We start from the raw sequence: 115,343 nt of genomic DNA, 5'->3' as shown, positions 1-115,343 counted from the left end.
GCCGAACTGGATTTCGGCGCGTGGGAGGGGCAGCCCTGGGACAGCATAGACCGCACCGCCCTGGACGAATGGGCGGCCGACCCCGAGGGCTTCGCGCCCCCCGGCGGCGAGGCCGGCCGTGATCTGCTGCACCGCATCCAGTCGTTCTGGCACGAGATGCTGGCGCAGGGTGTGCCGGCCTGCGTGCTGTCGCATGGCGGCCCGCTGCGGCTGATGGAAGGGCTGGCGGCGGGACGGCGCCCGGCATTGCTGGACCCCGTCATGCGGCAGGGGGGCGCGCGCCTCTATGCCGTGCCGTGCCGGCATGTGGCGGCCGCGCCTAGCGGATGATCCAGCCGCGCCGGTGGGGGTCGCGCCGCTCCCACCCCTGGCGCTCCAGCTCGGGGGTATCCGCGTGCTCCTGCGGATATCCGACGCAGAGATAGGCCAGGAACGTCCAGTCCGGATCGGCGTCCAGAATCCGCGCGATCCGGTCGGGGTCCAGGATCGACACCCACCCGACCCCCAGCCCCGCCGCGGTCGCGGCCAGCCAGAACGTATGGATGGCCATGACCGCCGACCAGACCGTGGTCTCGGGCATCGTCATCCGCCCCAGGCCCCGGCCCTGGCGCGGATCGGCGTCGCAGAACACCGCGACATGATGCGGGGCCTGGTCCAGCCCGGCCAGTTTCAGCGCCGCGTACCGCCCGCTGTCGTCCCCGGTCCGCGCAGCCAGCGCTTCGGCATTGCAGCGCGCGAAATCCGCCCGCACGGCCGCGCGCCGGTCGGGACGATCGACCCGCATGAAGCGCCATGGCTCGCTCAGCCCCACCGACGGGGCCAGGCAGGCAGTCGCCAGCAGCCCGTCCAGCGTGGCCTCCGCCACCGGATCGGGGCGGAAATGCCGCACGTCCCGCCGCCAGAGAAACAGCCGGTCGAGCGTGTCGCGAAAATCGGTCGGAAAGACGGGACAAGTCATCGGGGCACCAGAAGGTCGAGGATCGGGGCGGCGCGAACCGTTTACCCGTTTCCCAGGACCATGTCCCACAGCAGCTTGCCGTTCAGGACCAGGATCACCCCCGCCACCAGCCACGACAGCGCGGCCATGCGGCGGGTGATGGCGAACGCCCCCATCATCCGCCGGTCAGACACGAACAGCACCAGAGGAATCACCGCGAAGGGAAGCTGCATCGACAGCACGACCTGGCTGAACACCAGCAGCCGGTCGGCCCCCCCAGGGCCGTAGAGGGCGGTCACGACCACCACCGGCACGATGGCCAGGCCGCGCGTCAGCATCCGCCGCGCCCAGTGCGGCAGGCGCAGATGCACGAACCCTTCCATGACGATCTGCCCGGCCAGCGTGCCGGTGATGGTGGAATTCATGCCCGCCGCCAGCAGCGCCACCGCGAACAGGGTCGAAGCGCCCCCCAGCCCCAGCAGCGGCGAGATCAGGCGATAGGCCTGCGCGATCTCGACCACATCGCGATGCCCGCTCTCATGAAAGGCGGCGGCGGCGACGATCAGGATGGCCGCGTTGATGAACAGCGCCAGCATCAGCGCCAGCGTGCTGTCCCAGGTCGACCAGCGGATCGCGTCGCGTCGCCCGGCCTCGGTCCGGTCATAGGCCCGGGTCTGCACGATCGAGGAATGGAGGTAGAGGTTGTGCGGCATGACAGTGGCGCCGATGATGCCGATGGCGACATACAGCATGCCGGGGTTCGTCAGGATCGCGGGCGACGGGACGATGCCGCGCAGGATCGCGGCCACCGGCGGCGCCGCCGCCACGACCTGCACCCCGAAACAGGCCGCGATGACCACCAGCAGCCCGATCACGAACGCCTCGAGATAACGGAATCCGCGATTCATCAGCAGCAGGACGATAATGGCGTCCAGCCCGGTAATCACCGCGCCCAGCAGCAGCGGAATACCGAACAGAAGCTGGAGCGCGATGGCGGTGCCGATGACCTCGGCCAGGTCGCAGGCGATGATCGCGGCCTCGCACGCCAGCCACAGCATGATCGTCACCGGCATCGGAAACCGCGTGCGACAGGCCTGCGCCAGATCGAGCCCGGTGGCGATGCCCAGCCGGGCCGACAGCGCCTGCAACAGGATCGCCATCAGGTTGGACAGCATGATGACCGACAGCAGCGTATAGCCGAACCCCGCCCCCCCGGCGAGGTCGGTCGCCCAGTTGCCCGGGTCCATATAGCCGACCGACACCAGATATCCCGGCCCGATGAACGCCAGCAGACGCCGCCACCCCGTGGCGTCACGCGGCACGCTGACCGTCGCATTGACCTCGAACATGCTGACACCCCTCCCGGCGGGACCAGCGTAACGCCCGCCGCCGACATTATGCAATATGCTATATGATGTAGGGCAGGCGATCTGATATATGCTTGGGTCAATTCGTGACGGTCAGGCTGACGGCGGCATCGCCGCGACACGGGAATTGAGGCGCGGCGATAGTCCAGTATAAGGACGGTTTCCCGCGCAGGCGGTTCACACAGGAGGTCCCGGCAGGTGGAGAACGCACGCGCCGCGCGCAAGCCCGTCGAGATCATGCCCGACCCCGACGTCCAGTCCGAAGGCTTCCGCCAGGCGCGCGAGGCGCGACGGACCGCGCTGGTCGAGGATTATGTCGAGCTGATCGCCGACCTGCTGGCCGAAGGACGCGAGGCCCGGCAGGTCGACATCGCCTGCCGGCTGGGCGTGTCACAGCCCACCGTCGCCAAGATGCTGGTCCGGCTGGCGGCCGACGGGCTGGTGACGCGCCGTCCCTATCGCGGGATCTTCCTGACCGAAGCCGGGCAGAAGATGGCCGAGGACAGCCGCACCCGCCACCGGGTCGTCGAGGCCTTCCTGCGCGCGCTGGGCATCAGCGCCGACACCGCCCGAATCGATGCCGAAGGCATGGAGCATTACGTGGGCGCTGAAACCCTGGCCGCCTTCCGGCGCGCCATCGACGCGGGGCTGGCGGAGTTTCTTTCCGGCCGGGGCTGCGCGGGAAAGGCGCCCGATGCATCAAGAGAGTTGTAAAATCCGCAACGCCGGGTTTCAGTAGGCCGACAGGGCCGGCGGCCGGCCTCACGGGGGGACGTGTCGTGAAGAAAATCCTGTTCGGGGCCTTGGCGCTGTGCGGCGCGGTACTTGGCGACGCTACGACCGGCATGGCGGCCGCGATCGCGCCGCCCCTTTCGCCGGACGCGGCGACGACGGGGCAGATCTCGTTCTCCATCAAGGAACTCGATATCGGGGCGGGCTTCACCTGGGGGCGGGGCCGGCTGGTCTATGGCGGGCGGACCTACGATTTCACCATTTCGGGGGGCGGCCTCGTCGGCGTCGGCTTCTCGCGGATCGAGGCGCGCGGCACCATCCGCAACCTGACCCGCCTGCGCGATTTCGACGGCACCTACTGGGCCGTGCAGGGCGAGGCGACGATGGGCCGCGGCCGGGGCGGCAAGGTGATGGAAAACAATCACGGCGTCGATATCAGCCTCTCGACCACCACGCGCGGCGCGCGCCTGGCCGCCGAGGCGATGCGCGTCACGCTGCATCTGCGCCAGGCCGCCTGATCGGGGCGGACAGCAGCACGCCGGCGTCGATGCCATGGACGATCAGGTTCCGGTCCGGCGCTGGCGCGCGCCGTCCATCTGATCGGGATCGCCCAGAAAATCATCAAAGGAAAATCGTCGTAACAGCTAATGCGACTGCTTCGCACTGTTAAGTTGCTATGCTATCCAGCAACGGAACCGACGACGCGGAAGATGAAGATGTCCCACCCCCTGGCGTTCATGCGCCTGCCCTACGCCGTGCTGACCATGCTCGACAGCCGAATGTACCATTACTGGATGCAACCCGTCCATTACCTGGTCCGAACGGCGCACATGATAAGCATGGCCGGCTTCTTCGGCATCGACCTGGTGCTCGATGCGGCGCTGTTCCGGCATGGCGGCCGGCAGGCCCTGGCGGCGGTGTCCCGGCTGATCGTGCCGTGGATCCATGCCCTGTTCGCCGTCGCGATGGTCACCGGCGTTGCGCTGTTTTTCTACGATCCGGTCCGTATCGGCAGCCGCAGCTACCTGACGCCGAAGCTGCTGCTGATCGCCATGGCCATGGGCCTGGTCGCTTTCTCGCACCGCAGGGTCTATGTGGCCGCGCTGGGCGGCCAGCCCGCCGGCACGACACAGGCGCGGCTGGTCGCGGCGGCCTCGCTGGCGCTGTGGACCGGGGTGATCGTCATGTCGTGCCTGAACAGCGAAGGCGTGCCGAAGGTCTTCCTGCGCTGATCCCCAACGCGGCGCGACTGTCAGAAGGGCAGGTCCCGGATATCCGGCGCGCACCACTCGCGCCGCGCGGCGACCGAAAACAGGACCGGCCGCGTCCAGTAGGTCAGCAGCCAGTCGCTGCGGCCGAACGGCGAGGCCATCAGCGCGGCGCAGATGGCCGGCAGCGGGCGGGACGGGTGCTCGGCCAGCATCGCGCGCGCGGCCCGGATCGAGGCCTGGGTGATCGTTTCGTGATACCCGCTGCTGTCGGTATTCGTCCCGCCGAGCGCCAGGTTGTAGGCGCGAATCAGGCCGGGCATCTCGCGCGGCAGATCCATGTCGGGCCGCGTCCGCAGAAGCCAGAACGTGGCGGCGAAATGGGCGGCATGGGTCCATGCCTCCTTCGGCAGGGTGCGGTCCAGCAGCCCGCGACCGATCGCGGCGATCGCATCATCCGAGGCGAAGGGGGATAGGGCGGCAGGCGGCGACGTCATGAGGGCTCCGGCGACGAGACAGGCCGAGGGAATACACCGTTCGACCGCGTTGTGAAGAGCAACGCGTCCGCCGGACCACGGAGCACTTGCAGCCCGGCCGGCTGGTATTGGGAATAATTTAGGCCATATCCACTGGACGCGCCCATGCCAGGCGCGAACCATCGGCCCATGGAAGACATCACGTCCCATCGCGCCGCAAGGCGCCACGCATGAATATAACCGGCCTGTTCATCCGCCGGCCGGTGGCGACGACGCTGCTGGCCCTGGCGTGCGTCCTGTGCGGCGTCGTCGGCTACCTGACGCTGCCGGTGGCGGACCTGCCGAACATCGACTTCCCGGTGATCCAGGTCCAGGCCCAGCAACCCGGCGGATCGCCCGAACAGATCGCCAGTTCCATCGCCGAACCGCTGGAGCGGCATCTGGGCCAGATTGCCGACCTGACGGAAATGACGTCGCAATCCAGCCAGGGCCAGTTACGCATGACGTTGCAGTTCGCGCTGTCGCGCGACATCAACGGCGCGGCCCGCGACGTGGCGGCCGCGATCCAGGCGGCACGCGCCGACCTGCCGACGACGCTTCGCCAGAACCCCAGCTACTCCAAGGCCAACCCGAACGATCCGCCCGCCCTGATCCTGGCCCTGACCTCGGACACATGGCCGCTGGCACAGGTCTACGACCAGGCGTCCAACCTCATCCTGCCCCGCCTGTCGCAGGTCAGGGGCGTCGGGCTGGTCCAGGTCAGCGGCAGCGCCCTGCCCGCCGTGCGGGTCGAGATGAATCCCCTGCCGCTGTACAAGTACGGCATCGGGTTCGAGGACGTGCGCGCGGCCCTGGCCTCGGCCAACGCCCATACGCCCAAGGGCTTCATCGACCAGGACGGCCGGCGCATGACGCTGGAGACCAACGACCAGGCCCGCAACGCCCAGGCCTATCGCGACCTGGTCCTTGCCTGGCGCAACGGCCGCCCGGTCCGCCTGGCGGATGTGGCCACGATCACCGACGGGGTCGAGGACCTCCGCAATGCCGGCTATTACAACCGCAAGCCGGCCATCGTCGTGCAGGTCTTCATGCAGGCCGGGGCGAACGTCGTGCAGGCGCTGGACCGGATCCACACCGAACTGCCTTACATGCAGGCGACCCTGCCGGCCGGGATTGCGGTGCAGACCCTCATGGACCGGTCGCTGACCATCCGCGCCTCGCTGGCCGACACCCGCCGGACCCTGATCCTGTCGGTCGTCCTGGTGGTGGCGACGGTGCTGCTGTTCCTCGGCACGCTGCGCGCCACCATGATCCCGGCCATCGTCATTCCGGCGTCGATCATGGGCACGCTGGGCGTCATCAGCGTGCTGGGCTATTCGCTGGACAACATGTCGCTGATGGCGCTGACCATCTCGACCGGCTTCGTCGTCGATGACGCCATCGTCGTGCTGGAAAACATCACCCGCCATGTCGAGGACGGCCTGCCGCCGTTCGAAGCCGCGCTGCGGGGCGCGGCCGAGGTGGCGTTCACCGTGACGTCCATCACCCTGTCGCTGATCGCCGTGTTCCTGCCGATCCTGCTGATGGGGGGCATCGCCGGACGCCTGTTCCACGAATTCGCCATGACGGTGTCGGTCACGCTGGGCGTGTCGCTGGCCCTGTCATTGAGCCTGACGCCGATGCTGTGCGCCCGCGGGGTCGGCCGCGCGGCCGGCCCCGCCCCCGGACGCCTGGCCCGCCGGCTGGAGGCCGCGCATGCCGCCATGCTGGGCGCCTACGCACGCTGCCTGGACTGGGCGCTGGCCCATCGCGCGATCATGCTGGCGTCGCTGCCGGCCACGATCGGGCTGACGGTGCTGGTCTATACCCATATGCCCCAGGGCCTGTTCCCCGACGAGGATACCGGCATGCTGCTGGGCCGGCTGATGGGGGACCAGGCGATTTCGTTCCAGGCGATGGAACAGAAGATGGACCAGACCCAGGCCGCCCTGCTGCGCGACCCCGACGTGGCGGGGGTCGCGGGGTTTCTGGGCGGACGGGGATCGTCGAACCAGGGCAACATCTTCATCCGCCTGACGGACAAGTCACAACGCGCCGATCCGCCCTCGACCACCATCACGCATCTCAATGCCCGCCTGCGCGACATGACCGGCGCGCGGTTCTATGCCCTGCAGCGCGGGGCGATCCGGGTCGGCGCCCGGCCCAGCAACGCCGCGTACCAATATACCTTGCAGGACGACAGCAGCCCGGCCGAACTGTACGTCTGGACGCAGAAGCTGGTGACCGCGCTGTCGGCCCGTCCCGAGTTGATGGACGTCTCGTCGGATGTCCTGCTGGGGGGGCACACCCAGAATATCGGGATCGACCGCGACAGCGGCGCGCGGATGCAGATCACGCCGCAACTGGTGTCCAACACGCTGTACGACGCCTACGGCCAGCGGGCGGCGTCGATCATCTATAACGGCATGAACCAGTATCGCGTGGTGATGGAGGTCGAACCCCGCTTCTGGCAGGACCCGTCCTCCCTGCGACAGGTCTGGGTCAGCGTTGCCGGCGGCAGCCCCCGGGGCGGCACGCAGGCCAACACCATCCGCGTCCGCGCCACGACGGCGGGAACGGCGGATGCGGCGTTGAGCGCGCAATCTTTCCGCAACCAGATCGCGAACACGCTGGCCGGCGGTCGGTCCACCTCGACCGGATCGGCGGTGTCCACCGCCGCCGAGACCATGGTCCCGCTGCCGCTGGTCGCCCGGACCACACCGGGCCTGACCCCACTTGCGATCAATCACGAAGGCCAGGCCGTCGCCGCCACCATTTCGTTCAACCTGCCCACCGGCGTCCCGCTGGGCCGTGCGATGCAGGTCGTCGACGATACGGTCCGCCGGCTTCATCCGCCGCCAAGCATCCATGGCGCCTTTTCCGGTAACGCCGCGCAACTGCAAAGCTCGTCCAGCAGCGAGCCGCTGCTGATCCTGGCGGCGCTGGCGGCGGTCTACATGACGCTGGGCATCCTGTACGAAAGCTATGTCCATCCGCTGACGATCCTGTCCACCCTGCCCTCGGCCGGTGTCGGCGCCCTGCTGGCGCTGTGGGCCTTCGGCGAGCAATTTTCGCTGATGGCGATGATCGGGGTGATCCTGCTGATCGGCATCGTGAAGAAAAACGCGATCATGCTGGTCGATTTCGCGATCGACGCCGAGCGCACCCATCGCCTGCCCCCCACGGAGGCGATCCACCAGGCCTGCCTGCTGCGATTCCGCCCGATCATGATGACGAGTTTCGCGGCGGCGCTGGGCGCGTTGCCGCTGGTGCTGGGACATGGGTACGGATCGGAACTGCGGCGGCCGCTGGGCATCGCCATCATCGGCGGGCTGGCGGTCAGCCAGGCCCTGACCCTGTTCACCACGCCCGTCGTCTATCTCTGTCTGGACCGGATCGCCCTGTTGGCGCACCGCTATTTCCAGTCGGACAGGCATCCACACGATCTCGCCGGGTCGCAAGAAGGGAAATGAAAGATAAATTATAGTGCACCCCGACACGGGACTGATAGATTTACCGGCCATTCCATTGGTTGCCGCGCGGGCCCGTCACATCGCGGCGACCCTCTCCGGAGGACATGACAGGTGACGGAACTGACCCCGGTGCTGGCGCGACGCCCGGCCCAGGACGCGCAGGATGCCCAGGCAGATGTTCGCGCAGGCCCGCCGCCCGCGTCCCGCCGGGTTCCCAGGGACGCCGTAATCCGGGGGGTCTGCATCGGCTTCGTCCTGTCGCTGGTCCTGTGGGGCGGCCTGTTCGCCCTTGTCGTGGCCCTGCATCACCTGGGACGATAAGGGGCTTTCAGGACGGGCGGTCTGCCGGCGCGGCCCGGTCCGGCGGCGGCCAGGCGTTCACCAGGGCAACCGCGTCGTCGATACTGAGCGGATGGGAGACCAGAAAACCCTGAAGCCGGTCCGCCCCGAGGCTGACGGCGATGTCCGCCTCCCGCGCGGTCTCTATGCCCTTGACGCAGACTGTCATCCCGCAGGCATGTCCAAGGTCGATCAGGCTCTTGAGCACGTCACGCGCATCGGGCCGGTCCGCCAGGCCGCGCGCGAAGCACTGGGCCAGCTTGATCTGCGAGACGGGAAGCGTCCGCAGCAGCCGAAAATCCGTCGGCCCATCGCCGAAACCGTCTATCGCAATCCGGAACCCTGCCGCCGCCAGTTCGCGAATGCGGTCGGTCGCGCGATTGGCCCGGCGACCGAAGACCGACCATGACGGAATTTCCAGGACGAAATCCCCGGTGGCCAGGCCGTGCGCGCCGATCTCGGCAAGCAGTCCTTTCTGCAGTTCGGTCCCCAGAAGATCGAAACGCGACAGATTGATCCCCAGGAGACGCACCGACATCGCATGCGCCCGGAAACAGTGCAGTGCTGACACCAGCGATCGTATCATGCGGGCGACAATGGCCGACATGAACTGGGAATCCGCCAGGGCGTCATCAAAGGACGACGCGGGCAGCAGGCCCCGCCGGGGATGGTGCCAGCGCAGCAGGGCCTCGACCTCATTGATCTGCCCGGTGCCGCAGGTCAGAATCGGCTGGAAATACGTTTCGAATTCGTCGGCCGCGACGCCATGCTTGGCGTCGGACAGCGTTTGCGACCGCGTGACGATCGCCCGGCGCAGGTCCGGCCCGAACAGCCGGACCTGCCTGCCGCCCGCGCGCTTGGCGGCATACAAGGCCAGATCGGCATGTTTCTGGGCTTCCTCGACCGAGTCATATCCGGCCAGCGGCAGCACACCCAGGCTGCCCGACAACATGACGACGCCCATCCCCAGATCGACCGGCTGTTCGATCACCGCGAGGATCTGCTCCATTACCTGGTCCCGCACGGTCGATTGCACCGTCTTGTCGAGAATCAGCGCGAATTCGTCGCCGCCGAGGCGGCATATCGTGTCGGACGGGTCGACAAGGCCGGTCAGGCGCGTCGCGATCGTCCGCAGCACCCTGTCGCCGGCGTCGTGACCATGGCTGTCGTTGACATGCTTGAATCCGTCCAGGTCGAACATGACAAGGCACGCCCCGGCACTGTCGCCCCTCGCCGCACGGCGCAGGGCGCCGGTCATCCTGTCGTGAAACCCGGCCCGATTCACAAGGCCGGTCAGGGAATCGGTCACCGCGAGGCTTCCCAGCCGCATGCGTGTCAGCATCAGTTCCGTGATATCGAATCGCATCGCGATATAGCCGTCGATCCGACCGTCAGCGCCTGTCCTGGGGACGATCGTCGTCGCAACCCAATAACACGACCCGTCCTTCGCCCGGTTCCGGATATTGCCGCGCCATGTCCGCCCCGATTGGAGAGTCTTGTACATGTCGCGGAAAAATTCGGGATCGTGATAGCCCGAATTGACGATGGCATGCGTGGCGCCCAGAAGTTCGTGCCTGCCGTATTTGCTGATAGCGCAAAATCGGTCATTCACATAGGTAATCACCCCATCGACATCCGTCATCGCCACGATAAGAATATCATCGACGACGTCCGCCAGAAGGGCGGCATCATGCGACGTCGGGCCGGATAGTTCGTTGGAGGTATCAGACATCGTTTTATATCCCGCCCGTTGGCGCCCGCCGGGCAATGTCGCGCCAGCGGCGCAGCGCCGCGCCGTTATATATTTCATGTAAAACAGACGGATATTTCAGTTTATTTTCGCAATAGTGCCTGGGACCGCGCGCGGAAGACATTCCGTCATGGCCCCGCATGGCACGGCCTCATTTCCCGTTGGGCGCGCGCATCAGAAGCGGCCCGACCTTCGCCCATATCGCATCCGCCAGCAGCGCCTGCCCCTGCGCCGTGGGATGGGTATCGTCGCCCTGCCAGTACGTGTGGTTTTCCACGCTGTACAACGGCTGGTCCGGCGCAAACGGGTCCAGTTCCATGTCCGCGGGAATCGCGCCGTTCCGCACGGCGTCCCTGATGGACTGCCTCAGCGCGCCGTACGTGTTCGCCTCGTCCACGATCGCGACGGTGAAACCGTAAGTCTTCAGGTTTTTCGCGATCATTCCGAGATTCGCGATGGTCTCGGCCAGCGGAATATGATTCGTTTCGAGATGATCGTTGAAGCCGCCGAAGATGACCGCCACGCGCGTCGCGGCCCCCCGCGCCACGGCGGCGGCGGCCGGCAGGGCCGCGCGCATCTGTCGGGTAGTGGCGCCCGACACGGCAAAATTATAGCTCTGGTAACGGCCTTTCCGCTGCATCAGCAGGGGCCAGTTGATGCCGTCTTGAACTCGGTACCCTTCGGTGCGGCTGTCGCCGATGGCGACCAGGACGGATTTGAGCTGGGGCATGAAATTGCCCGACGCCGCCGCCGAAGCGTGAAAATCGCGCAGGGCGGTATCGGACAGGCCGCCATCCGCGATGACGATGCCCGTCCACTGGCCGGTATTGCGCCCCTGGGAATACCAGCTTCCGCCATCGGCATTATAGCCGACATAGCCGCCCGCCAGCGTGCCGGACGGTACGGCGGCCCGCCAGGCGCTGACGGCGTTTCCCGACATCAGGTCATACCCGCCGGGCCCCGCGGCCACGCCGAAGGCCGCCGGGCTGTTGGTCACGACCAGGCCGGTCTTCTGGTCCGGGCTGTTCCGATCGGCCAGATGCACGAACCCGTCGAGCGTATAGCTGCCCGTGAAGATCTTGAACTCCGGCCCGCCATTCCGCCCCCCCAGCAGCACGGGAACCGGAAAGGCCCCCGACGCGGTGTTGGACGAGGCATAGACCCCCGTGGTGCCGAAGAAGAAACCATTCGCCGGGACCTTCAGACTGTCGGGAATCACGAAGCCGCCCGGACCGTTTCCCTCGCCCCACGAGATCGCATCGCGCCCGGCGATCCGGATGATGCCGATATGCACGACCTCCCGCCCGGAAACGGCCGTCAGATGGTTGCCGTGCCCGGACTGGTCGTAGATCCGCATGACGATCGCGTCCGTGCCGGGGTCCTTCTCCGCCAGGGCCGCGTCGAGCGCCCCGCTGTCGAACGTGCCGTCCGGACGAATGGCGATGGTGCGCCCGCGACGCTGGCCGGACACCAGGATGGCAAGATCAAGCGCCGGTCCGGAATATCCCGTAACCATCTGCATCGGCCCGCCGGCGAACACCGTATGCGCGCCGAAGGCGTCCCCCGGGCGCCCGGTCTTCAGCGCCACCCACCGGGCGGCCCCTACCTGGACCGACGCGGCGCGCCAGACCTGCCCCCATGCCTGCCACAGATCGCCCTCGGCATAGCCGGCGCCGGCGTCATCGCGCACCGTCGGGGCACGATCGAGACCAGCCGCCGCCGCGTCGCCGGCGGGAATGCAGATGGCCGATCGCGGCCCGCCGTCCGGCGGGCAGGCCGGCGCCGCCGCGTACGCCGCCCCGCCGCCGGCGACGGACAGGCCAAGCAGGGCGGCATGCCAAGCGACGGTCGCGGCCCGTGCCTGTTGCCGACCGACCTTGTTCCCCGCGCGGGATTTCAGGATGGACATGCGGACGCCTTCCTTCACTGGCCGTCGAATACATAATGCAGCAGCAGCATGCCGCTGGCCTCCGACCAGCTTCCGGCGCGGGTATATCCGCCCTCCAGGCCCAATCTCAGTTGGGGATTGACCTGGTAGGCCACCCGCGCCCGACCGGTGCCGGCCACGCCGCTTGCGCCCTGCTTGCCGAACATGTTCGGCGGCGTCGTCATTGATGTCTGTTGCAACCCGTCATTCAGCGGATAGTACGGCGCGGATGCATCGTGGTAGTTCTGATACCCGCCCTCGCCGCGCAGGAACCACGTCCACCTGTCGATATGGCCGGAATATTCGACCGTGGGCATGATCGCGTAATAGGATTGCGGCGAGAAATATCCGCCCTGCCCCCAGGTGAAGACGTAGCTGTTCCGCTTGTAGCCGAAGTATGTCAGGTTGACGCCCACCCGCAGACGCTGGCGCTGATCCATCTGCCAGACCGTCGCGCTGCCGCCCAGGCCGGCCTCGACTTCGGTATTGTCGACGACATGGGTGCCGCTGAGATACGCGAAGCCGCCGCCGGCATACAGGTTCCATACCGGCGTCGCCCATTCCAGGGCGCCATGACCGCTCAGCCGCGTCACCCCGCCCCAGATCCGCCCCGTCCCCGGGTCCCGCATCCCGGCATAGGACAGTTCGCTGTCCGTCACCATGCGGCGGCCGCCGGTGATCCGCAGGGTCAGGTTGGGTGTCAGGTGCGGGGCGAATTCGACTCCGCCCAGGACATTGGCGATCGGGAAACCCAGCGGGGTCGATCCCACATCGGCCGAGAACCAGTTATCGACATAGCGTAGGTCCAGCCCGGCCCCGCTGACATATTCATGATGATGGGCCGACGCCGGCGCGCCGTTGACCAGAACGGTGCCGAACTGACGCGCCGTATCGGTGTTCCGCAACGGATCGCCGGTGAACAGCGCGACCGGCGTCACCGAGAAACTCATGCGCTGCAGCCAAGACGAAAAAGGGAGCGTTCCCGTCATCGGGAAGGCCAGCTCGGTCAGCTGCCCCAGCCCGCCGCTGCCCAGGCGGCTTCTGACATAGGCATTGGCGTCGATCTGCGGCGAGAGGGAGTCGCGCACATAGACGATCCGCCGGTTCACCGCCGCCGTCTGCTCGTCCTGCGGCAGGTAGTGGTAACTGGCCGGCAGGGGCGCGCCACGCTGGGGGTCGTACCCGGCGTCGATATCGGGCCAGCGATAATCCGGCTGCCGGACCGCCTCCGCGCCGCAATCGGCGTCGGCCCCGGTGCGGCATTGCAGGTCGCGCGCCCGTTCGAGGTCCGCAAGCTGCTGCCTGTCGCGCCCTTCGGCCCGGTCGTTCTCGGCGCGCACCTGCCATGTGACGACATTGTCGGGGTCACGCGCCGTCAGTTGCCGTGCCATCTCCCGCGCCAGGGGACGATCGTTCAGGGCCAGCGCATCCAGCGCGACGGCGGCCATCGCCTCCACACTCTCCGGCCGCCGGTGCAGGGCGTCCTGATCGGTGTGCAGCGCCAGGTCGGATTTGCCCTGCGCCTGATAGACCCGTCCCAGCGCCAGCCACGCCCGCGCGGCATCGGGGTGCGCCGCGACCACGGGCGCGATGACGCCGTAAGCCTGGTCCGGCTGTTTCTGTCCGATCAGACGGTCGGTCTTCAGCACCGCCAGGCCGACCGCGACATCCTCGCGCGCCTGGGCCTCGTCCGCCGTGGGCGGGGCTGCCTGCGCGCGTACCAGGCGGTCGTACTCGTCCAGAAACCGCTGCGTGTCGCCGACCGATTGCAGCCGCAGGGACAGGCCGGCATAGGCCAGCCGCTGGGTCGGCCGGGGGGATGGGGTAATCGCGGCCTCATGCGCCACGACCCAGCGCGCGCTGCCCGTATCATGCCCGTCCAGCAGCGCGTTCACCAGGATCGCCGCGCGATCGCCCGTAGGGTCGGGCTGGTCCGCCAGGACAAGGATCGACCGCATGTCGTGCGGCGGCAGGGTCCTGATCTGCCGGTACAGGGCGATCTGCCGCATGATGCGCGTCATGTCGGCCGTGTCCGCCGCGGGCGGCAGGCGGGCGATCAACTGTTCCGCCCGGTCGATATCGTGACCGGACATGGCAAAGATGATCCCCGCCTGAAGATTGGCCGCCGGCGCATGGACGTCCTGCGTCAGGCCGGCCATCAGGTCGCGGGCCTCCCGCGTCCGGCCGTCGCGGTACAGGGCCTGCGCCAGGCTCAGGCTCAGCCACGGATCGCCCGGCACCCGGTCCAGCGCCTGGCGCAGGAAGCCGATCCGCTCGGCGTCGGTGCCGGCATGGGCGGCGCGATCCATGTCGTCGGCCGCCTCCAGCCGCGGCAGCAGCGCCGGCCGTTCCGTCCCGAGGCGGGCCATCAGGACCCGGGCCTCGTCACCCTGACCCCGCTGGAACAGCAGATCGGCCAGGTTGAACATGGCGTCCGGGTCACGCGGGCGGCGACGCAGCACCTCGCGATAGATCCGCTCGGCCTCGGCGGTGCGCCCCTGCCGCCGGTCCAGGCCGCCTTCCATCATCAGAACGGCCAGCGCCATTTCGGGCCGTGTCGCAAGACGGGCCAGGGCGGCACGCGCCGCGTCATACTGGCCCTCGGCCATCAGATGGGTGATCCGGACGATTTCAGGATCGTTCTGGCCGACCGCGTCCAGGTTCCTGATCGCGGCGCGCCAGTGCGGCGCGCGCGCCGCATCCGCCGCGATCGCCCGGCGGAAATATCCACGCGCCACCCCCGGCTGCCGGCGCCGCTGGGCCACCAGGCCCAGCCCGCCCAGCACGTCGGCATCCTGCGGGTTGACGGCCTGGGCGCGCTGGAACGCCGCGCTGGCCGCGTCCAGCCGCCCATGGGTCAACAGGACATAGCCTTCGGTCCGGTCGTTCCCCTCGTCGATGATCGCCTGGGTTGCCCGCGCCTTCTCCAGCCGGCCGAGCACCATGGCGTCATCGGGGTGCAGCGCCAGCCAGTCCATGTAAATCGGGATGCTGGCGCCGACGATCGGCAGCCATGACAACGTATCCCGCCACGCCCGTACCGCCAGCGCACGAATGACCGGCGGGGCGTTGCCCAGCGCCAGTTGGCGCAGTTGCGCCAGTCCGGCCGCGCGCGTGACGTCGCGATAGGTCAGGATCTGCGCCAGCGTCAGGCGCGCGTCCAGATCATGCGGGCTGCCGGCGACCAGCGCCGTCAGCTTGGTGCGGGCCTCGTTATATCCCAGGATGGTGCCGCCCAGGACACGGTAATATTCCAGCGCCAGCCCCGGCGGAGGGTCGCCGTTGTGAAACAGGTCACGGTAATGGAGCATCGCCGCCAGCATGTTGCCCGTCCCGGCAAGGCGGCGTGCTTCCTCCAGCCCCCTGGGGTCGACCGGGCCGAACCGCAGCGCCGCGCGCAGGCGCGCCACCAGCTCCGCGCTGCCGCCCGCCTTGACCAGGCGGTCCAACGTGGCGCGGGCGCCGGCCAGGTCCCCGCTATTGACCTGGACGATCCCCAGCATCGTCAGCGCGTCCTCATTGCCGGGCTGGATGGCGAGCGCCCGCTGGATGCTGCCCAGCGCCTTGTCGGGCTGGCGCGCGTCGATCCAGTAATGTCCTTCCTCCAGCACCAGGTCGAGGATGGACGCCGCATGTGCGCGCCGCGCCTCGTCGGACGACAGGGCGACAGGCTGGATGCCAGGCGGCGGCACGACCTGGGCAAAGGCCGGCGTACCCACCACCAGTCCGCCCAGCATCAGTCCCCCGCTGAGCAGCCCGCCCAGCATCGTCGCCCCGCACGCATGCGCCCGCAGGCCGCCGGGATAATGCCTAGTGGACACTGGACACGGCCGAGATTGAAAACAGGGCCAGCGCCAGAACCGTGCAGGCCCCCACCAGGACACCGGCCCCCCGGACCCGCGCGCCCTGGCGGGCCGTCTTCTCGTACTCCAGCCCCACCCGCTCGACGAACAGGTAGCTGAGCAGGCTGACGACCATGACGACGCCCAGCACGGCCGCCATCGTCCAGCCATGGACCTGGAACGCCATCAGGTAGTTCGCGACGACGATTCCGGGCCAGTGCCACAGATAGATCGAATAGGAGATCACCCCCACCGGCGACAGGGGCACCAGCCCGATCCGCGCGAGGCCCGTCTGCGGCAGCATAATCAGCGCGACGACGGCCAGGCATGGGAACAGGGACATGTAGGATGGGCAGGCGAAGTCCAGCCTGTAGAACAGCGCGGCCCCGATCAGCATCGCATAGGCGGCGACGAAGACGAGTGCCGCCGCCCCCCTGGACAGGCGAAGCGGCGGCAGGATCCAGATCATCGTCCCCAGCGAAAACTGCCACATCCGGTCGAAGATATTGTAATATCCCTGCGTGTCGCCGTGCAGATGGCTGAGCATGCTGAAGACGAACGACAGCAGGCAGATGGCCGAGATCGCCCATTTGCGGTGCCGCACGAAGGGCAGGAACAGCGCCATGAGGAAAATGATGGCGTAGAACTGCATTTCCAGGGACAGCGACCATGTGTGCAGAAACGGATAGGCGATGCTCTGCCCCTCGAAATAGCCGACATGCCCCGATGCCCAGATATTCGACAGATAGACCAGCGCATAGGCGCCGTTGAGGGCGATATCGGCGCGGTCGCTCGGCAGGACCCACCACAGCATGCCGGCCGACACCAGCGCGATCATGCACAGCAGCGCGGGCAACAGGCGATAGAGGCGCCGGCAGACGAAATTCACCGGCTTGAAGGGATGCTGCATGAGCGCCGAGCGGCCCATGAAATAGCCCGATATCACAACGAAGATGTCCACGCCGACAAAGCCGCCGCGCAGCCAGCCGGCATGGAACAGCACGACCATGAGAACGGCCAGCCCCCGCAGCCCGTCGATATCGCGCCGACGGTCCGTGGGGAAGAATTCACGCCGCAGAAGCTGCCTCCAGGACGTCTTCGCAGGTGGCGCCGTATAACGCTCGAGCATACCGGTGTTCCGTCAGTAGCGATATCAGGGGGAGAAACGACAAGGCGGCGATGGAACGTCCGGCCCGAGGGTGGACGTCCCGGCATTCCTTACGGCGTCAGCGTCCCGCCGTCCTTCACTTTTTGCAGCAGAGGGACAGTCGCGTTGACGATCAGGTCGCCCCAGACCTTGTAGCTGGCCGGCGTCGCGTGAATGCCGTCGATGGTCTGGACCGTGCCCGGCTTCATCAGGGCGGTGCCGTCGATATAGGCGCAGGGCGCGACCTCGCCCTTCAGGAAAGCGGCCATTTCGGTCGCGCGCGCGTCCGTCTTGCCATAGCGCGGGCTGTACTGGCCCCAGGTCGGACCGACCCAGATGCACGCGGTCTTGCCGATCGTGTAGGTCAGGGTCTTGACCTGCTGGTCGACCCATTCCCTGGAAAACGACTCCTGGCCGTACGACGCCATCGTGTCGCCCAGCACCACCATGACGACATTCGGATGCCATTTGTCGATGAGCGAGGCGATCGGCGGCGGGGATGCCGGCTGCATGTTCGGCGGCCCCAGCGGTTCGTCATCCACCCGCTGGGCGGCGCCGCAGCCGTTGTTGGGGTTGGGCACGACCCAGTCCGCCGCCTGCGACGAACAGACGCCATAGGCCACGACCCTGGCGCCCTGCCGGGTCAGCTCATCCGGCAGGATGGATAGAAGCGAGTCCTTGAACGTCACATGGCTGTCGCCGACGATCAGCAATGTCAGACCCGCGAGAAGGGCACTCATACTCAACTCTCCTGATTACATATACCGGCGAACCGCGTCCCCCGGGCGGAAGGGCCTGCCGTCATGGATCCCCGGTCAGGTCGGTGCGACCTACCCTGCGGCGCGACCGGGCCCGCAGCCAGCGCCATACCACCAGCGCCAGCAGCCCGGCCCCGAGCAGCCCGACAAGATACAGCACGACGGGATTGCCGCCGAAATACCAGTCCGGCCACATCCAGAACGGCAGCGACCCGACCGTATAGAGCGGGGCCGTGCGGTAGCTGGTGATTTCGTCGCCGTTCTTGAGCGTCAGGTCGCCCTGGATCAGCGGGGTGACGTGCCGGTCGTGCAACGCCAGGATGACATCCTGCAGGCGCTGCGGCGTATCGCCCAGGACCGCGACGACCGAGCGGTCGGCGGCGAAGGGAGACTGCGCCCCGATCAGCAGCCCCGCCCCCGCGATCGGCGTGTTCAGGTTCGCCGAAACCCCGTTCCGCAGGCCGGTGTGATCGCGGTCCTGGAACAGGTGCCATATGCTCTGCAGCCCGATATGCTGCCCGACCGTGATCCGCCCGTCGGCGACGACGTACGGCGAACGCGACAGCAGCGGCTCGGCGCCGTACAGGCGATCGGCCGGCGACAGCAGGACGATATCGCCCGACGGCGGATGGCTGGCCATCTCGTCGGTATAGGCAAGATGAACCCCGGTCGCCGGAAACCAGGTCGACGCGCCGAAGAAGCCCATCAGGTCGAAATAGGCCGATGCCGTCCCGACATCCGGATTGCGCGGCATGACGATCGTCGTCTCGGACAGATCCGCCATCCGCGAGAAGGGAAAGGCCACCCCGGTGAAATAGGACAGGTTCGGCAGGGTGGTGAAATGACGTGCCCGGCGGAAATCGAACGTGGAATCGGAATCGACGCTCATGCGGATATCGGCGGGCACCCGCCGGCAGGCGCCCCGGTCGATCGGACGCGCGTCGAAATCGAATTGCAGTTGGTTCTGCCCGAAGATCAGCCACGCCGGCAGCGCCGTCCTATGGCCGATGGCGCCCGTATGCGGGTCCATCAGCCGCCGCGACCATCGCTCCCACGTGCTGGGCGGCATCAGGGAATAGCTTTGCAGGTAGTTGTCGTTGACGCGGACATCCAGTCGCGACGTCTCCAGGTCCACGATCGGGCCGCCGGGCGCGCGGACCCATAGGTCCATCATGAAGGGACGATGACGCCAGGTATAAAGGTCGGGCGGCAGATGGAACGGCACCGTCAGTTCGGTCGGCACGAAGCCGCCGGCCTGCAGGTCGCTCGCCGGCACCAGTTCGCCGAAGCGCACCGGCCGGTCGGTGGGGATGAAGGCCGGCGCGTCATAGGGTTTGCGCGGCGTCATCGTGACGTCCGTCACGACCTTGGACCCGACCGCCCCCAGCGTGTCCGGCGACAGGACCATCGTCCGCGCCGCGATCCCGACCTCGCGCGCGTCGCGTCCGGTGACCACCAGCACCGTTCCCCAGCGATCGTGGGGGTTGGGAATTTCCGCAAGGGTCGGCCCCACGGGCGGCTGGCCGTCCGGTCCGACCGGCAGGTTCTCGCCGATCTCGATCGCGTTGCCCGCCGCCGGGATATCCGCCGTCACCGGGAAGGACACGCCCCGGAAATCCGCCAGCTTTCCGAACCAGGACGCGATCACGCCGCCGGCGAGCAGGCTGCCGCTGGACGTCGAAGGCAGCACGACCGGGACACGCAGGGTCGAACGCAGGTTGGGGTCGAAGAACGGGGCCGGCAGGTGCGCCAGCGTCCGTTCGGGCGCGATCCGGACCGTGGTCAGCGTAAGCCGCGACAGGTCGGAGATCCGCGCCCACAGGACCTCGTTATACAGATCGTTGCAGTCCCGCCGATATTCGCCGGCGAAATGGAAATTCAGCGTGTTCTTGCCGGCGAAGTACAACGGATTGACGTCGAACGTCAGCGGTCCGAATTCCGGATGCTCGGGATCGACCTTGATCGTCCCGATATATTGTTCGTTCAGCGTGACGGTGACGGCGCTGGCCTCGGGCAGCAGCGACGGCGACAGCGCGCCGGACAATGTAAGCTGTGCATGGGTCACCACACGGTTGAACGGCACGGCGATGGTCAGGCCCTGCAGCGGACTATACCCCCGCAACGTCAACGGGCCGTTCACGGCGCCCAGGTCGCGGAACGACAGGGTGTTGGTCACCTCGACATCCGATACCCGGTCGGCCGCAGCCTGGTCGATCGCGGGCGGCGCCACGGGCGCGGCGTCCCCCGCATTGGCGTCGTCGATCGGCAGGCCGGCCTGCGTCGCGGGGGACGTCAGGACCGGGGGCGTCAGGGGTGGGGGCGTCTGCGCCATGGCGACGCTCATCCCCGTCGCTGCAATGCCAGACGCGATCATGAAAGAGGTAACCACCCCGCTGCGGGCGGCACGTCGCGCAGGTTGCAGCACCAGGCTTCTCTTTTCCAATTTTTCTTCCTTGGCAGTGACGGCGGCGGCCGCCTTGTCCGTAGCGGGGATCGGACGCCCCTCATAGGTCGCCCCGGGCTTGAACAGGCCGATTACGCTTTTCAGAATGATGTAAAAGCTTCGGATCGGGTAATCCGGGGCATAATTCGCCCATTCCGCCCAGGCATCGTGACGGCCGAACACCATGGCGACGACCTGCCGTTCATCGTGCAGGCCGTCCATAACCCACTGCGCGTGCAGCAGCCCATCGCGCTGGCGCAGGATCTGCGCGGGCACCGACACCTCGATCCCGTCCTGTTCATTGCGATAACCGACGATAACCTCCATCGGCCCGCTCAACGGCGCGGTCCAGGGAGATTTCATGCCGAAACCGCCCATCGAGATATCGGTGGTCTGCGTGGGCCACACCTGCCCCGACGCGGTGGTGACCGTAATCGGCAGGTTCGCCCTGATGCGATGCTGTCGACGGGTCTGGCGCGTTTCACGACCGACCGAAATGGACGCCAGCACGATGAACAGGCTGAATGCGCCCCACACCATGTTCAGCAGCAGGGATTGAAAGGCCAGAGGATCCAGATGCTGCCAGATGGCGCTTACGATCCCGCGCACCAGCGACAGGCCCAGGACGACCGCAAGAATGACGTTCGGATATACCGCGTCGAAATCCAGAAACTCCTTGTCGAGCAATACGCCCTTGGCCGTGACGTTGAAGCGTCCGCGCCGTGGCAGCAGCAGGGTCATGACCGTCAGGCGGACCAGGAACAGGGCCAGCGACGTCTCGTAGATCTCGCTCCAGAAGGAGTAGCGCCAGCGCCCTTCGAGCCGGGACAGGGTCGTGAGCGAATGCGCGATATGGGGTATCGCATAGACCAGGATATCCAGCGGCGACGCCGCGAAGACGTTCAGCCCCAGAACCAGGAAGGCCATGGGCGCAAGCAGGAAAATAACCCGTGGAATCGCAAAGAGAAAATGCAGTGTCGCGGAAAGATAGCACAGCCGCTGTTCCCAGCGGAGGCCGTGTCCCGTCAGTGGGTTGTCGATACGCATGATCTGCAGCATGCCGCGCGCCCAGCGCATGCGCTGCCCGATGTGGAAGATCAGGCGTTCGGTCGCCAGCCCGCCCGCCAGCGCCTCGCGCAGATAGGCGGTGCTCCAGCCACGGCGCTGCATCTTGAGCGACGTGTGGGCATCCTCGGTCACGGTTTCCGTGGCGAAACCACCGATGCTCAGAATCGCGCTGCGCCGGATCACGGCGCAGGACCCGCAGAAAAAGGTCGCGTCCCAGAAATCGTTGCCGTCCTGGATCAGGCCATAGAACATGTTTCCTTCGGGGGGCACTTCCTCGGCCGCCGTCAGGTTCCGCTTGAACGGATCGGAGGAGTAGAAATGATGTGGCGTCTGCAGCATCGCCATCTTGGGATCGGCAACCAGCCATCCCACCGTTTTCTTCAGGAATCCGCGGGTCGGCACGTGGTCGCAATCGAAAACGACCATCATTTCGCCGTCGGTGACGCCGACGGCGTGATTCAGATTGCCGGCCTTGGCGTGGCTGTTGTCGGGCCGGGCGATGTAGCCCACGCCGGCCTCCAGCGCGAAATCGTGAAACTGGCGGCGCCGGCCATCGTCGAGGATATAGATGTTCAGCTTGTCGGCGGGCCAGTCGAGGTCCTGCGACGCCAGCACCGTGGAACGCACCAGCGTCAGATCTTCCTCATAGGTCGGGATATAGACGTCGATCGTGGGCCAGCTGGCCTGATCGGCCGGCAACGGATACGAAAGGCGCCGCAAAGGCCACACCATCTGGAAGTAGCTCAGGCACAACATCAGCAGGGCGTATATTTCGGACAGCAGCAGCAGGATGGACAGGATCGACTGGAGCCAGTTTCCCAGCACGATCGTCGTGTTCAGCCGCCAGGCCATGTACCGCATGGACACAAGCAGCGACAGCGCCATGAGGAAGCAGCTCGCGGCGCGCCCTTTCCAGCGATTGACGAGCAGCATCAGGCTGATGGTCCCGATGGACAGCAACCCCTGCTGATACGACGTCAGCTCGACACCACCCACGAGAAGCATCATGCCCACGCCGATGCCCGCGACGAGCAGCGACACGAACGGAGACCTGAGAAAGGTCTCCGACTTCGCAAGCATGTTTTCCATATTCCTGTCATGCATGGCAGTCGCTCGTTCCGCACCCGTCAGGAGGCATCCCTGGCAGGAAGCCCCCTCAATCCCACATGAATGCGCCGTTCGTCATCCGCGTCCAGCCTGCTGCACCCACATGGGATCGCCCCGGTCGTCCGGCTTCAAGAACGTCACCACAAACCATTTTTACGCCTGTCGACCAGGGGGCGCAGACCCCGTATCGTCCAGGCCCCACACAAGCTTCATGTCCAACAGTGCCCCGATGACGGGGCCAGCGCAGCCACACCTCGGCTATATGTCGCGCATGTACCCCATTTTGACATTGCCCCCGCAATGAACCATCAACTTATATGGCAATAAATCTACAAATCAAATAAAAGAATAGCCCCATATGGGGCTGGACGGCCGGTCATAAATGAAATATAAATTTTGGGGGTTTTTATAGAAATTATTCCCGACGGTTCCAGCGCGGGCAATACCGGAGGCGCCGCGACTGAACCACGCCGGGCTCCCTGAAGGCGGATCTGGTTAGCCAGGCTTCCATCACAGGCTTTTGATCGACAGCGGAAACTGTTCTCGCCTCTGCCGGCGTGAAGGAACGGTGCGCCGCGCCAACGGATGAGTCGGGCCTTGCCGCCGGACGCCATCGCACAATCCATGACCTTGCTGCCTGTAGGCCTGCCCTCCTACGCCGGGCGTGGATGATCCGGACCATTGGCATCAGGATTGAGAGTGATAATCATGTCCATTATCATACTGATATATCTATGCTTTGTAATTTACAGAGCATCGGGGGGGTGCGATAAACGCAGGATCGCAACCTCCCCCATGAGATAGAGAAGGCAGCGCCCATGCCGATCAAGGACCCGCAGGTCATCGAGCACCTGAACATCCAGCTCACCAACGAGCTGACGGCGATCAACCAGTATTTCCTGCATGCCCGCACCCTGAACCATTGGGGCGTGACCCTGCTGGGCAAGAAGGAATACGAGGAATCGATCGAGGAGATGCGCCACGCCGACTGGCTGATCGAGCGCATCCTCTATCTGGGCGGCCTGCCGAACGTGCAGCGGCTGAACACCATCCTGGTGGGCCAGAACGTCCAGGAGATCCTGGAATGCGATCTCAAGCTCGAGGAAAAGGCGCTGGTCGACCTGCGCGAGGGCATCGCCTATTGCGAGAGCGTGCGTGATTATGTGTCGCGCGACCTCCTGCTGAAGATCCTCGAGAACGAAGAAGAGCATGAGGATTTCCTCGACCGTCAGTTCGACCTCATCAAGCTGGTCGGGATTGAACGCTACATCCACCTGAACTCGGCCCCCGCTCCCGACCAGAGCTGATTTCCACAAGGGGAGGGACGCCAGGGCTTCCGGCGTCCCCGCCCCGGCAAGGCAGCCCGTGACAGTCCTTGCGCGCGCCCTGCATACGAACAAAGCTGGCGCCATCGGTCACAACCGAAACGAATTCCGGTTTCTTATTTCATCTCACCCCAGGAATTGGGAATGAGATAACGAAACATATAAGTTTTACACAATTCAATATTACTTTCCGGAACCCTGCCATAGAGACGTCCTTGCATCTGCAATGTTGCGAAGAACGGCGCATACTCTATGTCGGACGGAAGGATATAAAATGAAATCGGCTGGGTCCTTCGCCAGAAGGACGATTATCGTTTCCGGTCTCGTGACGATCACACCTGTTTCCGTCCATGCCGAGGCCCCGGCACATACGAAATCCATCGCCCGGTCGAAACCCGCCGTATCCCGCCCGGCCGCGATACATACCGCGTCACCGGAAGCCATCACCGTCAGCGCCAATGCCCACCGGCCGCGCCTGGCCTCGCACGCGGCCATGGGGGCCCTGGGATCCCGGTCCGAATTCGACACACCATTCTCGCTCAGCATCGTTTCGGCGGCCAAGGTCGAGCAGATGCAGGCGGCCGACATCAACGATGTGTTCCGTGCCGAGCCCGGCGTGCAGGAGAACTCCAACGGCGGCTCCACCGCCTCAGGCGCAAGCTTCCGCGTGCGCGGCCTCGATCTGGACTGGACCAACGGCTACAAGATCGACGGATTCGCCATTCCCTACTGGTTCATCGACCTGCCCATGGCGAATTTCGGGCAGTTCCAGTTGACGAAGGGCGCATCGGCGTTTCTCTACGGCTTCGGTTCGCCCGGCGCGGTACTGGATTTCCAGCTCAAGAAGCCGGTCGATGACCCGCGCCTGTCCGTAGAGGCCGGCTACCGCTCGGACGCCGCGTTCCGGCAGAGCATCGACGCCGGCGGTCCGATCGGAAAATCCGGCCGTGTGACTTATCGTTTTTCCGTCGGCAACGAAGTCGGCAACCAGTACAATGGCAGTTTCATCCGATCGACCTCGGTGTCGGCCGCAACCCGCGTCCGGATCACCGACGCGCTCGCATGGCATTTCGATTCTTTCTATCTCAACACGCTGCAGAAAGGCATGGTCAATGGCGTGAGCGTGGTCAGCGGCCTGACCTCGCTGACCCCGATCAGCGGCCGGGCGGAGCTTGGGGCCAGGGATTCGTGGAAGACCAATGACTTCAAGCATTTCAATACCGGCTTCGACTGGGATTTCGCGCCGCACTGGAATGCGAAACTCGTCTACGGATACACCCATCTCGACGAACGCTTCCCCTCGAACGCCATCACGTTTCTCAACGATCGTGGGGACTACCTGAACCGGCCGTTCCAGATGACCCGTGTCTTCACCTACCATCAGGTGCAGGAAACCACCGAAGGCACGTTCCACACCGGCCCCCTGCGGCACGACGTCGTAGCCGGCATCATGTGGCTGTATCAGAGGTTCGATGCCGACGCGAACGCGCAATATTACCAGCCGTACCAGTACGGCAATATTTTTACCTCACGCCCGACCAACACCAATGCACATTTCTATAACCCCAGGCTCTATAACTACATCGACTACACCCAGATCGCCCCGTTCTGGAGTGACACGATAAGCTGGCGCAAATGGTCCCTGCTGGCCGGCGCACGCTATACGGATTATTTTGAGGACGACTACGCCACCAACGGAAGCGGCCGCAAGACGGCGGCGCGCCACAACAACCCGGTCACCCCTGTCGTCTCGCTTTCTTATAAGCCCACGCCCGACATCAACGCCTATTTCAGCTACGTCGAGGCCATGCAGTCCGGCACCCAGGCCGCCGCGACCGCCCGGAATGCCTATCAGGTCTTCAGCCCCATGCGTAGCCAGGAATACGAACTGGGCGTGAAAGTCCAGAAATCGCGCTGGAGCGGCACCCTGGCCCTCTACCGGCTCGATACGATCGCGGCCTATGTCGATTCCAACAATGTGCAGCAGCAGGGCGGCCTGGTACGATATCAGGGTGTCGAGGCGGGGGGCGCGGTACAGGCCACACGCGACCTGCAACTGACCGGAAGCCTGACGTATCTGGACGCGCGCTACGGCGCCGGCACGCCCTATGATGGCAGGCGGGCCGAATCGACTTCACCCTTCGAGGCCAATTTCTCGGCAAATTATGTGATCCCGGCGGTAAAGGGCCTCAGCGTCAACGGCGGGCTGAACTGGGTGTCCGCCGGCTGGCTGAATCCGTCCAATACATTCCGGCTGCAATCATACATCATCGGCACGATCGGGGCGCAGTATGTCACACGCGTTCACCGCCACAGGCTGACCTTCCGGGCGGCGGTGGAGAACATCGGCAACGAACGCTACTGGGTCAGCCGGGGCGCGCTGCAGCTCTTCCCCGGCGCGCCGCGCACCGTGACCCTGAGCATGCGCTTCGACCTCTGAACGCCTGCCCGGCCACGATCAAGGCGTCTTTGAATGATGCTTTTTGATTTCTCATTCGGGGTCGGGACAGTTCACCCGTACACTCCGGGTCGAACGACGACACCCCCCGTCCGGAGCGCCGCCATGACCGCCTTCGCACATCCCCCACTCCGCCAGGCGTCACACGCCGTTTCCGCGGAGGAATGGGCTGTCCGCGTCGATCTCGCGGCCTTCTACCGGCTTGCCGCGCTGTATGGATGGGACGACCTGATCGCGACCCACATCTCCGCACGTGTGCCGGGGCCCGCGCACCATTTCCTGATAAATCCCTTCGGGCTGATGTTTGACGAAGTCACGGCATCGAGCCTGGTCAAGGTCGATCTGGACGGCAGGCTCGTGGGTGAAAACGCATACGGGATCAACTATGCGGGCTTCGTCATCCATTCCGCCATTCACGCGGCGCGGCCGGATGCCCTGTTCATCGCGCATTTCCATTCGCCCGACGGCATGGCGGTTTCCGCGCATGCCGAAGGGCTGCTGCCGCTCAACCAGCGGGCCCTGACGGTCATCCCGTCACTCAGCTATCACGATTACGAAGGCATCGCCCTCGAACTGGATGAACGCGAACGGCTGGTCGCCGATCTTGGCGAGACCAACTTCATGCTGCTGCGTAATCACGGCACGCTGGCGCTCGGCAGGACGGCCGGCGCGGCGTGGGGGCGCATCTATCAGCTCGAAAGCGCCTGCACCGCACAGGTCCGCACCCTGTCGATCGGCCGCGAAAACGTCCTGATCGCGCCGAAAGAGGCCCAGGACGCGGTGCGCCGGCAGGTGGGCCGCAAGCGCCTGCCGGTCGAGGGCGGCCGCGACATTCACGAACTGATCTGGGAGGCTTCCCTCCGCAAGGCCGCGCGCCTCTCTCCGGGCTTCGACGCCTGATGCGGGGCGCCCCCATGATCGTGAGCCGGCGGCACGCCCTCGGCCTTGCGGCGGGCGTGGGCCTGTCTGCCGCCGCAGCGCCGTTCCGTCGCGCCACGGCAGAGGACCTGACGCGTGCGACGCTGCGCGTGGCCGCGTTTCGCGGCATGGACCAGACCCTGCTGGCCGCGACGGGGCTGGATGATTTTCCCTATCGGGTGACGTTCAGCGAATTCAATTCCGGCAATCTGATCGCCCAGGCGATCAATGCCGACGCAATCGACCTGGGGATGTGGAGCGAAATCCCGATGGTCTTCGCCGCCAGCGCCGAGGCGCGGATCGCCGTCGTCGCCACCATGGAAGGCCCCACGACCGACCAGGCCCTGCTGGCGCCGACGGGCTCTGCGGCGCGATCGGTCGCGGACCTGCGCGGCAGGCGTGTCGGCTACATCAAGGCCACCACGGCGCATTACTTCCTGCTACGCATGCTGGCGCAACATGGCATGAGCTTCGCCGACATCCACCCCATCGCACTGGGCATGAGCGACGGGTTGACGGCCATGAAGGCGGGCAGCCTCGATGCCTGGGCCACCTACGGCTATGCCATCCAGACGCTGGAGGCGGACGGCACCGCCCGTATCCTGCAAAGTGCCGCCGATATCCTGTCGGGGCATTATTTCGTCGGCGCCAATCCGCGCGGGCTGGCCAACCCGGACTTCCGCGCCGCCGCCGCCGATTATATCCGCCGCCTCGGCAAAGCCTACGCCACCCTCGGCACGGACAAGCCGCGCTGGGCGCGCGCCGTCGCCCCGGTCATCAAGGTGCCGGAACCGCTGGTTCTGGCCTACCTCCAGAGCCAGAACCGCCCGTACGCCCCACGCGCCTGGCGGCAGGGCGACATAGCCGGCGCGCAATCCGTGGCCGACACCTTCGTCACGGCAGGCGTCCTGCCGCCCGGCACGCATGTCGGGGCCGTCTTTTCCCCGGCCCTGACACCCCTCCTTCCCGCATAACCCCAACCGGCAGAAAGATTTCCTTGGGGGCTTGAGGCCCTGGCCCCCGATCATGGACCAGCGACTGGGATGAGTCGGTCAAGACACGCCCCATGAAAACGGGTTTGCGTTATCCATCGTGCACGCCAAGAGATTCGAGCAACACGCTCCGCAGATGCTCGAACCGGGGGTCGGCGTGGCGGCGGGGGCGATCCATCGGGATCGGCACATCCGTGCGGATGCGGCCGCGTTCCAGGACCACGGCGCGATCCGCCAGCAGCAGTGCCTCGTCGACATCATGCGTGACCAGCAGGACCGAGCACCGATGACGCGTCCACAGGTCCGAAACCAGCTGCTGCATTTTCAGGCGCGTCAGCGCATCCAGCGCGGCAAAGGGCTCGTCCAGCATCAGGAACGCGGGTTCGCGGACCAGGGCGCGGGCCAGCGCCGCGCGTTGCGCCTCCCCGCCCGACAGCGTCAGCGGCCAGGCGTCGATCCGATGCCCAAGCCCGACTTCCTCCAGCACGGCCACGGCGCGGTCGCGACGATCCGCCCCATCCTGGCCCAGCACCGTATTCTGCCAGACACGCTTCCAGGGCAGCAGACGGCTCTCCTGGAAAACAACGGAGACCTCGCGCGGGCGGGCGACCGATCCTTCTGTCACCGGGTCAAGACCCGCAAGCGTGCGGAGCAGGGTCGATTTTCCCGACCCGCTGTGCCCGAGCAGCGCCACGAACTCGCCCGGCGCAATGGCCAGATCGAGGCGATCGAGCACCGCCGGGCCGTCGCCGAACCTGCGGGTCAGACCATGCACGACGACCGCCGCGTCCCGTGACGCTGCGACCGCCCCCTGCGCCACCGGGGCAACCGCGTTCATGCCGACCTCGCGATACGATGCGACGGCCGCCAGGACAGCAGCGTCGTCTCCAGAAACCGCACGATCTGGTCGGACGCCAGGCCAAGCAGCCCATAGATCACCAAACCGACGAGAATAATGTCGGTACGCAGGAAATCCTCGGCATCCATCATCATGTGGCCGATCCCGCTGTCGGCGTTCACCTGCTCGGCCACCACCAGCATCAGCCACGAGATCCCGACGGCAAAGCGCAGCCCGACCAGAAGGTCCGGCAGCGCGCCGGGCAGGATCACGTCGCGGATGGTGCGCGCCCGCGACAGGCCGAGCGTGCGGGCCATCTCCAGCAGCTTCGGGTCGATGGAGCGGATGCCCTTGTGCAGGTTGAGATAGATCGGGAAGCTCGACCCCAGCGCCACGAGCGCGATCTTCGGCGTCTCGCCGATGCCGAACCAGAGAATGAACAGCGGCACCAGCGCCAGCGCCGGCAGGGTCCGCAGAATCTGCAACGGCGCGTCCACGATATCCTCGCCCAGACGCGACAGGCCCGAAATCAGCGCCAGCCCCACCCCCGCGACGAAGGCGATCGCCAGGCCCGAGCCGGCACGCGCCAGCGACACCGCCAGGTTGGTCTGCAAACTGCCGTCCCGCGTCAGCGACCAGCCCGTTGCGACGATCTGGGCCGGGGACGCCACCAGCCGCGTGGACAGAAACCCCGTCGAACACGCCGCCTGCCACAGCAGCACCAGGAAGAAGGGCGAGGCATAGCGCGTGAGCACGCCCAGCCTCGGCCGCCAGGCGGAGCGCGGGACTGCCCTGGCCGCCACCGGGGATGCGGTCCGGATGAGAGTTCCTGACATGTCCGCCATTCCTTCCTTCATGGGCCTTCGATGGGTGTACGCCGGAGTTTCACCCGATTCCGCCCACCTGTCAGGTAAATATTATTCATACCACAATTCAACGTGATTTAATTGTATTCCACGGTCTTCGCGGGCACGCTGCCGCTCCCTGACAGCCGTCCGAAGACCGCTTCGCCATGCATCGTGCCGCCCGCCTCCTGCCCCGCCGAATCCTGGGCGCCACCGTCCTGCTGTGCCTGCTTCACGCCGCGCCGGGTGCACGGGCCGACGACGACCTGGTGGTGGCCGACCAGAAAGGGCAGCAGAAGGCGCTGCTTGAAGCCGCCGGGGCCGACCAGGGGCTGCCCTACCGCATCCGCTGGACCGAGTTCGAGGCCGCCGCCCCCCTTCTGCAGGCGCTGGGGGCCGGGGCGGTCGACACGGGGATTGCCGGCGACGGCCCGTTTCTCTTTGCCTGGGGCGCGGGCCTGCCGGTCCGGGCCGCCCTCCTGATTCCGCCACGCGGGGGCGGACGCGCCACGGCGGTCGTCGCGCCGGCCGGCTCGACGATCAGGACCCTGTCCGATCTCTCGGGCAAGCGGGTGGCGACCGGCCGTGGCTCCATCGGCCACCTGCTTCTGCTGCGCCTGATCCAGACCGGCGCGATCCCGGCCCCCGCGCCACACATCGTGTTCCTCGCCCCGGCCCAGGCCAAGGCGGCGCTCGACAGCGGCGGCATCGACGCCTGGTCGACCTGGGAGCCCTATGTCTCGCTGGAAACGATCCAGAACCACGGGGTCGTGCTGGCCGACGGCGCGGGGGTCATGCCCAACAACAGCTTCTTTGTCGCAACCGACGCCGCGCTTGCGCGCAAGCACGCCCAGCTGGCCGATTTCTATCGCCGCGTGGCCAGGGCCTATGCGTGGGGCGGCCTGCACCAGCGGGAGTATGCCGCGCTGCTGGCGCGCCAGACCGGCTTGCCGCAGACCGTCGCCGAGGCGGTCGCGCAGAAGCTGATCGCCACACCCGCCGCCGTCGGCGAGACCGTCGTGAAGGCCGAACAGGTCACGCTGGAGGCCTACCGCTCGGCCGGCCTCCTGTCTTCCGCCGGCCCGTTCGCAACCGCCTTCGACCGGAGCTTCACCCTGCCATGAGAACGCAGCTCACCCACCATGACGCCGACGTGCTCGTCATCGGCGGCGGCCTGGCGGGGTGCTGGGCCGCCATCACCGCCGCACAGGGCGGCGCGCGCGTGATCGTCGCGGAAAAGGGCCGCTGCGGCACCTCGGGCGTTGCGGCGGCGGCCGGGCCGGGCCACTGGTGGGTGCCCCCCGACCCCGGCCGGCGCGAGGAAGCGATCGCCCGCCGCTTGGCCGCCGCGCAAGGGCTGGGCGATGCCGCATGGATGGCGCGGATCGTCGACCGGACCTTCCGCACGCTGCCGGACATTGCCAGCCACTACCAGTATGTGCCCGACGACGACGGCAGGATCCGCCATCACGCGTTGCGCGGGCCGGAATATCTGCGCGCCCTGCGCGAGAAGGCCCTGGCGGCCGGCGCGATCGTTCTGGACCACAGTCCCGCGCTGGAGCTGCTGCGCCATGCCGATGGCGGCATCGCCGGCGCGCGGGGCGTCAGCCGCCAGGGCGCGGGCGGCGACTGGGTGGTCCGCGCGGGGGCCACGATCCTGGCCACCGGCGGCTGCGGCTTTCGCTCGCACCTGCTCGGCGGGGCCAACAATACGGGGGATGGGCTGCTGATGGCGGTCGAGGCCGGGGCCGTGCTGTCCGGCATGGAATTTTCCGCCTTCTTCACGGTCGTCCCGGCCGACACGACGATGGCGCGCACCATGATCTACAGTTTCGCGCGCTATTACGACGAGCACGGCCGCCTGCTGGACCGGCCGCAGGGTCCGCACGACAATGCGTTCCTGGCCGAGGCCCTGACGCACGGGCCCGTGTTCTGCGATCTCTCCGCGACGCCCGAGGACGTGCGGCGGCAGTTGCCGCAGATTTCCCCCAACGTGACCCTGGCCTTCCGCCGTCTGGGCATCGACCCGTTCCAGGACCGCTTTCCCGTCAGCCTGGTGGGCGAGGGTACGATCCGGGGCGTGGGCGGCGTGCGCGTCGCCGACGCGGATGCCGGCGCGGGCGTGGAGGGGCTGTTCGTGGCGGGCGACGTCGCCTCGCGCGAGCCGGTCACCGGGGCCGTCAGCGGCGGGGGCGCCGTAAATGCGGCCTGGGCCCTGTCCTCGGGCTGCATCGCGGCGGAAGCCGCGCTGGCCCGCGTGCGCCGCCATGGCCGGCGCGCGGACACGCCGGCCGACGGCACGGGCGGCGCGGGCCTGGCGCATCCTCACGGCACGACCGACGCGGCCGAGATCGAGCGCGCGGTGCAGGCCGAAATGCTGTCCCCCATGAAGCAATATTTCCGGACGGACGCGACGCTGTCCGCGGCGCGCGACCGTCTGGATGCCGGGTGGACGGCCCTGCCCCACGCCGGCCTTGCCCCGACGCCCCATGCCCGGGCCCGTCGCAGGGAGCTTGCCGCCCTGACCGCCACCGCCCGGTGGAGCACGGCCAGCGCGCTGGCGCGCCGCGACAGCCTGGGCCTGCACCGGCGCGCGGACGCCATCGCCGCGACCACGCCGCCGGCGCACGTCATTGCCGGCGGCGTGGACACGATCTGGACGGATCTCGTCCCGGCTGGAGAACAGGCATGATCGAACTCGTCATCGCCTCACGCTGCACAGGCTGCACCGCCTGCGTGACGGCCTGCCCGCGCGACGTGTTCGACCCCGTGCCCGATGGCCCGCCCCGCATCGCGCGGCAGGCCGACTGCCAGACCTGCTTCCTGTGCGAACTCTATTGCCGGGAGGACGCACTCTATGTGCATCCTGACGCGGGCCGCGCCCGGCCGCAGGACGCGGCGGCCATCGAGGCGTCCGGCCTGCTGGGCGAATATCGGCGGGCGTCGGGCTGGGACGAGTGGGCCGGGAACGAGGCGCTACGCAACCAGCACTGGCGTATGGAAGACGTCTTCCGTCGCGCACGGGACGCATAGAGACCACTGGGGGGAATCACCGGTCATGGATGGATCACCGATCGGAGCACACGCGCCTGTCGATATATCGGCCGAAACGCTGGATCGCCTGGTCGCGCGATTCGCGGGGCGGGCGGCGGGCTACGACCGCTCGGGCGAGATCGCGCTTGACAACCTCGCCGACCTGCGCGAGGCCGGGCTGCTGACCCTGACCGTCCCGCCCGTTTCAGGCGGCCAGGGGATCGGGTTGCGGCGGATCGTCGAGATCGTGGGCCGCATCGCGCAGGGCGACCCGTCCACGGCGCTGATCCTGGCCATGCAATATCTCCAGTCGGGCGCGGTCGCCCGCTCCCCGGTCTGGAGCGACGCGGTGAAGGCCGAGGTATTTTCCAGCATCGTCCGCGACGGCGCGCTGATGAACGCCCTGCGCGTGGAGCCGGAATTGGGCACCCCCGCGCGCGGCGGCCTGCCCGCGACCAGCGTGCGGCGCGACGGCGCGATCTGGCGCCTGAACGGGCGGAAGATCTTCTCGACCGGCTCGACCGCGTTGCACTGGGGCGTGGTGTGGTCCCGCACCGACGAGGATGCGCCGCGCGTCGGCCAGGTGCTGGTGCCGCTCGACCTGCCGGGGGTCCGGGTCGAAAAGAGCTGGAACCAGATGGGCATGCGCGCCACCGGCAGCCACACGGTCATTTTCGAGGATGTCCCGATCCCGGAACGCTACCTGGTCAATCTGACCCGGCCGGACGGCACGCAGGAGGAAGCCGTGGCGCTGGCAAGCTGGCACGCGATCGCGGTAGGCGCGCTGTATGACGGCATCGCCCGCGCCGCGCGGACCTGGCTGATCGGCTTCCTTCAGGCCCGGGTCCCGTCCAACCTCGGCGCGGCGCTGTCCACGCTGCCCCGATTCCACGTTCTGCTGGGCGAGATCGACGCGCTGCTGCTGACCAACAGCGCGCTGATCGACCATGCGCTGCGGCGCGAGGAAGCCGGCGAGCATGCCAACGCCGACGCGGGCCTGGTCAAGCAGATCGTCACCGAGAACGCGATCGCCGCCGTGGGCAAGGCCGTCGCGGCGATCGGCAACCCCGGCCTCAGCCAGGACAACCCGCTGGAGCGCCATTACCGGGACGTGCTGTGCGGGCGCATCCACACGCCCCAGGGCGACAGCGCGCTGGCGTTCGCCGGCAAGGCAGCCCTGGCGGGATAACCGCCAGGGCCTGACCGGAAATGCGCGCTGGCGGCGATCCGACGCGCGTTTTCTGTGCTCCGATGCTCACGGCCATCAAGGCCGCTCCGCTTCGGTGCTCGAAAACGCACGCCGGGCGCGGCCCTCGCGGGCCGCTCTCGCTCGCCAGCCCACATTTCCGGTCAGGCTCCGAGGCCCCGGACCCGGATCAGGCGGCGGCAACGCCCCGCCTGGCATCCTCCTGCGCCACCAGGGCGCGGACGCGCGGGATGAGGTCGCGGCCATAGACCAGCGCATCGGACAGCGGGTCGAATCCCCGGATCAGGAACGTCGTCACGCCCAGCCGGTAGTAGTCCAGCAGGGCCTCCGCCACCTGGTCGGGGTCGCCCACCAGCGCGGTCGAGTTCCATCGGCCACCGGTCACCGCCGCCACGCCGGTCCACAGCCGCTTGTCCAGGCGCTCGCCGCGCGCCGCAAGGGCACGCAGGCGACGCGACCCTTCGTTGGTCGGCAGCGTCCCGGCCGCCGGCGGCGCGCCGGCCACATCCAGCGCAATGGCCCCCGCCTGCACGCCCGTCCCCTGCTGCAACGCGTCGATCCGCGCGCGGACCTGCCCCGCCCGCGCCCATGCCTCGTCCTCGGTGTCCGCCACGATCGGGCGGAACGAAAGGGAAAAGCGCGGCGCGGGCCGGCCGTTGGCGGCGGCGGCGGCGCTGACCCGCGCGATCATCGCCGCGACCTCGTCATAGGTTTCGCCCCACAGGGCATAGGCGTCCGCATGCCGGCCGGCCACCCGGATGGCATCATCCGAGGCGCCGCCGAAATAGATCGGGATTCCGCCCGGCCGATAGGGCCCGACGTCCGAACGCGCGCCCGCCACGCGATAGAATGCCCCGTCATGGTCGAAGGCGGCATCGGCCGACCATTCCCGGCGCAGCACGTCCAGATACTCGCTGGCCCGCGCGTAGCGCACCCCCTTGGTCGTGTGGTCGCCGTCCGCTTCCAGTTCGCTGTCGTTGCCGCCCGTGATGATGTGCACCGCCACCCGGCCGCGCGTCAGCTGGTCGAGGGTCGCCAGTTGACGCGCCGCCAGCGTCGGCGCCGCGAACCCCGGCCGGTGGGCGATCAGCAGCCCCAGCCGTCGCGTCGCGGCGGCCGCATGGTGCGCGATCAGCAGGCTGTCGGGCGAATTGGAATGAAAGGCCACCAGCACCCGGTCGAACCCGCCGTCCTCGTGGATCGCGGCGGTCGTCGCGATATAGCCGGGGGCGACGGCCGGCCCGACGGGCGGGATGGTCTCACTCTGGTGACGACCTGTGACATAGCCGATGAATTCGATGGGCATGATGCCGTTTTCCTTTTTCCCAGCCGTGTCTTCGCATCAGTCCAGCACGGAAAACCCGTGCGTTCCGTCGCGTTCCAGCTGGGCGACAAGGCCGAACTCCCAGTCCAGATACGCCTGCATGGCGGCGGCGGCATTATCCGTGCCCTCATAGGGGCGCTTGTAGACATCGTCCGGACGCGAGAGCGCGCGCGCCGTGTCCAGGCCGGTTTCAAGCGGCTGCCCGGCGTCCCGCCATGCAGTCGTGCCCCCGTCCAGCACCCGCACCCGTAAACCCGCATGCGCCAGTTCGGGCGCGGCCAGACGCGCGGCGACCCCGTCGGGCGAGGTCAGCACGACGTCCCGCGCGTCCGCCAGGCGCGGATGCCCGGCCAGATCGGGGCGGATGGCGAACACCGCACCCGGCACATGCCCCGTGCGGAAGGCCGGGCTGGCGGCAAGGTCGATCACCAGCGGGCCCTCCCCCGCCGCGCGTTCCGCGACCAGGGCGGCGACGGACACGCCGTCCACCTCCGGCAAGGGCGCGGCCAGCACCACAGGCTCGGCGCCGGTCGCGCGTGGCGCGCCCGCCCAGTCGTCCAGCACATAGACCTCGCGCCAGCCCAACTGCCGCAGCCAGTGGCCGGTCATGCGGGCGCGGACGCCATCGTCGTCGGTCAGCACGATCGTGCCGTGACGCACGCCGATCCACTCGTCGGTCGCCTGCACGAGTTGGCCACCCGGCGCCGAGCGAAACCCTTCGAGATGCGACGCCGCATAGTCCTCGGGCGACCGCACATCGAGGCGATAGACCGTCCGGGCCGGGTCGGACTGGAGCGCCGACAGCGCCCCCTGCCCGATCGCCCGCACCCCGGTCCGCTCCGCCAGCGCGGCCGCCGCCGCACGGGCGCGCGCCACATTCGCGCCGGTGGGTTCGCCCCCCGTCCGCGCCGCGCCATGGTCAAGTTCCAGGCCGGCCAGCGTCCAGCCGATGGTCCCGTTGCGGAGCGCGAAGACGGGGTTGGGGATGCCGGCATTGACCAGCGACTGCGCGCCGATGATCGAACGGGTTCGGCCGGCGCAGTTCACCACCACGACCGTCTCGGGCGAGGGCGCGATGTCGCGCACCCGCAACGCCAGTTCCCCGCCCGGCACCGACCGGCCGCCGGGAATGGACATGACATGATATTCGCTGAAGCGCCGCGCATCGAGAATCACCAGGTCGTCGCCGCGCGCGATCCGGGCCTGGAGTTCCGGCGCGGGCAGCGAGGGCGTATGCCGGACATGCTCGACCAGTTCGCCGAAAGCCTTCGACGGCACGTTCACGTCGATGAAGATTTCACCGCCCGACGCCCGCCAGCCGGCAAGCCCGCCTTCCAGCATGCTGACATTGCCGTAGCCGAGTGCCGCGAAGACCGGCAGCGCACGCGCCACCCGGCCCTCGCCGTTGTCATAGAGCACGATCGGCGCATCGCGGCGCGGCACCAGGACGCCGATCCGCTCCTCGATTCGCCCCAGGGGCAGGTTGACCGCAAACAGCGGATGGGCCGCCGCGAACGGCCCTTCCTCGCGCAGGTCCAGCAGCGCGATCTCGTCCCCCGCCCGCAGCAGGCGCCGCACCTCGTGCGGCGAGGTGACGGTGACGGGCCGTGCCGTGACGGCGTTCATGCCGCCTCCGCCCGCTTCGAGCGGTCCCAGAGATTCGGCACGTCCGCGCTGGAATAGCCGGAAATGAACGATTTCTCGGCCCCCGTGTCCGGATCGTAGGTGGCGCGCGAGACGCCGCCGATATTGTCGCCGTAGACATGGATCGAAATCGAGGTTTCGTCGGCCAGTGCGTTGGCGACCAGATGATAGTCGTTCACGCCGGGGGCCAGGGCCACCACTTCGCCGGGTTCCAGAAAACTTGTCTCTCCGGCGTGAAATTTTCCGTCCGCGCCGCGTGCGAACTGCGTTTCGCTCTCGCGCCCGCGCAGCATGCCGATCAGACCCCAGACGCGATGGTCGTGCAGCGGCGTTTTCTGTCCCGGCCCCCAGACGAAGCTGACGACCGAGAACCGTTCCAGCGGATCGCAATGCAGCAGATACTGGCTATACCGTTCCGGATTCGGGCGGGTGAAGGGCTCGGGCAGCCAGCCATCGCGCGAGACGAGGTCGCGCAGCAGCACGGCCCCTTCCCGCTGGACGGCATCGGGCGCCAGCCCGCGTTCGTACAATCTGGTGAAGCGGGCGACGAAATCCCGAAGCGGTGCGATGGATGTCATGTCATTCAATCCAGAAGATCGGGTTCCTGGGCCACGATCCAGTCCCACAGCGGCTGGAACGAGAAATAGCCGCCCTGATGGGTGCCGACCTGGCTTGCGGTCAGGCGCGCGACATCGGGTGCGATCGGTTTCAGCGGACCGGCCGCCTGCGCCAGAAGCTGGGCGTGGGCCGCGTTATCCATGGTGATGAACCACCACGCGGCCGCCTCGATCGTCGGCCCCACCGTCAGCAGCCCATGATTCTGAAGGATCGCCGCCTTGCGCTGGCCCAGCGCCGCCGCCAGCCGCTCTCCCTCGCTGTCATCCAGCACGACGCCGCTGAACGGGTCGAAGACCGCATGATCCTCGTAGAAGGCGCATGAATCCTGCGTGATCGGCAGCAGTTCGGTACCCAGCGCCGAGAACGCCTTGCCGTAGGTCGAATGGGTGTGGGCCGCGGCAATGACATCGGGCCGCGCCCGGTGCAGGGCCGAATGGATCGTGAAGCCCGCCGTGTTGATCGGCCGGTCCCCGACCAGGATCGTGCCGCCATGCGTGACCAGTTGCAGATCGGAAACCCTGATCTGCGAGAAATGGACGGCCAGGGGATTGATCCAGTACCGGTCGGGAAATTCCGGATCGCGCACGGTGACGTGCCCGGCCAGCCCCTGGTCGAACCCATAGCGCGCGAACAGCCGGAACGTCGCGGCGAGGCGCTGCTTGCGATGCAGCCGCTCCTCCTCGAACGATGCGGCCGGCGGGCGGGGCGCCAGACGGCGCTCCCGCGCCTGTGCCGAATCCTGTGCCGGAGCAGCGGGCGGCGTAATGGCGTTCATGCTGATGGTCCTCCTTTTTTCAAATCAGTAGCCGCGTGCGGCATCCACCACGTCCTGCAGCGGACGCCCCTCCAGGAAACGCTCGAGATTCGCCGTGATCCGCCGGCGCAGATTCTGCCCGACGGCAGGCCCGGACCATGACACGTGCGGCGTCAGGCGGATGGCCGGATGCGTATAGAACGGATGCCCCGCCGGCAGCGGTTCGGGGCTGGTCACGTCGAGTGTCGCAAAACCGACCCGCCCGGAGTCGAGCGCTGCAACCAGCGCGTCCTGGTCCACCAACGGCCCCCGCGCGACGTTGACCAGATGCAGGCCCGGCTTCGCACGGGCCAGCAGACCGGCATTCACGCAGCCTTCGGTTTCGCGCGTCAGCGGCAGCGCCAGAACCAGATGGTCGACCTGTTCGATCAGTTCCGCCAGGCGCGCGACCGGCTCGACATCCTGCTCGGTCCCGGTCCACGCGCCGCGCCGCCACGCCAGCACACGCATGCCGAACGCCCGCGCCCGCGCCGCGACCGCCTGGCCGATCGCGCCATACCCCGCCAGCCCGACGACACGCCCCGCCAGCCCACCCAGCGGCGATCCGCGCTTCAACGCCGCCGCTTCCCGCAACCAGGCCGCGGGGCCGTCGGGGCGCACCGTATCCAGCCGCTTTTCATGCAGCAGCAGCGCCCCGAGCACATATTCCGCGATCGGCACGGCCGCGTCGCCGCGCCCGCACGTCACGGCGCGCCCCTGCAGCAGCCATGCCGGAAATCCGTCCACACCGGCCGAGGCGATCTGCACCCAGCATGGCCCCGCCCCCCATTCCGCCGGCCGACGGTCGGGCGCGGCCTGCCAGCTGCGCGACGGGCCGGTCAGCAGAATATCGGCGCCGTCCACGTCCCAGGGCACATCGCCCTCGCGGTCCCCATCAATGACGCGGACGCGGTCACCGAACGGGGCCAGCGCGGGATGCAGCCCGGCCCCAAGCTGATTGACGACGACAAGCGGGCGCATGATGTCCAACCGCCTCCGCGCTCAGGCCGCCTCGGTCCGCGCACGGGCCTCTTCGGCCGCCACCAGGGCGCGCACGCGGGGGATCAGGTCACGGCCATAGGTATAGGCGTCGAGCAGCGGGTCGAAGCCGCGGATCAGGAAGGTGGTGATGCCCAGCCGGTAATAATCCAGCAGGGCCTCCGCCACCTGGTCCGGCGTGCCGACCAGCGAGGTCGAATTGCCCCGCGCGCCTGTCAGCGCCGCGATGCCCGTCCACAGCCGCTTGTCCAGCCGCGCCCCCCTGTCGGCCGCGGCCAGCAGGCGGCGCGATCCCTCGTTCGGGATGTTGGCGGGGCGGGCGAAGCCGGTCCTGTCCTGCAACGCACGGGCGGTCTCCAGGATGCTGTCGGCCTTCGCCCAGGCCGCGCCCTCGGTATCGGCCAGGATCGGACGGAGCGAAAGCGAGAAGCGCGGCGTGCGGCCATGCCGCGCGGCGGCCGCGCGCACCCGCGCCACCGTCTCGCTCACCTGCTCGTAGGTTTCGCCCCACAACGCGTAGACATCGGCATGCTTGCCCGCCACGGCGATGGCGTCCTCGGACGAACCGCCGAAATAGACCGGAATCCCGGCCTCGCGGTAGGGATGGACCAGCGAATGGGCGCCCCGGACGTCATAGAACCGTTCCGCGTAATCGAAGGGCGCCGGGCTGGTCCATTCGTTCCGCACTATGTCCAGATACTCGCTCGTCCGCACATAGCGCTCGGCCTTGGTGGTATGATCGCCGTCGGCCTGAAGCTCGACGTCGTCCCCACCGGTGATGATGTGCACGGCCACACGCCCGCGCGTGAGATGATCGAGCGTCGCGAACTGGCGCGCCGCGATGGTGGGCGCGTTGAAGCCCGGCCGATGGGCGATCAGCAGGCCGAGATCGCGCGTCACCGACGCCGCGTGCTGGGCCAGCAGGATGCTTTCGGGCGAATTCGAATGAAAGGCGATCAGCGTCCGGTCGAATCCGCCGTTCTCGTGGATCTTCGCGGACGCCTCGATATGGCCGAGGTCGATGACCGGGCCGGATGGCGGAATGGTCTCGGACTGGTTGCGGCTGCCGATAAAGCCGATGAATTCCATGGACATCCCTTATCCTCCGATACATATTCAACGATACGTTATCGTTTATCATCATATTTAACACTTGCGCGTCAGGGAAGAACAAGACAAAAATAATCATATAACGATTTACGTTCGTTAATATGGACTTTTGCAGTCCTCATCGGTCCGGAGCCTGCCGTCGTGTCACACTCGCTCTCGCCTGGCCTCCCGCAGAGAATGGCCCGGAACGTGCCGACGGAACTGCTGCGTTCCTTCGTGGCGATCGTCGAGGCCGGATCCATGGCGCAGGCCACGGAAACGATCTTCCTCACGCAGTCGGCCCTCAGCCTGCAGATGAAGCGGCTGGAAGACGTGCTGCAGCAGAAACTGTTCCGCCGCGACGGCCGACGACTGCTTCTGAGCGCGGCGGGCGAGGAACTGGTCGCCTACGCCCGGCAACTGCTCGCCCTGAATGACCGGATCGTCCAGAATCTGGGCCAGGACCAGGATCACGACCCCATCACCGTCGGCATGGTCCAGGACTTCGCGGACACGATTCTGCCCGATGTGCTCGGGCGCTTCAGGCTCGAACATCCGCGTGCGCGGCTGATCGTTCGCGTCGGCGGCTCGGCCGAACTGCTCGACATGTTCGACCGCGCGCGTCTCGACCTGGTCCTCTGCCTGGGCCAGCACGGCGACAGGGCCGATGCGACGTGGAACGTCGTGGGCGCCGACCGGATGGCCTGGCTGGGCGATCCGGCGAACACCGAACGCAGTGAAGTGCCTCTCGTTCTTCTCGAACCGCCCTGCCGCTTTCGCGACGCCGCCCTGCGGGTGCTGGCCCAGGACCGGCGCGAATACCGCATCGTGCTGGAAACGCCGAACCTGCCCGCCATGCGCGCGGGGGTCCGGGGCGGGCTTGGCGTCAGTTGCCGCACGCGGCGCTTCGCCGTGGCGGAAGGCCTGCCGATCATCGCCCAGGGCGCCCTCCCCACCGTGCCGGAAATCGAAACGATCCTGGTGCGGCGCAACGGGCTGTCGGATGTCGCGCAGGATCTGGGCGATCTTCTGGCGCAGGCCGCCGATGGTCAATGAGGCGCGCCAAGGTGACCCTTGAGCGAAACTCCTTGGTCGAAACAGGGACTTCTCCTCCATAGTCGAAGCCTCGACCTTTTCGGGGATGCCCCAGCATGAGTACAGAACAGAACGTCACCGGCCCATCCCTGCGCGCGCGCTTTCAGGCAGTGGAAGACGAACGCAGGCGCTCGTGGGCTCCGGATGCCCTGGCCATCAACGCCAACCAGCGCGCGCGGCTGGTGCGCGAGCATGGCGACCAGCCGCATGTCGGCATCGGGGACGTGCTGCCCGCGGCCACGCTCACGCGCATCGACGGACAGCCCGTGGCACTCGACGCACTTGTCGCGAACGGCCCCGCCGTGCTGGTCTTCTTCCGCTTCGCGACCTGTCCGGCCTGCAACATCGCGCTGCCGTACTATCGGGATACCTTGTGGCCTGCGCTGAAGGATGCGCGAATCCCGCTGGTCGCCATCTCGCCACAGCCCATCGGGGCCTTGGGCGACATCGCGACGCGGCATGACCTGCCGTTCCCCGTCCTGTCCGACACCGGCCTGGCGCTGTCGCGCGCACTCGGACTGACCTATGTCTTCGACACGCCCTCGCGCCACGCCGCCGAGGCGAAGGGCGGGACCAGCGAGGCCTTGAACGGCACCGCGTCGTGGGAATTGCCCAAGCCGTCCGTCATCGTGATCGGCCCAGGCCGCGTCGTGCGTTTTGCCGATATCTCACCCGACTGGATGGACCGGACGGAAACCCCCGCCATCCTGGCCGCGCTCGATCTCAGCCCGTCGGCCAAGGAACGACACCATGCCGCCTGACGCCCTGCTGGAGCTGCGGTCCGCGCAGGTCACGACCGAATTGTTCCGCGACGCGATGAGCCGGCTTGGCGCGCCCGTCACGCTGGTCACGACCGATGGGGCTGCGGGACGTCACGGGCTGACGGCCTCCGCCGTCACCAGCGTCAGTGACGCGCCGCCGACGGTGCTGGTCTGCCTCAACCGGACCAACCGCTCGCACGCGGCCTTTCTCGGCAACGGCGTGCTGGGCATCAGCCTTCTGTCGGGCAGCCATGAAGACCTCGCGACCGGTTTCGCCAGCAGCCGGCGCAGCACCGACGAAAAATTCGCGGCCGGCACATGGCGCACGGACGTGACCGGCGCGCCCCTGTTCGACGATGCGCTGGCCACGCTCGATTGCACCATCGGCGCCCTCCACGCCGCCGGCAGCCACGACGTGCTGTTCTGCGCGGTCCAGTCCATCCGCATCCACCCTGCGGGCGGGGCCGGGCTGGCGTGGTTCGACCGCCGCTTTCACCAGCTTCCGGCCGGTCCGGGGCCCAGCCATATCCACGCAGGGTAGCACCATGTCCGAATCCCGCCGTCTTTCCCGCCGCGCGGCGCTTGCCGCCACCGCAAGCCTCGCCCTGCCCTTCATCGGCGCGCGGCGCGCCGGTGCGGCCGACGGCATGGCCGGCATGGACAGCGAGACGCAGTGCACGGGTGCGGCAACCGGCGCCATCACGCCGCTGCCCGGCCCGCCGCGCAAGCTCACCATCGCCTGGAACGAAACTGCGGTCTGCACCGCGGCGGTACCGGTGGCGAAGGCAAAGGGTTTCTTCGCGCGGCATAATCTCGACATCGACTACGTGAATTTCGCCGGCGCCACCGACCAGTTGCTCGAAGCGCTGTCGACCGGCAAGGCCGACGGCGCCCCCGGCATGGCGCTGCGCTGGCTCAAGCCGCTGCAGCAGGGGTTCGACGTGAAGCTGGTCGCGGGCCTCCACGCGGGCTGCATGTACCTGCTCGCCCCGCCCAAAGGCGCCATCACGCACCTGTCCGACCTGCGCGGCAAGACGGTGGGCGTCACCGATATCGGCGGCCCCGACCGGAACTTCTTCGGGATTCGCCTCAAGGAAATCGGCATCGACCCCGAAACTGACGTGCAGTGGCGGCAATATCCCCCCGACCTGCTGCCCGTCGCCCTGCAACGTGGCGACGTGCAGGCGATCACGGATGGCGATCCGTTCAGCTATCTCCAGAAACGCCAGTTCGGCCTGGTCGAGATCGACAGCAACATGCATGGCGACTGGGCGCATATCGCCTGCTGCGTGATCGGCCTGCGTGGCAGCCTGATCCGTGACGAGCCGCAGGTCGCCATCGCGGTCACACGCGCCATCCTCGACGCCGGCGCGTGGCTGGCCTGCAATCCGGACGAAGCCGGCCATATCTTCAAGCCCTACGCACCCAAGGCCTCGGCGGAGGACATCGCCACCATGATCCGCATCCAGGGCCACCACCACCAGACGCGGGGCGGAACGTTCCGCGACGAGATCGCGCTCTACGCCCGCGCCCTGAAGGACATCGGCGTGTTCCGCCCGTCGTTCGACACCGCCCGCTACGCCGCGCGCGTCACGCAGGACCTGTTCAGCGCATGAGCGGCGCCGGGACGACACAGGCGATCGCGCCCGCCGGGAAGCCGACGCGCACGCACGCACGGTCGCGGCCCGCGCTGCGCGCCCTTCCGCCCTGGGCCGCCGGCCCGGCATGGTTCGTCGCGGCCCTCGTCACCTGGCGCTGGCCGGACGCCGACGATTTTCCCGACACGACCACTCTTGCCGGCCTGTTCGCCGGTATCGGCGTCGCCCTGCTGGCGGCGGCGGCGCTGCGCCGGCTTTCGGCGCGCGCGCCGTGGATGATCGCGCTCGGCCTCGGCTTCGCGGCATGGGAACTCGTGCAGGCCAAGCTGCTGCTGCTGCCGCGCCCGTTCTTCGGAACGCCGCAGGATCTGCTGGATGTTTTCCTGACCGACTGGAAGCGGCTGGGCGACAGCCTGCTGCATTCGCTCGGCCTGCTGGTGGTCGGCTATACGGCCGGGTCCGTCCTCGGCATCGCGACCGGCGTCGGCCTTGGCCGGTCGCGGCGCTTTCGCTACTGGGCGCTTCCCATCGTCCGCCTGGTCGGCCCCCTGCCCCCGGTGTCCCTGCTGCCCCTGGCCATGGTGCTGATTCCCTCGAACTGGCTGGCGAGCGAGGCGCTGATGGCCCTTGGCTCCGGCTTTCCGATTACCGTCCTGACCTGGTCCGGCGTGGCGGCGGTCGACCCCGCCTATTATGACGTCGCCCGCACCATGGGCGCGCGGGAGCGTTTCCTCGTCTTTCGCGTCGCACTGCCCGCCGCCATGCCCCAGATCTTCGTCGGGCTGTTCATGGGACTGGGCATGTCCTTCGTGATGCTGGTGATCGCCGAGATGCTGGGCGTGAAATCCGGTCTCGGCTTTTACATGCAATGGGCGCAGGGATGGGCGGCCTATCCCAACATGTATGCCGCCCTTCTGGTCATGTCGCTGATGTGCACCGGCCTCATCACCATCCTGTTCAAGGTGCGGGACCGGCTTCTCGGCTGGCAGAAGGACGGGCTGAAATGGTGACGCATCCCGCAGGGCGCGCGGCGCCACTGGGTATCCAGCTCCGCGCCATCCGTCACGGGTATCAGATCGGCGGCGCCTTCAAGCCGGTGATCGAGGATGTCAGCCTGGATATCGCCCCCGGCGAGTTCGTGGCCCTGCTCGGCCCGTCGGGCTGCGGCAAATCGACCCTGCTGCGCCTGGTGGCGGGGCTGGAGCCGCCGCATGCCGGGCAGGTTCTGGCCGACGGCGTGCCGGTCACCGGCCCGGGTCCCGACCGCATCGTCATGTTCCAGGACCCGACGCTCTATCCCTGGCGCACCGTGCGCGCCAACGTCGCCCTCAGCCGGGACATCGCGGGCCGGCGCGACGACGCGGCCGTCGATGCCGCGATCGAGATGGTGGGCCTGAAAGGCTTCGAACGCGCCTGGCCGCATCAGCTTTCAGGCGGCATGGCGCAGCGTGCGGCCCTCGCCCGGGCCCTGGTCAACGACCCGAGGCTGCTGATCCTGGACGAACCTCTGGGCAAGCTGGACAGCCTGACGCGGCTGACGATGCAGACGGAGCTGCTGCGTCTGTGGCAGAATCGCGGCTTCACCGTCATCATGGTCACGCATGACGTCGAGGAAGCGCTGCTGCTCGCCACCCGCGTGGTCACGTTCAGCCCACGGCCGGCCGGCGTGATCTCGGACGTCTCGATCGACCTGCCCTATCACCGCCATCGCGACGATCCGCGCCTGCTTGCCCTGCGCCGCGAGATCCTGGTCCGGCTGGGCCACAGCGAGGACTGGTGATCGCCACGCGAGACCCAGCCGTCCCCTGAGTGCGCGATCGGGCGGCCAGCACGGGCGTCGATACATTCCACATTCTCATCGTGCATTTTTTCATAACTCGTTTTCCAATCGTTATTTTTCTTCCTATCAACGTTCGATGAACGCAACATCCCGTTACAAAGACATCATGCCAAAACCAGCATTTCAGCCCGCGTCCAGATTTCGCTCCCGATGGCACGGCGCCGTCGCGGCCATCTGCGCCCTGTCGTCCGCGCCGCACGCCCTTGCCGCGCGCAGCCAGGGCGCCGGCAACGCGGATCCGGCCGCCAGCACGGAAGCGGTCATCGTCACAGGCACACGCACCTCGGTCCACGCGTCGAAAAGCATGGCGCCCATCGCCATCTTCACGGCGGCGGACCTGCGGCGCACCGGGCAGACCAGCCTACGCAACGCGCTGGTGGCGCTCGATCCGTCCGTCAACAACACGCCGGGCTATCCGGGGCAACTCGGCTTCACGACGAAGACGATGTCGCTGCGCGGCCTTCCGGCCAACGAAACGCTTGTCCTCGTCAACGGAAAACGCCGACATACCATGTCGTCGGTGTTTTACGGCGGCGCCATGCAGGGTCAGTCCCCCGTCGATCTCGATCTCATTCCGTTCGAGGCCGTCGATCATATCGAAATCCTGAAGGATGGGGCGGCGGCCCAATATGGTTCCGACGCCATCGCAGGCGTCATCAACATCATCCTCAAGTCGACCGATCACGGCGGCACGGCCGAACTGGGGTATAACCAGTACGGCTGGACGGTCGGCCCCCTGGGCGATTACGGCCGGGGCGGCAACCTGAATTACAATCAGGGCTTCAGGATCGGCAATGGCGGCTTCCTGAACGTGACGGCCGAATTCACCGGAAATCAGGCGACCAACAACGCGGGCTACGCGCCGCGCACGCAGGGCGGCAAGCCCGTCCTGCTCTATCCCCTTCTGCCCAACGGCCAACAGGACCCGCGCGAGAACGGCGACCGCTATCGGCAGATTTCGGGCCAGCCCGAAAACGAGCGGCAAAGCATCGCCTATAATCTGGAACTTCCACTGTCCGGCAGCACCCGTTTCTATTCCTTCGCCACGTACAGCCACCGTACCATCGCCGCCTCCGCCTGGTACCGGCCGTCGAACTCCCAGCAAAACATCATGAGCGTCTATCCGGACGGCTACCTTCCGACCGATACGACCGAGGATCACGACTTCCAGTTCACCAGCGGCTTTCGGGGCCGGAACGTCCTGGGCTGGTTCTGGGACGCCAGCGTCAATTACGGTCGGGATTCCAGCAGCATCGGCATCGAGAATACGCTCAACAACTCGCTGGGCCCGTCCAGCCCGCACAATTTCCATCTTCAGACCCTGACCAACTCGGAACTGACCGCCGATTTCGATATCCACCGGGCCTTCCGCACCGGCCTGCTGCGCGAGCCGCTGCAGGTCGCGGCCGGCGTGGAATATCGCTACAACGCCTATGACGTCGCAGCCGGCGACGACGCCTCGTGGCAGGACGGGGGCTATGTCTTCCCGCCCAGCTATGTCTTTCCGACGGCAAGCCCCGCCTTGCCCGGCGCATCGGGCCTGGGGGCCACGTCACCCGCCCAGGCGAGCCTGCATTCGCGCATGAACGGCGCGTTCTATCTCGACCTCACCCAGAAAATCACGAAGGACCTGACCGTCGCCCTGTCCGGCCGTGACGAACAGTACAGCGATTTCGGCAATACGCTCAGCGGCAAGGCGTCCGTCCGTTATCAGGTGACGCCGTGGCTCGCGCTGCGTGGCTCGGCCAGCAACGGCTTCCACGCGCCGACCCTGCAACAGGAATATTTCCAGAGCACGGCGCTCTATTACTCGATCCTGCCCAGCACCAACCAGCTCGTGCAGTCCTATACCAACTACGCCTCGGTCGACAACGCGGGCGCCAGGGTGCTCGGCGCCACGCCGCTGAAGCCGGAAACGTCCCATAATTTCAGCGTCGGCTTTGTCCTGACACCCCTCCGGCGAATGGATATCTCGGTCGATGCCTATCGTATCGACATCTTCAACCAGATCGTGCCGATTTCCGTCGCGGGCTCGGGCGTCGCGGGCGCCCGCGTGCTGCAACTGCTCCATGACGCCGGCGTAGTGCCCAACGACGGGCGGTATTACGGCTTCACCTACGAGCGGAACGCCGCCCATACCCGGACCATGGGCCTTGATGTGCAGGCGCACTACCTGACCGATTTCGGCCGGGCCGGAAACGTGACCTGGGGCGTGATGATGAACCAGCAACAGCACCAGATCGCGCGGGTCAATCCTCTGAACGTGAATCTCGGCCCCGGCATCACCGCCCTGTTCCGCAGCCAGATCGGCAACATCACCACGCTCTACCCCCGCAACACGCTGCGCCTGACCGCCACCTGGCGCAAGGATGCCTGGGCGACCACGCTGCGGGTGTCGCGCTATTCCCAGACCAAGCTGCTCAACGACCGCGGCCCGGCCTACGACGAGACGGTGGCGCCCGCCTGGCTGGTCGACCTCGACGTCACCTACACCTTCCCCAATCGCATCCGGCTGTCGGTCGGCGGCAATAACATCTTCAACCATCGGCCGCAGACGCTCAGTCCGCTGGCGCAGAGCGCCGCGTCGCTGCTTCAGGTCAACCCGAACTACAGTTCCGCCTCCATCTACGGCGCGGAAGGGGGATATTACTATGGCAAGATCGCCTGGAGCTGGTGACCCTGCAGCGCTGACCCGGCGCGGCCTGATACAGGGGCTGCTGGCCGGCGGCACGCTGGCGGCGGCAGGGCCTGCCCTGGCCGCGCCGCCTGCGGCCCTGCGCGTGGGCGACCAGAAAGGCGGCGCGCGCTCGCTTCTGGCGGCGGCGGGACAGGACCATGCGGCCGACTCCCCCCTGCAATGGAGCCTGTTCGCCGGGGCGCCGATGCTGATCCAGGCGCTGGCGGCCGATGCGATCGACACCGGCGTCATCGGCGACGCGCCGCTGGTCTTCGCGCAGGGCGGGTCGGACACCATCCGCGCGGTGGCGGGCATCCAGACCGACGGCACCATGACCGCGATCGTCGTGCGGCACGACAGCCCCATCCGCAGCGTCAGGGACCTCAAGGGGCGTTCCGTCGCCACCCTCCGTGCCCAGACCGGCCATTACCTTGCCCTGGCGGCGCTGCGCGAGGCCGGGCTGCATGATGATGACGTCCATTTCGTCTTCATTCCGCCGGTCTCCGCCAAGCTGGCCCTGCAAACCGGCGCGGTGGATGCCTGGGCCACCTGGGGGCCGTATATTTCGGATGCGAAGGTCGCCGACGGCGCGCGCGAGATCGTCAACGGCGGCCGGCTCATGAGCGGACTGAGCTACGTGGTGGCCACGGAGGCCGCCCTGCACACCCGCAGGGACGCCGTCGCCGACTACGTCCGCAGGCTGCGCGCCGGCCACGACTGGATGCAGGCCCATCCGGACGAATATGCCGCCGTATGGGCGGCGGACGTCGGGCTGCCGATCGCCGTCGCGAAGGACGTCGTACGCGCGATGCAGGGCACGGTCGTGCCCCTGGGGCCGGATGTCATCCGCAAGCAGCAGGCCGTCTCCGATTTCATGTTCGAAACCCGCATGATCCCGCGCCGCCTCGCCGCCACGGCGGTGATGGATACCCGTTTCACGTTCTGACCCGAAGGGCAGCATCATGAGCACACCCGGCCGCCAGCATATCGCGCTCGGCGCCTACCTGACCGGATCGGCCACGAACGGCGACGCGTGGCGCGCACCCGGCGAGGACATCGACGCCGATATCGACTTCGGGCGCTATCGCGATTACGTCCGGATTCTGGAACAGGGTCGCTTCGACAGCATCTTTCTCTACGACAACGTCCTGCCCGTGCCCGACCCGGCCGCCGTGGCGGACACACCGGCCCTGCCGCGCTGGGATACGTTCACGCTGCTGGCGGCGCTCGCCGTCACGTCGCGCCATATCGGCCTGATCGGCACCGCCAGCACGACGTTCAACGAACCCTACAACATCGCCCGCCGCGTCGCCTCGCTGGACCGCCTCAGCGGCGGCCGCGCGGGATGGAACGTGGTCACGGCGACCGGCGGCGGCGAGAATTTCAACCTCGCCGCCCATACCGACCATGCCGAACGGTACGAGCGCGCCCACGAATTCGTGGACGTCGTCACCGGCCTGTGGGACAGCATCGCGCCCGGCGCCTACCTGCGCGACCGTGAAACCGGCCGCTGGCTCGACCCCGCGAAGGTCCGTCCCCTGAACCATCATGGCCGCTTCTACCATGTGGCCGGCCCGTTGAACGCGCCACCCACGGTGCAGACCCGGCCCGTTCTGGCGCAGGCCGGCGCATCCGGGGCGGGCAAGGAACTGGCGGCGCGGATCGGCGAGGTGATCTACACCGCCGAGTATGACCGGGCAGCGGGGCGGGACTATCGCGCCGAGGTGCTGGCGCGCGCGGCCCGGTACGGCCGCACCGCCGATCATCTGCGTATCCTTCCGGGCCTGGCCCCGTTCGTCGGGCGCAGCGAGGCCGAGGCCCGCGAAAAATTCGAGACCTATCAGCGCTATCTCGACAAGGCGGACTGCCTGCGCGGCTTTTCATCCTATGCCAGCCTGGGCGTCGATCTGTCCTCCTGGCCCGAAGACCGCCCGATCGCGCTTGGCGCGGTCGCGGAGACGAACAGCCACAAGAGCCGCCAGTCGCTCATCGTCGACTGGATCCGTCGCGAGCGACCGTTCGTGCGGGACGTCCTGCGCCGGTTCACACGCGGCGGGCACCGGATCGTCGTAGGAACCCCGCGCGCCATCGTCGATGACATGGAGGACTGGTTTCGCACCGGGGCGGCCGACGGTTTCAACATCATGTTCACATCGTCACCCGGCGGCCTGCGCGATTTCGTGGACCTGGTGGTCCCGGAACTGCAACGCCGCAACCTGCTGCGTACCGACTATACCGGGCGGACGCTCCGCGAGAATCTGGGCCTGCCCGACCCCGCGGCGCGCTGACCGCCTCCCCCGGCTGCCGGTCGGCCGGGGGAGCATTGCCTCGCTGCGGGGCAATCAGAGCGTGAACTTCGCCGAAACAAAGATGGTCTGTGGATCCGCAAAGAATGCGGAATCATAGACCGGGACACCACCCCCCTGCACGAAGGTCGTGCCCTGCAGGTAGCGCCGGTCGAGGAGATTGCGTGCCGTGGCCTGAACGATCCAGCGGCTGTCCGGGCTGGTCCAGCTTGCCATGGCATTGACATAGGTTTGCGTCGGCAGGCGATTCTGCCGGTTGGCCTGCGACGTCGTATAGACGGCGGACTGAAAGGACACGTCGGCGCCAATATGGAATGTGCCGGGAAGATGGACCGGCAGACGATACGTCACCGATCCCATGGTCTGGAACCGGGGCGCCCATGGCAGCGGAGCCCCGGCATACGGGTTGTTGTTATACCACGAACCATCCGCAAGCCGTATCCGGCTGCTGGTCCCATCGAACCTGTCCAGGACGGTGTAGAGATAGGACGCGGTATAATGAATATCCAGATCCCTCGTCACCTTGTACGAGCTTTCGAATTCCGCTCCGGTGGAATGGGCTTTCCCCGCATTGAACCGTCTGGACAGACCATTGGAAGGGTCTGTCGTCGTGAGCTGGATGTTGTCGAATTCGTTCCAGAACAGCGCACCGTTGACATGCAGGCGACCGGGAATGGGGTCGGATTTGACGCCGACTTCATAGGTGGTGACGATTTCGGGATCGTACGGAATCGAAGCCTGAATACGTCCCGTCGCAGCGGGGGTCTGGGCCCGGAAATCATAGCCTGCCGACTTCCCACCCTGCGAGATCGACCCATATGTCATGAGACGCGGCAAAGCCTGCCAGCTGAGCGACCCTTTTGGAAGAAGCTGAATCCAGCTCTTGTGCGCCGCAACCTGCCACGCAAGATCATTGGGAACGCCGCCGAGGATGTATGAAAGCTGATTCTGGGGTGTCGCGATATGCGTCGGACCCGGAGCCAGATAGCTCAGGGTTTCGGAGTTCGAGTGATTTTCCCAGTTGAACCGCAACCCGGCCGAGAATGTCAGTGTCGGGGTAATATGGTAATGCGCCTCGCCATACAGCGCCCAGTTGCGGTTGAGCTGGTCGATCACCGCGTAGACGGGCATGTAACGTATCTGGGCCGGATTGTTCGTCAGCGGCCCGTACACATTGTTTGCCCAGCGCTGGGTGTACCAGTCTTCGTACAGGAAGTATGCACCGACATTGAAATCCACCTTGCCATAATCCCCATGCAGATGGATATCCTGCGAATACATCCGATCGTTGTAATAGAGAGGCTGCGACACACGAGAATAATAATCACCCGTGTTGTCGTAGATTCCCTTGTCGTCATAGCCACGGATGCCGGTTATGGCATAAATGGTCAGGTTACGGTTGAGGCGATAACGTACGTTCCCCGTAAAGCCGACCTCACTGTAGTTATTTTTCGGGAAAAGCTGATTATAATTTCCATAGATATAGGGATTGAGCAGATTTCCGACACCACGATTCGTGCTGCCGTCAACCGTCCCGTCGAAGGCTATGCTGATATCGAGATCTTCGTTCGGCGTGTAGCGAAGTTTCCCGCGTGCCTGCGTGTAGTCGATGTTGTTCGTGTCTTTTCCGACCGTGTAGTTATGGTCGATTCCCCCACGGGCATGACGCCCGAAAGCGATGCTTCCAAAAAGTTTTCCCGGCACGATCGCGCCACTGGCCGCGGCGCCGATCTGGTATTCGTTGTATGTGCCATAGCCGACCTGGGCTATGGCACGCCGGCGATCGGTGGGAACGATCGTGTTGATCCTGACCGCGCCGCCTTCCGACTGGTGCCCCGAGAAGATAACGGGACCGCGATCGATCTGCATGTCCTCGACATCGAGCAGTTCCTGCATGTTTCCCATGTTGCGGGGCAGGTAGACACCATCAATATAGGTTCCGACGGAAGGTTCGCCCTGGGGATCGACCTCGCCAATGCCGCGAATGAAGTAATTCGTCACCGAATAGCCGGGCATGTTATTCGGGATGAACAGATTCGGCGTGATCCTGGCAAGTTGCTTCGTGTTCTGCACACCCAGGCGGTCGAGGCGCGCGGCTGTCAGAAGCGATGCCGATGACGGCGTTTTCTGAAGTTCGTCTTCCCGCCGTGCCGATCCGGAACGCCCCGATACCGTCACGGTCTCCTCTTTTCCGGCCGGCACGCGAATAGCATCCGCATGAGGCCGTGCATCTGGATGTCCTGTCTTTCCACGAGGCTGCACGGCAAGGGTGTTCGCATGCCTGGTCGGGCGCGCATGCGCGGGCCGAAGATGGGACGAAGCGGCGCGCCCCTCGTTGACAACGAGCCCCACAAGAGCAGCACAGCACGTCGTCCGCAGGAGATATCCAGGGCGGGTGACGGCAGACCCGAATCGCACATCCGGAGCCAGTCTGGTGCTGTATAAAGACGACATGTTCAGATATATATCCAGAAAAAGAAATGGGCATGCGGAGACGGTCGGGACCGAATCCTTTACATGGAAAACCATACTTTTCCTGAATAAATTCCGTCTACGATATAATAGTTGATTTATACAAAACCGTCATGTGATGGAAATTTACCCGCAGGCGCACGTATAGTTCCATTTTATGTTTCTGATGATTATTTTTCATGGATCTGAATGGCAACCGCGGGACCTGCGGACAACCGCCGATGCGCTGAGGCATCGGCGTGTCGGCATCCCGAAACAGGTCTCCGCGCACACGCACGAAGACCTGCATGAACGCGATGCTCAGAGGCGCCGTTCCGGGTGGCGGGCACCCATCCTACAGGGCCGGTTAACCGGCTGCCGCCGGCCTTTGCGTCTCCAGGGCGGCAACACGTTCCCGCACCAGCGGGATCAGGTCGCGGCCGTACAGTTCGGCATCGGCCAGGGGTTCGAAACCACGGATCAGGAAATTGCCGATGCCAAGCTTGTAATATTCCACAAGGGCATCGGCGACCTGCTCGGCGGTGCCGACCAGGCCGGTGGAATTGCCCGCCGCGCCGGTCAACTGGGCGACGCCCGTCCACAACCGCGCGTCCCGCCGCAGGGCCGAGGCGGTGTCCAGAAGACGCCGCGACCCGTCATTGGGCGGCCGGTGCCCGCTCGTCGGCAGTCCCGCTTTCTCCCGGTTCGCCCGCACCTGCTCCACGATCTGGTCCGCGCGCTTCCACGCGGCGTCCTCGGTGTCGGCAATGACGGGGCGCAGGGACAGGGAAAAGCCGATTGTACGGCCATGACGCGCCGCCGACGCACGGACACGGGCAATGATCTCGCGCGTCGCATCCAGCGTCTCGCCCCAGGTCGCGTAGACATCCGCGTGCCGTCCCGCCACGTCGATCGCTTCCGCCGAGGTGCCTCCGAAAAACACGGGCAGGTTGTCGGGCCGCACGTCGCTGCTGGCCTGGCGGATATGATAGAATCTGCCATCGTGATCGAACGGCTTCGCCGCCGACCATTCCTGGCGAAGAATGCCCAGATATTCGTCGCTCCGCGCATAACGCTCGGCCTTCGTCGTGCCGACATCGCCGTCACGCGCCATTTCCTCATCGGCGCCGCCGGTGATGATATGCACCGCGACCCGACCCTCGGAAAGCTGGTCCAGCGTCGCCAACTGGCGGGCCGCCAGCGTGGGTTGCGTAAAGCCGGGCCGGTGCGCCACCAGGAAGCCGAGCCGGCTCGTGCGGGCCGCGCCAAAGGCCGCGACAATCTGGCCCTCCGGCGAATTGGAGCCGAACGGAATCAGGACGCGGTCGAACCCACCATCCTCCTGGGTCCGAAGGGCCTTGTTCACATAGTCGCGGTCCAGCGCACGCTCGCGGACACCCGCGTGGATCTCCGACCTGTTATTGAAACCGATGTAGCCTATGAAATTCACCGGCATGGCGTTTTCCCCCGCTCATCTGGAAATTTGCAGACCCGTCCTTATCGAAGATGCGAACGGTCCTGTCATACGAGGAAACATCAACCGTCAGTTCACCGCCGGTCAGCGATCCGCCCGGGCGCGCCGGGCATCGGGTTATTGCCGCCCCCCTCCGTTCATGTTCGCAGGGCCGTGCGCCAGAACCGCTTGAAGAACTCCATCGTGGCCAGCACTACGGCATTGGCAAGCACGCAATAGGCCAGGTCCTGGGGCGCCACCGTCCCCAGACGGAACAATCCGCGCAGCGGGGGCACCAGCAGGATCAGGGCCAGCAGGCCGATATCCACCCCGAGAATGAGCAGCAGCGTCCGGTTCGGCCGCAGAAACGCCCGCAGCAGCGAGGTACTGAACGACCGGTTAATCAGGATCAGCGTGATGTCCCCCAGGACCAGCGTCACCAGCACCAGCGCCCGCGCCTCGGCCTCGGGCATGCCGCGCCGGACGCACATGAACAGGATGGCCGCCGCAGCCAGAAGCACCGCAGCACCCTGAACCAGGCTCCATGCGATCAGCGAGGGGGAAAAGAGGGCCGCGCCCGGGTCGCGTGGCCGTCGCGTCATCAGGTCGCGCTCCTCCGGTTCGGCCTCGAACGCGATGGAGCAGATCGGATCGACGATGATTTCCAGAAAGGCGATGTGCACCGGCATCAGGATCAACGGCAGGCCGGACAGCAGCGGCAGGATGGCCAGACCCGCGATCGGGACGTGGATCGCCATCACGAACCCCATCGCCTTGTGGATATTGTCGTAGATCCGCCGACCAAGGCGGATGGTCTGAACGATGGACCCGAAATCGTCCCGCAGCAGGACGATGGCGCTGGCCTCGCGCGCCACGTCGCTTCCGCGCCCGCCCATCGCGATGCCGATATCCGCGGCCTTCAGCGCCGGGGCGTCATTGACGCCGTCGCCCGTCATGGCCACGACGTCGCCTGTGCGGCGCAGGGCCCGCACGATCCGCAGCTTCTGGTCCGGCCGGATGCGGGCGAAGACATTGACGCTGCGTACCTGCGCCACCAGGGCGTCGTCGGTCATCCGCGCCAGATCGTCACCGCTGAGGATGGCGCTGGTCTCGATCCCGGCCTCGTCGGCGATCGCGCGCGCGGTCGTCGGGTAGTCGCCGGTAATCATGACGACCCGAATCCCCGCCGACCGGCATTCCCCCACCGCACGCGGCACCGTGGCGCGCAGGGGGTCGGACAGCCCCACCAGCCCCAGAAACTCCAGCGCCAGGTCCCGCTGCGACACGGGCAGCGGTTCGACCGCGCCGACGGCCTGTGCAATTCCCAGAACCCGCATGCCGCGCGCCGCCATGTCGTCGGTGGCCTGCCGCAAGGCCGCCCGCCGAACGGGGTCGAGGCGGCAGAGGTCCGCGACAGCCTCCGGCGCGCCCTTCGTCGCAACCAGCAGGCTACCGTCGGCCTGGCGCCACACGTTGGACATGGCCAGCACGTCCGACCCGAACGGGTAGTCCCGGACCAGATCGCCCCCGTCCATCGCCGCATCGCCCGCCGGATGCTGCCCCGCCAGGGCGTGGAAGGCCTTTTCCATCGGATCGAACGGGTCCGGCGGGCAGGCAAGCTGGCCGATGCGGATCATCCGGTCCGTCGGCGCGTCGCCGGCCGGCACGGCATCGCCCCGCAGGTCGACCACCGCCGCCCCCGCCCGCAATTCCACGATGGTCATCCGGTTCTCGGTCAATGTGCCGGTCTTGTCCGTGCACAGCACGGTGGCCGAGCCCAGGCTTTCGATCGCCGACGCCCGGCGGGTCAGAACCCCCGCTTTGGTGATGCGCCACGCGCCCATGACCAGAAACACCGTCAGGACAAGGGGCAGTTCCTCGGGCAGCAGCGACATGCTGAGTGCGACGCCTCCCAGCAGCGCCTCCAGCCACGCCCCCCGCAACGCCCCGTCCAGCACCGTGAACAGCGCGCTGACGCCCAGGCCGATGATCGCCAGGCCCTTGGCCAGCCGATTGGTCTGCCGGGCCAGACGCGGGGCCTCGCGCTCGATGCCCTCCAGCGTCTTGCCGATCTTCCCGATTTCACTGCGCGCGCCGGTGGCGATCACCTCGGCGATGCTCTGCCCCCGCACGACCAGCGTGCCGGCGAACACGAATGCCGATTCCTCGCCACCCGGCGCAACCGGCGTGGCGGGTCCACCACCGGAAGGGCGCTTGCGTACCGGGACCGATTCCCCGGTCAGCAGCGATTCGTCCGTCTCGAACACCTGCCCGGACAGCAGGACCGCATCCGCCGGAATCCGGTCGCCTTCGGACAGCACCACCACATCCCCGCGCACCACGTCCCGCCCTGCGATGCGCTGGCGCTGGCCGTCCCGGATGACCAGCGCCCGTGGGCTCGTCAGGTCGCGCAGGGCCTCCAGCACGCGCTCGCTGCGCGCTTCCTGGATGACGGTAATCAGGACCGAGGCCGACGCCAGCCCGACGATCAGCAGCGCCTCGCTGCGCTCGCCCAGCAGCAGATAGATCCCGCCGGCCGCCAGCAGCATCAGGAACATCGGTTCCTTCAGGACCTCGCGCACGATGCGCCACGCGGTGCGGTGCCCGGCATGCGGCAGTTCGTTCGGCCCCTCCCGCTTCAGCCGCAGGGCGGCTTCCGACCCGGCGAGTCCTCGGTAGTCGGAGAACGCGTCCATCTGCCTTCCTCCCGGCGCCCGATGCGCCGTCGCAGACCTTCAACCCGGATCGGGGCAAAAAGTACCCGATCCGGGCCGGAACGCATCTCCGCCCCTACGACTGACGCCGGTTGCCCGTCAGGTTGAGCAGCATGACAAACAGGTTGATGAAGTCGAGATACAGCGAAAGCGCACCCATCAGCGCCGCCTTCGCCAGATCTCCAGCCGCGCCGATCGTCAGGTAGACATGCTTGATCCGCTGTGTGTCGAACGCCGTCAGGCCGGTGAACACCAGCACGCCGACCACCGAAATCACGAACTGCAGCATGCTGGAGCCCAGGAACAGATTGACCAGGCTGGCCAGGATCAGCCCGATCAGGCCCATAATCATGAACGCGCCGACGGCGGTCAGATCCCGCTTGGTGCGGTAGCCATACAGGCTCATGGCCGCGAAGGTGCCGGCGGTGATGAAGAAGACCCGTGCGATGCTGGTGCCGGTATAGACCAGGAAAATCCCGGCCAGCGACAGACCCATGATCGCCGCGAAGCCCCAGAAGACCAGCTGCGCGGTCCCCAGGCGCATCTTTTCGATACGGAAGCTCAGGAACAGCACCGCCGCCAGGGGCGACAGCATCACCAGCCACATCCACGGCGTGGCGACGATCTGCTGGTAGAAGCCGGTCGCGACGGCGAAATAGGCGACAAGGCCGGTGAGGACCAGCCCCGCCGACATATAGTTGTAGACCGACAGCATATAGCGTCGCAGGCCGGCGTCGAACGGGACGGCAAGCCCGGCGGGCCGGAACGACGGCCCAGGATAGGCATTAAAGGCCATGACACATCTCCCTTTCCGGGAGTTCAGTGTGTGGATGTTGGCGAAAGGCCCATCCACTGCGGATGACGCGCTTCAATCCAGCGCAGAAGCCGGCCGGTCAGGCGCCGCACGGGCGGCAGGTCCTCGGCCAGAAGCAACACCCCAAGCGGCAGCATCCAGAACCCGAAAACCGGCAGCAGGGCAAACACGCTGCCCGCGACCAGCAGAACACCCGCGGGAATGCGGACCCATCGCGCCACCGGCCGGCGCAGCCAGCGCACCGCCGGTTGCAGCCCTGCGGGCAGACGCCGGATCAGAAGTTCGATCCGCCTCTCGCGTTCGCTGTCGTAGTGCGAACCCTCGTCGAAATCCTGGACATCCATCGGCCCGGCTCCTCGCCTGCCAGGGCGGTTCGCGGACCGTGTGGCCCGGCCACCTCTCCCCGGCAGAGACGACATGTGCATGCCCCCGGCCGCCTGCAAGGCGGTTCTGCGTCGTCGCGATTACGCGATGGGGTTCACGTCATGGCGGGCGTCGGCGCGTTCTCCGCGATCAGTTTTTTCTGTTTCAGCTCGGCCCAGAATCCCGGCGGAATCGCCACTTCCATCGACCGGGCATTGGCCTGCATCTGCGCGGCGTTTCGCGCGCCGGGGACGATGGCGGCGACCGTGGGGTGGGCGGCCGCGAATTGCAGGGCGGCCGTCCGCAGGTCGATGCCGTGGCGCGCCGCGATGGCGCTGATCCGGGCGCGCTTGCGGGGCATGCCCTCGGGGATGGTGCCGCGATAATCGTAGCGGTCGCGCCCGGCCAGATAGCCCGCGTTCAACGGCGCGCCCACCACGGCAGAGATCCCGCGCCCGGCCAGCGCCGGCAGCGTATGGTCCAGCGCCTCGTCATGACGCAGCAGCGAATATTGCGTGGCCAGCAGGAAAATATCGGGGTCGCCGGCCTCGATCGCCTTCAGGGCCGGCTGGGGGGTGTTCACGCCGAAGCCCCAGGCCCGGATGATCCCTTCCTCGCGCATTCGGGTCAGCGCCGGCATGGCGCCCTTGGCGGCGACGTCGAAATACTCCGTCCAGCGCGCGCCCATGTCGCCGTTATCGGGCGAGATGTCATGGATGTACACGATGTCGAGGCGTGAGATACCCAGCCGTTGCAGGCTGTCCTCGATCGAGCGCCGCACGCCGTCCGCCGTGTAATCGTAGCGATAGGCGAAAGGCGACGGTTCTTTCCACAGCTTCACCGCCGGAGGGTGCGTGCTCGCCGTCAGCAGCCGGCCGACCTTGGTGGACAGCACGAATTCGTCACGCGGGCGGGTATGCAGGAAATGGCCGAAGCGGCGCTCGCTCAGGCCCAGCCCGTACCAGGGCGACGTATCGAAATAGCGGACGCCCGCCGCCCATGCGGCCTCCAGCGCCGCTTCGGCATCCGCGTCGGTGCCGGGGGCGAAGCCGTTGCCGATCGGCACCCCGCCCAGGCCGATCCGCGTCGGCGGACGAAAGCGCTGGCCCGGCTGGGGCGCATTGGCCGGCATGGTCGTGCCCGTCACGCGGCCCAGCGTGGGCATGACATCGCCCGCGTGGCCCCCGTCCTGGGCATGGGCCTGCCGCGCCAGCAACGCGGCGGCGCCCATGGTGGAAAGGGCAAGCATATTCCGTCTTGTCGGCATGATCGGTTCCCCGGCTGGAGTTTTCGGCAGACGGGCAGCGATCGCACGGCAATCCGGTTCCCGACGCATGCGACGCGGCCCGTCTGCCGAAAACACCAGCCTGCCGCGCCGGAATGCCGGAATCCAGCCACGGGACCAGACGTCCGCCCGCCGATTAACTCACGACATCGTGCATCACGAGGCCCGGCTGCGGGCCCGGCGCACGGTATAGGCCGACGCCGAGATCAGCGCCGTTCCCATCATCCCGCCCACGGCCTTGACGGCGGCGTCGGGCAGGCCCGCATCCCGGCCGGGGATCGCAAGCTGGCCCAGTTCCAGCGCGATGCTCCCTACGACGACCCCCGCCGCGATCCAGCCCCGATGTCGCGGGTAAGCAACGGCAAAGACGGCCCCGAGAACGAAATAGGCCGCAAACCGTTCGGTCTGCGGATGCCCGGTCTGCGGCCGGTCCCTCAGCGGGCCGAGCGTCACGAACACGATAAACAGCGTCAGCCCCATGGCGGCAACCTGGCACAACCGTCTCATCTTGCGTCCCGCACCTCATTTTTTGTGGCCCGATGGTTCGGATCAGGTGTCAACGAACCAGATTAGCATGGTTTGCGGCGATCCGGGGGCGCTCCAACCCGTTCCACCGCAAAGCAAAAAATAAGGAACGATATATTTCAATTGTTTCTATTTATGCCATTCCGGGCGACGCCTACTGTCCAGGCAACGACGACGCGGCCCACGACACCCCGAGGCGCCCCGTTCCGTGCCCTGTCCACATCACGAAGGAACGCCCCCATGCCCACGATCACGACCCGCGACGGCACCGACCTCTATTACAAGGACTGGGGCGCCGGCCAGCCCGTCCTGTTCAGCCACGGCTGGCCGCTCAGCGCGGATATGTGGGACTATCAGATGCTGTTCCTGGCGCAGCACGGCTATCGCGTCATCGCGTTCGACCGGCGCGGCTTCGGCCGCTCCGCCCAGCCCTGGAACGGGTACGATTACGACACCTTCGCCGACGATATCAGCGACCTGATCGAACGGCTGGACCTCACGAACGTGGTGCTGGTCGGGTTTTCGATGGGCGGCGGGGATATCGTGCGCTACATCGCCCGCCACGGCAGCGGCCGGGTGGCCGGGCTGGCGCTGCTGGGGGCGGTGACGCCGCTATTCATGAAAACGCCCGACCACCCCGCCGGCCCCGACCGCGCGGTATTCGACGGCATCCGCGCCGGGCTGCTGGCCGACCGCGCGCAGTTCCTGGCCGATTTCAGCCCCATCTTCTACGGCGCCAACCACGGCACGGCGGTGTCGCAGGCGGTGTTCGACCAGACGCTGCAGATCGCCCTCACCGCCTCGATCAAGGGCACGATCGACTGCGTCACCGCCTTTTCCGAAACCGATTTCCGCCCCGACATGGCGAAAATCGACGTGCCGACACTGGTGCTGCACGGCGACGACGACCAGGTGGTGCCGTTCGAGGCCACCGGCAAGCTGGCCGCCGAGATGATCGCGGGGGCGACGCTCAAGCTCTATCCCGGCGCGCCGCACGCCTTCCCCCTGACCCACAAGGATCAGGTCAACGCCGATCTGCTGGCCTTCCTGCGGGGGTGAGCGGAGGCAGGGCGGCCGTGAGCCTTACCCTCCGTCGGGTCAATATATGCCGAAATGGTCCCGATAACGCCAAAAACATGCAGCACCACATTCGAGGCGCATCAGGGCACCCTCGGCTATCGCCTTCGCGCGTCGCGGATCTTCCGCGACCAGGGGGCCGATAATCTCCGTGTTCCACGTCGCGGAATGGCGGACATCCAGGACGGCATGCAGGTCGAAATAATGCCGGTCATCCGGCCCCACGCCCAGGCGCTTCAGCCCGGCGGCGACCAGTGCCGCCCTGCCCGGCGCGGTCAATTCAATCACGCCCAGCGCGCCGATCGCGTGAAACGCCAGATGCCGGTTGGATGCGAGACCAGCCATGGTGTTGGCCAGGGCGAGCGATTGCCACACCGTCGTCTCCGGCCGGGGCTCCAGTCCCAGGGCATGGACCAGATGCTCCAGCATCGGCCCATGCATGCCGGGTTCGCGGCCATGACCCATCTCGTCCCAGTAATTCCGCGCCAGTTCGAGCTTGGGCCGCGTCGGCATACGCACCTGCACCAGGGCCGTCAGGTCCTCGAAACCAGCCTCGCCCGCGGCTTCCTGTTCGAGGAACCAGCACATGGCCTCACGCGGCGCCTCATGGGCCAGCCAGGAAAAGAGACGGTCCCCCTGACCGGGACCGGTCCGTTCCAGCCCCTCGAACCACGAGACGAATGCCACCGGGTCTTCCGGCGCCAACGCAACGGCAGGCGCGACCCGCGCGCGCATCGCCCGCAAAAAGCGCGCCTCATCTTCCAGCAGACGACGAAGGTCCAGTCCGGCGGTCTCATCATCCTCGGGCAAACATGGCGTCAGGCGCGCGCGATTCAGCATCGCCAGACCCAGATGGAGGCTCCGTTGCGTCTGCTCGACGGTATCGGCGGACAGGTTTTCGTTCATCGGTGCCGTCACCGTCCTACTTCCGTGTCACCGTCAGGCAGATCACCGCAATGCGCTCCGCAACGGACAAGGGGCTCTCCTCCAGTTCCTCGCCAAAGACATCGGGATCGAGTTCGACGGCCTCCCAGATAAAATCCGCGCGGCCCAGCAGGGATGCGACGCCCTGCAGGAACGGATTGTCTCCGCCAACGATGGCGGTGCCTGTGTAGAGGAGTAACGTTCCCCCACGCGCCAGACGCTCCATGGCCGTCCTGACGATCGCCAATGACAGTCCCTCGCCCAGCCTGCCGCCGCCGTTTCGGTATAGGCGGCGTCGGGGATCGGGCAGATAAGGCGGGTTGGACACGATCAGGTCGAATGCGCCCGAAACATCCGACAGAAGGTCGCTCTGCCGCGCCAGAATGCCGTCGACGCCGGCCAGGGCCGCGTTGATGCGCGCCAGGCGCAGCGCGGCCGGATTGATATCGACCATCACCGTTTCGGCCGCCGGGTCATGCTGCGCGATCAGGATCGCGCCCAGCCCCGTGCCGCAGCCGATATCGACCGCCCGCCCGGGCGGCGGGGCACCACGGAGATGCGCCGTCAGCACGGCGCCGAACCGATAGCTGTCGGGGCCGAAGAACACGGCGTCCGCCGCCTCGGTCGGAAAGGAGGAGTGAAAGAACCCGTTGCCGCCCAGCGTCGAGAACCGGAAGCGACTGCGCCAGGCCCCACTGTCCGCGACCAGCATGCCCGCCGCCATCGCCTGTTCAAAGAGCGGCGCGGGCAGCACATCCTGCCGGAACGGTCGGCTCCAGCCGAAAACATCCACGAGATTTCCAGCCCATTCATTGCCTGGCCGCGCATTCACACGTCGCTGGGTTTCGGGCGTTGGACAAACAAATCTGTATCCCGCTCGCAACAGCGTGATCCCCACCTGTCGCATTGCCCAATCCGGATTCGAATTACGGGAGATAGGCTGTTCCATCATGAGGTCTCAACGCAGCACGACGGACGCCTGTTCCCGCCAACCCATCAGTCCGCCCGGCTTCGGCGCAATAGAACGGCTGCCGAAACCGATATTATGCATCCCGCTCGTCATGCAGTGGCTGTGGCTGGGACTTCGTTACCGCAGCCTGACACTGCCATCGGTCGTCAACCCGGCGATCGAGACCGGAGGACTGGCGGGAGAATCAAAACATGCCTGCCTGGCCCGGATCGGCCCGGAATATGCGCCATGGGTCGCCCGGACCATTCTCGTCTCTCCCGGGGACGTCCATCGGGTGGGCGCCATCGCGGGCACATTGGGCTTCCCGCTGATCGCCAAGCCCGACATTGGCTGGTGCGGTTACGGCGTCAGGCGGATCAACGATGCTGGTGAACTGGCACAATACATCGCGGCCTTTCCATCCCGCGCCGGCTTCCTGTTGCAGGAATTTGTTCCCGGACCCTTCGAAGCCGGCCTGTTTTACATGCGCGGCCCCACCGAGACCCACGGCCACCTGATCGGGCTCGCCATTCGCCACCCGCCACAGGTCACCGGCGACGGGGTTCGCTCCATTGCCGAACTGATGCGCGCAGATCCACGGCTCTTTCCCCTGATGGCGCACTACAGGACGGCTCTTCCCGCAGGCCGCCTGGACCATGTCCCGCCAAGCGGTGAAATGGTCATCCTCGGCACGGCCGCCTCCCTGCGGGTCGGGGGGCGCTATGAAAACGCCATGCGGCTGAACACCCCCACCCTTGAGGGTATTGTCGACGCCATTGCCCGATCGATGAACGGCTTTTATTTCGGTCGCCTCGACGTGCGATTCAGCAGCGAGGACGCCCTGCGACAGGGACAATTCCAGATCATCGAGGTCAACGGCGCCGGATCGGAAGCCATTCAGTTCTGGGACCCGACGCTAAGCCTGGCGGGCGCATATCGCGGCGTCTTTGCCAAGCAGAAGACATTGTTCGCACTGGCGGCCGACATGCGGGCCACCGGCCGGATCCCGATCGGCGCGGCGGCTCTGTGCCGCGCGTGGTGGGGACAATTGCGATTGATGCGGCGCTATCCCCCGTCGAATTAGCTGCCTTCAGGGCAGACCCCTGATGCGTGCCGATGGCGATCGGACTCATGCCTCGCGGTCCGTCGCGGTCACTCCGTCAGTTTCTTTCGGATCGCCAGTAATTCCTGGTGACGTTCCGCGCTCACTTTTGGATACGACATCTTGAGCTCATCGAAAGCATCCAGGACGATTTGCGAAACAATCAGTCGCGTGTTTTCCTTGTCGTCAGCGGGAACTATATACCATGGCGAGTCTTGTGTGGTTGTCGCACCGAGGCAGTCCTCATAAGCCTCCATATAGTGGTCCCAGAACTTCCGCTCCTCGATATCGGCCGTGCTGAACTTCCAGTTCTTTTCCACATCGTCGATGCGTTCGAGGAAGCGCTTGCGCTGCTCGTCCTTCGACAGATGGAGGAAGAACTTTATGATCCGCGTTCCGTTTTCGTGAAGGTGGCGTTCCAGATTCACGATCGAACGGTAGCGGCGACGCCAGATCTTCCTGTCTTCTTTCGGCGCGTCGGGAAGCCCTTCACTGCCGAGAATATTGCGATGGACACGGACAATCAGCACCTCCTCGTAATAGGACCGATTGAAAATGCCGATCCGTCCGCGCTCGGGGAGGTCGCGGGTCGTACGCCACAGGAAGTCATGCTGCAGTTCCATCGGGCTGGGATGCTTGAAACTGAAAACCTGGCACCCTTGCGGGTTGACGCCCGACATGACGTGCCTGATCGCACCATCCTTCCCCGCCGCATCCATGGCCTGAAAGATCAGCAGGATGGCATGGCGATTGGACGCATAGAGAAGCTGCTGCCGTTCACTGAGACATTCGACATGAGCCTTTAAAATGTTCTGGTATTGTTCTTTCGATTTGTAGACAGGATCAATCAGGGTCGGCCACTTCCGAAGGTTGACTTCGTCGCCCTCGCGCACCCGAAAATCGTCGGAATGAATGGTCATCGTCATTTCCCTCGTCGGGCAAGCTCCCTTCAAGGTGGGCCGTGAGTCCTCCGATGGCAAGCATCGAGGCACGGCAGAGCGTTCCGTCATCGCGCTTCGGCCAGGACAGCGCGACGCCGGTCTTTCAAAGTCGCATGGACGGGTTCGTGACAAACTGCTCCTCTGGACCAGGCGGGCCAGGAGGCGACCGCTGAAAAGCAGAAGGAACCGACCTTCGGCATGACGCTTCCGACGAAAACCCCGGCCGCCGACCCGCTTGCAAGGTTCGCCCCCGCGACCCGCGCGTGGTTCGAAGCCGCGTTCGCGTCTCCGACCGCGGCGCAGGCGGCAGCCTGGACTGTCATCGGCGCCGGGGACAGCGCGCTGGTGATCGCGCCGACCGGCTCGGGCAAGACCCTGGCCGCGTTCCTGCATGCGATCGACCGGCTTTTCCGCGAGCGCGAGGCGGAAGCCGCCGCCGGGACACCACCCGACTCGACGAAATCCCCAACGAAATCAGGGGCCAGGGCGGTGACACGCGTTCTCTACATCTCGCCGATCAAGGCGCTCGGCGCCGACGTGCAGCGCAATCTGCGCCTCCCGCTCCATGGCGTGGGGGTGGAGCGGAAGCGGCGCGGGGACGCGCCCGTCGAGATCACCGTGGGCATGCGTACCGGCGATACGCCTTCGGCGGAACGGGCGGGGCTGCTGCGCCGCCCTCCCGACATTCTCATCACCACGCCCGAGTCCCTCTATCTGATGCTGACCTCGAGGGCGCGCGAGACGTTGCGTGGCGTGAACGCCGTGATCGTCGACGAGGTCCACGCGGTGGCCGGCACCAAGCGCGGCGCGCATCTGGTGCTGAGCCTGGAGCGTCTGGACGCGCTGCTGGCGACGCCGGCCCAGCGGATCGGGTTGTCGGCGACCGTGCGTCCGGTCGATCGGGTGGCGCAATTCCTGGGGGGAGCACGGCCGGTCACGGTCGTGAATCCGCCCTCCAGCCGCCGGCTCGACCTGAAGATCGTGGTGCCGGTCGAGGACATGAGCGACCTTGCGGCAACCGGCGGTCAGCCCGGCGACGGGGAACGGAGCGCACGGAGCGGCTCGATCTGGCCTCATGTCGAAGCCAGCATCCTCGACAAGATCCTGGGCCGGCGCGCCACGATCGTCTTCGCCAATTCGCGCGGCCTTGCCGAAAAACTCACGGCAAGGCTCAACGAACTCTACGCCGAGCGATTGGCGCAGGACGCGCCGCCCGCACCGGACGCCGGGCCGCCCCTCCATTACGCATCGGTCTCCGGGGGCACCGAACAGCGGTCGATGGGCGCGCCGCCGCTGCTCGCGCGGTCCCATCATGGCTCGGTCTCGAAGGAGCAGCGCCGCGAGATCGAAAGCGCCCTCAAGGCCGGCGCGCTCCGCTGCGTTGTCGCGACGTCGAGCCTGGAACTCGGCATCGACATGGGGCTGGTCGATCTGGTGATCCAGGTCGCGGCCCCCCCTTCGGTGGCGAGCGGCCTGCAACGGGTGGGCCGCGCCGGCCATCAGGTCGGCGGCGCCTCGTCCGGGCTGGTCTACCCGCGCACGCGGCGCGACCTGGTCGATGCCACCGTGACCGTCGAATCCATGCGCGCCGGCCGCATCGAGGCGATCGACCCGCCGCGCAACCCGCTCGACGTGCTGGCGCAGCAGACGGTGGCGGCGGTCGCCGTCTCGCCCCTCGCCGTCGAGGACTGGTATGCGATGGTGCGGCGCGCCGCCCCTTTCAGCACCCTGCCACGCGGCGCGTTCGATGCGACGCTCGACATGCTCGCCGGGCGCTATCCATCCGATGACTTCGCCGCGTTCCGCCCGCGCCTGGTCTGGAACCGCGAGGCCGGGCTTTTGACGCCGCGTCCCGGCGCCTTGCAGCTTGCCGTCACCAGCGGCGGCACCATCCCCGACCGGGGACTGTTCGCCGTCGTCCTCCCCGAGGGCGAGGAGCGGGCCGGATCGCGCCGCGTGGGCGAACTCGATGAGGAGATGGTCTACGAATCCCGGGTGAACGACATCATCACACTCGGCACGACGTCCTGGCGCATCGAACAGATCACCAACGACCAGGTCATCGTGACGCCGGCGCCAGGCCGCTCCGCCCGGCTGCCTTTCTGGCACGGCGACGGCGTGCGGCGGCCCGCCGAACTGGGGGAGGCGATCGGCGCCTTCCTGGCCGCGCTCGACGCCGGAACGCGCGAGGAAACCCCAGACGGCGATACCCTCCCCCGGCCGGAGGCACGGCTGCGGGCGGCGGGGCTGGACACGAACGCGATCGCCAACATGCGCGCCCTCATCGACGAACAGCGCGCGGCGACCGGGGTGCTGCCGACCGATCGGACCCTGGTGGTCGAACGCTGCCGCGACGAGGCCGGCGACTGGCGGGTCATCCTGCACTCGCCCTACGGACGCCGCGTGCATGATCCCTGGGCGCTGGCGATCGCGGCCCGGGTCCGGCGCCGGTTCGGGATCGACCCTTCGGTGGTGGCCAGCGACGACGGCATCGTCGCCCGCCTGCCCGACACCGCCGGACGGGTACCGGGCGCGGACCTGTTCACCTTCGACCCGGACAAACTCCGAGGCATCGTGACGGAGGCCGTGGGCGGCTCGGCCCTGTTCGCCGCCCGCTTTCGGGAATGCGCCGCCCGCGCGCTGCTTCTGCCGCGCCGCGCCCCCGGCCACCGCTCCCCGCTGTGGCAACAGCGGCTGCGTGCCGGCCAGTTGCTGGAAATCGTGCGGGACCATCCGGATTTTCCGATCCTGGTCGAAACCGCCCGCGAATGCCTGCAGGACGTCTACGACCTCGCCGCACTCGACAGTCTGGCGCGCCGCCTCGCGGACGGCGCGATCCGGATCGTGGAGGTGACAACCGAAATTCCGTCGCCCTTCGCGGCGGACCTCCTGTTCGGTTACGTGGCCGAATTCATGTATGCGACGGACGCGCCGATCGCCGAACGACGCGCCTCGGTCCTGTCCCTGGACAGCGGGCTGCTCGCCGACCTTCTCGGCGAGGCCGATCTCGGCACGCTTCTCGATCCCGTGGTCATCGACCAGGTCGAGAGTGAGCTGCAGCGTCTGGCGCCGGCCTACCGGGCGAAGGGGCAGGAGGGTGTGGCCGATCTCGTGCGCGAACTCGGCCCGCTATCGGCCGAGGAGGTCGCGCGGCGCCTCGCGGACGGCGACGCCGAAGCCGGTCTCGCCGCACTCGCAACCGCGCGCCGCGTCATCCGGGTGACGATCGCAGGCCGGCCATGCTGGGCCGCCGTCGAGGACGCCGCCCGGCTGCGCGATGCGCTCGGCATAACGCCGCCGGCCCGCCTGCCCGACGTCTTCGGGCAGCCGGTCGCCGATCCGCTCCGCGATCTGGTCGCGCGATACGCACGCACCCATGGGCCGTTCACGACGAACGAGGTCGCGGTCCGTTTCGGTCTCGGCGTCACGGTTGCCGACGCGGCGCTGGAACGGCTGCGCGCGCAGGGCAAGCTGCTCAAGGGGAATTTCGGCGCCGAACGCCGGCTGGAAGCACGGGACGATGCCACCGGCCCCGATTCCCTGACACGCAATCCCCTGATGCGTAATCCCTTGGCGCGCCACGAATGGGTGGCCGACGACGTGTTCCGGCGCCTCCGGCTGCGCTCGCTGCAGGCCGCGCGCGAGGCGACCCGCCCCGCCCGCAGGGACGCCTATATCCGCCTGCTGCTGGAGCGCCACGGCCTTACGGCGGGGGGAGCGCTCACCGGCATCGACGCCGTCGCCCGCGTCGTCGAGCAACTCGCCGGCATGCCTTTGCCGGCCTCGGTGTGGGAGAACCAGATCCTGCGGGCCCGCGTGCACAACTACAGCCCGGCCATGCTGGACGAGCTGATCGCCACCGGCGCAGTGCTGTGGTGCGGCCATGGCAAGCTCGGCGGGGAAGACGGTCTGGTCTCCCTGCATCCGCGGGAATTCGCCGCCGAGACCCTGCCGCCCCTGGCGGATGCCGAAGACAGGGCGGCCCTGTCGCCGCTTCAGCGATCGCTCCTCGACCTTCTCGCCGATGGGGGCGCCTATTTCGCACGCCAGCTTGCGACATTGGCGCCCGCCCGCCTGGCGGAAGGACCGGCGGGGGCGTGGGACGGCGGTTCCCTGCTGCCGGTGTCCGAACTCGACGCGGCGCTCTGGGGCCTGGCGTGGGCCGGCTATGTCACCAGCGACAGCTGGTCGCCGCTGCGCGCGCGCTCGGGCGCGCCCCAACGTCCCCGCCCGATTCACCTGTCGCGGCGGCGCAGGGGCCTTCGCGGATTCTCCTCGTTCGCGCAACCGAGGACAACCGGCGCTTCGACATCCGGCGCGCGGGGCGATCCGACCCTGGCGGGCCGCTGGTCGCTGCTGCCCCGCGAACCGGCCAGCGACACCGCCCGCGCGCTGGCACTGGTCGAGGGGCTTCTTGACCGTTACGGCATCGTCACGCGCGGCGCGGCCGTCGCGGAAGACGTGCCGGGGGGCTTCCCCGCGCTCCAGCCGATTTTGCGAAGCATGGAGGATGCCGGACAGATATTGCGCGGCCGCTTCGTCGAAGGGCTGGGGGCCTCCCAGTTCGCGGAACGCGCGACCGTCGACCGGTTGCGCGAACTCGCGGACACGCGCTCCGCCGATCCCGTGCCGGCGGCGCTTTCGGCCGGCGATCCGGCCAACCCCTTCGGGACGATCCTGCCCTGGCCGCCGCACCCCTCCACGATCCGTCCGACGCGCCGCGGCGGCGCGTTCGTCGTGATCGCGGGCGAACGCCTCATGTTCTATCTTACGCAAGGCGGACGTACCCTGCTGACGTATGTCGATGCGGATGCCGACATGCTCCGCAGCGGCCTGGACGCGCTTGCCGCCGCGCTGAGGCGCGAGAAGCATCTCATATTCACGCTTGAAATGGTTGACGACCGCCCCGTGAGGATGACGCGCCTGGACGCCGCCCTGCGCGCCTGCGGTTTCTCAATGGTGCCGAAGGGCCTGAGCTGGCATCAGTAGCGCGGCGACAGGAAGTGTCGCCACGGACAAGAGGAGAAAGGCCGAATTGGCGCAGCTGTGCTCCACGGAACGGCGAATCATCGGTCACGCCCCATCGCCGCATGAAAGGCGTCCCGACGCGCGTCAAGCCACCCCATGCTGACCGGAACAACGGCGGCGATGCTGATCGCGCTGATGCTGGATGGTGCACTCGGCTGGCCGCACGGTCTGTACGCGCGCATCGGCCATCCGGTGACATGGCTAGGCGCGCTGATCGGCGCGGGCGATCGCCGCCTCAACCGCGAAAAGGCCGGCGACCTTTCTCGCCGCATCACCGGTGTGGTCCTGGCAGGGGCCGTAATCGCTCTGGCGGCCGGCATGGCGCTGGCAATATCCCGGCTGCTACCCGGAGGCCGAGCCGGGTTGATCCTGACCGCGATACTGGCGTGGCCGCTGGTGGCGGCGCGTTCCCTGCATGACCATGTCACCGCCGTCGCCAGGCCGCTGGCCGCCGGCGACCTTGCCGGTGCGCGCAAGGCCGTATCCATGATCGTCGGTCGCAATCCGACCCTGCTGGATGGTGCCGGAATCGCGCGCGCGGCAGCGGAAAGCCTCGCCGAAAACGCCTCGGACGGCATCGTCGCCCCGTTATTCTGGGGAATGCTGCTGGGGCTGCCCGGCATTGCCGCCTACAAGGCGATCAACACGATGGATTCGATGATCGGCCATCGCACGCCCCGTCACGAGGCCTTCGGCTGGGCGGCGGCCCGGATCGACGATGTGGCCAACCTTGTCCCGGCGCGGCTGACCGGGCTGCTGTTCGCGCTTGCCTCGGCCCGGCCCGCGACAGCCTTGACGATCATGCTGCGCGACGCCCGCTCTCACCGCTCGCCCAACGCCGGCTGGCCCGAAGCCGCCTTTGCCGGCGCGCTCGGCATTCGCCTCTCGGGGCCGCGCACCTATGCCGATCGCATTGCCCAGGAACCATGGCTCAACGGCGACGCACCGGACCCGCAGCCGGGCGACCTTGCCCGCGGGCTGGCCTTGTATCGCCGGGCAATGGTGATGCTGGCCGCCATCATGGCCCTGATCGTCCTGATGACGGGGAGACCATGAGGCGCCGCAACGCTAACCGCCCCTATCGCGCCGCCGCCAGCAGCCCGGCAACATCGCAATGCGCTTCAAGGTGGTCGGCCAGCGCGTCAAGGACGGCCTCCACCCCCGCACCATAGTCCAGCGTCGAGGGCGCCGCGCCCAACTGGCGCAGGAACGCACCGCGAAACGCATCGCCGGCGAACATGCCATGAAGGTAGCTACCCATGATCCGCCCGTTCGCGGAAAGGGCGCCTTCCGGCACGCCCGCGACATGGGCAAACGGGCGGCAACGGGCCTCGCCCGTGGTTTCGCCGATATGGATTTCATAGCCCGTCATCGGCGCGCCGCTGGGCGCATGCACGGCGTCCACCCGCGAGAGATGCTTGTCCGGCCGCATCGTCGTGACAAGGTCCAGCAGGCCCAGGCCGGGCACATCGCCGGCCGCGCCCTCCAGCCCCAGCGGATCGCGGATGATGCGGCCCAGCATCTGATAGCCGCCGCAAATGCCCAGCACATGGCCGCCGCGCCGCACATGGGCATGGATGTCGATATCCCAGCCCTGGGCGCGCAGCCAGGCGAGGTCCGCGAGGGTGGATTTGGTTCCCGGCAGAATGACCAGGTCGGTATCGCCGGGGATGGCCTGCCCCGCGCCGATCATGCCGAGCGTGACCGCCGGCTCCTGCGCCAGCGGGTCGAGATCGTCGAAATTGGCGATGCGCGACAGGACCGGCACCGCCACCCGCAATGGACCAGTCCCGGCGGTCCGGCGCAGATCCAGCGCATCCTCCGCCGGCAGCCGGGCGGCATCGGCAAAATACGGCACCACGCCAAAACCCCGCCAGCCGGTGCGCTGGCCGATCAGGGCATAGCCGTCGTCGAACAGGGACGGATCGCCGCGAAAACGGTTGACCAGAAACCCCACCACCTGCGCGGCATCGGCCGCGTCCAGCACCACCCGGGTCCCGACGATCTGGGCGATCACCCCGCCCCGGTCGATATCCCCCACCAGGATGACGGGCACATCCGCCGCCCGCGCGAAACCCATGTTGGCGATATCGCCGGCGCGCAGGTTCACCTCGGCCGGGCTGCCCGCGCCTTCGACGATGACGATGTCGGCGGCCTGCCGCAGCCGCGCGAAACTCTCCAGCACCGGCGCCAGCAGCCGGGGCTTGAGCCGGGCATACTCCCGCGCCCGCGCCGTGGCGACGCGCCGCCCCTGCACGATCACCTGCGATCCCGTTTCCGATTCCGGCTTCAGCAAAACGGGGTTCATGTCGGTATGGGCCGCGCGACCGCAGGCCAGGGCCTGGAGCGCCTGCGCCCGGCCGATCTCTCCGCCGTCCTCGGTCACCGCCGCGTTGTTCGACATGTTCTGCGGCTTGAACGGCGCCACCGACAGCCCCCGCCGCAGGGCCGCCCGGCACAGGCCCGCCACCAGCAACGATTTGCCGACGTTGGAGCCGGTGCCCTGGATCATCAGCGCGCGCATGGGTCCGCTCCGGCCCCTAGAATTCAACCCCGGCCTGCGCCTTGATCCCCGCGCGGAACGGATGTTTGACCAGCGTCATCTCCGTCACCAGATCCGCATATTCGATCAGTTCCGGCTTCGCGTTGCGCCCGGTCAGCACGACATGGGTCAGCGGCGGCTTTTCCGCGCGCAGGAAGGCCAGCACCTCGTCGAGGTCGAGATAGTCGTAGCGCAGCGCGATATTGATCTCGTCCAGCAGCACCATGCGAATCTCGGGATCGCGGATCAGTTCCTTGGCCTTTTCCCACCCCTTGCGCGCCGCGGCGATATCGCGCGCCTTGTCCTGGGTTTCCCAGGTAAAGCCCTCGCCCATCGCGTGGAACTGGCACAGATCGGCAAAATTGGCCTCGATCAGCCGGCGTTCCCCGGTGTCCCACGCCCCCTTGATGAACTGGACCACCGCGCAGGGCATGCCATGGGCGATGCAGCGCAGGATCATCCCGAAACCGGACGAGGATTTCCCCTTCCCCGCCCCGGTATGGACGATCACCAGCCCCTTGTCCCCCTGCTTGGAGGCCATGATCCTGTCGCGCGCGGCCTTTTTCCTGGCCATTTTCCCGGCATGGCGAACAGTATCGTCCAGGCTGTTCCCGTCCTGATCGGTCGCAAGGGTCATGAGGGGCTCCATCGCTTGACATAAGGGGCGCATTGCCGCAACAGCCGGTCTGTTGGTTCCGCTCTATAGACGTATCTGTGGAGAGGCTAAGAGGGAATGTGACAGGGCCTGCCTTGCCAAGGGCCGACCCAGGCACAGCCGCCCCCGCGACCGTTACCGGAAAGATCGCCCAATGCCACTGACGCATCGTCGGGAAGGGTGGGCGATCGCTGGGGAAACCCTGGATCCGCGAGCCGGGAGACCTGCCAGCAGACGATACAACGGGCAGCCGGGGTGTGCTGCAACCGGCTGGACGCTCCCCGTTGCCCGGTCGCGGCACGGGGTCGGCCGCGGGCGCCCCGGTTGCGAAACAGGGCTGGGGACATGAACGCGACACTCTTCGTCTGTACGACCTGCCGCGCGGGTGAACCGGCCGTGGACGGACAACCCGTGCCGGGCGCCCGCCTGTACGCCGCACTGGCAGCCGAACCCGCGCCCGAAGGCCTCACCATCACGCCGGTGGAATGCCTGTCGGCCTGCACCAACGGCTGCGCGGTGGCGCTGAGCGCGCCCGGCTGCTGGAGCTATGTCTATGGCCGTCTCGGCGAAGGGGACGTGCCCGATATCCTGGCCGGCGCCGCAGCCTATGCCGCCACCCCCGACGGCCTGGTGCCCTGGCGCGAGCGCCCGCAGATTTTCCGCAAGCAGAGCCTTGCCCGCATCCCCCCGCAGGAGCGCTGAAATGACCGTCCGGACCGACCTCGCGAAAATTCCCGTCACCATCATCACCGGTTTCCTCGGCGCCGGCAAGACGACGCTCATCCGTCACCTGATGGCCAACCCGCAGGGGCGACGTCTGGCTGTGCTGGTCAATGAATTCGGCACGCTGGGCGTGGACGGCGACATCCTCAAATCCTGCGCCGACGAGAACTGCCCGGCGGAGAACATCCTCGAACTGGCCAATGGCTGCATCTGCTGCACCGTGGCCGACGATTTCATCCCCACGGTCGAACGGCTGATGGCCCTGCCGCAGCGGCCCGACCACATCCTCATCGAAACCTCCGGCCTGGCGCTGCCCAAACCGCTGCTCAAGGCCTTTGACTGGCCGAGCATCCGTTCGCGCATCACGGTGGACGGCGTCATCACCCTGGCCGACGCCGAAGCGGTGGCCGAGGGCCGCTTCGCCCCCGATCCGGCGGCCGTGGACGCGCAGCGCCTGGCGGATGACAGCCTGGATCACGACACCCCGCTGGCCAAGGTGTTCGAGGACCAGCTTTCCTGCGCCGACATCGTGCTGCTGTCCAAGGCCGACCTGGTGGACGCAGCATGCCTCGACCGCGCGCGCGCGGCGATCGCCGAGATCGCGCCCCGCCCGCTGCCGATCCTGCCGATGCGCGACGGCCTGATCGACCCGCAGCTCATCCTCGGCGTGGGGGCCGCGGCGGAAGACGACCTCGCCGCCCGCCCGTCGCACCACGACGGTCACGATGACCATGAGCACGAGGATTTCGACAGCGTCGTCATCGACCTGCCGGAAATCGCCGACCCCGAAGCGCTGGCCGAGGCCGTCCGCACCCTCGCCCGCGAGCAGCATATCCTGCGCGTGAAGGGCTATGTCGCCATCGGCGGCAAGCCGATGCGGATGTTGCTGCAGGCGGTGGGCGAGCGGGTGCGGACCCAGTACGACCGCCCCTGGGGCACGCAGCCGCGCCAGACCCGGCTGGTGGTCATCGCCGAGCACGACCATGTCGATGCCCAGGCGATCCATGCCGTGCTGGCGGGCCGGGCCGCGCCGCAGGGATAACCGCCATGCACGTGGTCTTCCGCGAAAGCCACGGTCTGGACGAGACGGAAACGCCCGTCGACCTCGGCCAGAGCCCGGCCGATCTGGTGGTGCTGTCCTTCTCCGACAGCGACCTCGGCGCTTTCGCGGCGGCGTGGCACGCGGCCGGGGGCACGCTGCCCACCCTGCGGCTGGCCAATCTGGCGGCCCTGCGGCATCCGCTGTCGATCGACACCTATGTCGAGGCCACGCTCGCGCAGGCCAGGGGCATCCTGATCCGGCTGATCGGCGGAGTCGGCTACTGGCCGTATGGACTGACGCAGGTGGAGCATCTGGCGCGCCGGAAGGGCATCGCCCTTGCCGTGCTGCCGGCCGACGGGCGCGAAGACCCACGCCTCGACGCCCTGTCCACCGTGCCGGAGTCCACCCTGCGGCGTCTGGCGGCCCTGTGCGACAGCGGCGGCGCGGTGGCGGCGCAGGCGGCGCTGGCGCAACTGGCGCTGGCTTCGGGCCTCGACGCCGCGCCGGTGATCGGGCTGAAGACCATTCCCGAATGCGGCTGGTACGATCCGGACACCGGCGCGGGTGCTCCGGTGCCGCAGGGCGGCGCGCCGCTGGCCGTCGTCACCTTCTACCGCGCCTATCTGACGGCGGCGGACACCGGCCCGATCGACGCCCTGATCCGCGCCATGCGCGAACGCGGCTTTCGGGCCGTGGGGCTGTTCGCCCCCTCGCTCAAGGCGCCGGATGCGGCGCACTGGGTCCGCCAGGCCCTGCGTGACAACGATGCCGCCGTCGTCATCAATGCCACCGCCTTTTCCGCGCGGGGGGCAGACGGCGCCTCGCCGCTCGACGCCACCGGCTGCCCGGTGTTCCAGGTTGCCCTTTCCACGGCGCGGCAGCGCGACTGGGCCATGGCGGAACGCGGCCTGTCGCCGGCGGACCTCGCCATGCATGTCGTCCTGCCCGAAGTGGACGGGCGGGTGTTCGCCGGCGTGGTCAGCTTCAAGTCGGCGGACGAGCGCGATGCCCAACTCGAGTTTTCCCGGCTGATGCACCGGGCCGACGCCGACCGCGTCGCCGCCGCGGCCAACCGCGTGGCGTCATGGCACCGTCTGGGCGCAACCCCCGCGCCCGAACGACAGTTGGCGATCGTCCTCTCGACCTATCCCGGCCGCCCCGACCAGATGGCCCACGCCGTCGGGCTGGATGCGCTGGCCTCGACGGACGCCATCCTGGCCGACCTCGGGCAGGCAGGCCATACCGTGCCACCGGGCGACCGGCCCCTGGCCGACGCGTTGCTGACCGGCCGGCAAAGCTGGCCGCTGGACGCCTATCGCGCCGCCCTCGCCCGGCTGGCGCCGGAGTTGCGACAGGCGCTGCAAGAGGCATGGGGCGATCCGGCGGCCGATCCATCGGTACGCGACGGAGAATTCCATTTTCCCGCCGTCCGCCGGGGGGCGATACTGGTCGCCCTGCAACCGGAGCGCGGCGAGGCGCGCCTGCGCGAAGGGGAGTACCACGACCTCGCCCACACCCCACGGCACGCCTATGTCGCGTTCTACCTGTGGCTGAGGGCGCAGCGGTTTCATGGGCTGGTGCATGTCGGCGCGCACGGCACGCTGGAATGGCTGCCCGGCAAGGCGGTGGCCCTGTCCGGCACCTGCTGGCCCGACGCGCTGCTGGGCGGCCTGCCGGTCATCTATCCGTTCATCGTCAACGATCCGGGCGAGGCCGCGCAGGCCAAGCGCCGGACCGGCGCGGTCACGCTGGGCCACCTGCCGCCGCCCCAGCGCGGCAGCGCGGTGCCGGACGGGATGCTGCGGCTGGAGCGGCTGCTCGACGAATATTCCACCGCCGAGGGGCTGGATCCGGCCCGCCGCGACCGCCTGATCGAGGCGATCCGCGCCGAGGCGCGGGCCGCCGGTGTCGAACAGGACCTCGACATCCCGCAGGGCGCCGGCGCGGCCGAGGCCATCGTGCGGATCGACCGCTTCGTCTGCGACATCAAGGAAAGCCAGTTCGGCGATGGCCTGCACATCTACGGCCAGGGGGCGGGCGAGCGCGAAGGCCTGCTGACGGCGCTGTCCGGTCGCCGGGTCGCGCCGGGCCCGGCGGGGTCGCCCCTGCGCGGACGGGCCGATGTCCTGCCGACCGGGCGCAATCTCTACGCGGTCGATCCGCGCGCCGTGCCCAGCCGGGTCGCGCACGGGCAGGGCGTGCGCCTGGCCGAAGAACTGCTGCGCCGCCATCTGCAGGACCACGGCGACTGGCCGCGCGGCCTGATCGTCGATCTGTGGGGGTCGGCCACCATGCGTACCGCCGGCGAGGAATTCGCCATGGCCCTGCATCTGGCCGGGCTGGCCCCGCAATGGGACGCGGGGTCGGAGCGCGTGTCCGGCTTCGAAATCATCCCGCCGGCCCTGCTGGGCCGCCCGCGTATCGACGTGACGCTGCGGGTGTCGGGCCTGTTCCGCGATGTCTTTCCCGGCATGGCGCAGATGTTCGAGGCCGCCGCCGCCGCCCTGGCCGAACGGGACGAACCGCCGGAGGAAAACCCCTATGTGGTCCGTGGGCCACGGGTCTTCGGACCCCGGCCCGGCCATTACGGGGTCGGCATGGGCGCGGCGCTGGAAGATTACAGCCACGAGGGCCGCGCCGCCGCCGGCGAGGCCTGGCTCAGCGCCTCGGAATGGACCATCGGCGCGGGCGGCGACATACGGCGCGATCGCGACGCGCTGGAAACGCGGCTCCGCACGACGGACAGCGTCGCGCATGTGCAGGACCTTGCCGAAACCGACCTGCTGCTGTCGCCCGACTACGCCGCGCATGAGGCCGGCCCCGCCGCGGCCATCGCCCGGCTCGGGGGGGCTGCGCCCACGCTCTATCACATCGACGCCACCCGGCCCGAAACACCCCGCGCCCGCATCCTGCGCGAGGAAATCGCCCGTGTAGTGCGCGCCCGCGCCGGCAACCGCGACTGGGCCAGTGGCATGATGCGCCACGGCTTTCGCGGCGCCGCGGAAATCACCGCCACGCTCGACACCCTCGCCGCGTTCGCACACCTGACCCGCGACGTGCCCGCCCACCTGTTCGACATCTATTACGACGCCACGCTGGGCCGGGACGATCTGGCGGCGTTCATGGCGCGCGAGAACCCGGCCGCCCTCGCCGCCCTGCGCGATCGCTTTCGCGCACTCGCGGCCGCCGGCCTGTGGGCCACGCGCCGCAACGCCATCGCCGCCAGCCTGCGGGACGCGCCGTGAGCGCGCCGCTGGTCAAGGGCTGGTGCCCCGGCGCCCTGCGCCCGATGCCCTCCGGCGACGGGCTGCTGGTCCGCGTCCGCCCGCCCACCGGGCGGCTGACCCAGGCGCAGGCCGCCGGCATCGCGCATCTGGCCGCGCGTCACGGCAACGGGCTGATCGACCTGTCCGCGCGGGCCAACGTCCAGATCCGCGGCGTCACCGACCAGACCCATGCCCCGCTTGTCGCGGGTCTCGCAACGCTGGGCCTGATCGACCCCACGCCCGAAGCCGAGGCACGGCGCAACATCGTCGTCACCCCCTACTGGCAGGCCGGCGACGGCACGGCGGAACTGGCCGAACGCCTGACCAGCGCCGTGCTGGACGACCCGACGATCCGCCTGCCCGGCAAGTTCGGCTTTGCCCTCGACACCGGCGCGCACCCCGTCCTGCGGGAGGTATCCGCCGACATCCGGATCGAACGCGACGCCACGGGGGCCCTGCTCTGCCGCGCCGACGGGGCCGCCGGCGGCGCGCGGGTCACGCCGGACGGCATGGCGCACACCGCGCTGGCCCTCGCCCGCTGGTTCGTCGCCAGCGGCGGCCAGGGGCGCATGGCCGCACATCTGGCCGGCGGCGCGGCGCTTCCCGCCGCCTTTACCGAAATGGAGGCCGCGCCTGCGATCGGCGCGCCGGCCCCGGCCCCCCACAGGGCGGTCGCGGGCGTCCTGGTCGGCGTCGCCTTCGGGCAGATGCAGGCCCGCACCCTGGCCGCCCTCGCCGACCTGGCCCCCCTGCGCGTCACGCCGTGGCGCCTGCTCCTGCTCGAAGGGCAGACGCGCGCGCCGGAGATCGCGCACATCATCACCCGGCCGGACGATCCCCTGCTGCGGGTTGTCGCCTGCACCGGCGCGCCCGGCTGCACCCAGGCCCTGCACCCCACGCGGGTGCTGGCGCGGGCGCTTGCGCCGCATATCCCGGCCGGTGCATTGCTGCATGTCTCGGGCTGCGCGAAGGGCTGCGCGCATCCTGGGCCGACTCCGCTGACACTCGTCGCCCAAACGCATGGCTTCGACCTTGTCCGGGGCGGCACGGCCGCCACGACGCCCATCCGGCGCCACCTGACGGTCGAACAGATGCTGGTCACGCCCGGACTGCTGACGGAAGGTCCCGATGCCCCACCTCTATGAAACCGACGGCGCGGCGATCTACCGCCGGTCCTTCGCCACCATCCGGGCGGAAGCCGATCTGGCCCGTTTCAGCCCGGAAGAGGAGATCGTCGCCGTACGGATGATCCATGCGGCCGGCATGGTCGGCCTCGAACGGCACGTGGAATTTTCCCCCGGCATGGCGATCGCCGCCCGCGCCGCGCTGGAGGCCGGGGCGCCGATCCTGTGCGACGCGCGCATGGTCAGCGAGGGCATCACCCGCGCGCGCCTGCCCGCCGATAACGCCGTCATCTGCACGCTGAACGACCCCTGCGTCGTCGATCTGGCCCGCCGGATGGGCAATACCCGATCGGCGTCGGCGCTGGAGCTGTGGCGTCCCCACCTGTCCGGCGCGGTGGTGGCCATCGGCAATGCGCCCACCGCGCTGTTCCACCTGCTCAACATGCTGGAAGATCCCGCCTGCCCCCGGCCGGCGGCGATCATCGGCTGCCCGGTCGGCTTCGTCGGCGCCGCGGAATCGAAGGATGCGCTGATGGCGGCTCTCCCGGTTCCCGCGCTGGTCGTCAGGGGGCGGCTGGGCGGCTCGGCGATCACGGTCGCCGCGGTCAACGCGCTGGCCAGCCGGAAGGAATAGCCCCGTGCCCGGCAGGATCGTCTGCGCCGGCCTTGGCCCCGGCGACCCGGAACTGATGAGCGTGCGCGCCGACCGGCTGATCCGCACGGCCCGCCACGTGGCCTATTTTCGCAAGGCCGGGCGCGCCGGACAGGCCCGGCGGATCGTCGAGGGGATGCTGGCCCCCGGCGTCACCGAGTATCCGATGGAATATCCCGTGACCACCGAACTGCCGGTGGACAGCCCCGCCTATCGCGACGCGCTGGCCGGCTTTTACGATGACTGGACGAACCGCCTGGCCGATCTGGCCCGGACGCAGGACGTGGTGGTGCTGTGCGAAGGCGACCCGTTCTTCTACGGCTCGTTCATGCACCTGCACGCCCGCCTGCAGGGGCGCGTCGCGGTGGAGGTCATCCCCGGCATCACCGGCATGACCGGCTGCTGGAACGCCACCGGCATCCCGATCACCTGGGGCGACGATGTGCTCACCGTGCTGACCGGCACGATGCCCGAGGCCGACCTGGCGCGGCATATGCGGGCCGCCGACGCGCTGGTCGTGATGAAGACCGGCAGGAACCTGCCCAGGGTGCGCCGCGCCCTGGCCGCCGCCGGCCGGCTGGAGGACGCCTGGCTGGTCGAGCGCGGCACCATGCCCGGCCAGCGCGTGATCCGCCTTGCCGAAGCCGGCGACGGCGACTGCCCCTATTTCGCGATCGTGCTGGTGCACGGGCAGGGCCGCCGCCCCGAAGCCGGACAGGGGGACGCAGCATGAGCGGCACGCTGGTCGTCGCCGGCCTCGGTCCCGGCGACGAGGCGCTCGTCACGCCCGAGGTGGCGACGGCCCTTGCCGACGCGACCGATGTCGTCGGCTACATCCCCTACGTGGCGCGCATCCCGGCGCGCGACGGGCTGACGCTGCATGCCACGGACAATCGCGTGGAGCTGGCGCGGGCCACCCACGCGCTGGACCTGGCGGCGGCGGGGCGCAGGGTCGTCGTCGTCTCGTCGGGCGACCCGGGCGTATTCGCCATGGCCTCGGCGGTGTTCGAGGCGGTGGAACAGGCCCCGCGCCTGGCCCATGTCGATATCCGCATCCTGCCCGGCATCACCGCCATGCTGGCGGCCGCCGCGCGGGCCGGCGCGCCGCTGGGCCATGATTTCTGCGCGATCAACCTGTCGGACAATCTCAAGCCCTGGGAAACGGTCGCAAGGCGGCTGCGCCTGGCGGCGCAGGCCGATTTCGCCATGGCCTTCTACAATCCGCGCTCGGCCAGCCGTCCGCATCAATTGGCCCGCGCGCTGGAGATTCTGCGCGAGGAATGCGGGCCGGACCGGCTCATCATCTTCGCCCGCGCCGTAACGACGCCCGAGGAACGACTCAGCGTGACGACGCTGGCCGAGGCCCGCGCCGAAATGGCGGACATGCGGACCGTGGTGCTGGTCGGCAACGCCTCGACACGACGCGTCGGGCGGCATGTCTACACGCCGAGGCGCGCCGAATGACCTTCCGAACCACCCCCAAGCCATGCCATCACCTCGGCCGCCGTGCGCGCGACAGGGCGGGGCGGCGTGGCGGGCCGCTCGATCAGGATCACCGGCAGGCCCAGCATGCGCGCGGCATCCAGCTTGGCCCGCGCGCCGACCCCGCCGGCATTCTTCGCCACGACATGGGTGATGCCGTGCGCCTGCATCAGGGCCATGTCCCCCTCCTGCGTGAACGGCCCGCGCGCCACGACCACCGCCGCGCGGGGCAGCGGCAGGGCGGCGCGGGGCGGATCGACCAGACGCAGCAGGTAGTCATGCCGCGGGCAGGCCGCGAAGGCATCGACCAACTGCCTGCCGATCGCCAGGAAAACCCGTGCCGGCGCATCGGGCAGCGCGGCGACCGCGCCCGCCACATCGGCCACCGCGCGCCAGTCATCGCCCTCCGCCGGCACCCACGGCGCCCGCTCGAACGCCAGCAGCGGGATGCCGGCGGCGGCGCAGGCCGCCACCGCGTTGTGGCTCATCCGGACGGCAAAGGGATGGGTGGCGTCGATCACGTGGCTGATCCCCGCCTCCCGCAGATAGGCCGCCAGCCCCTCCGCCCCGCCAAACCCGCCGACCCGGACCGGCAGGGGCTGCCGGGCCGGCGACGCGGTCCGGCCGGCATAGGAAAAGAGGGCGTCCGTCCCCGCTTCGGCCAGAACATGGGCCATCTGGCTGGCTTCGGTGGTGCCCCCCAGCAAGAGGACGCGCGTCATGGCTGACTCCTGGGCTGACCCCTGGCTTGCGATCATCGGCATTGGTGAGGATGGCATGGCAGGTTTGCCGGCGGCGCGCCATGCCGAGCTGGCCCGCGCCGAGGTGATTTTTGGCGGCCCGCGCCATCTTGCGTTGGTGAACGCGGGCGACAGGGGCCGCGCCTGGCCGGTGCCCTTCTCGGTCGAACCGGTCCTGGCCGAGCGCGGACGCAGGGTGGCGGTTCTGGCGTCGGGCGATCCGTTCTGGTTCGGCGCGGGCGCCACCCTTGCCGCCCGGCTTGAACCGGGCGAGTGGCTGGCCCACCCGGCGCCATCCACCTTTTCGCTGGCGGCCAGCCGGCTGGGCTGGCGGCTTGAACAGGTGTCCTGCCTGGGGCTGCACGCGGCGCCGTTCGAACGGCTGACGCCTTCGCTGAGCGCGCAGGGGCGGGCGATCTGCCTGCTGCGCGACGGCCCCGCCGCCGGCGCGCTGGCGCGGTGGCTGGTCGGCCGGGGGTTCGGCGCCTCCGCCCTCCACGTCATGGAGGCCCTGGGCGGCCCGCGCGAGCGCATCCGCACCGTCGGCGCGGCCGATTTTGCCTTCACCGACGTCGCCGCGCCGGTTGCCGTGGCCATCGCCATGTCCGGCGCGCCGGGGCTTGGCCGGGCGTCGGGCCTGCCTGACGAGACGTTCATCCATGACGGGCAGATCACCAAGCGCCCGGTCCGCGCGCTCACCCTGTCGGCCCTCGCGCCGCGCCCCGGCGAACGTCTGTGGGATCTCGGCGCGGGATCGGGGTCGATTTCGGCGGAATGGTGCCTGGCCGGCGGGCGGGCCGTCGCGGTCGAAACCCGCGCCGACCGCGCCGCGACCATCCGCGCCAATGCCCAGGCCCTTGGCCTGGACCACCTGCTCCGGATCGTGGAAGGCGAGGCCCCGGCGGCGCTGGCGGGCCTGCCCCCGCCCGATGCCGTGTTCATCGGCGGTGGCGCCCATGCCGCCCTGCTCGATCACCTGTGGGCCCTGCTGCCGCCCGGAACGCGGATCGTCGCCAACGGCGTCACGCTGGAGACCGAGACGCTGCTGGCCGCATGGCACGGCCAAAAGGGCGGCGAATTGCTGCGTATCGAGCTGGCAACCGCCGCACCTCTGGGGTCGATGCGCGGATGGCGCCCGGCGCGCCCCGTCGTGCAATGGAGCGTGACGCGATGAGGGTCGCGGGCTTCGGCTTCCGGCAGGCCGCCAGCCTGGCGTCGCTGCGCGATGCGCTGGCGGCGGCGGGGGGCGCCAGGGGCATCGACGCCCTGGCCACGGTCGCGCAAAAGGCCGGTTCGCCCCCGCTTCTGGCGCTGGCGGCGGAACTGGGCCTGCCCATCCGCGCGCTGGCGGCCGAAACGCTGGCGCATGTCGCCACACCAACCCGGTCCAGCCGCGTCATGGCGGGTTTCGGGACCGGCAGCATCGCCGAAGCGGCCGCGCTGGCCGCCGCCGGAGCAGGCGCGCGCCTGCTCGCCCCCCGCGCGGCCTCGGCCGACGGGATGGCAATGGCCGCCATTGCCGAGAAAGCCGAGGGGAACAACGCATGACGATTCACTTCATCGGCGCCGGACCGGGCGCGCCCGATCTCATCACCCTGCGCGGGCGGGACCTGATCGCGGCAAGCCCCGTATGCCTCTATGCCGGATCGCTGGTTCCGGCGGCGCTGCTCGACCATTGCCCACCCGGCGCGCGCATCGTCAACACCGCGCCGCTCTCGCTCGACGCCATCATCGCCGAAATGGTGGCGGCACAGGAAGCGGGTCATGATGTCGCCCGCCTGCATTCCGGCGACCTGTCGGTGTGGTCCGCCATGGGCGAACAACTGCGCCGCCTGCGCGCGCTGGGCATTGCGTATGACGTGACGCCCGGCGTGCCGTCCTTCGCCGCCGCCGCCGCCGCGCTGGGCGCCGAACTGACCCTGCCGGGCGTTGCCCAGTCGGTGGTGCTGACACGCACCTCCGGCCGCGCCACCTCCATGCCGCCGGGCGAGACCCTTGCCGCCTTCGCCGCCACGGGCGCCACGCTGGCGATCCATCTGTCGATCCATGTGCTGGACCGCGTCATGGCCGAACTGACCCCGCATTACGGTGGCGACTGTCCGGTCGCCGTGGTGTGGCGCGCAAGCTGGCCGGACCAGCGCATCGTCCAGGCCACGCTGGACACGCTGGAAGCCGCGCTGGCCACCGAACTGGAACGCACGGCGCTGATCCTGGTCGGCCGCGCGATCGGGGCCACGGACTTCGGCGAAAGCCGCCTCTATGCCGGCGATTATGACCGCCGGTTCCGCCCCGTCGGCACCGCCCCCCGCTTTCCAGAGGCGGAATGAGCACCCCTGGCCTCATCATCTCCGCCCCCGCCTCGGGCGCGGGCAAGACCATGGTCACGCTGGGGCTGCTTGCCGCCCTGCGGGCGCGCGGCCAGGCGGTGCAGCCCTTCAAGAACGGGCCGGACTATATCGACCCGGCGTTCCATAGCGCCGCATCGGGGCGCGCCTCGGTCAACCTCGACACCTGGGCCATGTCGGCCGAGCGGATCGCGGGGCTGGTCGGCGCCCGCGCGGACGCCGAGTTGATGATCGCCGAAGGCTCGATGGGCCTGTTCGATGGCGTGGCATCGGCGGGCGAAACGGGCAATGGCGCCAGTTCCGACCTGGCGGCGCTGACCGGCTGGCCCGTCGTGCTGGTGCTGGATGTGTCCGGCCAGGCCCAGTCCGCCGCCGCCATCGCTCATGGCTTCGCGACGCTGTCGCCCCAGGTGAGGCTGGCGGGGGTGATCCTCAACCGGGTCGCCAGCCCGCGCCACGAGGCGCTGGTCCGCGCCGGCATGGCGGCCGCCGGGCTGCGCGTGCTGGGCGCCCTGCCCCGGCGCGAGGCCGTGGCCCTGCCCGCGCGGCACCTCGGCCTGGTGCAGGCCGAGGAGCAGCCGCACCTTGCCGCGCTGCTGGGCGAGCTTGGCGCATTCATCGCCGCGCATGTCGATCTGGATCACATTCTGACGCTGGCGGGCGGCGCCTTCGGCACAAGCGGCCGGCCGGTTGCGGTAGCGCCGCCCGGCAATCGCGTGGCGCTGGCCCGCGATGCGGCCTTTTCCTTCGTTTACCCGCATCTGATCGAGGGATGGCGCACGGCAGGGGCGGAAATCGTGCCCTTCTCGCCGCTCGCCGACGAAGCGCCCGACCCGGACGCCGACGCCTGCTGGCTCCCCGGCGGCTATCCCGAACTCCATGCCGGCACACTGGCCGCCGCCACCCGTTTCCGCGACGGGCTGCGACGCTTTGCCATGAGCCGGCCGGTGCATGGCGAATGCGGCGGCTACATGGCGATGGGCGCGGGGCTGGTCGACGCGCAGGGCACGCGGCACGAGATGGCGGGCCTGCTGGGCCTGGAAACCTCATTCGCCAGACGGCGGATGCATCTGGGCTACCGGCTGGCGACGCTGCTCGCGCCCATCCCCGGCCATGATGCGGGCAGGCGGCTGCGCGGGCACGAGTTCCACTATGCCACCATCGCCAGCCAGCCGGACGACGCGCTGGCGCGGACCGTCGACGCCAACGGCGCCGAGGTGCCCGAGGCCGGGTCCCGGCGCGGATTGGCCACCGGCACCTTCTTCCACCTGATCGCGCCGGCCGACCAACCCGACGGGAGCCACGCATGATCGACCTGGTTCTTGTCGGCATCGGCACGGGAAATCCCGAACATCTGACCCTGCAGGCCATTCGCGAACTCAACGCCGCCGACCTCATCCTCATCCCGCGCAAGGGCCGCGACACGGCCGACCTGGCCGAACTGCGCCGCGCCATCTGCACGCAGGTGCTGACCAACCCGGCCACCCGCATCGCCGAATTCGACATGCCGCGCCGCAACGCCGCCGACCCCGACTACCGCCGGGGCGTCGCGCACTGGCACGACGCCATCGCCGGCGTGTGGACCGAAGCCATCCGCTCGAACCTGCCCCAGGACCAGGACCAGGACGCTGCGGGCGGCGGCACGGTCGCGCTGCTCGTCTGGGGCGACCCGGCCCTGTACGACAGCACCCTGCGGATCGCCGCCCGGCTGACCCCGGCGCCTGCGGTACGCAGCATTCCCGGCATCATGTCGCTGAACATGCTGGCGGCGGCCCACGCCATCGCGCTCAACGACATCGGCGCACCGTTTCTGGTCACCACCGGGCGCCAACTCCGCGATCACGGCTGGCCGCAGGGGGCCGATACCGTGGCGGTGATGCTGGATGGCGACTGTTCGTTCCAGCACATCGCGGCGGACGACGTCACCATCCACTGGGGCGCCTACGTCGGCATGGCCCAGCAGATCCTGCTCTCCGGCCCCCTCGCGCAGACCGGGCCGCGGATTATCGCCGCCCGGGCCGAGGCCCGCGCACGCCATGGCTGGATCATGGACATCTACCTGCTCCGGCGAAGCACAGGCGACGGGCAACCGGACGGGTCGGCAGAGGGTGCGGCCGGCGCGTCCTTTCCCGCGCACGGCGGACAGGTGCGGGCGATCATGCGCCATTTTCCCGACGCGCCCCGCCCGTTCATCGACCTGTCGACAGGCATCAATCCGGACAGCTATCCGCTGGACATGCCCGCGCCCCAGGTCCTGGCCCGCCTACCCGAAGCGGACGAGGAAGACGATCTGCGCGCGGCGGCGGCGGCGGCCTACGGCGCCGCCGACCCCGCCATGGTCGCGGCCGGCCCCGGCAGCCAGAGCCTGATGTCCCTGCTGCCCCGCGTCATAAGCGCATCGGCCGCCTGCATCCTGGGGCCGACCTATTCCGGGCACGCCACCGCCTGGCGGCAAGCGGGGGCGGCGGTGCGCGAGGTCTTCGACCCTGACGGCCTCATGCGCCAGTCGGCGCAACCCGGCACGGTCTGTATCGTGTGCAATCCCAACAACCCCGACGGGCGCATCCTGCCGGCGACGATGCTGCGGGACCTTGCCGACCGGTGCGCGTCACACGGAAATCATCTTGTCGTGGACGAGGCTTTTGCCGATTTCGATGGAGAAAGCCTGATACCGGCCCTGCCGCACCCGGGCCTGATCGTCCTGCGTTCGTTCGGCAAGACCTATGGCCTGCCGGGGGTACGGCTGGGATTTCTCCTGGCCTCCCCGGAAACGGCGGAACGGGCGCGCAACCTGATCGGCGCCTGGCCCGTCGGCAGCCTGGCCCTTGCCGCCGGCCGTCAGGCCCTGCGGGACCGGCAGTGGCTGGAACATGCCCGCCTGACGGCGTCCCGCGCGCATGACCGCCTTGCCCGGCTTCTGGACGGGGCGGGACTGCGCCACGTGGGGCAGGCACGCCTGTTCACCCTGGTCCGGACAGACGGTGCGCCGGATCTCTGGGCCCATCTGTGCCGTCACGGGATCGTCACCCGTATATTCGACACGCAACCGGACGCCCTGCGCCTTGGCTTGCCGGGCACCGAAGAGGCCTGGACCCGCCTGGACGGCGCCCTGCGGACCTGGCGAAGGAAAGGCCCGAAGGCGGCAGGATGAAGCTATGGGGCATCGCATCCGGCCTGCCGGATGACGTACGACGGGGTATCATACCCGCACGCGACAGCACCGGCGGTCATGACAGCTCCATCGCCGCATGGCTCCACGCAACCGGCGATCGCCATCCGATCGTCGCCGGCCCGGACGTCGATCTGACCGCCCTGGGGCCCTGCCCCGAACGTCAGATCCTCACCCAGCCCGCCCTGCGCGACCGCGATCAGGGACAGTGGCACGGCTGCCGCCTCCGCGATCTGCCGCCGGACGATGTGCGCCGCTGGATCGACGACCCGGACTTTGCTCCGCCCGACGGCGAAAGCGGCCGCGCGGCATTCGAACGCATCGGCGGCTGGCTCGATCGTCTGCCCGGCGGGACGGGCGCCCTCATCGTCATCGCACGACCGGCAGTCATCAGGGCGCTGCTGATCCGCTGCCTGGGCGGCAGCGCCGAGATGATGCGGCGCCTGGATGTGCCGCCCTCAAGCCGCAGCGAGATGTCCCGCCATACCGGCTGGCGGATCTCGGCCATCGGCGCGCCGCTGGCCTGCCTCCCCCACAAGACGGGCGGCAGTCAGCCGACCTGACGGCGCCCGGTTGTCCCCCGCGCCAGGGCGGTGGTCGCCAGCGGTCCGAAAATCAGCCCCAGCGCCCCCCACAGGACGACCTGCATCCCGATGGCCGCCTCGCGAAACCGCCAGAGCACGACGGCGGGGAAATCCGCCGGCACCTCATTGATATCGGGCAGTCCACTCTGCACCAGCGCCGTCAGGGCCACGAACAGCCCGACCCCGCACAACGCGCCGTTCCACAGTCCGAAATGCTGCGTCAGGCGTCGCCCCACCAGCAGAGAGAGCGCCATCACGCACAGCGACAGCACGATCATCTCGAAATACGTCGCGGTCCGCAGCCCTATGGTACCAGCCTGTCCCACCGCCGGCGGATTGGGCGGATATTTCAGATCGGGTATCAGCACGAAGGTCAGGAACCCCGCCCCCGCCAGCAACAACGCCAGCGCGCGGGGCGATATCCGGCCCACCCGCCCATATGCCAATGCGAAGACAATGGCGAAAATCCCGCCATAGGCCGCGCCATACATCACCGCCGCCGTCAGCAGGCCGAACGATGCCTGCACGGTACGACTGACGATTTCGGGTTCCGTCGCCATGCCGGCGGCAGCATCCCGCGCACTTTCGAAGGCGATGGACAGATCGACCTGCGGTTCGCCGAACACGCGGGCAAACAGGAATGCAAGACACGCGGCGAAGACGCCGGCGATCATGCCACGCGCCAGAAGACGTCCGGCCATGATGGGTTTCCCGCGGTCAGTGGCAGGGAAAACCCAGAAGATGTCGCCCATCGTGCACGAATTCATGCACCGCATGACCCGAAACCAGCGACGTGGCGCCCTGCTCGGCGCCCACGAAGTACAGCAGCACCACGGCCAGGACCAGGCCGAATACCGCCCACGGCAGAAGCGCGCGCAACGGGATGGCTTCGGGCGCCACGGAAGATGCGGGAAGGGATGTGGAAAGACCGTAGCTCATGACGTACTCCGCTCGAAAAATCGCGTTCCGCGGTGGGACAGAAAGGAGGTGGGGGTCTGGCTTTCCATCACGCATGGCGTGGCGGCAATTACAGTGGCGCGACCGCGTCGGACTTTCACCGACTTCCCCTGCTTCCAAGGCTGCACCTTAATCGCGACGCCTGCCCTGTCAATGCTCGGCAAGCCGGCCTGCCGATCCGCCGCCCGGGCACAACGAGCCTCGGTAGAAACCATCCGTGCAGGATTGTCATCGCTACCTCATCCGCCTCGGCAGGGGAAGCCTGATAAGCATTTTTTATCAACAATCATAAGAACATAAAATTTCATTTTTGTTTCACCTTCATGTAGATAGGGAATCGAAACGACGCGAGAGCGGGAACAACGCCGGCCCGAGTGATCCCCCCAAAGGAAAATGAGAGAGATGACCCCGAAAATGCTGCTTTGTTCAACATTCTTTATCCGGAACGTTGCGCCTCGTTCGTGTTGGGTCGCTCTCGCGGTCTTCGGCCTGCACGCGTCTTCCTTCGCGGCGTCGGTGCACAAGGCGCCCGGTGAGACGAACCCCGTAGCCGCCACCCGGAAGCCGGCCTCCCAGACGATGTCGCATGGGGCACAGAGCCGCCGCCAAGCGCCTGGCCGGCTGATTTCCCATGCGAACGAAGCCATTTCCGTCCAGGGGGCGCGCCTGTCCAACTCGGTGTTTTCGCCTTCGACGCGCGAACACAGTACCGTGCAGGTCTTCCGCTACAGCGCCGAGCAGCTTCGCGAGACGGGGCAGACGAACATCCTCGCGGCGATCGCACAGCTTTCGCCTGCGGTCACGTCATCTCCGTTCGGCGGGATCGGCGGCAACGGCCTGAACAAGACCATGCAGCTCCGCAACCTGGGCGCCGACCAGACGTTGATGCTGGTCAACGGCAAGCGCCGTCACGTCGACGCCAATTTCAACTATTTCCAGTCTGGTCCGAACTACGGCACGGATCCGGCCGATCTGTCCCTGATCCCGATCAGCGCCATCGACCATGTCGAGATCATCACGGAAGGCGCAACGGCACTCTACGGACAGGACGCCGAGGCCGGGGCGGTCAATATCGTCCTGAAGCGCGACACGCGGGGCGGATCGATCAACCTCCAGAACAGCGGATATTACCTCGGCGACGGCCAGGCATTCGATGGAAACGCCGATTACGGCATGGCCCTTGGCCATGATGGAGGCTATTTCAACGTCGCGGCGCAGATTTCCAACCAGCTTTCCACGAACCGCTCCGGCAACTATCCGGGCAATCTCTATTTTCCGGGCGATCCCCGCAACCAGACGGCCAGCAAGGACGTGCAGCGCATTGCCGGCACGCCCAGGACGCTGCTCGAAACCCTCAGCACCAACACGGCCTATCCCGTCGGGGACAGGTTCGAGATCTACAATACGTCGACCTTCGCCCACAAGGACATGGTCCAGGCCCAGACCTATCGCGCGCCGTCGAACGACACGGTCGTGCGGGCGATCTACCCCAATGGCATGCAGCCCCTGGCGCTGGCGCAGGAATACGATTTCCAGGTGGACAACGGTATCCGGGCAAGAGATTTCCTGGGCATGCAATGGGACGCCTACGTCAATTACGGGCGCGATTCCATGGCGACCCACATCGCCAACACCGTAAACCCCACGCTCGGCACGGCCAGTCCGACGACGTTCCTCACCAGCCTGTTCATTTCCACCGAGCTTGCGGCGGGCCTGCGCGCCACCAAGTTCTTCCATCCTTCGGTTTTGCCCAAGCCCGTCAGCCTGTCCTACGGTTTCGAGTACCGCTTCGACACCTATCAGGTCGGGGCGGGAGATCCGGCATCCGTCATGGACGGCGGCGTGCCGATCCTGGACGGCCCGAATGCCGGAAAGGCCGCGGCGGCCGGAGCGGTGGACAAGTTCGGCGTGCCGCGCGAGGCGGGAAGCATCAACAACCGCGGCATCTACGACGGTTATGTCAATCTTGATCTCTACGCGACGCAGAAATGGGAATGGACGCTGGGCGGCCATGTCGTCGGCTATGACGACGTGGGCATTCATCCGACCGGATCCATCGGAACGCGCTATAATTTCAGCAGCAGGCTCGCCATCCGGGCGAACGCCAACACGGGCTATCGTGCCCCGACCCTGGGCGAGGAAGCCTTCTTCGCCGAGACGACCTATCCGACCTATCGCACGGCCCAGCTTCCGGTGAATTCCTCCTGGGCGAAGTCGCTCGGCGCAACCCCGCTCAAGGGCGAGCAATCGCGCAGCTTCAGCGTCGGCGTGGACGCCACGCTCCTGCCGAACTGGACATTGACGGCCAATCTCTATCGCATCTCGATCAACGACCGTCTTTTCAATACGTCCCAGTTCGGGGGCAGCCAGGTCGAGAACCTGCTGGCGACCGCCGGCCTGCCGGGGGTCTACTACGCGGCCTACTATAGCAACCCGGTCAATACGACGACCAACGGTGGCGACCTCGCCACGTCCTACACATGGAAGACCGCTCGGTCCGGAACGTTCCAGTTCCGCTTTTCCGTCAATATCGGCGATACCCAGATCAGCCATTACAATGCGACCCCGGCGCTTCTCGCCGGAATGGGCCTCAGCACTTTCAATCGCACCAACGAGGAATATCTCCTCCATTCCTCGCCACGGAACATCGAGAACCTGACGGTTCTGTGGAACAAGGGGCCCTATTCCATCAGAGTGGAGGAGCAGCGCTTCGGCTCCTACACCTGGGTCGCCTCGCCATCCCTCCAGCAGCCGCAATGGACTTATGCCGGCCCGTCCTACATCACCAACCTCGAACTCGGCTATGACATCCTCCCGAAATGGCATGTCGCAGCGGGCGCCTATAACGTCGGCAACCACTATCCGGCCCAGGCGAACGCCGCGTCCCGAGCGGCGCTCCAGAACGCATTCCTCTATGCCGGGAATTCTCCTTATGGCTTCAATGGCGGCATGTATTACGTAAAGACATCCCTGCGCTTCTGACGTGTGGCGACGGACACGCGCATACGGCGTGTCCGCCGCAAGGGATGGTCGCAATCTGGCGGAGTTTCATGACAGTCCTGCTCCCTGAATCCCGTGTCGCGCGTCATTCCATGACGCATGTCGCCCTTGCCAGCATGGTCGGGACCGCCCTGGAGTGGTACGATTTCATGATCTACAACACCATGTCGGCGCTCGTTTTCGGTCCGTTGTTCTTCCCGACGAGCTCGCCGATGGTGGGGACGCTGATGGCGTTTTCCACCTACGCCGTCGGCTATATTTCCCGCCCGCTGGGCGGCATGATCTTCGGGCAGATGGGTGATCGGATCGGAAGGCGGGCGGTTCTGACGATCACCCTGCTGCTCATGGGGATCTGCACCGGACTGATCGCTCTGCTGCCCAGCTACCGGACGGCCGGCCTGGCCGCCCCGGCCATCCTCGTCCTTCTGAGGTTCCTTCAGGGTATCGCCCTGGGCGGGGAATGGGCCGGGGCGGTGTTGCTTGGCGTGGAGCACGGCAGCGCCGATCGCCGCGGGCTCAATGCGTCCTGGGCGCAGATGGGCCCGGGGGCCGGGACACTGGCCTCCTCCGCCGTGATCGCGTCCATCGCCGCCCTGACGAGTGGAACACAGTTCATCGCGTGGGGATGGCGCATACCTTTCGCCCTCAGCGGCGTACTCGCCGTCATCGGGCTGTGGCTCAGGTCGGGCGTGCCGGAAACACGGACGTTCGAGACGATGCGCCAGTCCGGACAGACCCTGCGCTCGCCCATCCGGCACCTCCTGCGCCGCCACGGACGGTCGCTGGTGATTGCCGCGCTGTCGCGGATCGGACCCGACGTTCTGTACGCGCTTCTGGTGGTGTTCAGCCTCACCTATGTCACACAGATCGTCGGGCAGTCGCGCGTCGTGGTTCTCACGGCGCTTCTCGTCGGATCCGCTTTCAGCCTGCCCGCGACAATAGGCTTCGCTCTCCTCGCCGACTGGGTCGGCGTCAGGGCGGTGTATCTCGGCGGTCTTCTGGCGGCCGTTCCTTTCGCGTGCCTCTTCTTTCCGGTGGTCCGCACCGGACAGGAGGCGGCGATTATCGCGACGATCGCCGCGGGCCTGGTGATCCACGCGTCCATGTACGCCGTCCAGGGGGCCTTCATCACGGCGTGTTTTCCCGCCGAGATCCGCTACAGCGGATCCTCGATCTCCTACACCTTCGGCAGCCTGGCCGGAGGCGGAGCATTCGCGCCGCTCATCATGGCCGCTCTCTACCGCTCGACCGGCTCGGCGGTCGCGCTCTCTTTCTACGTCGTCGTGGCGACCGTCATCACGGCGCTCGGCCTCTTGTCGGCACGCGGCGTCGCCAAACAGGAATAACGAAAAATGGAATTTGAACTCAGCGTCGTCCCCATGATTTCGACGGTCGTCATCGCGGGATGGGCCGGACGTGACCGGGAGGATGTCGAGCATCACATACGAGAGCTGGAGGCGCTCGGCGTGGCCCCGCCCTCGGCGACGCCCCTCTTCTATCGCGTCTCCGCCGACCGGCTGACCCAGGCCGACTCGATCACGGTCGTGGGGGACAATACCTCCGGCGAGGCTGAACCTGTCCTCGTCCAGACCGATGACGGGCTATTCGTCGGTGTGGGGTCGGATCATACCGACCGGACGTGCGAGAATTTCAGCGTGGCCCTGTCCAAGCAGATCTGCCCCAAGATCGTGGGCCGCCGGTTCTGGCGGTACGAGGACGTGATCGACCACTGGGACGACCTCGTGCTGCGCTCCTACCGCCATGTCGGCGAGGACCGCGTGCTTTACCAGGAAGGCACGCTTGCCGCGTTGCTTCGGCCCGAACGGCTGATGGAACTGGGCCCGGCGTCGGGTCCGTCAGGTCGGGGACTGGCGGCGGGAGGCCTCATGTTCTGCGGGACGATGCCTGCGATCGGCGGAATCGTCCCGTCCGAGGGGCTGACAATCGAGCTGTCCAATCCGGTTTCCGGCCGGACGATCACCCACGCCTATCGCGTGGATCACCTCCCTGTCGTGGCATGAACCGCCCCGGTAGCGCGGGCGTGACGCCCCTGGTTTCAAGGGCCTCCCACATGTCGTGCGAGCAACGCGTCAGGGAGATCCTGGCGCGCCTCGCGCGCGACGAACCGGCCACCCGGAATGTCTTTCACGTCCTTTACGCCGACACGGCGCTGGCCGAGGCCCGCGCTTCGGACCAGCGCAGGACGCAGCAGCGTCCCCTGGGGGCGCTGGACGGACGGATCGTCTCGGTCAAGGATCTGTTCGATGTCGCGGGCAGCGCGACGATCGCGGGTTCCCGGCTTCTGGAAGGCGTCACCTCTCCCGCATCGGCCGATGCGCCGGCCGTCGCCCGCCTGCGGGCGGCGGGCTGTGTCGTAATCGGCCGCACCACCATGTCCGAACTGGCCTTCTCGGGTGTCGGGATCAATCCGCACTACGGAACACCCGGCAATCCGGTCGATCCGCTCCGCATTCCCGGCGGGTCCTCGTCCGGCGCGGCGGTCTCGGTGGCGGCGGGCCTCGCGGATATCGCGCTCGGCAGCGATACAGGCGGCTCGCTTCGCATCCCGGCGGCGCTCTGCGGCATGACCGGATTCCGCCCGACTTCCGGGTGGATTCCCACGCAAGGGGCATTTCCGCTGTCCGTGACACTGGACACGGTGGGACCGATCGCATCGGATGTCTCGGGATGCAGGGATGCCTTCGCGGTTCTCTCCGGCTCGGCTCCGCTGCCGGGTCAAGATCCGACCTCCCTTGCCGGGCGAAAGATCGGCGTCAGCGGGGACGCTCGCCTGATGAGCGAGATGGACGATACGGTTTCCGCCGCCTTTGCGAGAAGTTGCGGGATTCTGCGCGATGCCGGGGCCGAGGTGATGGAGGTAGACCTGGGCCCGGTCCTGGATATCCTCGCCCGGATCGACGCCATCGGCCTGTTTCCGGGCATCGAGCTTGCCGCCCGTCTCGGACCTCTGACGGAGGACGAGCGTGGGAAGCTCGATCCGATGATCTGGGATCGCGTTCGCGTGGGCTACGATGTCCAGGCGACCGATTACCTGAAAATGCATTGGACGCGCATGTCGGCGATCGAACGGATGGACGAACTCATGGCGGGACTCGACGCGATTGTTCTCCCGACGGTTCCGGTCGTCGCGCCTATGCGGGACGCGTTGCGCGACCCGGATGCGTTCCGGCGCGCCAACGGGCTGCTCCTGCGGAACACGCGGGTCGCGAACATGCTCGATCTTCCGACGCTTTCCCTGCCGATGCCGGGTCCGGGCCTGCCGAGCGGACTGATGCTCTGGGGCCGGAAAGAAAGAGACTGGCCGTTGCTCGCGCTTGCGGGTGCGATCGAGGCGGCGCTAGGACAGAGTGAGGTCCCGGGCGCCTGACGACAACGCGCCCTACTGGAAGGATGCCCCTGTCCCATGGATTTCAAAAGCCTCGAAGCAGCAATATGGGTGGACAGGCTCGGCAGCTTCAAAGCCGCGGCCGAGGCCCTGCGGATGACCCAGCCGGCTGTCTCGGCCCGGATCTTCCAGCTCGAGGAGATGCTCGGCGCCCAGATCTTTTATCGTTCCGGCAAGAGGGTCTCCCTCACGCCGGTCGGCGTGACACTGATCGACTACGCCGAGCAGATTCTCGGGCTGCGGGAGACCGCCATCGCGAAAATCAAGGGTCACAACGAGGAGCATGGAATCATCCGGATCGGCGCGATGGAAACCGCCGTCCATACCTGGCTTCCCTCCCTGATGTGTGCAATTTCCGAGAAATACCAGCATGTGGCCGTCGATTTCGACGTCAACGTATCCGACGAGATCCAGCGCAAGGTGCTCAAGGGGATGCTGGACATCGGTTTCTATATTGGCGCGACCAATTCTCCCATGCTGACCGAAACCCATCTCTGTGATTTCGAGATGGCCCTGATCTGCCCCGCCCATCTCATTTCCGAGCAAGGTGGCCGAGTCGACCTGAAGGCTCTACCGCCCATGCCGATAATGACTTTCTCCCGCAATACCGTTCCTCATGCGATCCTGGGCAGCCTGCTGTCCCGCGAGGGAATCGTCCATCATCGCGTCTGCGCCATGAACTCGGTTCCAACGATCATCGACATGCTTTGCAAGGGTGTCGGCCTGGCATTGCTTCCCGTCGAGGTCATCCGCCACCATCTCGAACAAGGCGTGCTGAGGATCATGGATATCGGATTGAGGCTTCCAGCCATGGAATGTGTCGCCGGACGTCTCGTCAAACATGGCTCGAACGTGGTTGAGGACATCGTCGCCCTTGCTGTCGAGTCCATCGAACGGACGAGAGGCAACGCCTCATCACCAATTCTGCCGTCGGGCTAATACCAACGGTTCAGTTCCATGATCTCCCACGCAGCCTCGTTCCTGGTATCCAAATAAATATCAACCAACCTTGGTGGCGTCATCATGCCTGTCAGGCTATGACGGGAAGCATCTGGACTCATCCCCTTTTCGTTTTCATGTCCGCGTCATGCGACGGCATATCCACCGGTTGTCTGTCCTGCGCCGACCAGATGCGATTCATGGGATAGATAACGGCCCCCCTGAACTGCGCGCGGCCGCCTTCACTGAAAAGAGAAACGCGATCGAATTTCTGGGAGGGAAAGAACGTTTCCGTCATCACCGTCCGACCTTCATCGGCGAATAGTTCCATCGAAGCCGCGTCCATCAACAACCGCAGTTTCATCTGCACGGTCGTCGCGTCACGCGGGGCGCTGTGAACCCCGGCGGCAAACCGGTCAGAGAAAGCCGGATCGCCGGCCTTGCGCCGATCGCTGAAATAGCGGCCGGTCGCGCCGTCATAACCGACCCGGAATTCCTCACCGCGCGCATTGGAAAAGATCAGGCCGAAGCGGACCGGCCCGGCGGGCCGGTCGAACCGCAACAGCATGTCCGACTGGCTGACGGTGTCCCGATCCAGGGCCAGGGCCAGCCTGCCGTCAACGCGGCGTGCGGACACGACATGAGGTGTCCCGCGCAGAGTCTCCATCTCCCGTACCGGATTGACGAAAAGGCGGAATCCTGCCGGCGTCTTGTGCAGGGCGAGCGTGCGCGGCACGGTCATGGCGCCCCTCCATCGCTCGGTTGGAACCTTTGCCGCATAGTCCCAGTTCGCCATCCAGCCGATCGCGATGCGACGTCCATCGGACGCCGGCACGTCCGACCAACTGACGACGGCATAATCGTCTCGCCCCCAGTCAAGCCACACGCCACCCAGTCTCCGCACGGCTGCCGCGAACTGGGGATCGAGGGTGAAATGCGTCCCGTCGAAATCCCCAATGAAATATTGCACCCCGGACCCGCCATTGGGCCCGCCCGCATTCAGGCTCTGCACAAGCACCCATTTCGTCTCGCCGCTTTCCCGAACCGTCAACGGGAACAGGTCGGGGCATTCCCACGTCCCGCCATGTCCGCCAATGCCCTTGCCGAATGCGCTGAGATAGCGCCAGTTCTTCAGATCGGGCGAACCGTAGAAGACGCTGTGGTCCCCCTCTGCCAGCGCCATCACCCATTGATGCGACGCGGCGTGCCACGCGACCTTGGGATCGCGAAAATTTCTCTCGTCCCCCGGGTTGGGCAGAACGGGATTGCCCGCATATTTCACCCAGGTCCGGCCCCGGTCGGTGCTGTAGGCAAGGTGTTGACCTTCAGGTTGCGTCAGCCCGGCCGCCTTGAATTCCCGATTATGCGCGGTATAGACCGCCACCATGGGTGGGGTCCCCTTGGGGCCAAGGCCACTGCTATTGCGCCAGTCAACAACGACACTGCCCGACCAGGCCTGGCCCCATTTGTCCGGCCCAAGCGCCACAGGCAGATTTTCCCAATGTATCAGATCGCGCGAGACCGCATGCCCCCAGGATATCGGTCCCCAGACCGCGGCATGCGGATTATATTGATAGAACAGGTGATATTCGCCGTCGAAGTAAACGAGCCCGTTGGGGTCGTTCATCCAGTATTCCGGCGGAGAAAAATGAAACTGAAGCCTATGATTTTCGGAATAGCGCGCCGGCGCCGGATCGAAGGCTGAAGCATGGCCGGGAGGGGATGCGTCGCGCGCCCCGGCATCCGGTTGCGCGGGGGACATATCGGCGCACGCGCCAAGCATCAGGCAACCGAAGGAAGCGCACAGAGCCGCAAGCAGACGAGTCATGGAATCCACTTTCTGTCGGTCGGACAGGCAGCCAGGCGTCGCAGGGAACGCGGCTATTCGCCCGACGGAGCGGGGGGAGCAGAACGCCTGTACGCCAGCCATCTTGATACAATCTCGTACTGAGGGCGCCAGACTGGACGGCCGTTCATTATGGCGATGGTTGCCGTCGATTGACATGGGCGACTGGCGAACTGCACGTAAAATGCAGCCCGCCAGCACCACCTTGGTCATAAAACCGATTTCCAGACGAGACCCTCCTGTGCCGACTGCGGCCTTCAGAACGTCATGTCGACACGACCGTAATAATATCCGCCCGTCATCGGAATACTTGCCGCGTTGGTATCGTAAATATTCGTCCCATTATAGCGTGTCGACTGCGGGATGTTACGAGGACGAATGTTGAAGATGTTGTTGGCGCCGACGGCCACATGCCAGTTGGAATTGACCCGGTAGCCGATCTGCAGATCGGTCAGCCAACGAGGCGCCCCCTTGAACTGATAGAAACATTTTGTCGAATACTGCTTGGGCGACCCGTCGGGACAGGTACCCGTCGCCCAGTCCTGATAGGTCAGCAGGCTGGTCGTTTCGCCGTAACGGCTCTGGCGGACGTTGATGTCGAAATTGCCGATCGTCCAAAGGGCGTTGAGGATCAGCTTGCTCCGCGGATATTCGGTCGTGAACTGCGAGATCGCCTGAGCATTGAGAAGCGGCGCGCCGTTCGCGCCGCTGGCGATATGACCGACGCGGGTGCGGTTCAGATCCAGCGCAGCCGTCAACGCCACATTGCCGTAGCGGTGCAGATGCAGCAGGTAGTCCGCCTTGATATCGACACCCTGGGTGCGCGTGCTGGCGCCGTTCGTAATGTAATTGGCTGTGACGTTCTGGGCCGGAATGGTCGACGGCACGCTGAAACCGAAGGATTCCAGGGCAGCGACCGCCGGCAACCCGTTATAGGAGCTGCTGCTGACCAGACGGTCCCGGATCGCGATCTGGTAGGCGTCGACTTCGACGTGGAAACCGTCGATCGGCTCCAGAACGAAGCCGCCCGACAGATTCCACGACCGTTCGGGCTTGAGCGGCGTGGCGCCCAGTTCACGCGCGGCCGCCGAATTTGCGGGCAGCAGTCCACCCGCAATCGTCGGTGACAGGCTGGCGGAACTGTAATGCTGTTCGGCCAGGGTCGGCGCACGGAAGCCGTTGCTGACCGTACCCCGGATCGCGATCCGTCGCGTGAAGTCGTAGCGTGTCGAAACCTTTCCGTTTTCGGTATTGCCGGAGTCCGTATAGTGCTCGAACCGTCCGGCCAGATCGATATCCCAGTGCGGAAGCGGCTTGATGTCGGTGTCGACATATCCGGCCCAGATGTCGCGGCTCCAGGACCCGGCATTGCTGGGCGTCAGTCCGACAATGGCCTGCGGCCCGCCGAGCTGATAGGACGAGGGCTCGCCCGGCGACAGTTCATATGTCTCAAGACGATGCTCCGCTCCGAAAGCCAGGTTGAGCGGCATATGGAACGGCAGGGTAAACCCGCGGCGAAAATCCAGCTTGTTATCCCACTGCGCGGCCGTGAAGCCCTTGAGGAAAAATTCGGTCTTCGCGTAGCCACACCCGTCCCCCGAGGCAAAAGGGGATGTCGGATCGACCGATGCGGGAACGCAGGTCGGCTTCAGCATGCCGAGATTGATGTTGTTGTTCGTCGAGATATTGATCTGATCGGCGCCGTACGTGGTGCTGAGGTTCCAGTCGAAGCCGAAGAAATCGTGCCCTTTCAGCCCGAGCGTGGCGGCGTAGTCGTTTTCATCGCCCGCATCGATCGGTTCGAAACCGTACGGATAGACCGAAGGCAGCACGGTGGGCAGGCGAAATTGCTCGAACGCCTGCGAATGACGGTGGGCGTACGTAATGAGGCCGTACCCGTCCACCTTCGCGGACAATGGCTTGCCGAAGGCGAGTGCCAGGGATTCCCGGGTTTCCTCGGGGACGTTTGTGACCTTGTTCGAATAGAGCGGAACCTTGAGATTGCCGGTATAAGCCCCCGCCGTGTAGGCGCCAGGCGGCGCCTGGTCTTCGATCAGCCGGTGATCGATGGCCTTGATGACGGAATAGTCACGGTGCATGAACTGCCCGGACAGATGCAGGTAGCCGTCATTGCCGAGCCTGATGCCGCCGTCGGCGTCGAGCTGGGCGGTCCAGCCGTCGCCATTATAGGCGTTGGCGCCGGTCGTCGCGCTGACATGCAGGCCCGAGGGCTTCTTTTTCGTAATGATATTGACCACGCCGGCGATCGCGTCGGAACCATACAGCGCAGCAGCGCCGTCTTCCAGCACTTCGATATGGTCGATCGAGGCTGCGGGGATCGTGTTCAGATCGGTCGGGGTGGACCCGAAATTCACCCCCGCGCCGGTGCTGATATTCGCTGTCGTGTGGCGGCGGACGCCATCAACCAGAACAAGCACGTGATTGGGGTTCAATCCGCGCATGCGAATGGACGACGTCAGGGCGTCCGCGTTCTGTCCCATCGCCTGGATGTTGATGGACGGATAGGTGCGCGCCAGCGCCTCGCCCAAATTCGGCACGCCCGTGCGCGCCAGCGCGGCCGCCGTGACGACCGTAATCGGGCTGGAACTCTGGCGCGCGTGGCGATTGGGTGCGCGCGTTCCTGTCACGATGACCTGCTCATCCGCGTCAGACTTGTGCTTCGAATGAGCGCCGCCTCGCGCCTTGCCCGTCGCAGCCGCGCGAGAGGGCTTCTTCGCAATATTGTCGTCCTGGGCTTCCAGACTTCCATCATTCGCACGTGCGGTCGCCGCCTGAGGAAGCGTTACGGCAGCGGTTGCGAACAGGCCAAAGGCTGCCAGACATGTCACCGGCCGCAAGGCAGTGCCGGCCTTCCACCTCGAAGTGGCCAAAAATTTCACCTTCTCGCGTCTATGAATTGCAAGTTTCGTTGAAAGAGCAACGTCAACATTGCCATGTGACCGCGACTCCGGGGAATGCTGAAGCAACATTTTCGTCCTCCTTACATGTAATGATGTAGGAATAATCCCGTTACGTAACGATATATTCAGGCCTCTACCGACGGCACACTCTCGCCGATCAGGCAATGATTTCAGTTTCGGAAAATTCAAGGCAGCAACGCCGGCTGCTTCGTTGCAAATTACGCCAGAGTCCGGAATATGGCAGTATAATTAAATTGTATGACCCCGCCGCTTCCACCGGACAGGCGCCTTATGCCCCCTCCCTCTCCGGGAGAGGCCGGAGACGCTCATGACATTACGAAATCGGAAATATTTTTTTGTGGTGTGGGGTCTGCCACGTACCCACCAGGCGTTTCCTCAGGCGCTCCCTGCGAATGCCGTCCTGTCATACAGCACACCCGACCCCGGCCGGCATTCCAGCACGAGAGCCGCCACCATGACCGACGCATGCCGCCCGTGGGCAAGCTGGGGACCGGCACATCCAGCCGCTGATTCATTGACTAACGAGGCGAGATTGCCTATTATCTAAGCACCACGCCCTTGCCGCCAGATGGAGTTTCACTTGGACATAAGACGGCTGCAGGCATTTGTAAAAATAATAGACCTTGGCAGCATCTCGCGTGCTGCCGACCTCCTCAATATTGCCCAGCCCGCACTCAGTCAGCAATTGGCGGCACTTGAAAGTGCTTTCAAGCAGAAGCTCGTCATCAGAAGCAAGAGCGGCGTCACCCCGACGACGGCCGGTCTGGAACTATATCGGCACGCGCAAACATTAATCAAGCAGCTCGACAGGGCCATGGTCGAAATCAGCAGCGGCGTCGGGCCACTGGTGGGCAAGGTGTCGGTCGGGCTTTCACCATACAGTGCCGGGTCGACCCTCGCCGTCGACCTCCTGCAGCGCGTTCGGTCGCGCCTTCCGGGTATCACCCTTCATTTAACCGAAAGCTTCGACGATATATACAGCGAGTTGATTATGACCGGCCGGCTGGATATGGCCGTCATTCATGGCTCCGGTCCGATCAAGGGTGTCGTCTTCACACCGTTGATGAAAGAGGACTTCTTTCTTCTTGCACCCCTATCGCTGGAATTTCCACAAGATTCGACTGGCGCGGTTCAACTGGCGGACATCGTCGATATTCCTCTCCTGGTTCCACCCAAGCATAATTTCGTCCGCAGCCGCATTGACATGGCTTTTCTACGCAAGCAGCTCAAGCCCAACATAATCGCGGAAATAGAAGCTCTGCTTACGTTGCAGGAATCGATAGCCGAAGGCATCGGCAGCACAATTCTCCCGTGGTCCGTCGCCAGTCGCATTGTCGTGCCCGACAGATCCAGAATTTATCCCTTGCGAAACCCGGTTATCCAGGAAGATGTATCTCTCTGCATTCCCGAAACGGTTCCGGAAACCGAAGCTTCGGTCGCCGTCCGGGAACAGCTGATCGATTTGGCCAGGGCGATGGCAACCTCGCGGAACTGGCCGGGAACGCAGGCATCCTAGCCGGCCAGTTCATCCCGCAGCCCCGCCAAGGTTGGGTCTGGTCAGGGCCTCGTGGCGCAAGATCTCCATAAGCCGTTCTCTGGACAGAAGATCTTCTTCGAGCACCAGGTCACCAACCTTCCGGTGCTCCGCGAGGGCGCGCTTCGCGATCGTTGAACACACGTCGTATCCAAGCACCGGCACAAGCGCCGTCACCACCCCGATATTATTTTCCGATAAATACTGGCACCTGGCGATATCGGCCTCGATTCCCCCAACGCATTTCGACTGAAGCGCATCGACGGCAGAGGTCAACAATTTCATCGAGGACAGAAGACAATAGCCGATCATCGGCTCGAACGGGTTAAGCTGAAGCTGTCCACCATCCGCGCACATCGTGATCGTCACATCATGCCCGGCGACGAGGTAGGCAACCTGATTCACCACTTCGGGTATGACCGGGTTGATCTTTCCGGGCATGATGGAAGACCCGGCCTGAACCGCGGGCAGCACGATCTCGCCCAGTCCGGCACGCGGTCCGCTCGACAGCAGTCTCAAATCGCTCGCAATCTTGGACAGCTTGAGGGCCAGCCTCTTCAACACGCCGGAAAACAGCGTGAACGCCCCGACGTCCGACGTCGCCTCGATCAGGTCGGCGGCAGACACCATCGGGCGTCCGGTCAATCGCGCCAGTTCGGCCGTGACCGCCTGCCTGTAGCGCGGGTCGGTATTCAGCCCGGTACCAACGGCCGTCCCCCCGAGATTGACCTGAAGAAACACGGCCGACTGGTCCTTCAGGCTCCGGATCTCCGCCTCGATCGTGCTCTTGAACGCGCCAAACTCCTGGCCCAGTGTCATCGGAACAGCGTCACGCAGTTGGGTACGACCGACCTTGAGGATCGATGCGAACTCCGCCGCCTTTACGTCAAGACCAGCCGCCAGTCTGGCGAGCGCGGCAACCAGAGGGTCGATAGCCAGAAGCGCCGCCAGCCTGAGAGCCGTCGGGTAGGCATCGTTGGTCGACTGCGCCATGTTGACATGGTCGTTGGGATGCAGGGCGGCATAGTCGCCCCGGAATTTGCCGGACATCTCGAGCGCGACGTTCGCGATGACCTCATTCGCATTCATGTTGGTGGATGTTCCCGCCCCACCCTGCATGGCATCCACGACGAAGTGGTCTCGGTAGCGTCCGTCGTTCAATATTTCAGTACATGCCTCGTCGATCGCCGTCGCACGCACGACATCCAGATGCCCCAAAGCGCGATTGGCGCGTGCGGCCGCCTGCTTGACGATCACCAGCGCCCGAACAAGCTCCTCAAACGCCCCGATGGGCGTGCCGCTGATCCGAAAATTCTCGATGGCCCGCTGGGTATGCACGCCCCAAAGGGCATCGGCGGGAATCTCGAGTTTCCCCAGCAGATCCCGCTCGACCCGATAGCCTGGCCGACAGGCGCGGCCCGAGGACAGGCTATCGCTGACTTCACTATCCCGCGTCATGTCGGCCATTGGGAATCCTGGGATGGGAGAATTGAGACGATCGACGTCACGCGCGGCGTTCGCGCCAACCGTCCTGGGATTGTAAGGTCGGCAGCCCCCTCCACCTCCATATAATTGTTGTATGGGGTCAGACTATTTTCGTCGGTATCTAAGCGAATACGAAACGATCTAGACTGGATCGAACCATAAGCAATATCGCGCTATCGAGACTGGAGAACCCATCGATGCCTGGCTTTGCAGACCGACTGAACGGGATTGCGATCTCCGCTTCCGCAGCCATGACGGACAAGGCGTCGGCGCTCAAGGCCCAAGGCGTGAAGATCGTCAGCCTCTCGTCGGGCGAACCCGACTTTCCGACGCCCGACCACGTCGTCGAGGCGGCCATCGTGGCCGCCCGCGGCGGGGACACCAAATACCCGCCGCAGGACGGCAAGCCGGCCCTGAAGAAGGCCGTGCAGAGCAAGTTCCTGCGGGATAACGGCCTTCATTACGAACTGGATGAAATCCTGATCGCGAATGGCGCGAAGCAGATCATCTACAACGCCATGATGGCCACCTGCAATCCGGGTGACGAAGTGGTGCTGCCGACGCCGTACTGGATCAGCTATGCCGACATCGCCCGGCTGGGGGGGGCCCGCATCGTGCAGGTCCCCTGCCCTGCCGGCAATGACTTCCGCTTGTCGGCCACGGATCTGGACGCGGCGATCACGCCGAAGACCAAATGGCTGGTGCTGAATTTCCCCAACAATCCGACGGGCGCCTGCTGCCCCCGTCAGGACCTGGAGGAGATCGCGGCCGTCCTGATGAAGCATCCGCATGTGTGGATCCTGACGGACGATATCTACGAACACCTCATTTACGACGACTTTGAATTCCGCACGCTGGCGGAAATCGAGCCGCGCCTGAAAGATCGGGTCCTGACGGTCAACGGCGTCTCCAAAGCCTATGCCATGACCGGCTGGCGCGTCGGATTCTGTGGCGGCCCGAGGGCACTGATCGCCGCCATGAACAACATGCAGGGCCAGGCCACCAGCGGCATCAACACGATCGCCCAGGCCGCCGCCATTGCGGCGCTTGAAGGCCCGCAGGACTATCTCAAGGATCGGGCGCGCGAATACCAGGCGCGACGGGACCTCGTCGTCGGCCTTCTGAACGCCATTCCCGGCCTGCGATGCCACACGCCGCAGGGCGCCTTCTACGTCTATCCCGAAATTGGCGCCTGCCTGGGGAAGACCACCAAAGGCGGCCGCCGGATCGAGACCGACACCGACTTCGTCATGGCGCTTCTCGAAGAGCAGCAGGTCGCCACCGTGCAGGGCGCGGCGTACGGGATGAGCCCCTTCTTCCGCATTTCCTATGCGACGGACACGGACACGCTGCGCGAGGGCTGCCGGCGCATTGCCGAATTCGTGTCCTCGTTGACGTAAGAATAAAAAAAGCCGGGGGAAGATATGTGCTTCCCCCGGCCGCGGCCCACGAGATCAATTCCCCGGCTAAAGGGGGCGAATCATCAATATTTCCGTGCCATATCCGACAAGATCCTCCGCTTGCCCGACGATTTCCACGACCTCGCCGTCGATCGGCGCCGTGACGGGAACCTGAAGGGTTTCAAGAGTCAGAAGAGCGACGATATCGCCCTTCCGGACAGTCGATCCGACAGGAGCGAACGCTTCTTCACCGAGCGGATTCACCAGACACAGACGGCCGAAGAATGGCGCCTTCGCGGCCACCAGTTCGGCTACCGCAGGTTGCGGCACAGGCTGGGCGATCATGCCTTGTCCCACCGCCGAGGGCGCCTGCGCGACCGAGAGTCGCAGCCGGCCGCCCATGCAGTTCGACAGTTCCACGGACTCCAGTCCCGCCTCGGCCAGCCAGGTCGCGATCTGGCCGATTTCCGCTATTTCCGGCAGCGTATCCAGGTCGGGGATCAATTTCGACGATCCGGTCATGACGGCGCCCTCTCCGCAAGCCATCGTTCGAGATAATGAATATCGACGCCTCCCTCCTGAAAGCGAGGGTCGGCCAGTACGTCCTGATGCAACCGCAGATTGGTGGAAACCCCCTCCACGCGCATTTCCGCCAGCGCGACGCGAAGACGCGCGATGGCTTCCTCTCGTGTCGCGCCGTGGCCGATAACCTTGCCGATCAGCGAGTCGTAATAGGGCTGAACCGTATAACCGCCGACAACATGCGTATCGACCCTGATTCCCGGACCGCCCGGCAGATCCCAGCGCGAAATCGTACCCGGTGAGGGCATGAATGAAAACGGGTCCTCGGCATTGATCCGGCATTCGATCGCATGACCGTACGTAACGACGTCTTCCTGCCTGATCGCCAGCGCCGCGCCTTGCGCGATTTTCAACTGTTCGCAGACGATATCGATACCGGTCGTCGCCTCGGTGATCGGGTGCTCCACCTGCACGCGCGTGTTCATCTCGATGAAGGCGAAAATACCGTCCTCATACAGGAACTCGAAGGTCCCGGCCCCGCGATATCCGATCTTGCGGCACGCCTCGGCACAACGGGCACCGATCTCGGCAATAACGGCAGGTGAAATGCCCGGCGCGGGCGCTTCTTCCAGCACCTTCTGGTGGCGCCTCTGCAGCGAACAGTCGCGTGCCCCCAGCCACAAAGCCGTCCCATGGGTATCGCAGAGCACCTGGATCTCGATGTGACGCGGCTTCTGCATGAAGCGCTCAAGATACAGGGTGGGGTTGCCGAATGCCTGCTGGGCCTCCTTCGCCGTCAGCGTCACAGCCTCGGCCAGATCGGCGGCATTCCATACGACACGCATGCCGCGACCACCGCCGCCGCCCGACGCCTTCACGATCACCGGAAAGCCGACGTCCGCGGCCAGGGCCTGAATCTCGTCCATCGAAGCGGGCAACGGTCCGTCAGAGCCGGGCACACATGGAACGCCTGCGTCCCGCATGGCGCGCTTGGCCGTGATCTTGTCACCCATCTGGCGAATGGACGCGCCGGTCGGGCCGATGAACGTCAGGCTTGCGGCTTCGACGGCATCCGCGAAATCGGCATTTTCCGAGAGAAATCCATACCCGGGATGAATGGCCGACGCCCCGGTGACTCTGGCCGCCAGCAACAGCGCATCGGTGTCCAGATAGCTCCGGGCCGCGGCTGCGGGCCCGATGCACAGAGCGACATCCGCTTCGCGCACATGACGGCTCTCAGCATCCGCTTCCGAATGAACAGCGACCGTTTCCAGCCCAAGTCGCCGGCACGCACGCTGGATCCTCAGGGCTATTTCGCCCCGATTGGCAATCAGAACCCGGTTGAAACGTTGTGTGTCGCTCATTTCAGACGAAACAGGGGCGAACCTGCCTCCACTTCCGCGCCATCCTGCACCAGAATCTCCACGATCTGACCCGACAGCGTCGCCTTGACCGCGTTGAATACCTTCATTGCCTCGACAAGCCCCACCTGCTGCCCGGCCTCTATATCTTGCCCGACCGTCACATACGGGGGTGTCCCCGGTGACGGAGAAAGGTGTAAAACGCCATAGGTAGGGGCCGTAATAACGCGCGGCTCTTCCGCCGGCGCGGCAGGCGGCGGTTCCGGGACGGTTGCCGTCTCCGCGCGATCAGTTGGCCGATGCACGACAACCGGCGCCGCGCCACCTGCGTTTCCACGGCTTATGCGGATCAGTTGACCGCCGTCTTCGATCTCCAATTCGGTGATCGGAGCATGCGCGAAGAGATCGATCAGGCGTTTAAGGCGCAGGATATCCACGGGCGTCACGCCGGATCAGTCGATTTCTTCGCGAAATTCAGCCCTCCGACCACCTGCATCGTCGGCAGTACTTCCATAAAGCTGACGTTCATGCGCTGCGGCGCCAGCACCGCAAAGGCAACCGAATTGGCAATGTCCACCGGAAGAAGAGACTCGTACTCGTCGAAAAACCTGCGCTTCGCTTCTTCCATGTCGCCGATCAATCGACCGAAGACTTCGGTCTCCACCCGCGCCGGCGAAATTTCGGTCACCCGCACATGCGACCCATACAGATCGCAGCGCAACTGTTGGGAAAGCGAATGCACCCCGGCCTTCGTCGCATGGTAGATCGTGTTGCCACCGGCGAACGCATAATGACCGGCGATCGAGCTGATATTGATAATATGCCCGCGATCACGCCGGATCATGCCCGGGACGACCAGATGGGTCAGCTGCAGGACAGCGCGCAGATTCACATCGACCAGGGCATCGATATCATCCGGGGTCGTGTTGGTGATATTGCCCGTGCGGGACTGCCCCGCGTTATTGACCAGAATATCCACGTCGAGCGTGCGGATCAGGTCTGCCATGCCGTCACGATCGGACACGCTCAGCGCATGGGGAATGCAGCCGGTCTCGTCGGCCAGCCGCGCCAGCCGGTCCTTGTCGCGGGCGACGGCGTGAACCTCGATCCCGGCCTCCCGCAGGCGCCCGACGATCGCCGCACCGATTCCAGATGAAGCTCCGGTGACGAGAGCGGTACGATACGGCTGGTTGCTCATCTGTTTGAATCCCGATCCTGCAAGGAATAAAGTCGCCGCCCGGCGCAGGACATCGTGCGTCGACCGGAAATTATCCGCTTGACGCTACTATCGTAACAATCAGAGCGCCAAGAGCAGTTCGTTCTTGCGTCATAAGATAATGCGATAGAAGGGGTTACCCAGATTGACCCATAAGATTATCCGATAGCCTCACAGCGAAAATGGCTCTGGCGAGCGCACCATGAACCGTCATATTTTCGATTATCGAATTGGAGAGTCTGAGCATATATCGTTGCGATATCGGTCTCAGATCCCGGTCTTTCACACCTTCGTGGCGTGAGCGGACATTGTGCTGGAGGCGGCGTACGGTGAACAGGGATACGACGCACAATCCGGGTCTGGAGGCCGCCATGCCGGCCGAGGCCGTGACCCATGCGGCGGGCGGCCAGCCAGTCGTCAGTATGATCGGGACACGGGCGATGCTGTTCGAGGCGCCGGGTGAATTCACACTCGCCCAGCAACGCCGGATCTGGGCATTGATGGAGGAAGCCGGCAGCCGCAACGACGTCCAGGAACTGATCCCTGGCGTAACGAACCTTATGCTGGTCTTTTCCGTTCCGCCGGAACGGCCCCAGACCGTGGCCGACTGGCTGCGGCACGCATGGGAGACATTGCCCGAACGGCATATCAAAGGACGCCTCTTCGAGGTCGGCGTGCGCTATGGCGGGGCATTGGGCGAAGACCTTGCCCATGTCGCCGCCCATACCGGGCTCTCGCCGTCGGACGTCATTTCCATCCACCATGCCGGCGAGTACACCGTCTGCGCGCTGGGCAGCGCGCCGGGGTTCGGATATCTGCACGGCCTCGACCCGCGCATCGCCACGCCCAGAAAGGCGGTTCCCTCCCTGAAAATGCTGGCCGGCACGGTGACGATCGGTGGCATGCAGGCCGGCATTTCCGCCCTGACGGGACCGAACGGCTGGAACTCCATCGGCTTTGCCGAACTCGCCCTCTTCGACCCGCAGAGGGACCCGCCCGCGCTGTTTTCGATCGGCGACCGTATCCGCTTCTATCCGGAAAGTATCGAACTGTGATAACCGTCCTCGAAACCTCAGCCCTGAATACGGTGCAGGATCTGGGACGATTCGGCTATCGCCAGTTCGGCGTCGGAACGTCGGGCGCCATGGATCCCCTGGCCCTGCAGGTCGGCAATATTCTTCTGGGCAATCAGCCGGATGACGCGGGCATCGAAATCCAGACCTATCCGTTCGCCGTTCGATTCGACGCCGCCGGCAGCTTCGCCGTAACGGGCGTCGACGCCGTTCTGGACCTCGACGGGCATCCCGTCCTGCCCTGGTCCGTCGAACATGCGGTGGTCGGGCAGGTTCTCACGGTGGGTCCCCCGCGCCGTGGCGCCCGCGCGTATGTATGCATCGCGGGTGGGGTGGATGTACCTCTGGTGCTCGGCTCGCGCAGCACCCAGTTGCGCGGCGGATTCGGCGGCCTGTCGGGCAGACCGCTCGAGGCAGGCGACAGGCTGAAAATCGCCGGCGGCCCGGCATCGTCGGGATATGGGGCCCTCCCGCCCGCCGTGGCCCTCAGCCGCCCGTGCGATCACGAAGGCAACGTCGTGACGCTACGCGCCATTCCCGCCACGGACTATCATCTCTTTACCGACGAGGCGCGCGACCGGTTCTGGCAGACGGAATGGCGCATCACGCCGCAGAGCGATCGCGTGGGATACCGCCTCAAAGGCGAACCCTTGACGCTCCAGCGCCCGATCGAACTGCGCTCGTACGGCATCGTCCCCGGTATCGTCCAGGTGCCTCCCGCCGGCGAGCCCATCGTGCAGATGGCCGACGCCAATACCGCCGGCGGCTACCCCAGGATCGCGGGTGTCATCGAGGCCGATCTGTGGCGCCTCGCCCAGGCGCGCATCGGCACCCGGATACGCTTCGAGGAATGCGATCATCACCAGGGGGTCGCTGCCATGCAGCCCATCGCATCCTATCTCGATGACCTCCGCATGATGGTCGCCCTCTACCGCGGATCCGCCCGACGGCGCGCTCCCCTTACGTCCGGAGCCCAGGCATGAAAATCGACCTCAATTCGGATATGGGCGAAGGCTTCGGCCGCTGGAGCATCGCCGACGACGACGGGCTGATGAACGTCGTGTCCTCGGCCAATATCGCGTGCGGATTCCATGCCGGCGATTACGCCATCATGGACCGCACGGTTCGGGCCGCGAAGGAACGAGGGGTCGGCATCGGCGCGCACCCCGGCCTGCCCGATCTCATCGGTTTCGGACGCAGGACAATGGCGGTATCCGACGCCGACATGGAGGCCATGCTGGCCTATCAGGTCGGCGCCCTGCAGGCGGTCGCGGCGCGGCACGGACACCGCGTGACGCATGTCAGCTATCACGCCGCATTCGGAACCATGGCCAATGCGGACGAAGGGCTCGCCCTGCGGCTGGCCCGCACCATCGCCGCATTGGACCGCGAACTGACCGTGTTTTCGATGCCCGGCCAGCTTACGGAACGTGCGGCGGAAAAGGCCGGCCTGCGTGTGCTGACCCTCTTTCTGGCCGATCGCGCCTATACGGCGGCGGGAACATTGGTGCCCCGCGGGCAACCAGGGGCCGTCATTCACGACCTGGCCGACGTCCGCGCCCGTGTGCGCCGGTTTCTGGAAGATGGGTCCGTCACGACCATCGACGGATCCCGCCTGCCGGTGAAGGCGCGTTCGATCCTGGTGCATAGCGATACGCCGGGATCACTGGAGCTTGCACGCGCCATTCGCTCGGAAATCGAAGCGACCGGCGCAGAGCTGACGCCCGCCCACCGGCTCATGGACTGATGCCCCGCAGGCATAAGAATTCCCTATCCGGGCGCAGCGAAGTTTTATGACCGAAAATGGAATCCGGAGCATTACACTATCGTGACGGTCCAGCGGCAGGACGCCAAAGGGCCATGATCGGTCCGTTATGAGGTGCACACGCGTCTGTGTCGTGCTTTGAGGTGAACATCGCTATGAAGCACGACCTGAAACGCGGAGCACTCCTGCTGGCATCGGCCACATTGTTTACGGCAATGCTGAATGCCCTCCAGAAATTGACCGGCTCCCAGCTTCCAGCACTTGAGATCATCTTCTTTCGGAATCTGTTTTCTCTGCCGTTCGTCATGATGATCGCCGCGCGAACGAAGATGACGCTGAAAACCAATCATTTTGGCGGCCATCTGACGCGCTCGGTCGTCGGCCTGGTCAGCATGATCATGGTCGTGGTGACGGTCACAAGGCTTCCGCTCGCGGAACAGCAGGTGCTCTCCTATACGCAGCCTCTCTTCCTTGTGCTGCTGTCGATCCCCCTGCTCCATGAAAAGCCGTCGCTTCATCGCTGGGTTGCGGTTTCGATCGGCTTCTCCGGGGTCATCGTTGTCGCGTTGGGAAAGGGCCTTCTGCATTCAGGGCCGGCATCCATCCCCAGTTGGGCCTACTTCGTGGCCCTTGCACAAGGCGCGGTCGGTGCATTGACCACCATGCAGATCCGGCAGCTTTCGGCGACGGAGTCGAGTACAACCATCGCCCTGTGGCAGGCCATCCTGATGACTGTCGCCACAGCCCTTCCCCTGCCTTTCCTCTGGACTACGCCACATATGACCGATGCCCTGTGTCTTGTCGCGGTCGGCGCCTTCGCCGGCATCGCGCAGGTCCTGCAAACCGAAGCATTCGCATCGGCTCAGGTGTCCGCCATCGGCCCCTTTGCCTACTCGGGTCTCCTTTGGGCGTCCATCATCGGTTGGTTCGGGTTTGGCGAAATTCCCGGCATCGCGATGCTGACTGGCGGGCTCCTGATTATCGGCTCGGGCGTGTGGATGCTGCGTCATGACCAACCGGCAAAACGGCCGTTAGCCGCCAGCGGAATGATGGCTCCCACCAACGTCAAAGGATTGTAGCCATGTCTGGTGAACGGACCGGCCCCGAGGGGCCATGCAGCACCGTATCCGGAGAATCGGCTATGGGCGCGCTGGCGCACGGAAAAGTCCCATCCCGATATGTGTTCTTTTCCCTTGTATTTCTGATGTACGTCATCAGCTACGGTGATCGCGCGGCCCTTTCCATCGCCCTTCCCGCCTTGGGGAAAGAATTCACATTGACCCCGGTCGAGATGGGCTGGGTGTCTTCAAGCTTCCTGTGGTCGTATTTTCTATTGAATCTGCCGTCGACGATCGTGCTCGACATTGTCGGTGCTCGCATTGTCGGCAGCGTCGCCGTTGCCCTCTGGTCCTGCGCGATGCTGCTGGGCGGCATGGTTCAAAATATTTCGCAGTTCCTGATGACCCGTGTACTGCTCGGCGTTGGAGAGGCGCCGACATTCGGCGTCGGGGCGACAGTCGTCAGGAACTGGGCGCTTCCGAAAGAGCGCGGATCGGTCATGACCGTCCTTCTGACCGGTATGCAACTGGGCCTGGCGGGCGGCACGATCGCGGGCGCGTATATGATTGCACTGTTCGGATGGCGCTGCGAGTTTATCGCGCTGGGCATTATCGGCCTGATCTGGGCCGCGGCATGGTGGCTGATTTATCGGAACCCCACTGACGGATTACGCCAGCAAAAAAGGACTCCCATATCGATTCGCGAGGTGCAAGCGCTCTTCAGATCGCCGTCCTTTATTGGAATCCTTGTCGTGCAATGCACGCAAAATTATCTCAACTTCCTGGTCATGTCATGGATGCCGCTCTACCTGATTCACGAACTGCATATTGACGTTACCGGGTCGGGAACCAACACGGCTCTTTGCTATTTGTCCGCTGCTGCCGGTGCGGTAATATTAGGGCGGATTTCCGAACGCATCGTGTTCCGGAATAGCCTGCATCCCCCACGCCGACGGTTCATTGTAGCAGCCTGCCTCACTGGGGCCGCGTCGATCGGGCTACTGCCCCATTTTCATACCATGACACCAATTCTCTTGGTTCTTTCGATCTCGCTTTGCTGCCTGATTGCTGCAAATGGCGCCAATACCGCGTTACTCACCGACCTTGTCGAAGACGGGCAAAAGATCGGCGCCGTAACCGGCGTGACCCTGACATTCAGCAATTCGCTCGGACTTCTTGCACCGATCGTGACCGGGTATATCGTGTCTTACACAGGACGCTTCGACATCGCCTGGTATATGTGCGGTGCGGCGCTGGTTGTAGCTGGCCTGCTGTCGATCATCACGGTACGCCAATCGATTACCATGCACGCGAGTGATGAGTGACCTTGCCCCCTGAAATGCCCTCGACTTGAAGTAAGGTCTGTCCATTGGAGACAGACGATGAAGAAGGCGCGTTTCACACAGGACCAGATCATTGAGATCCTGAAGGAGCATCAGGCGGGCGCCACGGCGACCGATCTGTGCCGCAAGCACGGGATCAGCGATGCGACGTTCTACACCTGGCGCTCGAAATACGGCGAGATGGAAGTGTCGGAAGCGCGGCGGCTCAAGGCTCTTGAAGAAGAGAACGCGAAGCTGAAGCGGCTCCTGGCGGAGAGCGTGATGGACGTCTCGACGTTGAAGGAACTGCTGGCAAAAAACTCGCGACGCCCGGTTTGCGGCGGGACGCCGTGACCTGGGCGATAACCGAACGGGATTACTCGCAGTGACCTGCTGTGGAGAATTTCCTCCGATTTGAAATAGAGTCTGGCCCATTGAGAGGACAGACTGATGAAGCGCAGCCGTTTCAGCGAAGAGCAGATCTGAATAGCCCCTAGTTTTCTAGACGCCTTGAACATTCAAAATCTGCTGTTGTTCGAATTGCACGGGTGACAGCATCCCGTTCCTGACGTGCTTGCGCACCGGATTATAGAA

At 66.6% G+C, this 115,343-nt stretch carries 92 protein-coding genes, 1 pseudogene and 2 riboswitches (1 of these 95 running past the window's edge); of the genes and pseudogenes, 53 read left to right on the top strand and 40 right to left on the bottom strand.

Features of this window, described 5'->3' with window-relative positions; genetic code table 11:
* Positions 1-330, top strand: the 3' portion of a protein-coding gene (locus HLH21_RS03125) for a histidine phosphatase family protein (RefSeq protein WP_182941353.1). The gene continues 219 nt to the left of window position 1, outside the view; only the last 330 of its 549 coding nucleotides appear in the window; its start codon lies beyond the left edge, outside the window; its stop codon occupies positions 328-330.
* Here the strand turns inward: HLH21_RS03125 and bluB are convergent.
* Positions 320-958, bottom strand: coding sequence for a 5,6-dimethylbenzimidazole synthase (gene bluB / locus HLH21_RS03120; protein WP_182941135.1), 639 nt, complete (start codon positions 956-958; stop codon positions 320-322). The genes HLH21_RS03125 and bluB overlap by 11 nt on opposite strands.
* Positions 959-999: 41 nt before the next feature.
* On the bottom strand, positions 1,000-2,286 hold the full coding sequence (locus HLH21_RS03115; RefSeq protein ID WP_182941132.1) for an Nramp family divalent metal transporter: 1,287 nt from the start codon (positions 2,284-2,286) through the stop codon (positions 1,000-1,002).
* Positions 2,287-2,502: 216 nt separating this feature from the next.
* Here HLH21_RS03115 and mntR point away from each other — a divergent pair, with 216 nt between their 5' ends.
* The 3 genes from mntR to HLH21_RS03100 all read left to right on the top strand — a co-directional run bounded on the left by mntR (position 2,503) and on the right by HLH21_RS03100 (position 4,268).
* Entirely contained in the window at positions 2,503-3,018 is a 516-nt protein-coding gene (gene mntR, locus HLH21_RS03110; RefSeq protein WP_182941129.1) for a manganese-binding transcriptional regulator MntR, read from the top strand.
* 65 nt (positions 3,019-3,083) lie between these two features.
* Positions 3,084-3,554, top strand: a complete 471-nt coding sequence (locus tag HLH21_RS03105) for a hypothetical protein (protein WP_264811890.1) — start codon at positions 3,084-3,086, stop codon at positions 3,552-3,554.
* Between the two features lie 198 nt (positions 3,555-3,752).
* On the top strand, positions 3,753-4,268 hold the full coding sequence (locus HLH21_RS03100) for a hypothetical protein (protein WP_182941126.1): 516 nt from the start codon (positions 3,753-3,755) through the stop codon (positions 4,266-4,268).
* A 20-nt stretch (positions 4,269-4,288) separates the two neighbouring features.
* Here the strand turns inward: HLH21_RS03100 and HLH21_RS03095 are convergent, their stop codons facing one another.
* A complete protein-coding gene (locus tag HLH21_RS03095; protein ID WP_220789647.1) occupies positions 4,289-4,741 on the bottom strand; it encodes a hypothetical protein in 453 nt (150 codons plus the stop codon).
* 209 nt (positions 4,742-4,950) lie between these two features.
* On the opposite strand from HLH21_RS03095, the gene HLH21_RS03090 reads away from it, so the two are divergent.
* Together HLH21_RS03090 and HLH21_RS03085 are read left to right on the top strand one after the other, a co-directional pair.
* Complete coding sequence (locus HLH21_RS03090; protein WP_182941123.1) at positions 4,951-8,232, top strand: efflux RND transporter permease subunit; 3,282 nt, start codon at positions 4,951-4,953, stop codon at positions 8,230-8,232.
* A gap of 111 nt (positions 8,233-8,343) precedes the next feature.
* The gene (locus HLH21_RS03085; RefSeq protein ID WP_182941120.1) at positions 8,344-8,553 is read left to right on the top strand and encodes a hypothetical protein; all 210 of its coding nucleotides are present in this window, start codon (positions 8,344-8,346) and stop codon (positions 8,551-8,553) included.
* 7 nt (positions 8,554-8,560) lie between these two features.
* Here HLH21_RS03085 and HLH21_RS03080 read toward each other — a convergent pair whose 3' ends face one another.
* The 6 genes from HLH21_RS03080 to bcsA form a co-directional block, all read right to left on the bottom strand.
* Entirely contained in the window at positions 8,561-10,303 is a 1,743-nt protein-coding gene (locus tag HLH21_RS03080) for a putative bifunctional diguanylate cyclase/phosphodiesterase (protein WP_182941117.1), read from the bottom strand.
* 169 nt (positions 10,304-10,472) lie between these two features.
* Positions 10,473-12,230: an SGNH/GDSL hydrolase family protein gene (locus tag HLH21_RS03075; protein WP_182941114.1), complete on the bottom strand. Its 1,758-nt coding sequence runs from the start codon at positions 12,228-12,230 to the stop codon at positions 10,473-10,475.
* A 14-nt stretch (positions 12,231-12,244) separates the two neighbouring features.
* Positions 12,245-16,069, bottom strand: a complete 3,825-nt coding sequence (locus HLH21_RS03070) for a cellulose biosynthesis protein BcsC (protein WP_182941111.1) — start codon at positions 16,067-16,069, stop codon at positions 12,245-12,247.
* Complete coding sequence (locus HLH21_RS03065; protein ID WP_182941108.1) at positions 16,059-17,219, bottom strand: acyltransferase family protein; 1,161 nt, start codon at positions 17,217-17,219, stop codon at positions 16,059-16,061. Before HLH21_RS03065 ends, HLH21_RS03070 begins: the two co-directional genes overlap by 11 nt.
* An 89-nt stretch (positions 17,220-17,308) precedes the next feature.
* Positions 17,309-17,977 carry an SGNH/GDSL hydrolase family protein gene (locus HLH21_RS03060; RefSeq protein WP_182941105.1) on the bottom strand — a complete coding sequence of 223 codons (669 nt, stop codon included), beginning with the start codon at positions 17,975-17,977 and terminating at the stop codon, positions 17,309-17,311.
* A gap of 61 nt (positions 17,978-18,038) precedes the next feature.
* Positions 18,039-22,586, bottom strand: coding sequence for a UDP-forming cellulose synthase catalytic subunit (gene bcsA / locus HLH21_RS03055; RefSeq protein ID WP_246379116.1), 4,548 nt, complete (start codon positions 22,584-22,586; stop codon positions 18,039-18,041).
* Between the two features lie 845 nt (positions 22,587-23,431).
* Here bcsA and bfr point away from each other — a divergent pair.
* The 4 genes from bfr (at position 23,432) to HLH21_RS03035 (ending at position 28,288) form a co-directional block, all read left to right on the top strand.
* Positions 23,432-23,920 (top strand): bacterioferritin, encoded by a 489-nt coding sequence (bfr, locus tag HLH21_RS03050; RefSeq protein WP_182941100.1) that lies wholly within the window; start codon positions 23,432-23,434, stop codon positions 23,918-23,920.
* A gap of 343 nt (positions 23,921-24,263) precedes the next feature.
* The gene (locus HLH21_RS03045; protein WP_264811887.1) at positions 24,264-26,378 is read left to right on the top strand and encodes a TonB-dependent siderophore receptor; all 2,115 of its coding nucleotides are present in this window, start codon (positions 24,264-24,266) and stop codon (positions 26,376-26,378) included.
* A gap of 123 nt (positions 26,379-26,501) precedes the next feature.
* Complete coding sequence (locus tag HLH21_RS03040) at positions 26,502-27,296, top strand: class II aldolase/adducin family protein (protein WP_182941094.1); 795 nt, start codon at positions 26,502-26,504, stop codon at positions 27,294-27,296.
* A 14-nt stretch (positions 27,297-27,310) separates the two neighbouring features.
* Positions 27,311-28,288 (top strand): ABC transporter substrate-binding protein, encoded by a 978-nt coding sequence (locus tag HLH21_RS03035; RefSeq protein ID WP_246379114.1) that lies wholly within the window; start codon positions 27,311-27,313, stop codon positions 28,286-28,288.
* Between the two features lie 109 nt (positions 28,289-28,397).
* Here HLH21_RS03035 and HLH21_RS03030 read toward each other — a convergent pair whose 3' ends face one another.
* Both HLH21_RS03030 and HLH21_RS03025 read right to left on the bottom strand, forming a co-directional pair.
* Complete coding sequence (locus HLH21_RS03030; RefSeq protein ID WP_182941088.1) at positions 28,398-29,144, bottom strand: ABC transporter ATP-binding protein; 747 nt, start codon at positions 29,142-29,144, stop codon at positions 28,398-28,400.
* Positions 29,141-29,980: an ABC transporter permease gene (locus HLH21_RS03025; protein ID WP_182941085.1), complete on the bottom strand. Its 840-nt coding sequence runs from the start codon at positions 29,978-29,980 to the stop codon at positions 29,141-29,143. Before HLH21_RS03025 ends, HLH21_RS03030 begins: the two co-directional genes overlap by 4 nt.
* Before the next feature lie 176 nt (positions 29,981-30,156).
* Here HLH21_RS03025 and HLH21_RS03020 point away from each other — a divergent pair, with 176 nt between their 5' ends.
* From HLH21_RS03020 to HLH21_RS03005, 4 genes are read left to right on the top strand one after another with little or no spacing between them, the layout of a single operon-like run.
* Complete coding sequence (locus tag HLH21_RS03020) at positions 30,157-31,113, top strand: aliphatic sulfonate ABC transporter substrate-binding protein (RefSeq protein ID WP_182941082.1); 957 nt, start codon at positions 30,157-30,159, stop codon at positions 31,111-31,113.
* The gene (locus tag HLH21_RS03015; protein ID WP_182941079.1) at positions 31,110-32,681 is read left to right on the top strand and encodes an FAD-dependent oxidoreductase; all 1,572 of its coding nucleotides are present in this window, start codon (positions 31,110-31,112) and stop codon (positions 32,679-32,681) included. Before HLH21_RS03020 ends, HLH21_RS03015 begins: the two co-directional genes overlap by 4 nt.
* Positions 32,678-33,022 (top strand): 4Fe-4S dicluster domain-containing protein, encoded by a 345-nt coding sequence (locus tag HLH21_RS03010; RefSeq protein WP_182941076.1) that lies wholly within the window; start codon positions 32,678-32,680, stop codon positions 33,020-33,022. Before HLH21_RS03015 ends, HLH21_RS03010 begins: the two co-directional genes overlap by 4 nt.
* A 25-nt stretch (positions 33,023-33,047) precedes the next feature.
* The gene (locus tag HLH21_RS03005; protein WP_182941073.1) at positions 33,048-34,211 is read left to right on the top strand and encodes an acyl-CoA dehydrogenase family protein; all 1,164 of its coding nucleotides are present in this window, start codon (positions 33,048-33,050) and stop codon (positions 34,209-34,211) included.
* 187 nt (positions 34,212-34,398) lie between these two features.
* Here the strand turns inward: HLH21_RS03005 and HLH21_RS03000 are convergent, their stop codons facing one another.
* Genes HLH21_RS03000 through HLH21_RS02975 form a run of 6 tightly spaced genes read right to left on the bottom strand, consistent with a single transcriptional unit; the run spans position 34,399 to position 40,702 of the window.
* Positions 34,399-35,535: an LLM class flavin-dependent oxidoreductase gene (locus HLH21_RS03000; RefSeq protein WP_182941070.1), complete on the bottom strand. Its 1,137-nt coding sequence runs from the start codon at positions 35,533-35,535 to the stop codon at positions 34,399-34,401.
* Positions 35,536-35,571: 36 nt separating this feature from the next.
* A complete protein-coding gene (locus tag HLH21_RS02995) occupies positions 35,572-37,179 on the bottom strand; it encodes a rhodanese-like domain-containing protein (RefSeq protein ID WP_182941067.1) in 1,608 nt (535 codons plus the stop codon).
* Positions 37,176-37,775 carry a cysteine dioxygenase family protein gene (locus HLH21_RS02990; protein ID WP_182941064.1) on the bottom strand — a complete coding sequence of 200 codons (600 nt, stop codon included), beginning with the start codon at positions 37,773-37,775 and terminating at the stop codon, positions 37,176-37,178. The genes HLH21_RS02995 and HLH21_RS02990 overlap by 4 nt, the downstream gene beginning before the upstream one ends.
* 5 nt (positions 37,776-37,780) lie before the next feature.
* Complete coding sequence (locus HLH21_RS02985) at positions 37,781-38,590, bottom strand: class II aldolase/adducin family protein (RefSeq protein ID WP_182941061.1); 810 nt, start codon at positions 38,588-38,590, stop codon at positions 37,781-37,783.
* Positions 38,591-38,614: 24 nt separating this feature from the next.
* Positions 38,615-39,589 carry an NAD(P)-dependent oxidoreductase gene (locus tag HLH21_RS02980; protein WP_182941058.1) on the bottom strand — a complete coding sequence of 325 codons (975 nt, stop codon included), beginning with the start codon at positions 39,587-39,589 and terminating at the stop codon, positions 38,615-38,617.
* A gap of 21 nt (positions 39,590-39,610) precedes the next feature.
* Positions 39,611-40,702, bottom strand: coding sequence for an LLM class flavin-dependent oxidoreductase (locus HLH21_RS02975; protein ID WP_182941055.1), 1,092 nt, complete (start codon positions 40,700-40,702; stop codon positions 39,611-39,613).
* Between the two features lie 204 nt (positions 40,703-40,906).
* Here HLH21_RS02975 and HLH21_RS02970 point away from each other — a divergent pair, with 204 nt between their 5' ends.
* The 6 genes from HLH21_RS02970 to HLH21_RS02945 all read left to right on the top strand — a co-directional run bounded on the left by HLH21_RS02970 (position 40,907) and on the right by HLH21_RS02945 (position 45,930).
* A complete protein-coding gene (locus HLH21_RS02970) occupies positions 40,907-41,752 on the top strand; it encodes a LysR substrate-binding domain-containing protein (RefSeq protein WP_264811885.1) in 846 nt (281 codons plus the stop codon).
* A 95-nt stretch (positions 41,753-41,847) separates the two neighbouring features.
* Positions 41,848-42,552, top strand: a complete 705-nt coding sequence (locus HLH21_RS02965) for a peroxiredoxin-like family protein (RefSeq protein ID WP_182941052.1) — start codon at positions 41,848-41,850, stop codon at positions 42,550-42,552.
* A complete protein-coding gene (locus HLH21_RS02960) occupies positions 42,542-43,093 on the top strand; it encodes a flavin reductase (RefSeq protein ID WP_182941049.1) in 552 nt (183 codons plus the stop codon). Before HLH21_RS02965 ends, HLH21_RS02960 begins: the two co-directional genes overlap by 11 nt.
* A gap of 4 nt (positions 43,094-43,097) precedes the next feature.
* Positions 43,098-44,168: an ABC transporter substrate-binding protein gene (locus HLH21_RS02955; RefSeq protein ID WP_182941046.1), complete on the top strand. Its 1,071-nt coding sequence runs from the start codon at positions 43,098-43,100 to the stop codon at positions 44,166-44,168.
* On the top strand, positions 44,165-45,160 hold the full coding sequence (locus HLH21_RS02950; protein WP_182941043.1) for an ABC transporter permease: 996 nt from the start codon (positions 44,165-44,167) through the stop codon (positions 45,158-45,160). Before HLH21_RS02955 ends, HLH21_RS02950 begins: the two co-directional genes overlap by 4 nt.
* Positions 45,154-45,930, top strand: a complete 777-nt coding sequence (locus tag HLH21_RS02945; RefSeq protein ID WP_182941040.1) for an ABC transporter ATP-binding protein — start codon at positions 45,154-45,156, stop codon at positions 45,928-45,930. The genes HLH21_RS02950 and HLH21_RS02945 overlap by 7 nt, the downstream gene beginning before the upstream one ends.
* Before the next feature lie 183 nt (positions 45,931-46,113).
* Here the strand turns inward: HLH21_RS02945 and HLH21_RS16965 are convergent, their stop codons facing one another.
* Positions 46,114-46,296: a hypothetical protein gene (locus HLH21_RS16965; RefSeq protein ID WP_246379105.1), complete on the bottom strand. Its 183-nt coding sequence runs from the start codon at positions 46,294-46,296 to the stop codon at positions 46,114-46,116.
* On the opposite strand from HLH21_RS16965, the gene HLH21_RS02940 reads away from it, so the two are divergent.
* From HLH21_RS02940 to HLH21_RS02930, 3 genes are read left to right on the top strand one after another with little or no spacing between them, the layout of a single operon-like run.
* Entirely contained in the window at positions 46,295-48,667 is a 2,373-nt protein-coding gene (locus HLH21_RS02940; protein ID WP_246379103.1) for a TonB-dependent receptor plug domain-containing protein, read from the top strand. The genes HLH21_RS16965 and HLH21_RS02940 overlap by 2 nt on opposite strands.
* On the top strand, positions 48,642-49,613 hold the full coding sequence (locus HLH21_RS02935; RefSeq protein WP_182941034.1) for an ABC transporter substrate-binding protein: 972 nt from the start codon (positions 48,642-48,644) through the stop codon (positions 49,611-49,613). The genes HLH21_RS02940 and HLH21_RS02935 overlap by 26 nt, the downstream gene beginning before the upstream one ends.
* 16 nt (positions 49,614-49,629) lie before the next feature.
* Positions 49,630-50,955, top strand: coding sequence for an LLM class flavin-dependent oxidoreductase (locus HLH21_RS02930; RefSeq protein WP_220789646.1), 1,326 nt, complete (start codon positions 49,630-49,632; stop codon positions 50,953-50,955).
* A 54-nt stretch (positions 50,956-51,009) separates the two neighbouring features.
* Here the strand turns inward: HLH21_RS02930 and HLH21_RS02925 are convergent, their stop codons facing one another.
* The 7 genes from HLH21_RS02925 to HLH21_RS02895 all read right to left on the bottom strand — a co-directional run bounded on the left by HLH21_RS02925 (position 51,010) and on the right by HLH21_RS02895 (position 60,560).
* The gene (locus tag HLH21_RS02925; protein ID WP_264811884.1) at positions 51,010-53,175 is read right to left on the bottom strand and encodes a TonB-dependent receptor; all 2,166 of its coding nucleotides are present in this window, start codon (positions 53,173-53,175) and stop codon (positions 51,010-51,012) included.
* Positions 53,176-53,791: 616 nt separating this feature from the next.
* The gene (locus HLH21_RS02920) at positions 53,792-54,880 is read right to left on the bottom strand and encodes an LLM class flavin-dependent oxidoreductase (protein WP_182941031.1); all 1,089 of its coding nucleotides are present in this window, start codon (positions 54,878-54,880) and stop codon (positions 53,792-53,794) included.
* Between the two features lie 155 nt (positions 54,881-55,035).
* The gene (locus HLH21_RS02915; protein ID WP_182941028.1) at positions 55,036-57,573 is read right to left on the bottom strand and encodes a cation-translocating P-type ATPase; all 2,538 of its coding nucleotides are present in this window, start codon (positions 57,571-57,573) and stop codon (positions 55,036-55,038) included.
* 94 nt (positions 57,574-57,667) lie between these two features.
* Positions 57,668-58,387 (bottom strand): Bax inhibitor-1/YccA family protein, encoded by a 720-nt coding sequence (locus HLH21_RS02910; RefSeq protein ID WP_182941025.1) that lies wholly within the window; start codon positions 58,385-58,387, stop codon positions 57,668-57,670.
* A 23-nt stretch (positions 58,388-58,410) separates the two neighbouring features.
* Positions 58,411-58,749: a hypothetical protein gene (locus HLH21_RS02905; RefSeq protein ID WP_182941022.1), complete on the bottom strand. Its 339-nt coding sequence runs from the start codon at positions 58,747-58,749 to the stop codon at positions 58,411-58,413.
* A 134-nt stretch (positions 58,750-58,883) separates the two neighbouring features.
* Positions 58,884-60,017, bottom strand: a complete 1,134-nt coding sequence (locus HLH21_RS02900) for an aldo/keto reductase (RefSeq protein ID WP_246379101.1) — start codon at positions 60,015-60,017, stop codon at positions 58,884-58,886.
* Positions 60,018-60,209: 192 nt separating this feature from the next.
* Positions 60,210-60,560: a VanZ family protein gene (locus tag HLH21_RS02895; RefSeq protein ID WP_182941015.1), complete on the bottom strand. Its 351-nt coding sequence runs from the start codon at positions 60,558-60,560 to the stop codon at positions 60,210-60,212.
* 258 nt (positions 60,561-60,818) lie between these two features.
* On the opposite strand from HLH21_RS02895, the gene HLH21_RS02890 reads away from it, so the two are divergent.
* Complete coding sequence (locus tag HLH21_RS02890) at positions 60,819-61,637, top strand: alpha/beta fold hydrolase (RefSeq protein WP_182941012.1); 819 nt, start codon at positions 60,819-60,821, stop codon at positions 61,635-61,637.
* Positions 61,638-61,676: 39 nt separating this feature from the next.
* On the opposite strand, the gene HLH21_RS02885 is transcribed toward HLH21_RS02890, so the two are convergent.
* Positions 61,677-62,561 carry an iron-containing redox enzyme family protein gene (locus tag HLH21_RS02885; RefSeq protein WP_182941343.1) on the bottom strand — a complete coding sequence of 295 codons (885 nt, stop codon included), beginning with the start codon at positions 62,559-62,561 and terminating at the stop codon, positions 61,677-61,679.
* 16 nt (positions 62,562-62,577) lie between these two features.
* The gene (locus tag HLH21_RS02880; protein ID WP_264811882.1) at positions 62,578-63,372 is read right to left on the bottom strand and encodes a class I SAM-dependent methyltransferase; all 795 of its coding nucleotides are present in this window, start codon (positions 63,370-63,372) and stop codon (positions 62,578-62,580) included.
* Between the two features lie 268 nt (positions 63,373-63,640).
* Here HLH21_RS02880 and HLH21_RS02875 point away from each other — a divergent pair, with 268 nt between their 5' ends.
* On the top strand, positions 63,641-64,612 hold the full coding sequence (locus HLH21_RS02875) for an ATP-grasp domain-containing protein (RefSeq protein ID WP_246379098.1): 972 nt from the start codon (positions 63,641-63,643) through the stop codon (positions 64,610-64,612).
* A gap of 68 nt (positions 64,613-64,680) precedes the next feature.
* Here HLH21_RS02875 and HLH21_RS02870 read toward each other — a convergent pair whose 3' ends face one another.
* Positions 64,681-65,550: an ADP-polyphosphate phosphotransferase gene (locus HLH21_RS02870; protein ID WP_182941006.1), complete on the bottom strand. Its 870-nt coding sequence runs from the start codon at positions 65,548-65,550 to the stop codon at positions 64,681-64,683.
* Between the two features lie 219 nt (positions 65,551-65,769).
* Here HLH21_RS02870 and HLH21_RS02865 point away from each other — a divergent pair, with 219 nt between their 5' ends.
* Together HLH21_RS02865 and cbiB are read left to right on the top strand one after the other, a co-directional pair.
* Positions 65,770-70,560, top strand: a complete 4,791-nt coding sequence (locus HLH21_RS02865; RefSeq protein WP_182941002.1) for an ATP-dependent helicase — start codon at positions 65,770-65,772, stop codon at positions 70,558-70,560.
* A gap of 159 nt (positions 70,561-70,719) precedes the next feature.
* Positions 70,720-71,655 carry an adenosylcobinamide-phosphate synthase CbiB gene (cbiB, locus tag HLH21_RS02860; protein WP_182940998.1) on the top strand — a complete coding sequence of 312 codons (936 nt, stop codon included), beginning with the start codon at positions 70,720-70,722 and terminating at the stop codon, positions 71,653-71,655.
* Between the two features lie 22 nt (positions 71,656-71,677).
* Here cbiB and HLH21_RS02855 read toward each other — a convergent pair whose 3' ends face one another.
* A complete protein-coding gene (locus tag HLH21_RS02855) occupies positions 71,678-73,123 on the bottom strand; it encodes a cobyric acid synthase (protein ID WP_182940995.1) in 1,446 nt (481 codons plus the stop codon).
* A 16-nt stretch (positions 73,124-73,139) separates the two neighbouring features.
* On the bottom strand, positions 73,140-73,778 hold the full coding sequence (cobO, locus tag HLH21_RS02850; RefSeq protein ID WP_182940992.1) for a cob(I)yrinic acid a,c-diamide adenosyltransferase: 639 nt from the start codon (positions 73,776-73,778) through the stop codon (positions 73,140-73,142).
* Between the two features lie 36 nt (positions 73,779-73,814).
* Positions 73,815-74,042, top strand: a riboswitch (cobalamin riboswitch).
* A 99-nt stretch (positions 74,043-74,141) separates the two neighbouring features.
* Here cobO and HLH21_RS02845 point away from each other — a divergent pair.
* The 7 genes from HLH21_RS02845 to cobJ are packed head-to-tail and all read left to right on the top strand — an operon-like array spanning position 74,142 to position 82,067.
* Positions 74,142-74,498 carry a DUF1636 family protein gene (locus tag HLH21_RS02845; RefSeq protein WP_182940989.1) on the top strand — a complete coding sequence of 119 codons (357 nt, stop codon included), beginning with the start codon at positions 74,142-74,144 and terminating at the stop codon, positions 74,496-74,498.
* A 1-nt stretch (position 74,499) separates the two neighbouring features.
* Positions 74,500-75,561, top strand: a complete 1,062-nt coding sequence (gene cobW, locus HLH21_RS02840) for a cobalamin biosynthesis protein CobW (RefSeq protein WP_182940986.1) — start codon at positions 74,500-74,502, stop codon at positions 75,559-75,561.
* Between the two features lie 5 nt (positions 75,562-75,566).
* A complete protein-coding gene (gene cobN / locus HLH21_RS02835; RefSeq protein WP_182940983.1) occupies positions 75,567-78,806 on the top strand; it encodes a cobaltochelatase subunit CobN in 3,240 nt (1,079 codons plus the stop codon).
* Positions 78,803-79,972 carry a precorrin-3B synthase gene (gene cobG / locus HLH21_RS02830; RefSeq protein WP_182940980.1) on the top strand — a complete coding sequence of 390 codons (1,170 nt, stop codon included), beginning with the start codon at positions 78,803-78,805 and terminating at the stop codon, positions 79,970-79,972. Before cobN ends, cobG begins: the two co-directional genes overlap by 4 nt.
* A complete protein-coding gene (locus HLH21_RS02825; protein ID WP_182940977.1) occupies positions 79,956-80,585 on the top strand; it encodes a precorrin-8X methylmutase in 630 nt (209 codons plus the stop codon). Before cobG ends, HLH21_RS02825 begins: the two co-directional genes overlap by 17 nt.
* A gap of 4 nt (positions 80,586-80,589) precedes the next feature.
* Positions 80,590-81,336 carry a precorrin-2 C(20)-methyltransferase gene (locus tag HLH21_RS02820; RefSeq protein WP_182940974.1) on the top strand — a complete coding sequence of 249 codons (747 nt, stop codon included), beginning with the start codon at positions 80,590-80,592 and terminating at the stop codon, positions 81,334-81,336.
* Positions 81,333-82,067 (top strand): precorrin-3B C(17)-methyltransferase, encoded by a 735-nt coding sequence (gene cobJ, locus HLH21_RS02815; protein ID WP_182940971.1) that lies wholly within the window; start codon positions 81,333-81,335, stop codon positions 82,065-82,067. The genes HLH21_RS02820 and cobJ overlap by 4 nt, the downstream gene beginning before the upstream one ends.
* Here cobJ and HLH21_RS02810 read toward each other — a convergent pair.
* Entirely contained in the window at positions 82,043-82,807 is a 765-nt protein-coding gene (locus tag HLH21_RS02810) for a cobalt-precorrin-6A reductase (protein ID WP_182940968.1), read from the bottom strand. The two genes, cobJ and HLH21_RS02810, sit on opposite strands and share 25 nt — an antisense overlap.
* On the opposite strand from HLH21_RS02810, the gene cbiE reads away from it, so the two are divergent.
* Genes cbiE through HLH21_RS02780 form a run of 6 tightly spaced genes read left to right on the top strand, consistent with a single transcriptional unit; the run spans position 82,806 to position 88,902 of the window.
* On the top strand, positions 82,806-83,999 hold the full coding sequence (cbiE, locus tag HLH21_RS02805) for a precorrin-6y C5,15-methyltransferase (decarboxylating) subunit CbiE (RefSeq protein WP_182940965.1): 1,194 nt from the start codon (positions 82,806-82,808) through the stop codon (positions 83,997-83,999). The genes HLH21_RS02810 and cbiE overlap by 2 nt on opposite strands.
* Complete coding sequence (locus tag HLH21_RS02800) at positions 83,996-84,373, top strand: cobalamin biosynthesis protein (RefSeq protein WP_182940962.1); 378 nt, start codon at positions 83,996-83,998, stop codon at positions 84,371-84,373. The genes cbiE and HLH21_RS02800 overlap by 4 nt, the downstream gene beginning before the upstream one ends.
* Positions 84,370-85,152: a precorrin-4 C(11)-methyltransferase gene (gene cobM, locus HLH21_RS02795; protein WP_182940959.1), complete on the top strand. Its 783-nt coding sequence runs from the start codon at positions 84,370-84,372 to the stop codon at positions 85,150-85,152. Before HLH21_RS02800 ends, cobM begins: the two co-directional genes overlap by 4 nt.
* Positions 85,149-86,480, top strand: coding sequence for a cobyrinate a,c-diamide synthase (locus HLH21_RS02790; RefSeq protein ID WP_182940956.1), 1,332 nt, complete (start codon positions 85,149-85,151; stop codon positions 86,478-86,480). Before cobM ends, HLH21_RS02790 begins: the two co-directional genes overlap by 4 nt.
* Complete coding sequence (gene cobD / locus HLH21_RS16960; RefSeq protein WP_246379094.1) at positions 86,477-88,321, top strand: threonine-phosphate decarboxylase CobD; 1,845 nt, start codon at positions 86,477-86,479, stop codon at positions 88,319-88,321. The genes HLH21_RS02790 and cobD overlap by 4 nt, the downstream gene beginning before the upstream one ends.
* Positions 88,318-88,902, top strand: coding sequence for a histidine phosphatase family protein (locus HLH21_RS02780; protein ID WP_182940953.1), 585 nt, complete (start codon positions 88,318-88,320; stop codon positions 88,900-88,902). Before cobD ends, HLH21_RS02780 begins: the two co-directional genes overlap by 4 nt.
* Here the strand turns inward: HLH21_RS02780 and HLH21_RS02775 are convergent.
* Together HLH21_RS02775 and HLH21_RS02770 are read right to left on the bottom strand one after the other, a co-directional pair.
* Positions 88,890-89,624, bottom strand: a complete 735-nt coding sequence (locus HLH21_RS02775) for a CbtA family protein (protein ID WP_182940951.1) — start codon at positions 89,622-89,624, stop codon at positions 88,890-88,892. The genes HLH21_RS02780 and HLH21_RS02775 overlap by 13 nt on opposite strands.
* Positions 89,625-89,640: 16 nt before the next feature.
* Entirely contained in the window at positions 89,641-89,862 is a 222-nt protein-coding gene (locus HLH21_RS02770) for a CbtB domain-containing protein (RefSeq protein WP_182940948.1), read from the bottom strand.
* Between the two features lie 30 nt (positions 89,863-89,892).
* Positions 89,893-90,027: riboswitch (cobalamin riboswitch) on the bottom strand.
* A gap of 432 nt (positions 90,028-90,459) precedes the next feature.
* Here HLH21_RS02770 and HLH21_RS02765 point away from each other — a divergent pair.
* The 5 genes from HLH21_RS02765 (at position 90,460) to HLH21_RS02745 (ending at position 97,225) form a co-directional block, all read left to right on the top strand.
* The gene (locus tag HLH21_RS02765) at positions 90,460-92,862 is read left to right on the top strand and encodes a TonB-dependent receptor plug domain-containing protein (protein ID WP_182940945.1); all 2,403 of its coding nucleotides are present in this window, start codon (positions 90,460-90,462) and stop codon (positions 92,860-92,862) included.
* 110 nt (positions 92,863-92,972) lie between these two features.
* On the top strand, positions 92,973-94,226 hold the full coding sequence (locus HLH21_RS02760; protein WP_220789642.1) for an MFS transporter: 1,254 nt from the start codon (positions 92,973-92,975) through the stop codon (positions 94,224-94,226).
* Between the two features lie 6 nt (positions 94,227-94,232).
* Entirely contained in the window at positions 94,233-94,901 is a 669-nt protein-coding gene (locus tag HLH21_RS02755; RefSeq protein WP_182940942.1) for a DUF2848 domain-containing protein, read from the top strand.
* Between the two features lie 50 nt (positions 94,902-94,951).
* A complete protein-coding gene (locus tag HLH21_RS02750) occupies positions 94,952-96,268 on the top strand; it encodes an amidase family protein (RefSeq protein ID WP_182940939.1) in 1,317 nt (438 codons plus the stop codon).
* 36 nt (positions 96,269-96,304) lie between these two features.
* A complete protein-coding gene (locus tag HLH21_RS02745) occupies positions 96,305-97,225 on the top strand; it encodes a LysR family transcriptional regulator (protein WP_182940936.1) in 921 nt (306 codons plus the stop codon).
* A gap of 118 nt (positions 97,226-97,343) precedes the next feature.
* Here HLH21_RS02745 and HLH21_RS02740 read toward each other — a convergent pair whose 3' ends face one another.
* On the bottom strand, positions 97,344-99,284 hold the full coding sequence (locus HLH21_RS02740; RefSeq protein ID WP_182940933.1) for a glycoside hydrolase family 32 protein: 1,941 nt from the start codon (positions 99,282-99,284) through the stop codon (positions 97,344-97,346).
* A 44-nt stretch (positions 99,285-99,328) separates the two neighbouring features.
* Positions 99,329-102,061 (bottom strand): TonB-dependent receptor plug domain-containing protein, encoded by a 2,733-nt coding sequence (locus HLH21_RS02735; RefSeq protein WP_182940930.1) that lies wholly within the window; start codon positions 102,059-102,061, stop codon positions 99,329-99,331.
* 532 nt (positions 102,062-102,593) lie between these two features.
* Here HLH21_RS02735 and HLH21_RS02730 point away from each other — a divergent pair.
* Positions 102,594-103,529 carry a LysR substrate-binding domain-containing protein gene (locus HLH21_RS02730; RefSeq protein WP_182940927.1) on the top strand — a complete coding sequence of 312 codons (936 nt, stop codon included), beginning with the start codon at positions 102,594-102,596 and terminating at the stop codon, positions 103,527-103,529.
* A gap of 9 nt (positions 103,530-103,538) precedes the next feature.
* On the opposite strand, the gene HLH21_RS02725 is transcribed toward HLH21_RS02730, so the two are convergent.
* Complete coding sequence (locus HLH21_RS02725) at positions 103,539-105,005, bottom strand: aspartate ammonia-lyase (protein WP_246379131.1); 1,467 nt, start codon at positions 105,003-105,005, stop codon at positions 103,539-103,541.
* Between the two features lie 224 nt (positions 105,006-105,229).
* Here HLH21_RS02725 and HLH21_RS02720 point away from each other — a divergent pair, with 224 nt between their 5' ends.
* Complete coding sequence (locus HLH21_RS02720) at positions 105,230-106,432, top strand: pyridoxal phosphate-dependent aminotransferase (protein ID WP_182940922.1); 1,203 nt, start codon at positions 105,230-105,232, stop codon at positions 106,430-106,432.
* Between the two features lie 66 nt (positions 106,433-106,498).
* Here HLH21_RS02720 and HLH21_RS02715 read toward each other — a convergent pair whose 3' ends face one another.
* Genes HLH21_RS02715 through HLH21_RS02700 form a run of 4 tightly spaced genes read right to left on the bottom strand, consistent with a single transcriptional unit; the run spans position 106,499 to position 109,513 of the window.
* Positions 106,499-106,954, bottom strand: a complete 456-nt coding sequence (locus HLH21_RS02715; protein WP_182940919.1) for an acetyl-CoA carboxylase biotin carboxyl carrier protein — start codon at positions 106,952-106,954, stop codon at positions 106,499-106,501.
* On the bottom strand, positions 106,951-108,318 hold the full coding sequence (accC, locus tag HLH21_RS02710) for an acetyl-CoA carboxylase biotin carboxylase subunit (RefSeq protein WP_182940916.1): 1,368 nt from the start codon (positions 108,316-108,318) through the stop codon (positions 106,951-106,953). The genes HLH21_RS02715 and accC overlap by 4 nt, the downstream gene beginning before the upstream one ends.
* Positions 108,315-108,752 carry an acetyl-CoA carboxylase biotin carboxyl carrier protein gene (locus HLH21_RS02705; RefSeq protein ID WP_182940913.1) on the bottom strand — a complete coding sequence of 146 codons (438 nt, stop codon included), beginning with the start codon at positions 108,750-108,752 and terminating at the stop codon, positions 108,315-108,317. The genes accC and HLH21_RS02705 overlap by 4 nt, the downstream gene beginning before the upstream one ends.
* 5 nt (positions 108,753-108,757) lie before the next feature.
* On the bottom strand, positions 108,758-109,513 hold the full coding sequence (locus HLH21_RS02700) for an SDR family oxidoreductase (RefSeq protein WP_182940910.1): 756 nt from the start codon (positions 109,511-109,513) through the stop codon (positions 108,758-108,760).
* 389 nt (positions 109,514-109,902) lie between these two features.
* Here HLH21_RS02700 and pxpB point away from each other — a divergent pair, with 389 nt between their 5' ends.
* The 6 genes and pseudogenes from pxpB to HLH21_RS02670 form a co-directional block, all read left to right on the top strand.
* The gene (gene pxpB / locus HLH21_RS02695) at positions 109,903-110,586 is read left to right on the top strand and encodes a 5-oxoprolinase subunit PxpB (protein ID WP_182941335.1); all 684 of its coding nucleotides are present in this window, start codon (positions 109,903-109,905) and stop codon (positions 110,584-110,586) included.
* Positions 110,583-111,587, top strand: coding sequence for a 5-oxoprolinase subunit C family protein (locus HLH21_RS02690; protein ID WP_182940907.1), 1,005 nt, complete (start codon positions 110,583-110,585; stop codon positions 111,585-111,587). Before pxpB ends, HLH21_RS02690 begins: the two co-directional genes overlap by 4 nt.
* Positions 111,584-112,351 carry a LamB/YcsF family protein gene (locus tag HLH21_RS02685; protein WP_182940904.1) on the top strand — a complete coding sequence of 256 codons (768 nt, stop codon included), beginning with the start codon at positions 111,584-111,586 and terminating at the stop codon, positions 112,349-112,351. The genes HLH21_RS02690 and HLH21_RS02685 overlap by 4 nt, the downstream gene beginning before the upstream one ends.
* A 173-nt stretch (positions 112,352-112,524) precedes the next feature.
* A complete protein-coding gene (locus tag HLH21_RS02680; protein WP_182940901.1) occupies positions 112,525-113,448 on the top strand; it encodes a DMT family transporter in 924 nt (307 codons plus the stop codon).
* 62 nt (positions 113,449-113,510) lie between these two features.
* Complete coding sequence (locus HLH21_RS02675; RefSeq protein ID WP_182940898.1) at positions 113,511-114,752, top strand: MFS transporter; 1,242 nt, start codon at positions 113,511-113,513, stop codon at positions 114,750-114,752.
* Positions 114,753-114,809: 57 nt separating this feature from the next.
* A pseudogene (locus HLH21_RS02670) lies at positions 114,810-115,135 on the top strand (transposase); the annotation flags it as partial.
* Positions 115,136-115,343 lie beyond the last annotated feature (208 nt).

The organism is Gluconacetobacter johannae, from assembly GCF_014174305.1.
In the GTDB taxonomy this organism is placed as follows: domain Bacteria; phylum Pseudomonadota; class Alphaproteobacteria; order Acetobacterales; family Acetobacteraceae; genus Gluconacetobacter; species Gluconacetobacter johannae.
The sequence above is the reverse complement of the archived record's forward strand: the minus strand, read 5'-3'. Positions and strand labels throughout refer to the sequence as shown.

What these genes read in the sequence shown, in the direction of transcription:
- bluB (WP_182941135.1), bottom strand. Translation starts at nt 958, where the DNA reads ATGACTTGTCCCGTCTTTCCGACCGATTTTCGCGACACGCTCGACCGG.
- HLH21_RS03115 (WP_182941132.1), bottom strand. Translation starts at nt 2,286, where the DNA reads ATGTTCGAGGTCAATGCGACGGTCAGCGTGCCGCGTGACGCCACGGGG.
- HLH21_RS03100 (WP_182941126.1), top strand. Translation starts at nt 3,753, where the DNA reads ATGTCCCACCCCCTGGCGTTCATGCGCCTGCCCTACGCCGTGCTGACC.
- HLH21_RS03095 (WP_220789647.1), bottom strand. Translation starts at nt 4,741, where the DNA reads ATGACGTCGCCGCCTGCCGCCCTATCCCCCTTCGCCTCGGATGATGCG.
- HLH21_RS03090 (WP_182941123.1), top strand. Translation starts at nt 4,951, where the DNA reads ATGAATATAACCGGCCTGTTCATCCGCCGGCCGGTGGCGACGACGCTG.
- HLH21_RS03080 (WP_182941117.1), bottom strand. Translation starts at nt 10,303, where the DNA reads ATGTCTGATACCTCCAACGAACTATCCGGCCCGACGTCGCATGATGCC.
- HLH21_RS03075 (WP_182941114.1), bottom strand. Translation starts at nt 12,230, where the DNA reads ATGTCCATCCTGAAATCCCGCGCGGGGAACAAGGTCGGTCGGCAACAG.
- HLH21_RS03065 (WP_182941108.1), bottom strand. Translation starts at nt 17,219, where the DNA reads ATGCTCGAGCGTTATACGGCGCCACCTGCGAAGACGTCCTGGAGGCAG.
- HLH21_RS03060 (WP_182941105.1), bottom strand. Translation starts at nt 17,977, where the DNA reads ATGAGTGCCCTTCTCGCGGGTCTGACATTGCTGATCGTCGGCGACAGC.
- bcsA (WP_246379116.1), bottom strand. Translation starts at nt 22,586, where the DNA reads ATGCTTGCGAAGTCGGAGACCTTTCTCAGGTCTCCGTTCGTGTCGCTG.
- bfr (WP_182941100.1), top strand. Translation starts at nt 23,432, where the DNA reads ATGCCGATCAAGGACCCGCAGGTCATCGAGCACCTGAACATCCAGCTC.
- HLH21_RS03040 (WP_182941094.1), top strand. Translation starts at nt 26,502, where the DNA reads ATGACCGCCTTCGCACATCCCCCACTCCGCCAGGCGTCACACGCCGTT.
- HLH21_RS03035 (WP_246379114.1), top strand. Translation starts at nt 27,311, where the DNA reads ATGATCGTGAGCCGGCGGCACGCCCTCGGCCTTGCGGCGGGCGTGGGC.
- HLH21_RS03030 (WP_182941088.1), bottom strand. Translation starts at nt 29,144, where the DNA reads ATGAACGCGGTTGCCCCGGTGGCGCAGGGGGCGGTCGCAGCGTCACGG.
- HLH21_RS03025 (WP_182941085.1), bottom strand. Translation starts at nt 29,980, where the DNA reads ATGTCAGGAACTCTCATCCGGACCGCATCCCCGGTGGCGGCCAGGGCA.
- HLH21_RS03020 (WP_182941082.1), top strand. Translation starts at nt 30,157, where the DNA reads ATGCATCGTGCCGCCCGCCTCCTGCCCCGCCGAATCCTGGGCGCCACC.
- HLH21_RS03015 (WP_182941079.1), top strand. Translation starts at nt 31,110, where the DNA reads ATGAGAACGCAGCTCACCCACCATGACGCCGACGTGCTCGTCATCGGC.
- HLH21_RS03010 (WP_182941076.1), top strand. Translation starts at nt 32,678, where the DNA reads ATGATCGAACTCGTCATCGCCTCACGCTGCACAGGCTGCACCGCCTGC.
- HLH21_RS03005 (WP_182941073.1), top strand. Translation starts at nt 33,048, where the DNA reads ATGGATGGATCACCGATCGGAGCACACGCGCCTGTCGATATATCGGCC.
- HLH21_RS03000 (WP_182941070.1), bottom strand. Translation starts at nt 35,535, where the DNA reads ATGCCCATCGAATTCATCGGCTATGTCACAGGTCGTCACCAGAGTGAG.
- HLH21_RS02995 (WP_182941067.1), bottom strand. Translation starts at nt 37,179, where the DNA reads ATGAACGCCGTCACGGCACGGCCCGTCACCGTCACCTCGCCGCACGAG.
- HLH21_RS02990 (WP_182941064.1), bottom strand. Translation starts at nt 37,775, where the DNA reads ATGACATCCATCGCACCGCTTCGGGATTTCGTCGCCCGCTTCACCAGA.
- HLH21_RS02985 (WP_182941061.1), bottom strand. Translation starts at nt 38,590, where the DNA reads ATGAACGCCATTACGCCGCCCGCTGCTCCGGCACAGGATTCGGCACAG.
- HLH21_RS02980 (WP_182941058.1), bottom strand. Translation starts at nt 39,589, where the DNA reads ATGCGCCCGCTTGTCGTCGTCAATCAGCTTGGGGCCGGGCTGCATCCC.
- HLH21_RS02975 (WP_182941055.1), bottom strand. Translation starts at nt 40,702, where the DNA reads ATGTCCATGGAATTCATCGGCTTTATCGGCAGCCGCAACCAGTCCGAG.
- HLH21_RS02965 (WP_182941052.1), top strand. Translation starts at nt 41,848, where the DNA reads ATGAGTACAGAACAGAACGTCACCGGCCCATCCCTGCGCGCGCGCTTT.
- HLH21_RS02960 (WP_182941049.1), top strand. Translation starts at nt 42,542, where the DNA reads ATGCCGCCTGACGCCCTGCTGGAGCTGCGGTCCGCGCAGGTCACGACC.
- HLH21_RS02955 (WP_182941046.1), top strand. Translation starts at nt 43,098, where the DNA reads ATGTCCGAATCCCGCCGTCTTTCCCGCCGCGCGGCGCTTGCCGCCACC.
- HLH21_RS02950 (WP_182941043.1), top strand. Translation starts at nt 44,165, where the DNA reads ATGAGCGGCGCCGGGACGACACAGGCGATCGCGCCCGCCGGGAAGCCG.
- HLH21_RS02945 (WP_182941040.1), top strand. Translation starts at nt 45,154, where the DNA reads ATGGTGACGCATCCCGCAGGGCGCGCGGCGCCACTGGGTATCCAGCTC.
- HLH21_RS02940 (WP_246379103.1), top strand. Translation starts at nt 46,295, where the DNA reads ATGGCGCCCATCGCCATCTTCACGGCGGCGGACCTGCGGCGCACCGGG.
- HLH21_RS16965 (WP_246379105.1), bottom strand. Translation starts at nt 46,296, where the DNA reads ATGCTTTTCGACGCGTGGACCGAGGTGCGTGTGCCTGTGACGATGACC.
- HLH21_RS02935 (WP_182941034.1), top strand. Translation starts at nt 48,642, where the DNA reads ATGGCAAGATCGCCTGGAGCTGGTGACCCTGCAGCGCTGACCCGGCGC.
- HLH21_RS02930 (WP_220789646.1), top strand. Translation starts at nt 49,630, where the DNA reads ATGAGCACACCCGGCCGCCAGCATATCGCGCTCGGCGCCTACCTGACC.
- HLH21_RS02920 (WP_182941031.1), bottom strand. Translation starts at nt 54,880, where the DNA reads ATGCCGGTGAATTTCATAGGCTACATCGGTTTCAATAACAGGTCGGAG.
- HLH21_RS02915 (WP_182941028.1), bottom strand. Translation starts at nt 57,573, where the DNA reads ATGGACGCGTTCTCCGACTACCGAGGACTCGCCGGGTCGGAAGCCGCC.
- HLH21_RS02910 (WP_182941025.1), bottom strand. Translation starts at nt 58,387, where the DNA reads ATGGCCTTTAATGCCTATCCTGGGCCGTCGTTCCGGCCCGCCGGGCTT.
- HLH21_RS02905 (WP_182941022.1), bottom strand. Translation starts at nt 58,749, where the DNA reads ATGGATGTCCAGGATTTCGACGAGGGTTCGCACTACGACAGCGAACGC.
- HLH21_RS02900 (WP_246379101.1), bottom strand. Translation starts at nt 60,017, where the DNA reads ATGCTTGCCCTTTCCACCATGGGCGCCGCCGCGTTGCTGGCGCGGCAG.
- HLH21_RS02895 (WP_182941015.1), bottom strand. Translation starts at nt 60,560, where the DNA reads ATGAGACGGTTGTGCCAGGTTGCCGCCATGGGGCTGACGCTGTTTATC.
- HLH21_RS02890 (WP_182941012.1), top strand. Translation starts at nt 60,819, where the DNA reads ATGCCCACGATCACGACCCGCGACGGCACCGACCTCTATTACAAGGAC.
- HLH21_RS02885 (WP_182941343.1), bottom strand. Translation starts at nt 62,561, where the DNA reads ATGAACGAAAACCTGTCCGCCGATACCGTCGAGCAGACGCAACGGAGC.
- HLH21_RS02875 (WP_246379098.1), top strand. Translation starts at nt 63,641, where the DNA reads ATGCAGTGGCTGTGGCTGGGACTTCGTTACCGCAGCCTGACACTGCCA.
- HLH21_RS02870 (WP_182941006.1), bottom strand. Translation starts at nt 65,550, where the DNA reads ATGACCATTCATTCCGACGATTTTCGGGTGCGCGAGGGCGACGAAGTC.
- HLH21_RS02865 (WP_182941002.1), top strand. Translation starts at nt 65,770, where the DNA reads ATGACGCTTCCGACGAAAACCCCGGCCGCCGACCCGCTTGCAAGGTTC.
- cbiB (WP_182940998.1), top strand. Translation starts at nt 70,720, where the DNA reads ATGCTGATCGCGCTGATGCTGGATGGTGCACTCGGCTGGCCGCACGGT.
- HLH21_RS02855 (WP_182940995.1), bottom strand. Translation starts at nt 73,123, where the DNA reads ATGCGCGCGCTGATGATCCAGGGCACCGGCTCCAACGTCGGCAAATCG.
- cobO (WP_182940992.1), bottom strand. Translation starts at nt 73,778, where the DNA reads ATGACCCTTGCGACCGATCAGGACGGGAACAGCCTGGACGATACTGTT.
- HLH21_RS02845 (WP_182940989.1), top strand. Translation starts at nt 74,142, where the DNA reads ATGAACGCGACACTCTTCGTCTGTACGACCTGCCGCGCGGGTGAACCG.
- cobW (WP_182940986.1), top strand. Translation starts at nt 74,500, where the DNA reads ATGACCGTCCGGACCGACCTCGCGAAAATTCCCGTCACCATCATCACC.
- cobN (WP_182940983.1), top strand. Translation starts at nt 75,567, where the DNA reads ATGCACGTGGTCTTCCGCGAAAGCCACGGTCTGGACGAGACGGAAACG.
- HLH21_RS02825 (WP_182940977.1), top strand. Translation starts at nt 79,956, where the DNA reads ATGCCCCACCTCTATGAAACCGACGGCGCGGCGATCTACCGCCGGTCC.
- cobJ (WP_182940971.1), top strand. Translation starts at nt 81,333, where the DNA reads ATGAGCGGCACGCTGGTCGTCGCCGGCCTCGGTCCCGGCGACGAGGCG.
- cbiE (WP_182940965.1), top strand. Translation starts at nt 82,806, where the DNA reads ATGGCTGACTCCTGGGCTGACCCCTGGCTTGCGATCATCGGCATTGGT.
- HLH21_RS02810 (WP_182940968.1), bottom strand. Translation starts at nt 82,807, where the DNA reads ATGACGCGCGTCCTCTTGCTGGGGGGCACCACCGAAGCCAGCCAGATG.
- HLH21_RS02800 (WP_182940962.1), top strand. Translation starts at nt 83,996, where the DNA reads ATGAGGGTCGCGGGCTTCGGCTTCCGGCAGGCCGCCAGCCTGGCGTCG.
- cobM (WP_182940959.1), top strand. Translation starts at nt 84,370, where the DNA reads ATGACGATTCACTTCATCGGCGCCGGACCGGGCGCGCCCGATCTCATC.
- HLH21_RS02790 (WP_182940956.1), top strand. Translation starts at nt 85,149, where the DNA reads ATGAGCACCCCTGGCCTCATCATCTCCGCCCCCGCCTCGGGCGCGGGC.
- cobD (WP_246379094.1), top strand. Translation starts at nt 86,477, where the DNA reads ATGATCGACCTGGTTCTTGTCGGCATCGGCACGGGAAATCCCGAACAT.
- HLH21_RS02780 (WP_182940953.1), top strand. Translation starts at nt 88,318, where the DNA reads ATGAAGCTATGGGGCATCGCATCCGGCCTGCCGGATGACGTACGACGG.
- HLH21_RS02775 (WP_182940951.1), bottom strand. Translation starts at nt 89,624, where the DNA reads ATGGCCGGACGTCTTCTGGCGCGTGGCATGATCGCCGGCGTCTTCGCC.
- HLH21_RS02770 (WP_182940948.1), bottom strand. Translation starts at nt 89,862, where the DNA reads ATGAGCTACGGTCTTTCCACATCCCTTCCCGCATCTTCCGTGGCGCCC.
- HLH21_RS02765 (WP_182940945.1), top strand. Translation starts at nt 90,460, where the DNA reads ATGTCGCATGGGGCACAGAGCCGCCGCCAAGCGCCTGGCCGGCTGATT.
- HLH21_RS02760 (WP_220789642.1), top strand. Translation starts at nt 92,973, where the DNA reads ATGACGCATGTCGCCCTTGCCAGCATGGTCGGGACCGCCCTGGAGTGG.
- HLH21_RS02755 (WP_182940942.1), top strand. Translation starts at nt 94,233, where the DNA reads ATGGAATTTGAACTCAGCGTCGTCCCCATGATTTCGACGGTCGTCATC.
- HLH21_RS02750 (WP_182940939.1), top strand. Translation starts at nt 94,952, where the DNA reads ATGTCGTGCGAGCAACGCGTCAGGGAGATCCTGGCGCGCCTCGCGCGC.
- HLH21_RS02745 (WP_182940936.1), top strand. Translation starts at nt 96,305, where the DNA reads ATGGATTTCAAAAGCCTCGAAGCAGCAATATGGGTGGACAGGCTCGGC.
- HLH21_RS02740 (WP_182940933.1), bottom strand. Translation starts at nt 99,284, where the DNA reads ATGACCAAGGTGGTGCTGGCGGGCTGCATTTTACGTGCAGTTCGCCAG.
- HLH21_RS02735 (WP_182940930.1), bottom strand. Translation starts at nt 102,061, where the DNA reads ATGTTGCTTCAGCATTCCCCGGAGTCGCGGTCACATGGCAATGTTGAC.
- HLH21_RS02725 (WP_246379131.1), bottom strand. Translation starts at nt 105,005, where the DNA reads ATGACGCGGGATAGTGAAGTCAGCGATAGCCTGTCCTCGGGCCGCGCC.
- HLH21_RS02720 (WP_182940922.1), top strand. Translation starts at nt 105,230, where the DNA reads ATGCCTGGCTTTGCAGACCGACTGAACGGGATTGCGATCTCCGCTTCC.
- HLH21_RS02715 (WP_182940919.1), bottom strand. Translation starts at nt 106,954, where the DNA reads ATGACCGGATCGTCGAAATTGATCCCCGACCTGGATACGCTGCCGGAA.
- accC (WP_182940916.1), bottom strand. Translation starts at nt 108,318, where the DNA reads ATGAGCGACACACAACGTTTCAACCGGGTTCTGATTGCCAATCGGGGC.
- HLH21_RS02700 (WP_182940910.1), bottom strand. Translation starts at nt 109,513, where the DNA reads ATGAGCAACCAGCCGTATCGTACCGCTCTCGTCACCGGAGCTTCATCT.
- pxpB (WP_182941335.1), top strand. Translation starts at nt 109,903, where the DNA reads ATGCCGGCCGAGGCCGTGACCCATGCGGCGGGCGGCCAGCCAGTCGTC.
- HLH21_RS02685 (WP_182940904.1), top strand. Translation starts at nt 111,584, where the DNA reads ATGAAAATCGACCTCAATTCGGATATGGGCGAAGGCTTCGGCCGCTGG.
- HLH21_RS02680 (WP_182940901.1), top strand. Translation starts at nt 112,525, where the DNA reads ATGAAGCACGACCTGAAACGCGGAGCACTCCTGCTGGCATCGGCCACA.
- HLH21_RS02675 (WP_182940898.1), top strand. Translation starts at nt 113,511, where the DNA reads ATGGGCGCGCTGGCGCACGGAAAAGTCCCATCCCGATATGTGTTCTTT.